The organism is Micromonospora sp. HM5-17 (genome assembly GCF_003762835.1).
In the GTDB taxonomy this organism is placed as follows: domain Bacteria; phylum Actinomycetota; class Actinomycetes; order Mycobacteriales; family Micromonosporaceae; genus Plantactinospora.
The window spans coordinates 862,118-977,460 of the sequence record NZ_RJWA01000001.1 but is presented as its reverse complement, the minus strand read 5'-3'; the positions used below and the strand labels follow the sequence as shown (position 1 = coordinate 977,460).

At 72.8% G+C, this 115,343-nt stretch carries 95 protein-coding genes, 1 tRNA gene and 5 pseudogenes (1 of these 101 cut by a window edge); 40 read left to right on the top strand and 61 right to left on the bottom strand.

Features of this window, described 5'->3' with window-relative positions:
• Together EF879_RS04425 and EF879_RS04420 are read right to left on the bottom strand one after the other, a co-directional pair.
• A protein-coding gene (locus tag EF879_RS04425; RefSeq protein ID WP_123554823.1) for a hypothetical protein crosses the window boundary here: on the bottom strand, positions 1 to 616 show its 5' portion. 431 nt of this gene lie to the left of the window's left edge; the window shows 616 of its 1,047 coding nt (coding positions 1-616); the start codon lies at positions 614 to 616; the stop codon falls past the left edge of the window.
• A gap of 44 nt (positions 617 to 660) precedes the next feature.
• Complete coding sequence (locus EF879_RS04420) at positions 661 to 2,790, bottom strand: RecQ family ATP-dependent DNA helicase (protein WP_123554821.1); 2,130 nt, start codon at positions 2,788 to 2,790, stop codon at positions 661 to 663.
• Positions 2,791 to 2,863: 73 nt separating this feature from the next.
• Between EF879_RS04420 and EF879_RS04415 the strand changes: the two genes are divergently transcribed.
• From EF879_RS04415 to EF879_RS04400, 5 genes are all read left to right on the top strand, one after another.
• Positions 2,864 to 4,330, top strand: a complete 1,467-nt coding sequence (locus EF879_RS04415; protein WP_123555404.1) for an MFS transporter — start codon at positions 2,864 to 2,866, stop codon at positions 4,328 to 4,330.
• Positions 4,331 to 4,491: 161 nt separating this feature from the next.
• A complete protein-coding gene (locus EF879_RS04410) occupies positions 4,492 to 6,573 on the top strand; it encodes a hypothetical protein (protein WP_233604211.1) in 2,082 nt (693 codons plus the stop codon).
• Between the two features lie 84 nt (positions 6,574 to 6,657).
• Positions 6,658 to 7,200: a hypothetical protein gene (locus EF879_RS27935; protein WP_233604210.1), complete on the top strand. Its 543-nt coding sequence runs from the start codon at positions 6,658 to 6,660 to the stop codon at positions 7,198 to 7,200.
• A gap of 153 nt (positions 7,201 to 7,353) precedes the next feature.
• The gene (locus tag EF879_RS04405) at positions 7,354 to 8,640 is read left to right on the top strand and encodes a TrkH family potassium uptake protein (protein ID WP_233604248.1); all 1,287 of its coding nucleotides are present in this window, start codon (positions 7,354 to 7,356) and stop codon (positions 8,638 to 8,640) included.
• Positions 8,630 to 9,310, top strand: coding sequence for a TrkA family potassium uptake protein (locus EF879_RS04400; protein ID WP_233604209.1), 681 nt, complete (start codon positions 8,630 to 8,632; stop codon positions 9,308 to 9,310). Before EF879_RS04405 ends, EF879_RS04400 begins: the two co-directional genes overlap by 11 nt.
• Positions 9,311 to 9,329: 19 nt before the next feature.
• Here EF879_RS04400 and EF879_RS04395 read toward each other — a convergent pair whose 3' ends face one another.
• The 3 genes from EF879_RS04395 to EF879_RS04385 all read right to left on the bottom strand — a co-directional run bounded on the left by EF879_RS04395 (position 9,330) and on the right by EF879_RS04385 (position 13,115).
• On the bottom strand, positions 9,330 to 10,892 hold the full coding sequence (locus EF879_RS04395; RefSeq protein ID WP_199736119.1) for a fused MFS/spermidine synthase: 1,563 nt from the start codon (positions 10,890 to 10,892) through the stop codon (positions 9,330 to 9,332).
• A 36-nt stretch (positions 10,893 to 10,928) separates the two neighbouring features.
• Entirely contained in the window at positions 10,929 to 11,972 is a 1,044-nt protein-coding gene (locus tag EF879_RS04390; protein ID WP_123554815.1) for a hypothetical protein, read from the bottom strand.
• A gap of 333 nt (positions 11,973 to 12,305) precedes the next feature.
• Positions 12,306 to 13,115 carry an inositol monophosphatase family protein gene (locus EF879_RS04385; protein ID WP_123554813.1) on the bottom strand — a complete coding sequence of 270 codons (810 nt, stop codon included), beginning with the start codon at positions 13,113 to 13,115 and terminating at the stop codon, positions 12,306 to 12,308.
• Between the two features lie 626 nt (positions 13,116 to 13,741).
• Between EF879_RS04385 and EF879_RS04380 the strand changes: the two genes are divergently transcribed.
• Positions 13,742 to 14,818 (top strand): DUF6879 family protein, encoded by a 1,077-nt coding sequence (locus EF879_RS04380; RefSeq protein WP_123554811.1) that lies wholly within the window; start codon positions 13,742 to 13,744, stop codon positions 14,816 to 14,818.
• 38 nt (positions 14,819 to 14,856) lie between these two features.
• On the opposite strand, the gene EF879_RS04375 is transcribed toward EF879_RS04380, so the two are convergent.
• Complete coding sequence (locus tag EF879_RS04375) at positions 14,857 to 15,651, bottom strand: SCO2525 family SAM-dependent methyltransferase (protein ID WP_123554809.1); 795 nt, start codon at positions 15,649 to 15,651, stop codon at positions 14,857 to 14,859.
• Positions 15,652 to 15,923: 272 nt separating this feature from the next.
• Entirely contained in the window at positions 15,924 to 16,880 is a 957-nt protein-coding gene (locus EF879_RS04370; protein WP_123554807.1) for an FAD-dependent oxidoreductase, read from the bottom strand.
• Between the two features lie 490 nt (positions 16,881 to 17,370).
• Between EF879_RS04370 and EF879_RS04365 the strand changes: the two genes are divergently transcribed.
• Positions 17,371 to 17,748, top strand: a complete 378-nt coding sequence (locus EF879_RS04365; RefSeq protein WP_123554805.1) for a hypothetical protein — start codon at positions 17,371 to 17,373, stop codon at positions 17,746 to 17,748.
• Between the two features lie 225 nt (positions 17,749 to 17,973).
• Here the strand turns inward: EF879_RS04365 and EF879_RS04360 are convergent, their stop codons facing one another.
• From EF879_RS04360 to EF879_RS04350, 3 genes are all read right to left on the bottom strand, one after another.
• On the bottom strand, positions 17,974 to 18,228 hold the full coding sequence (locus EF879_RS04360; RefSeq protein ID WP_123554803.1) for a Smr/MutS family protein: 255 nt from the start codon (positions 18,226 to 18,228) through the stop codon (positions 17,974 to 17,976).
• Between the two features lie 97 nt (positions 18,229 to 18,325).
• On the bottom strand, positions 18,326 to 18,694 hold the full coding sequence (locus tag EF879_RS04355) for a M48 family metallopeptidase (RefSeq protein ID WP_123554801.1): 369 nt from the start codon (positions 18,692 to 18,694) through the stop codon (positions 18,326 to 18,328).
• Positions 18,695 to 18,814: 120 nt separating this feature from the next.
• Positions 18,815 to 19,567 (bottom strand): ROK family protein, encoded by a 753-nt coding sequence (locus EF879_RS04350; protein WP_123555400.1) that lies wholly within the window; start codon positions 19,565 to 19,567, stop codon positions 18,815 to 18,817.
• 155 nt (positions 19,568 to 19,722) lie between these two features.
• Between EF879_RS04350 and EF879_RS04345 the strand changes: the two genes are divergently transcribed.
• The gene (locus EF879_RS04345; RefSeq protein WP_123555398.1) at positions 19,723 to 20,445 is read left to right on the top strand and encodes a methyltransferase domain-containing protein; all 723 of its coding nucleotides are present in this window, start codon (positions 19,723 to 19,725) and stop codon (positions 20,443 to 20,445) included.
• Between the two features lie 90 nt (positions 20,446 to 20,535).
• On the top strand, positions 20,536 to 21,471 hold the full coding sequence (locus EF879_RS04340) for an NADP-dependent oxidoreductase (RefSeq protein ID WP_199736118.1): 936 nt from the start codon (positions 20,536 to 20,538) through the stop codon (positions 21,469 to 21,471).
• Between the two features lie 135 nt (positions 21,472 to 21,606).
• Here the strand turns inward: EF879_RS04340 and EF879_RS04335 are convergent, their stop codons facing one another.
• A complete protein-coding gene (locus EF879_RS04335; RefSeq protein ID WP_123554799.1) occupies positions 21,607 to 22,452 on the bottom strand; it encodes an alpha/beta hydrolase in 846 nt (281 codons plus the stop codon).
• 267 nt (positions 22,453 to 22,719) lie between these two features.
• On the opposite strand from EF879_RS04335, the gene EF879_RS04330 reads away from it, so the two are divergent.
• The 3 genes from EF879_RS04330 (at position 22,720) to EF879_RS04320 (ending at position 26,564) form a co-directional block, all read left to right on the top strand.
• On the top strand, positions 22,720 to 23,634 hold the full coding sequence (locus EF879_RS04330; RefSeq protein ID WP_370375440.1) for a TetR/AcrR family transcriptional regulator: 915 nt from the start codon (positions 22,720 to 22,722) through the stop codon (positions 23,632 to 23,634).
• A 106-nt stretch (positions 23,635 to 23,740) separates the two neighbouring features.
• The gene (locus EF879_RS04325) at positions 23,741 to 24,241 is read left to right on the top strand and encodes an Hsp20/alpha crystallin family protein (protein WP_123554795.1); all 501 of its coding nucleotides are present in this window, start codon (positions 23,741 to 23,743) and stop codon (positions 24,239 to 24,241) included.
• A gap of 280 nt (positions 24,242 to 24,521) precedes the next feature.
• On the top strand, positions 24,522 to 26,564 hold the full coding sequence (locus EF879_RS04320; RefSeq protein WP_123554793.1) for an Hsp70 family protein: 2,043 nt from the start codon (positions 24,522 to 24,524) through the stop codon (positions 26,562 to 26,564).
• Here EF879_RS04320 and EF879_RS04315 read toward each other — a convergent pair.
• A complete protein-coding gene (locus EF879_RS04315; protein ID WP_123554791.1) occupies positions 26,539 to 27,219 on the bottom strand; it encodes a flavin reductase family protein in 681 nt (226 codons plus the stop codon). The two genes, EF879_RS04320 and EF879_RS04315, sit on opposite strands and share 26 nt — an antisense overlap.
• 194 nt (positions 27,220 to 27,413) lie before the next feature.
• Between EF879_RS04315 and EF879_RS04310 the strand changes: the two are divergent.
• Positions 27,414 to 28,106 (top strand): annotated as a pseudogene (locus EF879_RS04310) (ArsR/SmtB family transcription factor).
• Between the two features lie 104 nt (positions 28,107 to 28,210).
• On the opposite strand, the gene EF879_RS04305 reads toward EF879_RS04310, so the two are convergent.
• Positions 28,211 to 29,194, bottom strand: a complete 984-nt coding sequence (locus tag EF879_RS04305; RefSeq protein WP_158624109.1) for an ADP-ribosylglycohydrolase family protein — start codon at positions 29,192 to 29,194, stop codon at positions 28,211 to 28,213.
• Between the two features lie 371 nt (positions 29,195 to 29,565).
• Here EF879_RS04305 and EF879_RS04300 point away from each other — a divergent pair.
• Positions 29,566 to 29,638, top strand: a tRNA-Arg gene (locus tag EF879_RS04300).
• 225 nt (positions 29,639 to 29,863) lie between these two features.
• On the opposite strand, the pseudogene EF879_RS04295 reads toward EF879_RS04300, so the two are convergent.
• Positions 29,864 to 30,073 (bottom strand): annotated as a pseudogene (locus tag EF879_RS04295) (site-specific integrase); the annotation flags it as partial.
• A 200-nt stretch (positions 30,074 to 30,273) separates the two neighbouring features.
• Complete coding sequence (locus tag EF879_RS04290) at positions 30,274 to 30,756, bottom strand: hypothetical protein (protein ID WP_148086352.1); 483 nt, start codon at positions 30,754 to 30,756, stop codon at positions 30,274 to 30,276.
• Positions 30,757 to 31,420: 664 nt separating this feature from the next.
• On the opposite strand from EF879_RS04290, the gene EF879_RS04285 reads away from it, so the two are divergent.
• A complete protein-coding gene (locus EF879_RS04285) occupies positions 31,421 to 32,104 on the top strand; it encodes a YdcF family protein (RefSeq protein ID WP_123554786.1) in 684 nt (227 codons plus the stop codon).
• A 221-nt stretch (positions 32,105 to 32,325) separates the two neighbouring features.
• Here the strand turns inward: EF879_RS04285 and EF879_RS04280 are convergent, their stop codons facing one another.
• The 6 genes from EF879_RS04280 to EF879_RS04255 all read right to left on the bottom strand — a co-directional run bounded on the left by EF879_RS04280 (position 32,326) and on the right by EF879_RS04255 (position 38,493).
• Positions 32,326 to 32,847: a hypothetical protein gene (locus EF879_RS04280; protein WP_148086351.1), complete on the bottom strand. Its 522-nt coding sequence runs from the start codon at positions 32,845 to 32,847 to the stop codon at positions 32,326 to 32,328.
• A 200-nt stretch (positions 32,848 to 33,047) separates the two neighbouring features.
• A complete protein-coding gene (locus EF879_RS04275) occupies positions 33,048 to 34,616 on the bottom strand; it encodes a hypothetical protein (RefSeq protein ID WP_123554782.1) in 1,569 nt (522 codons plus the stop codon).
• A complete protein-coding gene (locus EF879_RS04270) occupies positions 34,613 to 35,509 on the bottom strand; it encodes an ABC transporter ATP-binding protein (RefSeq protein ID WP_123554780.1) in 897 nt (298 codons plus the stop codon). Before EF879_RS04270 ends, EF879_RS04275 begins: the two co-directional genes overlap by 4 nt.
• Positions 35,509 to 36,234 carry a hypothetical protein gene (locus tag EF879_RS04265; protein ID WP_123554777.1) on the bottom strand — a complete coding sequence of 242 codons (726 nt, stop codon included), beginning with the start codon at positions 36,232 to 36,234 and terminating at the stop codon, positions 35,509 to 35,511. The genes EF879_RS04270 and EF879_RS04265 overlap by 1 nt, the downstream gene beginning before the upstream one ends.
• Positions 36,235 to 36,430: 196 nt before the next feature.
• Positions 36,431 to 37,126, bottom strand: a complete 696-nt coding sequence (locus EF879_RS04260) for a response regulator transcription factor (RefSeq protein WP_199736150.1) — start codon at positions 37,124 to 37,126, stop codon at positions 36,431 to 36,433.
• Entirely contained in the window at positions 37,114 to 38,493 is a 1,380-nt protein-coding gene (locus tag EF879_RS04255) for a sensor histidine kinase (RefSeq protein WP_233604207.1), read from the bottom strand. Before EF879_RS04255 ends, EF879_RS04260 begins: the two co-directional genes overlap by 13 nt.
• A gap of 335 nt (positions 38,494 to 38,828) precedes the next feature.
• Here EF879_RS04255 and EF879_RS04250 point away from each other — a divergent pair, with 335 nt between their 5' ends.
• Together EF879_RS04250 and EF879_RS04245 are read left to right on the top strand one after the other, a co-directional pair.
• Complete coding sequence (locus EF879_RS04250; protein ID WP_199736116.1) at positions 38,829 to 39,734, top strand: CPBP family intramembrane glutamic endopeptidase; 906 nt, start codon at positions 38,829 to 38,831, stop codon at positions 39,732 to 39,734.
• Between the two features lies 1 nt (position 39,735).
• On the top strand, positions 39,736 to 40,206 hold the full coding sequence (locus EF879_RS04245; RefSeq protein WP_148086350.1) for a hypothetical protein: 471 nt from the start codon (positions 39,736 to 39,738) through the stop codon (positions 40,204 to 40,206).
• 112 nt (positions 40,207 to 40,318) lie between these two features.
• On the opposite strand, the gene EF879_RS27930 is transcribed toward EF879_RS04245, so the two are convergent.
• The gene (locus EF879_RS27930; protein WP_233604206.1) at positions 40,319 to 43,042 is read right to left on the bottom strand and encodes an Hsp70 family protein; all 2,724 of its coding nucleotides are present in this window, start codon (positions 43,040 to 43,042) and stop codon (positions 40,319 to 40,321) included.
• A 563-nt stretch (positions 43,043 to 43,605) separates the two neighbouring features.
• Here EF879_RS27930 and EF879_RS04235 point away from each other — a divergent pair.
• Positions 43,606 to 45,015 carry an endo-1,4-beta-xylanase gene (locus EF879_RS04235; RefSeq protein WP_123554769.1) on the top strand — a complete coding sequence of 470 codons (1,410 nt, stop codon included), beginning with the start codon at positions 43,606 to 43,608 and terminating at the stop codon, positions 45,013 to 45,015.
• A 130-nt stretch (positions 45,016 to 45,145) separates the two neighbouring features.
• Here EF879_RS04235 and EF879_RS04230 read toward each other — a convergent pair whose 3' ends face one another.
• Both EF879_RS04230 and EF879_RS04225 read right to left on the bottom strand, forming a co-directional pair.
• Complete coding sequence (locus EF879_RS04230) at positions 45,146 to 45,499, bottom strand: hypothetical protein (RefSeq protein WP_123554767.1); 354 nt, start codon at positions 45,497 to 45,499, stop codon at positions 45,146 to 45,148.
• 249 nt (positions 45,500 to 45,748) lie between these two features.
• Positions 45,749 to 46,255: a cytidine/deoxycytidylate deaminase family protein gene (locus EF879_RS04225; protein WP_123554765.1), complete on the bottom strand. Its 507-nt coding sequence runs from the start codon at positions 46,253 to 46,255 to the stop codon at positions 45,749 to 45,751.
• Between the two features lie 247 nt (positions 46,256 to 46,502).
• Here EF879_RS04225 and EF879_RS04220 point away from each other — a divergent pair, with 247 nt between their 5' ends.
• A complete protein-coding gene (locus EF879_RS04220; RefSeq protein WP_123554764.1) occupies positions 46,503 to 46,730 on the top strand; it encodes a hypothetical protein in 228 nt (75 codons plus the stop codon).
• A gap of 29 nt (positions 46,731 to 46,759) precedes the next feature.
• Here the strand turns inward: EF879_RS04220 and EF879_RS04215 are convergent, their stop codons facing one another.
• Together EF879_RS04215 and EF879_RS04210 are read right to left on the bottom strand one after the other, a co-directional pair.
• The gene (locus EF879_RS04215; RefSeq protein ID WP_123554762.1) at positions 46,760 to 47,371 is read right to left on the bottom strand and encodes a DedA family protein; all 612 of its coding nucleotides are present in this window, start codon (positions 47,369 to 47,371) and stop codon (positions 46,760 to 46,762) included.
• Between the two features lie 198 nt (positions 47,372 to 47,569).
• Complete coding sequence (locus EF879_RS04210; RefSeq protein ID WP_199736115.1) at positions 47,570 to 48,973, bottom strand: MFS transporter; 1,404 nt, start codon at positions 48,971 to 48,973, stop codon at positions 47,570 to 47,572.
• Between the two features lie 91 nt (positions 48,974 to 49,064).
• Between EF879_RS04210 and EF879_RS04205 the strand changes: the two genes are divergently transcribed.
• The 3 genes from EF879_RS04205 to EF879_RS04195 all read left to right on the top strand — a co-directional run bounded on the left by EF879_RS04205 (position 49,065) and on the right by EF879_RS04195 (position 51,947).
• Complete coding sequence (locus tag EF879_RS04205) at positions 49,065 to 49,604, top strand: helix-turn-helix domain-containing protein (RefSeq protein ID WP_123554760.1); 540 nt, start codon at positions 49,065 to 49,067, stop codon at positions 49,602 to 49,604.
• A gap of 60 nt (positions 49,605 to 49,664) precedes the next feature.
• Positions 49,665 to 50,711, top strand: a complete 1,047-nt coding sequence (locus EF879_RS04200; protein ID WP_123554758.1) for an L-dopachrome tautomerase-related protein — start codon at positions 49,665 to 49,667, stop codon at positions 50,709 to 50,711.
• Positions 50,712 to 50,858: 147 nt separating this feature from the next.
• A complete protein-coding gene (locus EF879_RS04195; RefSeq protein ID WP_123554756.1) occupies positions 50,859 to 51,947 on the top strand; it encodes an AI-2E family transporter in 1,089 nt (362 codons plus the stop codon).
• Between the two features lie 159 nt (positions 51,948 to 52,106).
• On the opposite strand, the gene EF879_RS04190 is transcribed toward EF879_RS04195, so the two are convergent.
• Positions 52,107 to 52,709, bottom strand: a complete 603-nt coding sequence (locus EF879_RS04190; RefSeq protein WP_123554754.1) for a helix-turn-helix domain-containing protein — start codon at positions 52,707 to 52,709, stop codon at positions 52,107 to 52,109.
• A 73-nt stretch (positions 52,710 to 52,782) separates the two neighbouring features.
• Between EF879_RS04190 and EF879_RS04185 the strand changes: the two genes are divergently transcribed.
• The gene (locus EF879_RS04185) at positions 52,783 to 54,366 is read left to right on the top strand and encodes an FAD-dependent oxidoreductase (RefSeq protein ID WP_123554752.1); all 1,584 of its coding nucleotides are present in this window, start codon (positions 52,783 to 52,785) and stop codon (positions 54,364 to 54,366) included.
• Between the two features lie 225 nt (positions 54,367 to 54,591).
• Here the strand turns inward: EF879_RS04185 and EF879_RS04180 are convergent, their stop codons facing one another.
• The 3 genes from EF879_RS04180 to EF879_RS04170 all read right to left on the bottom strand — a co-directional run bounded on the left by EF879_RS04180 (position 54,592) and on the right by EF879_RS04170 (position 58,373).
• Positions 54,592 to 55,044, bottom strand: a complete 453-nt coding sequence (locus EF879_RS04180; RefSeq protein ID WP_158624108.1) for an ester cyclase — start codon at positions 55,042 to 55,044, stop codon at positions 54,592 to 54,594.
• Positions 55,045 to 55,191: 147 nt separating this feature from the next.
• On the bottom strand, positions 55,192 to 55,914 hold the full coding sequence (locus EF879_RS04175; protein ID WP_123554748.1) for a YafY family protein: 723 nt from the start codon (positions 55,912 to 55,914) through the stop codon (positions 55,192 to 55,194).
• Positions 55,915 to 56,033: 119 nt separating this feature from the next.
• Positions 56,034 to 58,373, bottom strand: a complete 2,340-nt coding sequence (locus tag EF879_RS04170; protein ID WP_233604205.1) for a tetratricopeptide repeat protein — start codon at positions 58,371 to 58,373, stop codon at positions 56,034 to 56,036.
• 318 nt (positions 58,374 to 58,691) lie between these two features.
• On the opposite strand from EF879_RS04170, the gene EF879_RS04165 reads away from it, so the two are divergent.
• On the top strand, positions 58,692 to 60,296 hold the full coding sequence (locus EF879_RS04165) for a discoidin domain-containing protein (RefSeq protein ID WP_123554744.1): 1,605 nt from the start codon (positions 58,692 to 58,694) through the stop codon (positions 60,294 to 60,296).
• A 611-nt stretch (positions 60,297 to 60,907) separates the two neighbouring features.
• Here EF879_RS04165 and EF879_RS04160 read toward each other — a convergent pair.
• Positions 60,908 to 63,460 carry a BTAD domain-containing putative transcriptional regulator gene (locus EF879_RS04160; RefSeq protein ID WP_158624106.1) on the bottom strand — a complete coding sequence of 851 codons (2,553 nt, stop codon included), beginning with the start codon at positions 63,458 to 63,460 and terminating at the stop codon, positions 60,908 to 60,910.
• Positions 63,461 to 63,838: 378 nt separating this feature from the next.
• On the opposite strand from EF879_RS04160, the gene EF879_RS04155 reads away from it, so the two are divergent.
• The 3 genes from EF879_RS04155 to EF879_RS04145 are packed head-to-tail and all read left to right on the top strand — an operon-like array spanning position 63,839 to position 66,902.
• Positions 63,839 to 65,485 carry a ferric reductase-like transmembrane domain-containing protein gene (locus tag EF879_RS04155; RefSeq protein WP_233604204.1) on the top strand — a complete coding sequence of 549 codons (1,647 nt, stop codon included), beginning with the start codon at positions 63,839 to 63,841 and terminating at the stop codon, positions 65,483 to 65,485.
• Between the two features lie 33 nt (positions 65,486 to 65,518).
• The gene (locus EF879_RS04150) at positions 65,519 to 66,055 is read left to right on the top strand and encodes an FMN-binding protein (protein ID WP_123554741.1); all 537 of its coding nucleotides are present in this window, start codon (positions 65,519 to 65,521) and stop codon (positions 66,053 to 66,055) included.
• 40 nt (positions 66,056 to 66,095) lie between these two features.
• Positions 66,096 to 66,902, top strand: coding sequence for an FAD:protein FMN transferase (locus EF879_RS04145; RefSeq protein ID WP_123555387.1), 807 nt, complete (start codon positions 66,096 to 66,098; stop codon positions 66,900 to 66,902).
• An 18-nt stretch (positions 66,903 to 66,920) separates the two neighbouring features.
• Here the strand turns inward: EF879_RS04145 and EF879_RS04140 are convergent, their stop codons facing one another.
• A complete protein-coding gene (locus EF879_RS04140) occupies positions 66,921 to 67,598 on the bottom strand; it encodes a TIGR04222 domain-containing membrane protein (RefSeq protein WP_123554739.1) in 678 nt (225 codons plus the stop codon).
• Between the two features lie 112 nt (positions 67,599 to 67,710).
• On the bottom strand, positions 67,711 to 68,370 hold the full coding sequence (locus tag EF879_RS04135) for a dienelactone hydrolase family protein (protein WP_123554737.1): 660 nt from the start codon (positions 68,368 to 68,370) through the stop codon (positions 67,711 to 67,713).
• 293 nt (positions 68,371 to 68,663) lie between these two features.
• On the opposite strand from EF879_RS04135, the gene EF879_RS04130 reads away from it, so the two are divergent.
• Positions 68,664 to 68,858 carry a hypothetical protein gene (locus EF879_RS04130; RefSeq protein WP_148086348.1) on the top strand — a complete coding sequence of 65 codons (195 nt, stop codon included), beginning with the start codon at positions 68,664 to 68,666 and terminating at the stop codon, positions 68,856 to 68,858.
• Positions 68,859 to 69,107: 249 nt separating this feature from the next.
• Positions 69,108 to 70,145, top strand: a complete 1,038-nt coding sequence (locus EF879_RS04125) for a hypothetical protein (RefSeq protein ID WP_123554733.1) — start codon at positions 69,108 to 69,110, stop codon at positions 70,143 to 70,145.
• Between the two features lie 100 nt (positions 70,146 to 70,245).
• Here EF879_RS04125 and EF879_RS04120 read toward each other — a convergent pair whose 3' ends face one another.
• The 3 genes from EF879_RS04120 to EF879_RS04110 form a co-directional block, all read right to left on the bottom strand.
• Complete coding sequence (locus EF879_RS04120) at positions 70,246 to 72,621, bottom strand: glycoside hydrolase family 65 protein (protein WP_123554731.1); 2,376 nt, start codon at positions 72,619 to 72,621, stop codon at positions 70,246 to 70,248.
• Positions 72,622 to 72,730: 109 nt separating this feature from the next.
• Positions 72,731 to 73,525: a beta-phosphoglucomutase family hydrolase gene (locus tag EF879_RS04115; protein WP_123554729.1), complete on the bottom strand. Its 795-nt coding sequence runs from the start codon at positions 73,523 to 73,525 to the stop codon at positions 72,731 to 72,733.
• Positions 73,526 to 73,535: 10 nt separating this feature from the next.
• Positions 73,536 to 74,513, bottom strand: coding sequence for a LysR family transcriptional regulator (locus EF879_RS04110; RefSeq protein ID WP_123554728.1), 978 nt, complete (start codon positions 74,511 to 74,513; stop codon positions 73,536 to 73,538).
• A 123-nt stretch (positions 74,514 to 74,636) separates the two neighbouring features.
• Here EF879_RS04110 and EF879_RS04105 point away from each other — a divergent pair, with 123 nt between their 5' ends.
• Positions 74,637 to 74,972, top strand: coding sequence for a nuclear transport factor 2 family protein (locus EF879_RS04105; RefSeq protein ID WP_123555385.1), 336 nt, complete (start codon positions 74,637 to 74,639; stop codon positions 74,970 to 74,972).
• A 53-nt stretch (positions 74,973 to 75,025) separates the two neighbouring features.
• Here the strand turns inward: EF879_RS04105 and EF879_RS04100 are convergent, their stop codons facing one another.
• From EF879_RS04100 to EF879_RS04080, 5 genes are all read right to left on the bottom strand, one after another.
• Positions 75,026 to 76,525, bottom strand: a complete 1,500-nt coding sequence (locus tag EF879_RS04100) for a multicopper oxidase family protein (RefSeq protein ID WP_233604203.1) — start codon at positions 76,523 to 76,525, stop codon at positions 75,026 to 75,028.
• Between the two features lie 442 nt (positions 76,526 to 76,967).
• The gene (locus EF879_RS04095) at positions 76,968 to 77,441 is read right to left on the bottom strand and encodes a DUF4442 domain-containing protein (RefSeq protein ID WP_123554724.1); all 474 of its coding nucleotides are present in this window, start codon (positions 77,439 to 77,441) and stop codon (positions 76,968 to 76,970) included.
• A gap of 182 nt (positions 77,442 to 77,623) precedes the next feature.
• Positions 77,624 to 78,940 carry an ABC transporter ATP-binding protein gene (locus EF879_RS04090; protein WP_123555383.1) on the bottom strand — a complete coding sequence of 439 codons (1,317 nt, stop codon included), beginning with the start codon at positions 78,938 to 78,940 and terminating at the stop codon, positions 77,624 to 77,626.
• 137 nt (positions 78,941 to 79,077) lie between these two features.
• Positions 79,078 to 80,691: a hypothetical protein gene (locus tag EF879_RS04085; RefSeq protein ID WP_123554722.1), complete on the bottom strand. Its 1,614-nt coding sequence runs from the start codon at positions 80,689 to 80,691 to the stop codon at positions 79,078 to 79,080.
• Positions 80,657 to 82,822 (bottom strand): glycosyltransferase, encoded by a 2,166-nt coding sequence (locus tag EF879_RS04080; protein ID WP_123554720.1) that lies wholly within the window; start codon positions 82,820 to 82,822, stop codon positions 80,657 to 80,659. Before EF879_RS04080 ends, EF879_RS04085 begins: the two co-directional genes overlap by 35 nt.
• Positions 82,823 to 82,977: 155 nt before the next feature.
• Here EF879_RS04080 and EF879_RS04075 point away from each other — a divergent pair, with 155 nt between their 5' ends.
• Complete coding sequence (locus EF879_RS04075) at positions 82,978 to 84,636, top strand: glycosyltransferase family 2 protein (protein ID WP_123554719.1); 1,659 nt, start codon at positions 82,978 to 82,980, stop codon at positions 84,634 to 84,636.
• A 58-nt stretch (positions 84,637 to 84,694) separates the two neighbouring features.
• On the opposite strand, the gene EF879_RS04070 is transcribed toward EF879_RS04075, so the two are convergent.
• Positions 84,695 to 85,816 (bottom strand): FAD-dependent oxidoreductase, encoded by a 1,122-nt coding sequence (locus EF879_RS04070; RefSeq protein WP_123554717.1) that lies wholly within the window; start codon positions 85,814 to 85,816, stop codon positions 84,695 to 84,697.
• 90 nt (positions 85,817 to 85,906) lie between these two features.
• Between EF879_RS04070 and EF879_RS04065 the strand changes: the two genes are divergently transcribed.
• A complete protein-coding gene (locus tag EF879_RS04065) occupies positions 85,907 to 86,248 on the top strand; it encodes a helix-turn-helix domain-containing protein (RefSeq protein ID WP_123554715.1) in 342 nt (113 codons plus the stop codon).
• 186 nt (positions 86,249 to 86,434) lie between these two features.
• On the opposite strand, the pseudogene EF879_RS28725 reads toward EF879_RS04065, so the two are convergent.
• From EF879_RS28725 to EF879_RS04040, 6 genes and pseudogenes are all read right to left on the bottom strand, one after another.
• A pseudogene (locus EF879_RS28725) lies at positions 86,435 to 87,652 on the bottom strand (CDP-glycerol glycerophosphotransferase family protein); the annotation flags it as partial.
• 174 nt (positions 87,653 to 87,826) lie between these two features.
• Positions 87,827 to 88,882 (bottom strand): annotated as a pseudogene (locus EF879_RS28720) (glycosyltransferase family 2 protein); the annotation flags it as partial.
• 86 nt (positions 88,883 to 88,968) lie between these two features.
• A complete protein-coding gene (locus tag EF879_RS04055; RefSeq protein ID WP_123554713.1) occupies positions 88,969 to 91,095 on the bottom strand; it encodes a DUF5941 domain-containing protein in 2,127 nt (708 codons plus the stop codon).
• On the bottom strand, positions 91,095 to 91,841 hold the full coding sequence (locus EF879_RS04050) for an ABC transporter ATP-binding protein (RefSeq protein ID WP_123554711.1): 747 nt from the start codon (positions 91,839 to 91,841) through the stop codon (positions 91,095 to 91,097). The genes EF879_RS04055 and EF879_RS04050 overlap by 1 nt, the downstream gene beginning before the upstream one ends.
• Complete coding sequence (locus EF879_RS04045) at positions 91,841 to 92,668, bottom strand: ABC transporter permease (protein WP_123555378.1); 828 nt, start codon at positions 92,666 to 92,668, stop codon at positions 91,841 to 91,843. The genes EF879_RS04050 and EF879_RS04045 overlap by 1 nt, the downstream gene beginning before the upstream one ends.
• A gap of 250 nt (positions 92,669 to 92,918) precedes the next feature.
• On the bottom strand, positions 92,919 to 94,289 hold the full coding sequence (locus EF879_RS04040) for an L-serine ammonia-lyase (RefSeq protein ID WP_123554709.1): 1,371 nt from the start codon (positions 94,287 to 94,289) through the stop codon (positions 92,919 to 92,921).
• Between the two features lie 279 nt (positions 94,290 to 94,568).
• On the opposite strand from EF879_RS04040, the gene EF879_RS04035 reads away from it, so the two are divergent.
• The gene (locus tag EF879_RS04035) at positions 94,569 to 94,775 is read left to right on the top strand and encodes a PspC domain-containing protein (RefSeq protein WP_123554706.1); all 207 of its coding nucleotides are present in this window, start codon (positions 94,569 to 94,571) and stop codon (positions 94,773 to 94,775) included.
• 54 nt (positions 94,776 to 94,829) lie between these two features.
• Here EF879_RS04035 and EF879_RS04030 read toward each other — a convergent pair whose 3' ends face one another.
• From EF879_RS04030 to EF879_RS04000, 7 genes are all read right to left on the bottom strand, one after another.
• Complete coding sequence (locus EF879_RS04030; RefSeq protein WP_123554704.1) at positions 94,830 to 96,338, bottom strand: hypothetical protein; 1,509 nt, start codon at positions 96,336 to 96,338, stop codon at positions 94,830 to 94,832.
• Positions 96,335 to 97,387: a twin-arginine translocation signal domain-containing protein gene (locus EF879_RS04025; protein ID WP_123554702.1), complete on the bottom strand. Its 1,053-nt coding sequence runs from the start codon at positions 97,385 to 97,387 to the stop codon at positions 96,335 to 96,337. Before EF879_RS04025 ends, EF879_RS04030 begins: the two co-directional genes overlap by 4 nt.
• A 314-nt stretch (positions 97,388 to 97,701) precedes the next feature.
• Positions 97,702 to 98,874, bottom strand: a complete 1,173-nt coding sequence (locus EF879_RS04020) for a hypothetical protein (RefSeq protein ID WP_123554700.1) — start codon at positions 98,872 to 98,874, stop codon at positions 97,702 to 97,704.
• On the bottom strand, positions 98,871 to 99,392 hold the full coding sequence (locus EF879_RS04015) for a SigE family RNA polymerase sigma factor (RefSeq protein ID WP_123554698.1): 522 nt from the start codon (positions 99,390 to 99,392) through the stop codon (positions 98,871 to 98,873). Before EF879_RS04015 ends, EF879_RS04020 begins: the two co-directional genes overlap by 4 nt.
• Positions 99,393 to 99,529: 137 nt before the next feature.
• The gene (locus EF879_RS04010) at positions 99,530 to 100,354 is read right to left on the bottom strand and encodes a DUF4230 domain-containing protein (RefSeq protein ID WP_123554696.1); all 825 of its coding nucleotides are present in this window, start codon (positions 100,352 to 100,354) and stop codon (positions 99,530 to 99,532) included.
• A 132-nt stretch (positions 100,355 to 100,486) separates the two neighbouring features.
• Positions 100,487 to 100,684 (bottom strand): DUF397 domain-containing protein, encoded by a 198-nt coding sequence (locus tag EF879_RS04005; RefSeq protein ID WP_123554694.1) that lies wholly within the window; start codon positions 100,682 to 100,684, stop codon positions 100,487 to 100,489.
• Positions 100,681 to 101,475 (bottom strand): helix-turn-helix transcriptional regulator, encoded by a 795-nt coding sequence (locus EF879_RS04000; protein ID WP_233604202.1) that lies wholly within the window; start codon positions 101,473 to 101,475, stop codon positions 100,681 to 100,683. The genes EF879_RS04005 and EF879_RS04000 overlap by 4 nt, the downstream gene beginning before the upstream one ends.
• 352 nt (positions 101,476 to 101,827) lie before the next feature.
• Between EF879_RS04000 and EF879_RS03995 the strand changes: the two genes are divergently transcribed.
• The 5 genes from EF879_RS03995 (at position 101,828) to EF879_RS03975 (ending at position 106,967) form a co-directional block, all read left to right on the top strand.
• Positions 101,828 to 102,133 (top strand): hypothetical protein, encoded by a 306-nt coding sequence (locus tag EF879_RS03995; protein WP_123554692.1) that lies wholly within the window; start codon positions 101,828 to 101,830, stop codon positions 102,131 to 102,133.
• A gap of 91 nt (positions 102,134 to 102,224) precedes the next feature.
• Positions 102,225 to 102,728, top strand: coding sequence for an RNA polymerase sigma factor (locus EF879_RS03990; RefSeq protein ID WP_123554690.1), 504 nt, complete (start codon positions 102,225 to 102,227; stop codon positions 102,726 to 102,728).
• Positions 102,721 to 104,184 (top strand): ABC transporter substrate-binding protein, encoded by a 1,464-nt coding sequence (locus tag EF879_RS03985; protein WP_158624105.1) that lies wholly within the window; start codon positions 102,721 to 102,723, stop codon positions 104,182 to 104,184. The genes EF879_RS03990 and EF879_RS03985 overlap by 8 nt, the downstream gene beginning before the upstream one ends.
• A 332-nt stretch (positions 104,185 to 104,516) precedes the next feature.
• On the top strand, positions 104,517 to 105,674 hold the full coding sequence (locus tag EF879_RS03980; protein ID WP_123554686.1) for an endo-1,4-beta-xylanase: 1,158 nt from the start codon (positions 104,517 to 104,519) through the stop codon (positions 105,672 to 105,674).
• 267 nt (positions 105,675 to 105,941) lie between these two features.
• Positions 105,942 to 106,967: an ABC transporter substrate-binding protein gene (locus tag EF879_RS03975; protein ID WP_123554684.1), complete on the top strand. Its 1,026-nt coding sequence runs from the start codon at positions 105,942 to 105,944 to the stop codon at positions 106,965 to 106,967.
• 18 nt (positions 106,968 to 106,985) lie between these two features.
• On the opposite strand, the gene EF879_RS03970 is transcribed toward EF879_RS03975, so the two are convergent.
• The 6 genes and pseudogenes from EF879_RS03970 to pdxH form a co-directional block, all read right to left on the bottom strand.
• Positions 106,986 to 108,167 (bottom strand): acyl-CoA dehydrogenase family protein, encoded by a 1,182-nt coding sequence (locus EF879_RS03970; protein ID WP_123555374.1) that lies wholly within the window; start codon positions 108,165 to 108,167, stop codon positions 106,986 to 106,988.
• A 22-nt stretch (positions 108,168 to 108,189) separates the two neighbouring features.
• Positions 108,190 to 108,489, bottom strand: a complete 300-nt coding sequence (locus EF879_RS03965) for a type II toxin-antitoxin system VapB family antitoxin (RefSeq protein WP_123554682.1) — start codon at positions 108,487 to 108,489, stop codon at positions 108,190 to 108,192.
• 156 nt (positions 108,490 to 108,645) lie between these two features.
• The gene (locus EF879_RS03960; RefSeq protein WP_123554680.1) at positions 108,646 to 109,320 is read right to left on the bottom strand and encodes a nitroreductase family protein; all 675 of its coding nucleotides are present in this window, start codon (positions 109,318 to 109,320) and stop codon (positions 108,646 to 108,648) included.
• A 40-nt stretch (positions 109,321 to 109,360) separates the two neighbouring features.
• The gene (locus tag EF879_RS03955) at positions 109,361 to 110,302 is read right to left on the bottom strand and encodes an aldose 1-epimerase family protein (RefSeq protein WP_123554678.1); all 942 of its coding nucleotides are present in this window, start codon (positions 110,300 to 110,302) and stop codon (positions 109,361 to 109,363) included.
• 348 nt (positions 110,303 to 110,650) lie between these two features.
• Positions 110,651 to 111,958 (bottom strand): annotated as a pseudogene (locus EF879_RS03950) (MFS transporter); the annotation flags it as partial.
• Positions 111,955 to 112,665, bottom strand: a complete 711-nt coding sequence (gene pdxH, locus EF879_RS03945; RefSeq protein WP_123554674.1) for a pyridoxamine 5'-phosphate oxidase — start codon at positions 112,663 to 112,665, stop codon at positions 111,955 to 111,957. The pseudogene EF879_RS03950 and the gene pdxH, both read right to left, overlap by 4 nt.
• 145 nt (positions 112,666 to 112,810) lie before the next feature.
• Between pdxH and EF879_RS03940 the strand changes: the two genes are divergently transcribed.
• Both EF879_RS03940 and serC read left to right on the top strand, forming a co-directional pair.
• Positions 112,811 to 113,917, top strand: coding sequence for a citrate synthase 2 (locus EF879_RS03940; protein ID WP_123554672.1), 1,107 nt, complete (start codon positions 112,811 to 112,813; stop codon positions 113,915 to 113,917).
• Between the two features lie 215 nt (positions 113,918 to 114,132).
• Positions 114,133 to 115,260 (top strand): phosphoserine transaminase, encoded by a 1,128-nt coding sequence (gene serC / locus EF879_RS03935; RefSeq protein ID WP_123554670.1) that lies wholly within the window; start codon positions 114,133 to 114,135, stop codon positions 115,258 to 115,260.
• Positions 115,261 to 115,343: the final 83 nt, after the last annotated feature.

Sequence of the window (115,343 nt, the reverse complement as noted above, 5' to 3'; positions counted from 1 at the left end):
ACGCCCGCCAGATCCCCGGGTCGGGCAGGGTGATCGGCACGCTCCAGGTGCCGTCCGGCGTCATCGTCGGGTGCAGGTGCTGGTAGCCGGTGAGGTCCCGACGGACGACGATCAGGTGCATCGGCTTCTCGTGCACCACCGCGAACCCGGTCACCGTCCGACGGTCCGGTCCCTGGATCCGGAAGGTGAGGTCGTCCCGGCGGCCCGCGGTGAACGACGTACCGGCCGGGACCAGGGTGTATCCGGCGGCGCTCAGCGTCAGTCCGCCCGCGTCGCCGCCGCCCGGGCCGGCGCCCGGGTGCGCGTGCGATGGCGTCCCCGCGGGGTGGGTGTGGTCGGCGGTGGCCGAGCCGGTGCCCGCGGCACCCGCGGATGCCGTGCCGGGGCCGGCGTTCGTCCGACCGAGCGCGAACCCGCCCAGCAGGGCCAGCAGCAGGCCGGCGATCGTCAGCGCCAGCCGGACCGTACCCCGGTCCGGTACGGCCGAGACTTCCGCCTCCGTCGCATCGGCTCGCTCCGACCGGTCGCCGGCAGGACGCGGGCCGGACCGCTCGGCGGTCTCCGGCCGCCCGGCGACCGGCCGCGTCCCGTCCCGGACCGACTGCTGCTGGGTCATGTCCGCAGGCTACCCGCCGGCCCGGTGCGCGCCGCCGAGAGCTGTCAGGCGGTGACGGCGAGGGCGAACGGCAGCACCGCGGGCGCGCCGGCCTGCCGCAGCAGCCGGGCGACGATGGTCATGGTCCAGCCGGTGTCCACCAGGTCGTCGACGAGCAGCACCGGCCCGGCCAGTCCGGCCAGCGCGGCCGTCACCGGTTCGGGCAGGACGAACGCGTCGTGCAGCGCGCGTACCCGTTGGGCACTGTTGCCCCGCGGGCCCGCGCCGGCCGACCCGCGGTGGGCCACCTCGCCGAGCAGCGGAAGGCGGCCCACCGCGGCGATCCGCTCGGCCAGGCCCCGGACCAGCCTCGGCCGCCGTCGGGACCCGACCGCGACCACGCCGACCGGCCGGGCCGGCCACGGGTCGTCGCCGTGTGCCCAGGCCTTCAGCACCTCGATGACCGCGTCCGCCACCTCGGGTGGCAGCTCGGCGTCGCCGGCCTCCGGGCCGACCAGGCCACGCAACCGCACGCCCCAGCCCAGGTCGGCCAGACGCCCGACCGCCCGGCCGGGCAACGCCTGCTCGGCCGGGCCGATCCGGCCCCGCAGCGGTACGCCGACCGCCTCCAGCCCGGCCGGCCAGAGCTTCTTCGGCGTGATCTCGACGCCGGGACGGCCCAGGAACGCCTGTGCCGCCGCGAGTCCCGGCGCCGACACCTCGACCGGAAACCGGGGGCCGACGCACCGGTCGCAGCGCCCGCAGGGCGCCGCCTGCGGGTCGTCCAGGCAGCGGCGCAGGAACTCCATCCGGCAGCCGTCGGTCGCGGCGTACTCCAGCATGGCCCGCTGCTCGGCGGCGCGGGCCTCGGCGACCCGGCGCAACCGGGCCGCGTCGTAGTGCCAGGGCTCACCGGTGGCGATCCAGCCGCCCCGAACCCGCCGGACCGCGCCGTCCACGTCGAGGACCTTCAGCATCAGTTCCAGCCGGGCGCGGCGCAGGTCCACGATCGGCTCCAGGGCCGGGGTGGAGAGCGGACGGTCCGGCGAGAGGGCGGCGAGCACCGCGCGGACCTGCTCCTCGGGTGGGAAGGCCAGCGAGGCGAAGTAGCGCCAGACCGCCACGTCCTCGGGGCCGGGCAGCAGCAGCACCTCGGCCTCCCCGACCGCCCGGCCGGCCCGGCCGACCTGCTGGTAGTAGGCGATCGGCGACGGCGGGGCGCCCAGGTGCACCACGAAACCCAGGTCCGGCTTGTCGAAGCCCATTCCCAGCGCCGAGGTCGCCACGAGTGCCTTGAGCTTGTTGTCCAACAGGTCCCGCTCGGCGGCGCGCCGCTGCGCGTCGTCGGACTGCCCGGTGTACGCCGCGACGGTGTACCCCCGGGTTCGCAGGAACTCGGCGGTCTCGCCGGCCGCCGCCACGGTGAGGGTGTAGATGATTCCCGAGCCGGGCAGCCGGTCCAGGTGATCGGCGAGCCAGCCGAGCCGGTGCGCCGGGCTCGGCAGGTCGAGTACGGCCAGCCGAAGCGACTCACGATCCAGCGGGCCGCGCAGCACCAGGGCGTCGCCGAGCTGCTCCGCCACGTCCTCGGTGACCCGGGCGTTGGCGGTGGCGGTGGTGGCCAGCACCGGCGTACCGGCGGGCAGCTCGGCCAGGAAGGTCCGGAGCCGGCGGTAGTCGGGGCGGAAGTCGTGCCCCCAGTCGGAGACGCAGTGCGCCTCGTCCACCACCAGCAGCCCGGTGGTGGCCGCCAGGCGGGGCAGCACGCCGTCCCGGAAGTCCGGGTTGTTCAGCCGTTCCGGGCTGATCAGCAGGACGTCGACCGTGCCGGCCGCGATCTCCGCGGTGATCTCGTCCCACTCGTCCGGGTTCGCCGAGTTGATGGTGCGGGCCTGGATCCCGGCCCGGGCCGCCGCCTCGACCTGGTTGCGCATCAACGCCAGCAGCGGCGAGACGATCACGGTCGGCCCGGCGCTCCGGCCGCCCGGACGCGCCTGGCGCAGCAGCGCGGTCGCCACGAAGTAGACCGCGGACTTGCCCCAGCCGGTGCGTTGCACGCAGAGCACCCGCCGCCGCTCGACCACCAGCGCCTCGATCGCCCGCCACTGGTCGTCCCGCAGCCGCGCCCGCTCGCCGGCAAGCCGGCGCAGCACCGCCTCGGCCCGCCCCCGCACCTCTGCCCGGTCGTCACCCATCCGGCATTTCTACCAGCGGCCGGCGCGGCCGTCTCGCCGAGCGGTGGGCGCCGCGCGGGGCGTCACCCGCCGCATGACCCCACGCACCGTCGTGTCGGCCGGCTCGCCTCCCAAGCCGGCCGCGACCGTCCGCGCCGATCCGGCCCCGCGTCCGCTGGCCGCCGTGCTCGCCGCGGTCGGCGTGCCGATGCTCATGGTCACCCTCGACAACCTCGTGGTGACCACGGCACTTCCGGTGATCAAGGCCGACCTCGGCGCGTCCCTGGCCGACCTGCAGTGGTTCGTCAACGCCTACACGCTGCCGTTCGCGGCGCTGCTGCTCACCGCCTCCGCCCTCGGCGACCGGCTCGGCCGGCGCCGGGTCTTCCTCGCCGGCATCGCGCTCTTCACCGCCGCCTCCGCCGCCTGCGCGCTCGCCACCGAGCCGTGGATGCTCACCGCCGCCCGGGCGGTGCAGGGCGTGGCCGGAGCCGCCGTACTGCCGCTGTCACTCACCCTGCTCGCCGGGGCGGTCCCCGAACGGCTCCGGGACGCCGCGATCGGCATCTGGGGCGGGATCAGCGGACTGGGCGTCGCGGTCGGCCCGGTGGTGGGCGGAGCCGTCGCCGACGGACTCGACTGGGCCTGGATCTTCTGGCTGAACGTGCCCGTCGGACTGATCGCCGTGGTGCTGGCGGCGGCCGTCCTGCGCGAGTCCCACGGCCCGGACGCCCGGCTCGATCCGGTCGGCCTGATCCTCTCCACGACCGGGCTGCTGGCGCTGATCTGGGGCATCGTCCGCGGCCAGGACCACGGCTGGACCTCGACGCCGGTGGTCGGCGCGCTGGCCGCCGGACTCTGTCTGCTGGGCGTGTTCCTCTGGTGGGAGCGGCGTGCGCCCGCCCCGATGCTGGCGCTGGGGCTGTTCCGCTCCCGCGCGTTCAGCCTGGTCAACGCGGTGGCGTTCATGTTCGCCGTCGGCGTCTTCGGCTCGGTGTTCCTGCTGGCCCAGTACTTCCAGGTGGCCCAGGGACTCAGTCCGCTCGCCGCCGGCATCCGTACGATGCCGTGGACCATGGCGCCGATGGTGGTCGCCCCGATCGCCGGGCTGCTGATGGGCCGCGTCGGAAGCCGCGTCCTGATCGCCACGGGGCAGGCGCTGCTCGCCGTCGCACTCGGCTGGATGGCGCTGGTCAGTGCCGCCGACACCGGCTACCCGACCCTGGTCGTGCCCATGGTCCTGGCCGGCGTCGGCATGGGCCTGACGTTCGCACCGGTCAGCACCGTCACCATGAGCAGCGTGCCGGTGTCGGCCCGGGGCATCGCCTCCGGCACCAACAACACGATCCGGGAACTCGGGGTGGCGGTCGGGGTGGCCGTCCTCGCCTCGGTCTTCGCCAGAAGTGGCGCGTACACCGACCCGGAGTCGTTCGTGGCCGGGCTGAGGCCGGCCGTGACCGTCGGGGCGGTGACGGTCGCCGCCGGAGCCGTCCTCGCGCTCGGACTGCCCGGCCGGAGCCAGGCCGCCAGCGCCGCCGAAACCCCGCCGCCGGCGCACTGACGGCGCCACGACGACAGCGCAGAACCGTCGACCGCGCCGTCGGCGGGCCCCGCGCCGGGCCCGCCGACGGCCGCGGCGCAGCCGGTCCGGGTGACCCTTGTCTCACGCGACCACACTGTGGTCATGTGACAGCCACCCACGGTCGTGGTCGGAGGTGCGCGATGGCGGAGCTGGCAGCCAGGAAGCAGCCGGCGACAGGCCGGGAACGTCTTCCGTCCGGTGGCTCGGAGTTCCTCGCGCTCCTGGCCGGTCTGCTCCGCCGCCCCCGGCGGGGCGAGCGACGCCTTCCGGTGATCTGGCTCGTCCGCGCCGGCGGGGCGCCCGACCTGATCGGTCTGCTCCACCGGCTCCTCGGCCGGGGACAGCGACGGCGGATCCCCCACGCCGTCCTCGACGTGTCGGCCCTCCCGGCGACGTCCGCCGCCGAGGGTGACCTCGCCGCCGTGCTGCGCGAGGTGTACCGCCACCTCTCCCTGGAGGCGTTCGGCGGAGAACGGCTCCGGTTCCGGCACTACCCGCTCGCGGACTGGCTGCTCCACCAGAGCTCGGCCGAGGAGGTGGACGCGGGCGACCGCCGCCGGACCCTGGCCCGGCGGCTCCGGGACCGGCGCGGGCGACCGGCCGTCGCCGACACCGCCGCCGGGGTGCCGAGCGGGGGCGAGGACGCCGTCACCACCGCGTACCAGTTCGCCTTCTGGCTGGTCCGGCGGGCGATCCCCAGCATCGTCTTCCGGGTCGCGGTCTCCGGGCGGGTGCCGCTGTTCGGCCGCCACTACCGGTGGTTCATGCGCCAGCAGTACCTCGCGCCCCGACAGTCGGTGACCTTCCTCGGCTTCGCCGAGCGCCTCGCCGCGGGGTGGCGCGACAACGAGCAGCCCGACCAGGTTCACAAGCTGCTCGTCCACGCCTTCCTGGAGGACCTGCGGCAGGCGTACCGGCGGCGGATCTGGCGGCCCGGGGAATGGCGACGCACGGCGTACCCGGTGCTGCTGCTCGACCGGGTCACCCCGGGCGACGCCGGACACACCCTGGCCCGGCTGATCAACGACGTCCGGAACGAGACCGGCCGCAACGACCCGCTGCTGGTCGTCGTCTCCGGCTCGGCCGCGCCACCCGAACTGCCCGACCCCCATCCCCTGGTCGACGCGGACGAGGCGTACGCCGAGTGGGCCGACGTGCTGCCGGAGACCCGGCGGCTGCGCCGGCCCGGTGCCTGGCTCCTCGTGTTGCTGGTCGGCGACCCCAGCGTCACCGGGGCCGAACCCCGGGGCGGCGCCCACGCCTTCACCCCGCCGAGCCCACCGTGGTGGTCGCGCCGGTTCCTGCCCGCCGCACTCTGCCTGCTCCTCGTCGGCTCCGGAGCGGTCTGGGCGGACCGCCGCTGGTCCCTGGACTGCCACCCGGTCGCGTCCCTGGAGGCCGCGGTGTCGGTCCGACTGATCGGCGGCGAGTGCGTCGGCTACAGCGACTCCGCCGCCCACGTCTTCAACCGGGACCCGGGGCAGGACCGGCTCCGGAGCATCCAGCGGTGGATCTTCGCCCAGAACGTCGCCGCCCGGCAGGTCTGGGAACGCAGCGACCGGCGCCGGCCGTTCCTCACCCTGGTCTACCTGGGCACACTGACCGGCAACCGCACCCGGGCCGACGAGGAGTCGTACGTCTCCGAACGCGAGGAGTTGGAGGGGATGGCGACCGCGCAGTACGCGCTGCTGCAGGAGTCGGCCGGCGCGGACGGCGCGGCGCTGCTCCGGACCGTCGTCGCCAACGGCGGGCGCCAGATGCGGCACGCCGGACCGGCGGTGGCGATGCTGGCGGAGCTGGCCCGAAAGGACCCGACCGTGCTCGGGGTGGTGGGTCTGGTCGACAGCCGCACCAGCACGGCGCTCGCGCTGCGCGAACTCAACCGGATCGGCCTGCCGGCCCTCGCGCCGACCCTCTCCGCGGACGACATGGACGCCAACTCCGACCTCTACCTCCAGATGTCCGCGCCCAACCGCGACCAGGTCGTGCTGATGGCCGAGTACGCCCGGCAGGTGCTGCGGGTCGACGAGGCGCGGGTGTACTACACCACGGGCGAGAACAGCTCGCTGACCGAGGACCTGTACGTCAGCACCCTGGTCGACGGCCTGCGACGACGCTTCGGCGACCGGCTCGACCGGGTCGACGAGTGGCGTACCGGTCAGCGGTTGACCGACGAGTGCGGCTATCCCGGGATGCTGATCTTCGCGGGACGCTGGTCCTAGTTCGACGGCTTCCTGCGGGCGCTGAAGGAGTGCGGCCCGAACCCGCCCCGGCACCTGGTCGCCGACGACTCCGTCAACCGCTACATGGCCAACCCGAGCCTACGGGTGAGCGCGCCGGGCAACCTCCCGGTGACGTACGTGTCGAAGGCCGCCCTGGCGACCTGCGCGAGGCTGCGGGCCGCCCGGGACCGTCGGGACGACGTACGAAGCAGCTTCCTGACCTGGATCCAGGCCGACGGGCTGCTCGACCAGCCCCGGTGTCGGGACGACGCCCCTGTTCAGGTCGGCGAGCGGGTCAGCCTGGCGTACGACGCGGCGACCATGATGATCCGCGCGGTGGAGGCGCTGGCGGCCCGGCTCCGGCACGCCAACCCGCGCCAGCGCTGGGACCCGCGGGCGCTCAACCCGCTCGGGGTGCACGTCGAGGTGCTGCGGCAGAACGCGGAGCAGGGCTTCCCGGGGGTGGCCGGGCCGATCCGCTTCGCACCCGACTCCGGCGAACCGGTGGCGAAACGCATCTCGCTGATGCGGGTGGTCCGGGTGCCCGACGTGGCGGCCGAGCCGGTCGAGGTCTTCCACTGCGGGGTGGCCGACGGCGAACCCGACCCGGGCTGCCGGCCCGCCTGAGCACCCACCGGTGACCGCGTACACTTTGGGATGAATCCGAATAGTTGTCCCGATGCTCGCCCCTGGCCGAATGACACTGGTCGCGTGACGGATCGGGGGATCCGGGTACGCCGCGTTCTGGGACATCCGGTCCGGAGCGTGCCCCTCGCCGCTATGGCGATCATCGCCATCGGGACCGCCGCGCTCCTGCTGCCGATCGCCAAGAGCGCTCCGGGCGCCACCCCATTCCTGGTCGCCCTCTTCACCGCGACCTCGGCGCTCTCCACCACCGGGCTCGCGCTGACCCACACGCCCGACTACTGGAGCCCGTTCGGCCACGTGGTCATCGCGCTGCTCACCCAGATCGGCGGGTTGGGGGTGATGACCGCCGCCATGCTGCTGGCACTGCTCGTGGCGAAACGACTCGGGCTGCGCAACCGCCTGCTCCTCCAGGCGGAGAGCCCTCGGGCGGACCTCGGCAACCCCCGGCGGCTGCTGCTCCAGATCGCCGGCATCGTGCTGCGCTGCGAGGCGGCGATCGCGCTGATCGTGGCCGGCCGCCTCTTCTTCGCCTACGACTACTCCGTCGGACGCGCCCTCTGGTACGGCGTCTTCCACGCGATCCAGGCCTTCAACAACTGCGGCTTCACGCTGTTCCCCGACAGCCTTCGGACATTCGTCGACGACTGGTGGATCTGCCTGCCGCTGACCATCGGAGTGATCATCGGCGCCACCGGCTTCCCGGTGCTGTCCGAACTCGCCCGCGGCTGGCGGACTCCGGACCGCTGGTCGGTGCACACCCGGATCACCGTCTTCGGCTCGCTCAGCCTGCTGGCGATCGGCTTCGTCACCGTGCTCGGCCTGGAGTGGCGCAACCCCGAGACCCTGGGACCACTCAGCCTGCCGAGCAAGGTGCTGGCGGCCTTCGTACAGGGAACGATTCCCCGGTCGGGCGGACCACAGAGCCTGGACTACGACGCGATGGCGGACGAGACGCTGGCGATCGTCATCGGCCTGATGTTCATCGGTGGCGGCAGCGCCTCCACCGCCGGCGGGATCAAGGTGACGACGTTCTTCCTGCTCGCCTTCGTCATCTGGGCACAGTTGCGGGGCGAGGCCGACGTGGTGGTCGGCCGACGTAGGATCGCCGGGAGCGCACAGCGGCAGGCGCTGACCGTCGCCCTGCTCGGGGTGGCCCTGGTCGTCGGCTCGTCCCTGGCGCTGCTCGGCTTCACCTCCGGGATACGGCAGTACAAGGTCGTGTTCGAGACGATCTCGGCGTTCTCCACCGCCGGTCTGAGCACCGGCATCACGCCCCACCTGCCGGCCGGGGCGCAGGTGGTGCTGATCCTGCTCATGTTCGTCGGCCGGGTCGGCACCCTGGTCGCGGGCTCCGCGCTCGCCCTGCACGCCCGGCACCGCCGGTACCGCTATCCCGAGGAGCGCCCCATTGTCGGTTAGGCGGAGGCGGTACGCCGCCGGCGCGGAGACGGTCCTGGTGATCGGGCTCGGCCGGTTCGGCGCCCAGGTCGCCGACTCGCTGACCCGACTCGGCCACGAGGTGCTCGCGGTCGACGACAACCCGGACACGGTCGAGCGGTGGTCGCACCGCTTCACCCACGTGGTCCAGGCCGACGCGACCGACGGCGAGGCGCTGCGCCAGCTCGGCGTGACGGACTTCCAGCGGGCCGTGGTGGCGATCGGCACCGCCGTCGAGCAGAGCGTGTTGAGCGTCCTGGCCCTCGCCGAACTCGGCCTGCCCGAGATCTGGGGCCGGGCCACCTCCGAGCAGCATGCGAAGATCCTCTCGGCGGTCGGCGCCCATCACGTGATCTTTCCCGAGGCGGCCGTCGCCGAGCGGGTGGCCAACCTCATCGTCAGCCAGCTCCTCGACTTCATCGAGATCGGCAACGACGTCGCCATCGCGAAGACCCGGGCACCGGCCTCGTTCTACGGCCGCCGGCTGGGCGAGATCGACGCGCGGGACGCGTACGGCGTGACGTTCCTCGCCGTGAGCCGCCCCGACGGTACGGTCCTGCCGATCGCGCCGGACATGGTGATCACCGAGGACTGTGCCCTCGTCCTCGAGGGATCGATCGACCAGGTCCGCCGGTTCGCCACGATGAGCTGAACCACGTGTGCCGCGCGGGCTAGGCGGTGGCCAGCAGTTGGTCGACCGGGGCGTACTCGTCGGTGAGGACCAGCGCGTCGTCGACGAAGTTGTCGAGGTCGGCACCGGACAGCAGGATGACCGGCTCCCGGGCCGTCGTGCTGAGCCGCTGGCGCAGCGGCTCCAGCGGCAGCGGCGCGGCCGAGGCGACGATGACGAAGTTCGCCCCCTGCTTCCCGGCGATGGCGGCCGGCGGCGCGATCAGCGCGACGTGCGGGAACTCGGCCGCCACCGTGGCCACCTCGGCCCGGATGAAGCGCAGCGGCGGGTGGTCGATGACGTTCTGCGCGTAGATCCCGCCCGGCCGCACCACCCGGCGGATCTCGGCGGCCATCTCCCGGGTCGCCAGATGCCACGGCACCACGAGGTGCCCGAAGGCGTCCCCGATCACCAGGTCCGCGCTCCGGTCCGGCCGTTCGCCGATCAGCATCCGCGCGTCGCCGATCCGGGCCCGCAGCTCCGGCCCGAGGCGTACGTCGAGTTCGCGGCGGCCGAGTTCGACCAGCTCACCGTCGATCTCGTACACCTCGTTGCGGGTGCCGGGACGGGTCGCGGTGAGGTAGCGCGGCATGGTGAAGCCGCCACCCCCGAGGTGGACGGCCTCCAGTGCCTGCCCGGCCGGGGCGAGCACGTCCGCCACCGCCCCGAGCCACTGGGTGTACGCGAACTCGAGGTGGGTCGGGTCGGCCAGGTCCACGTAGGAGTGCCACGCCGAGTTGAGCACCAGCAGCCGTCCGGTGGAGTTCGCCGGGTCCGGTTCCACCGAGGCGCAGTGGTACGCGGTCTCCACGTCGCACGGGGTCGGGGCGACCGCCGAGAGCGAGGCACCGGCGAGCCCCAGCACGGCCAGCGCGGCGGTGGCCCGGGACGCCCGGGGCAGCGTGGTGCGACGACGATGCAGGTAGCCGCCGACGGCCAGTCCGGTCAGCCCGAGCAGCACCGCCAGGCTGATGATGATGACGCTGCTGGGCAGGGCCGCGACCAGCACGAACCCGGTGACCAGGGTGGCGGTGATCCCGCCGAGGGTGCCGATGCTGGAGAGCCGGCCGACCACCTGGCCGGTCCGGCGCAGGTCGCCGAGCTGCAACGTGACCACCATCGGGGTGATCGCGGAGAGCAGCGCCGCCGGCAGGAAGATCGCCAGCGCGGTGAGCAGCAGGATGCCGACGGCGGCATCGCCACGCAGCACCTCCCCGGCGTACCGGACGATCGGCAGACTCAGCGCGGTGGTGATGCCGGCCAACAGCAGCGCCGGGGCGAGCAGCGTCCGCGGGTCGCGGCGGTCGGCGAGCCAACCACCGACCCAGGCACCGTACGCGATCGCGGCCAGCGCCACGCCGATCACCGAGCTGGTGACCTGGAGCGTGACCCCGACGTACGGGCCCACCAGCCGCAGCGACGCCGTCTCCAGCACGAGGACGGCGCCGCTGGAGAGGAAGACCAGCGCCGCGGCGAGTCCCGGCGGCAGGGCCCGGTCCGGGCCCTGCGCCGACTGTTTCGGCTGCGTACCCGGGTCGATCACCTCGGGCTGGGAAGCGTCCATCGCAGCGATGGTACGTAGTCGACGGCCGGATTCGGGCTACAACATCGACAGATGAACGTGGTTCGTGTGATCCGAGGCGGGATCGCCGTTCCCGTTGTACGCCCGCCACCCGGTCCCCGGCATCCAGATCTTCCGATACCAGATCACGTACATCACGCCCAGCCGGCTGGCGTTCTTGACGAAGAACGCCGCGACGGCGTCGCCGTAGCTCTTGTCGCCCCCGGTCGCGTCCCGGTTTTCGAACCCGCCGGCGGCGGCGGAGAAGTCGCAGGCCCGGCCCTTCGGGTGCTCGCCGCCACCGCCGCTGCGGTAGCAGGAGACGTGCCGGCGGTAGCCGTTCGCCTTGGCCTGGTTCAGCGCGTGCAGGGTGCGGGGCGTGATGCAGCCGGAGGTGGTCGGGTCGTCGACGCTGCACGACTCCCGCGGCCAGGAACCGTCCGAGTTGCGCGGCGCCGGCTTCGCCAGCGGGGAGTTCGCGCTGATCAGCCCACCTGCCGCTCCGCCGCCGACCGCGGCGAGGGCCCGCTCGGCGTCCCGCTTCTTCTTGGCGATGATCTCGACCTGCCGCTTCTGCTCCCGGACCTCGGCGTCGATCGCCTGCTTTGCCCGGGTGGCCCGATCGAGCGCCTCGCCGAGCAGCCGCAACTGCTTGTCGTTGCGCTGCGAGATCATCTCGAGCCGGGCGGCACGCTCCAGGAACGCCTCGGGCGAGGCGCTGTTCAGCAGCGCCGAGAAGGGGGTGAGCCGACCCCGCCGGTACGACTCGGCGGCGATCACCCCCACCTCCTCGGTGAGGGTGGCGATCTCGGCCTCGACCCGCTTCAGCTCCTCACCGAGTTGCTTCTGCCGCTTCCTGGAGTTCTCCAGCCTGTTGGTCGCCTCGACGTGCCCCTTTGTGGCCGCCTCCAGCGCGTCGCGCAGCTTCTTGGTGCCACCCTCGTCGCCGGGGCTGCTCGGCGCGGCGGCCGCGGGGCGGGCGGCCGGCGCCACCAGAAGAGTGGGTGCCACGGCGAGGAGTACGGCGGAGACCAGCCACGCCGTGACTCGGCGCGGCCCATGCAGCCGCGCGATGGCCGTCATGCGCACGAAAGCTATTCCTTCCGCGTCGGCCGCCGACCCCGCAGGATCCACAGTGACCGTTCGGCGGCGGCACCGCCCGGCGCCCAGACGGCGCCACCCGGCGGAGACCGCCGGTCAGCCTACCGGAAGTCGCGAGCGCTGTCGGCTCAGGCGACGACTGCGCCAAAACGGCCATACCGACCGGCCCGGACACGATGGAGCCGCCGGCGCGGCACCTCCGGGAGCCGCCGGTACCCCGGTTAATCCATCGATGGGTGGAGATCCAAGGCCTGTCCGCGGCTGGCTGACGGGCCCGGCTCGAACTCCACCGACCGGAATGGATCGGAGCGCGATTCAGTTTCCGAGGAGTGCGGCGTGGACGGTCCGCCAGATCTGTTCGTTGGCGGCGACCAGCAGCCCGGTTCGGCCGTCGGTCGGGTCGTACGCGCTGCCGTCGAACCGGCGCACCACGCCACCCGCCTCCCGCACGATCAGCGCCCCGGGGACGTGGTCCCAGGGCAGGGTCCGCCAGAAGAGGGCGAAGTGCTGACGCCCGGCGAGGATGTCGGCGTACTCCTGCCCCGCGCAGTGCAGCCCGGGAAGCAGCTCGCCGAGCCGGCGCCCGCCGGCGCGGATCCGCTCGCGCAGGTCGGACGGGAGGAACCGGGTCGGCACGGCACCCCGGAGCGCCTCCGGCTCGAGCACGTCCGGAGCGGTCCGGACCGCGAGCCCGTCCCGGTACGCCCCGGCGCCGGCACGGCCGACCAGCAGGGTGTCCGTGACCGGGTCGAGGATCCAGCCGATCCGGGTCACCCCGGCGCTCCGCAGCGCCACCATCACCGCGAACGGGCGCCGCCCGGCGGCGAAGTTCGCGGTCCCGTCCAGCGGATCGACCACCCACACCTCAGCGGGCCCACGAAGCCGGTCGAGCACGGCCGGGTCCGCCGCGACGCCCTCCTCGCCGACCACCAGCGAGCCGGGGCGGATCCGCCGCAGCCCGGCGTCGAGGATCTCCTCGGACCGGCGATCGGCGACCGTCACCAGCTCGCCGGGGGCCTTCTCCGTCACATCGGTGTCGCCGAGCTGACGAAACAGCGGCAGGATCGCGCGGGCGGCCGCCTCACGGAGCAGCGCCCCGACCTCGTCCACGACCGGGTCAACCACGCCGCGACAGCTTCACACGCACTCCCCGGCCGTCCCGCCGGGGCAGGTCCGGGTCGCGCAGGACCTCGATCGGGCTCCTGCCGTCCGCCGGCGCCGTCATCGGTCCCTCCTGTCGGTCCGCTCGGTCGTCACCAGTCTCCGTCATGTCGTCGGGACGCCGCGCCAACTCAGCGGAAGGGAGAGCGCGATCACCCTCCGGTCCGCTGCCGGCGGTTCGCGCCGGACCGGCGCGGCCGCCGTGGTCACCGCCGCCGGCGGGGTCGCGCGGGCGGCGGCGGAATTTCGTCACCGGCCTGTGGAATCGGTCTCGCATAATGGAACCAGATTCGTTCCCCGACCGACCGCACCGCCGACACCATTCCGTCCAGCCGACACCATTCCGTTCCGCCGGCTGCGCCGCCGGCACCGTCCCATCTCGACCCGTCGCCGTCCCATTCCTCGACCTGCGGCACCCGGCGGCGGACGGCGCCGACCTCCGGGCAGCGTGGCCCAGCCGGGAACCCTGATCACCCTGCCCTGTCCAGCGGAGGATGACGGTGCAGCCCAACCCGCGCGAAACGTCTACCCCACCCACCGGTCATCGACGGCTGATAACGAAGATTCTCATCAGTTTCGTCAGTTTCTGGGTGGCGTTCGGGATCTCCGAGCTGCTGCCCGACGACCAGCAGCCCGAAATGATCTGGAATATCGGGGCGTCGTTGTTCGTCGCGGGAGTGGTCTTCATCGCCCAGTACCTCGTCGAGGTGGAACGCAGACTCGAAGCGCTGATCCGGAGCTTCGACGACCACCAGGCCCGGATGCTCCGTCAGTTCAGCCGACACGCGACGGAGACCGAACGCCGGATGCGGGAGGGCTTTTCCAAGATCCACCTGGCCGAGGAACTGTTCGGGCTCCGCGAGGCCTCCCAACTGCAGCCCGAGGAGATCACCCAGATCGCGAAGCTGGTCCGCAACCGTACGAAGATCACTTCTGACGCCCCACGACTCATCCAGGACTTCGCGCAGGCGGAGATCACCCGGATGGCCGAGTACCTGAAGCAGATGGGCGACCGGAGCGACCTCACCTACGAGGGCGAGGATCGGGACTGGCTCCTCGGCCTGACCCGGGTCGCCCGGCACGAGATCCAGGCGACGAGCCTGAGCACGGTGGACGCCGGAGGGCGCGGCTTCATCGACGGCGGGCTCTGGTCCACGGACTTCGGCCAGCGCTACCTCGACGCCCAGCGGCACGCGATCCGGACCCGGGGCGTACGCGTGCAGCGCATCTTCATCCTCGACCGCAAGGGCCTGGACCCGCGGGAGCTGCACCACGTCCTGCGGATGCACCTCGGGATCGGGGTCGAGGTACGGATCCTCGACGCCACCATCGCCCCCGCCGCGCACGCCCGCCTGCACGACTTCGTGCTCTTCGACCGGATGCTCAGCTACCAGACGACCACCACGGCCTCCAACATGGACAGTCGGCTCAATCCGATCGTCGTCAACATCACCCTGGTCACCGATCCGGAGCGGGTGGAGCGACGGAGCAACGAGTTCGCCGACCTCTGGTCCGCGGAAGGCGTCCAGGCGGTCAGCGTGGACGAGCGGAACAACCTCGTCTTCCGGCCGGTGGCGACGGCCACCACCGCCCCGGTTCCGGACGCGCCGGACCCGAGCGCCCCGGACATGACGGACCCGACCGGCCCGGAGGCGGTGGCCGGGTGACCACCCATCGCCGCGGGGTCTGCTCCGGGACCTGCCGACTACTCCGAGCCCGACCGACCGGTCGCCACGATCATGCCGGCGTACCCGTCCCGGAGGGGGTCGCCGAGGTCGATCCGCTCGACACGTACGCCGTCCGCGACCGGCGCCAGCGCCGCGGTGACCTCGGCGTCATCGACGGCGACCGCGGGGAACCACTCCCCGCCGACGTGGTAGCCCTGGGACTCTGCCATGAAGGCGGCGGCGAAGGGCGCCCCCGGCTTGAGCGCCGTCACGAAGGCGTGCACCGCCCGCCGGAACTCGGCGAGGTCGGCCGACATCGAACAGGCGACGAAGAACATGGTGCCCAGATCCCACGTACGGGACGGAAGCGCGAAGACGCTGGCCCGGTGCACCTCGGCCCGGCTGGCGAAGATCGCCCGGGGATCGGCGACCGCCCGGTACGCCGGCTGTGCCCGGTAGACGTCCCAGAAGTCCAGCCAGTTGTCATCGAAGTGCGGGATCTGCCGACGGATCCACTCCACGTTGGCGCTGCCGAGCTCCCACAGGTCCAGATGTGCACAGAACGGCAGCATCGCCAGCGCCGGATAGAGGTTCGCCCCGGTGCCGACGTCGACCGCGCGGGACTCGGGCGCCAGGTCCTGGCCGGCGAAGAAGTCGCGCACGATGACCATGATCTGCCGGTCGTCGTCGCGGACCGCGCGGTAATTGTGCGCGACGTACGCCTCGGAGTCGAACCGGTCCCAGTTGACCTGGTTGTTGGAGGCCGACGGCTGGCGCGGGGACGCGCCCGGCTCGCCGTCGGACCGTTCCTGGCGCAGTTCCACCGCACTCATCTCGAACCGTCCCTGTTCCCCGGCGCCGACGACGGTGCCGACCTCGGAACCGGCACGCGGTGACGCGAAGCTGTCTCGACATCGTCTCGACCGGCGGTGGTGCGACCGGTCAGAGAGCGGTCACAGTATGTCAACCCAGAAGGCGGGGGGTACGCCATCCCCCCTTCGAGGGACGGCGGCCGACGATCTCCGGATGCGCGTGGGCCGGTGTGCTCAGCAGGGACAGCGCGCGGCCGTTCCGCTCGGTCCGAACGGGCACGTGGCCGGCCCGTTCACTGGAGACCGCTGAGCGACAGCACCTCGTCGGCGCAGCCCCAGGAGAGGGTCACCCCCGACCCACCGTGCCCGTAGTTGTGCAGCACCGGCACCCCGTCGACCGTGGCCCACTCCACCCGTACCCGGGACCGGGACGGACGCAGTCCGACCAGGATCCGCCGTACCCGGGCGTCTCGGAGCCGGGGCTCCACGGCGGCGCAGCGGTCCACGATGGCCCGGGCCGCGACGGGGTCCGGGTCCAGGCTCTCCGAGCCCGGTATTGCGCTGCCGCCGAGCACGACGTGGTCACCGTGCGGCAGGAAGTACGTCAGTTTCTCGTCCTCGACATGGTCCTGGAAGAAGTGGTCGATTCCGGGGTTGTCGACGACCACGAGCTGCCCCCGGGTCGGGTAGACCTGGTCGTCGGGGACGAGACTCCGGGCGCCCAGTCCGGTGCAGTTCACCAGCAGCCGGGCCAGGCCGCTCACCTCGCGGAAGGACGAGATCGGCGCTATCTCGATCGACACATTGGCCGATCGCAATCTGTTCACCAGGTAGTCCAGATATCGCGGCATGCTGACCAGCGGGATCGTGTACCGCCATCCGCAGGCGTATCCGGGCGGAAGTTCGTCGGGCGGACAGCTCTCGAAGTCGCTGATCCCCCGCATCCAGGATGGCGCCTCCACCGGCCGCGGGGACGCCTCGACGCCCCGGACGAGCCGTACCCCCGTGGCCGGGTCCTCGGAGAGCTTCTCGAGCGCCAGCCGGGTCTGCTCGCTCCAGAGCAACACCCGGGCATCACTGACCATGTACGGCCCCCAGCTCGCACCGGCCGCGGCGGAGGTCGTCTCCTGCGGCGGGCGGGCGGCCCGTACCCTGACCCTGAATCCCGCTTCCGCAAGGCGGATCGCCGTGGTCAGTCCGGACACCCCGGCGCCGATGACCAGCGCGTCCCACTCCCCAGAACTTCCCATTGGGCAATATTAACGGAGATCGAACGCGATCATAGTTTACGTATAATTCGAAGTATGCCTCCATTTCCCACAAGAGCGTCGCAATCCGCCCTCAACCTGCAATGACCATCAATTTTCCCATTCCGCTACGCGATCATCGTCCCGTGGGTCGGTGACAGGCCAACAAACCACATCGGACCGGCACGGTCGCAATGATTGATCTCTATATGTTTCCGCTCCCACGCGAGCGCGTCCGGCTTCCCGGCCCGTAGACCCGGATGGTGTCGGATTTCCGACGCAACCGGCGTCGGAGCACGCCGCCGGCCGCCGGCGGCTCCCCCACCGGGTGATACGCCGGCCGAATACGGCGGTTCCGGAAAATCTAGGACTGACAGCGCGGGCCGGGCCCGGGACCATGACACTCTCCGCCCGTCTCCCGACAACCAGCCCAGGCCACCACAGCCGACGCCGACCGCGGAACCGGCGGGTCCGACCCCCGAGGAGACAACACATGATCCGCAAGTACGGCAAGGCCCTCGCCGCCGTCGTCGGGGCGGCGCTCACCGTCGCGTACGGCGCCCTCTCCGGCGACCAGCACATCGCCCCGGAAGAGGGCGTCCAGATCGCCATCGCCACGGCCACGGCCGTCGGGGTCTACCTCGTGCCGCTCACGCCGCAGTACCGCTGGGCCAAGACCGCGGTCGCGGTGATCCTCAGCGTCCTCCAGGTCCTCGCCACGGTGATCCTCGGCGGCCTGGACGCGCACGAATGGATCGCGCTGCTCCTGGCCGGGTTGACCGTCGCGGGCGTCGGTGCCGCCCCGGCCGTCTCCAACAACGGGACCAGCAACCAGGCGCCCCGGTCAGCCCCCACCAGCCAGCCGGCCTGACCTTCTCCGGCGGCCGGCGCGACGGCGGATGACGAACGAGCCGGGGCAGCGGTCGGACCACCCGCCGATGTCGTTCTGACGAGCGCCCCCGCAGCAGGCCATCCTGGCATGGCTGGCCCACGATGGCCTACCGTCGACGCGCGTCGCAGGGCCTGGCACCGGGATGGTGCCGATCGAGCGGCCGTCCCCCGGATTGTCCGACGCAGGTCCGAGGACCTGTCGTCGCTACTTCCATCTGAAGTGGACGAACAACCGACCGAAGTTCTTGGAGTCCTTTTCGACGCGGTGGTAGAGCTGCCTGATCTCCTTCTGGTCGAGGAATCGCAGCACTCGTTTCTTGAGCTGGCCGGAGCCCTTGCCGGGAATGATCTCGACCAGGGTCGCCTTCTTCGCCACCGCCTCGTCCAGGATTCCGCGCAACGCCCGGTCGATGTCGTGCCCGCGGTTGAAGATGTCGTGCAGGTCGAGCTTGAGTTTCATCGCGCGCCCGCCGGCGCAGCAGGGTCCATGGTGAGCCATGGTAGGCCGGAGAGGGCCGCCACCGTCCCCACCGCCGCCACCGCACCCGTTCGGGGGCTCATCGCCGGCCGCTGATCCGGGTCTGCACCCGTTCGACGGCGGTCCGGTAGTCGTCGTTCTCCGCGTACATCGCGGCGGCGATCCGCAGGTGTCGCAGCGCCTCCACCGGCCGGCCGACCCGCTCCAGGGTCCGGCCCAGTACGTGGTGCGCGTAGTGGTCGCTCGGGTCGCGGTTCACCAGGGTCCGGAGCTGCTCCTCGGCACGGCCGAGCTGGGCCGTCTGGAAGTAGGCCCGGGCCAGCAGCTGTCGTACGGCGGTGTTCTCGGGTGCCGCCTCGACGATCGGTTCCAGTATCCGGACCGCCGCGGAGGGGTCTCCGGACTCGAAGTACATGGTCGCCCGCCGGTACTCGGCCAGAAGATCCATTCGCCTCACCTCCACCTGTCGCCACCCCTGCCCTGACGCTGGCACAACACCGCCAGCCGCGCGACTGTTCCCGATGCGGCGCCTACACGGCGGAACGGTGGCACATCACCGGCGACCGGGTCAGCTCCGGCGAATCGTCCAGGCGCGTACGCCGCCGACGATTCCGGCGCTGTTCGGTACGACCACCACGTCGTCGCCCATCCGGGCCAACTGCTCCGGGCGGATCAGCCGGGCGTTTCCGCCGCCGAGGTAGAGCCGGTCCCAGCGGAAGACCGGGCGCAGCCCCTCGACGACGGCTCGGACGCGACGCGACCAGAAGGTGTCACCGAGCCGGCGCCGTTCCGGCTCCCCGACATACGTGTCGTAGCTCATCCCCCACCGGACCGGGGCCTGGGAGAGCTCCAGGTGCGGGGCGAGCATCCCGCCGTCGAAGAGCGCGCAGCCCAGGCCGGTGCCGAGGGTCAGCACCAGCTCCAGCCCGGTCCCGGCAACCACCCCGGCTCCGTGTACCTCGGCGTCGTTCAGCACCAGCGTGGGCAGGCCGAACGCCTCGGCGAGCGCGCGCTGCGCGTCGAACCCGGACCACTCCGCGACCAGGGTGGGGTCCGGCTTGGTACGGGGACCGCCGCGGGTGACGTAGTGCGGGGTCGCCACCACCACGCCGTGTCGGATCATCCCCGGCATCCCCACGGTGACCCGGTCGGCGGCCGGGAGCTGCGCCGCAAGGTCGAGGAGCGTCTTGACGAAGAGGCTGGTCGGCAGGGGGTACGGCGTCGGCACCCGGAGCGGCCGGGCCCGCATGGTGCCGGCCTCGTCGAGAACCGACGCCTTGATCCCTCCGCCGCCGCAGTCGATTGCCAGCGTCGTCATCACCGCCACAGTCTGCGCGCTGACGGGCGGAACCGCCCAACCGGACACCGGGACTCCGGCGAGCCGACGGCACGGCGCGGGGACCCGCGGTTGCCGAACGGGCCCCGCACCCAGGCATGGGACGGATGATTTCGGGTAGCCCGGGCGCGGAGGTGGGCATGGTCGCGCAACTGCACAGGGCGCCCTCCGGAGACCGGTTGCGGGCGATCGACGAGTTCCTCGGTCGGGCGTACGCCGACCTGGTCAAGCACGACGACCGGCTGCGCGGGACCGCGGTGGAGGCCCGGTTCGACCGGGGGGTGGCGCACCTGACCGGCGAGGTCGCGGACGCCGACGAACTGCGGACGGTACGGACGCTCGTCGGCCGGCTCGACGGGGTCCTGGCGGTCTGGTCCCGGGTCCGGGTCGCCGGGCGGGACCCGGTCGTCGTCGACCTGGGCTGCGGCGCCGCCAAGCAGTACCCCGGGAACCTCGGTCTGGACCTGCGGATCGTGCCGGGGGTCGACGCCCAGGCCGACCTCTCCGCGTCCCTGCCGCTGGCCGACGACTCGGTCGACGTGATCTTCACGGTGCACATCCTGGAACACCTGATCGACTTCCTGACCCTGATCGACGAGTGTCACCGGGTGCTCCGGCCGGGTGGCGTCCTGCACGTGATGAGCCCCTGGTGGGGGCATGTGAACGCGGTCGCCGACCCGACCCACGTCCGGCTGCTGGACGTCCAGACGATCAAGCACATCTGCCAGCGCCACCCCGGCGCCCCGCGCTGGTACCCGCTGCACGCCGGCTGCGACGGCGCCTCGATCTTCGCCGACCTGACGCCACTCGGCCCGGACGATCCCGGCCCGGACCCGTCCCACCTCGCCCGCTTCTTCGACTGACCCGCCCCGCCACACCCGTGGTACGCATGCCGACAGGACCGGCGGGAACCCAGCGGGGTCGGATCGGACGAGACGCTGGGGAGGCGGGTCATGCGCGCGGTGATCGCGGAGTCGTACGGGGCGATGCCGGAGGTCCGGGATGTGCCGGAACCGTCGCCGGTCGGCGGGGACGTGAAGATCGAGGTGCAGGCGTCCTCCCTGAACGCGTACGACGCGAAGCTCGTCGGCGGCTTCCTCGACGGGGAGATCGAACACCAGTTCCCGGTGGTGCTCGGCCGGGACTTCGCCGGGATCATCACCGAGGTCGGTCCGGGAGTGTCGGGCTTCATGCCCGGGGAGAAGGTCTTCGGCGTCGTCGCCAAGCCCCGGCTCGGCGACGGGTCGTTCAGCGAGTACGTGGTCGTACCGGAGGAGATCGGTCTGGCCCCGCTGCCGGCCGGGATCGACTACCGGGCCGCCGGGGTGCTCGGCCTGGCCGGGGTCGCCGCCTTGGCCTGCGTGGACGCGGTGGCTCCCGGACACGGTGAACTGGTGCTGATCTCCGGCGCGACCGGCGGTGTCGGCCACTACGCCGTGCAGCTCGCCGCCGCCCGGGGCGCCTCGGTGATCGCCACCGCCCAACCGGGTCCGCAGTCGGACCTGATGTACGAGTTGGGGGCCGCGCACACCGTGGACCGCGGGGGCGACCTGGCGGCCCAGGTACGGCGGCTGGCGCCGGCCGGAGTCGACGCCGTCGTGCACCTGGCCGGCGACCCGGTGCAGCTCGCCGACCTGGTGGTGCCGGGGGGCCGGTTCGCCTCCAGCCTCGGCGTCGGTCCGGAGCAGCTCGGCGGCCGGGACCTGAGCGTCACCGCGATCGACGCGGTCCCGGACCGGATCGTCCTGGACCACCTGGCCACCGAGGTCGCCGCCGGCCGGTTGCGGCCGTCGATCGCCCGGACCTACCTGCTCGACGAGGTGCCGCAGGCGTTCGCGGACTTCAGCAACAGCGGAACGGTTGGCAAGATCGCCGTGGCGGTCGACTGAGGCCCGGTCTCGCGATCCGGCACCAGCGTCAGCCGCCCGCCGGTGGACTGCTCGCCCGCCGGCCACTGACCGGCGTCAGGGGCTGCTCGCCCGACCGCTGACGGGGGTCGGGGACCGCCCGGCCACTGGCGGGCGTCAGGGGTTGCTCGGCAGTGGTCGGCGGGACTTCGCGGCCTGGCATGCCCAGGTGAGCGCGTAGTCGGCCACCTCTTCCCAGCCGGCCTGCCCCAGGGTGTAGTGCGGCCGGCCGGGGAACTCCTTGTAGCCGGTGATCGCGGTCGACTTCCGGTACCGGCCGGCGGTCGCCTTGCTGATCGCCGGTGGCGCGACCCGGTCCGCGCCGTCGGCGATCAGCAGCAGCGGTGCCCGCCGATCGTTGCCGAAGTCGACCCGCAGCGCCGTACGCGGGTTGAGGTTCGCCAGCGCGGCCTCGAACAGCACGTTGCCGGCGGCCGGTACGGCGTACCGGTGGTAGATCCGCTCGGCCTCGTCCCGGGACATGGTGTTGGTGAACCGGTGGTGGAACTGGTCGAACGGCAGCGGCACGGCCCGGTGCCGGTTGATCGGGTTGCGGAGTACCGGGAGGCTCGCCTTCACCGTCGACATCGGCAACGGCAGCACGCCCTTGATCGGGGCGGTGTCGATGGCCACCCCCGCCGCGCCGAGCCCTCGGTCGAGCAGCAGCTGGGTGAAGGCACCCCCGAAGCAGTGGCCCATGATGATGGGTGGCTTGTCCAGGCTCCGGACGATCCCCTCGTAGTGGTCGACGATTTGGGTAATGTTCAGGTCGGCGAGCGCGGCCGGATCGCGCCGTACCTCCTCGACCTCCTCCTCCATCCCGGGCCAGGCCGGGGTGAGGACCCGGAACCCGGCATGCCGGTAACGGTCCGCCCACTGCTCCCAGCTGCGCGGCGTCAGCCACATCCCGTGGATCAGCACGATGCTGTCGGGCGGGGTGGGTTCGGCGGGGATGAGGGGCATGATGTCCTCTTCCGAGCGGTAGCGGCCGGTTGGGCCGTCGTGACGAGCCTGGACTGTCGGGCGGATACCCCGCCCCGGCGGCACCAATCCGCGCCGCCACGCTCGTGACCGGCGTGATCCGCCACTGGGACGAGCGGCGACATCTCGCCCGACGCGCGGGCACCCGGCGACGATTAACCGCGTACGATGTACAGAGTTATGTCCGCGGCGGCGCGGCCCATCGGACGGCGGACCGGCCGATTTCGGGGCGGTCGGGAGAATGACGGCGTGACGACGGAGTACAGCGGCACCGGCGACCCGAAGCGGAGCATGGAACTGCTCTGGGGCGGCCCCGAACGGCCCCGGCGCGGACCGAAGCCGAGGCTGACCGTGGCGCAGATCGCCCGGGCCGCAATCGAGATCGCCGACGCGGAGGGGCTCACCGGTCTCTCCATGCGGCGGGTCGCCGACCAGCTCGGGGTCACCGCGATGTCCCTCTACACGTACGTCCCCGGCAAGGCGGAACTGCTCGACCTCATGCTCGACACGGTGTACGGCGAGGAGCCCGAGCCGACCACGGCGGGAGCCCGAGCCACCGACCGCCGGACGACAGCCGGAGAGACGGCGGCCGAGGAGACGAGAGCCACGGAGGCGGGGGCCGGCGGGAGGGCCTCCGGCGGGAAGGTGACCGGCGCAGAGGACTGGCGGACCCGGCTCGAACGGCTGGCCCGGCAGAACTACGCCCGCTACCGACGTCACCCCTGGCTGCTCCAGGTCGCGACCAGCCGCCCGGTGCTCGGGCCCAACCTGATGGCCCGGTGGAACCAGGAACTCGCCGCGGTCGACGGGCTCGGCCTCACCGAGATCGAGATGGACCTCGTCGTCACCCTGCTCGGCGACTACGTGCACGGGGCGGCCCGCGCCGCGGTGGAGGCGGACCAGGCCGAGCAGCGTACCGGCATGACCGACGAGCAGTGGTGGTACGCGTACGCCCCCCTGCTGGAGCAGGTCTTCGACGTGGCGCGGTTCCCGGTGGCGGCCCGGGTCGGCGAGGTGGCCGGGGCCGAGTACCGGGCCGCCACCGATCCGGCCCGTTCCTTCGAGTTCGGACTTCCCCGGGTGCTGGACGGGATCGAGGCGTTCCTCCGGACCCGGCCGGCGACGGAGGAGGCGGCCCGGGACGCGGCGGAGAGCCCCTCCTAGCCACCCTGTGAACCGGACCACAGCCGGGAATTGAGTCGGGTCGGCTCAAGTTGTCATGGATGCCGGTCGAGACAACCGGTCAGATGGCAACTGAGGGAGATGCACCATGAGCACTCTGTCGCTGTGGACCCGGCGCGACCCGTTCGCGGAGTTCGACGCGCTGATCCGCGAGGCCTTCGGCACCGTCACGACCTGGCCGACCACCCGGCCGACCGGCTTCACTCCGGCCGCCGAGATCGTCCGGGATGGCGACGACGCGGTGGTCCGGCTCGAGCTTCCCGGCCTGGACGTGGAGAAGGACGTGACGGTCGAGGTCGACCGTGACCAGCTGGTTGTCCGCGGTGAGCGCCGCGACGAGCGGGCCGAGGATCGGGACGGTCGCAGCCTGCGCGAGGTCCGGTACGGCTCGTTCCACCGGTCGTTCCGGCTGCCGTCGCACGTCACGGCGGACGCGGTCAGCGCCTCGTACGACGCGGGCGTGCTGCAGGTCCGGGTGGCCGGCGCGTACGCGGGCACCGGAGCCCGGCGGATCGCCATCACCTCCGGCACGACGACCGCCCCGACGCTGGAGTCGGGTGACGGTACGGCCGAGGCGAAGGCCGCCTGAGCCACCGCGCACGAACGACAGATTCATCACCGAACACCGTTGAGCCCGCGGGCCCAGCCGCTTCCCCCCTCGGCCGGGCCCGCGCCGTCTTCCCGACCCGGGGACCGGCCGCCGCACGCCCACGCGGCGTCCCGGCACGTCGGCGACGAGCAGGTCCGGGCCGTCGCCAGAGCCGTCGCCGCGACACACCAGGCATTTCCATGCGTGGATCACCTCACCGTGGACGCTCCGCCCGTACGCGGTACGGCCCGGACGGGCGGGCCTCCCGTACCGTGATGGCGTGGGCGGCGCAGGCGCGAGACTCGGCATCGACCTCGGCACGTACCACACCGTGGCCGTGCTGGCTCTTCCCGGCCGGGAGCCCCGTCCGGTGTTGTTCGACGGATCCCCGCTGCTGCGCTCCGCGGTCTGCGCGGAGACCGGGAACCGACTCCTCGTCGGCCAGGACGCCCTGCACACCGGGCTGTCCTTTCCGGAGTCCCTCGAGCCGTACCCGAAACGGTGTGTGGACGACGGCACGGTGTTGCTCGGCGGCCGCGAGATCAGCGTGAGCGAGCTCTTCGGGGCGCCGCTCGGCCGGGTCGTCGCCGAGGTCCGGTTGATCACCGACCAACCGGTCACCGAGGCGGTGCTGACCTGCCCGGCCGCCTGGGGCGCGCGACGTCGCGCGACGCTGCTGGCCGCCGCCCGACGGGTGCTGCCGAGCGTACGCCTCGTACCCGAACCGGTCGCCGCCACGCACTACTTCGTCGAGGTAGCCGGGCGACGACTGCCGGTCGGCGGGTCCGCCCTCGTCTACGACCTCGGCGCCGGCGCCTTCGACGTGACCGTGGTACGCCGCACCGAGGCCGGGTTCGAGGTGTTGGCGACCGAGGGACTGGCCGACCATGGCGGGCTCGACATCGACGCGGCCGTCGTCAGCCGGCTCGGCGAGAGTGTCGGAGTCCGCGACGCCGCGCTCTGGCAGCGACTCACCGCTCCGGCCACCCCGGGCGACCGGCGGGCGAACCAGCAACTGTGGACGAACGTACGGGCCGGCAAGGAGATGCTGAGCCGGGCCAGCCGGACGATGGTCCACGTACCGCTGTTCGACCTTGACGTGCCGCTGGGACGAGAGGAGTTGGAGCAGGTCGCCGCGCCGGTGCTGGACCGGACCGTGCGGGTGGCCCGCGGGGTGCTGGATCGGGCCGGCACCCCGGACTCGCTCGCCGCCATCCTCCTCGTCGGCGGCGCCAGCCGGATGCCGGCGGTCGCCACCGCGCTGCACCGCGAGTTCGGGCTCGCCCCGAGCGTCGTCGACCAGCCGGAGCTGGTGGTGGCCGAGGGCAGCCTCCGGGTGCCGGAGACCGGCGTCGCACCGGTACCGGTGCCGGTGACGTCGACGACGCCGGCGGAGGCGACGACGCCGGGCTCGGCCGCGGCGACCGCCACGACCGTCGAACGGCCGACCACGGCGGTCGCCCCCGCGACGGCCCGGGCCCTGGCCGGGGCGCCGACGGCGCCCGGGGTGTCGGGACCGACGGGAGCCGCCGGGGCCGGTGTGGGACCCACCGACGGCGCCGGGACCGCCGGCGTCCCGAACGGCATGGGGACCGCGGGCGGGACCGTGGACGGCACGGAGCCTGCGGGCGGGGTCGCGACCGACGCGGCGGGCGGCCGGCCGGCCGCGGCCGGAAGCCGCTCAGCGGCCCGCCTCGCCGCCTGGTGGTCCCGATGGAGCCGGATGGCGAGTGTGGCCGGGGCGGCGATCGGGGTACTCGGCCTGATCGTCGCGACGGCCGTGGTTGTCAGCGCCCAGGGCGGCGACCGTGGAAACCTGGCGGGGTCGCCGGGCGAGGGACCGAGCGGGGCGACGCTCGGCAACGTCAGCCCGTCACCGACCCCGACCCCCACCCCGACGAGTGTCAACGGCGTCGACAGCTGCATGATCGGCACCTGGCGGTCGGTCGCGCAGCAGTCCTTCAACTACATCGACGGCCGCAAGGTGCAGTTCACCGGCAGGAAAGGGGTCGTCCAGACCTACACCCCGGACGGCAAGGTCAAACTCGACTTCGACAAGAGCACGGACTCGTATTCCACGGTAGGCGGCGTACGGTGGCGCTCCCGGATCCGGGGCACCGCCACGGCGAACGTCTACCACCGCGACGGATTCGAGTACATCAGCGGCGTCCGGGCCAAGGGGACGATGGACCTCTACCGCGGCAGCAGCCGCAACAACCGGGAACCGCTGCAACTGCTGCTGGAACCGATCGAGTACATCTGCGACGGCGACACGATGCGGATCTTCGGCAACGGCGTCACCGAGTACGAGCGGGTCCGCTGAGCACCTCGGTCGACCGTGGCGTCTCGGTGCGGAAGCTCTGCCCGAGTTCCGGACCGAGGCCGAAGTAGTGCCGGAAGTTGTAGATCAGCGGGTTCCAGGCCGCCGGGTCGATGTGCTGCGTACCGGGAACCACGATCCGCGGATCGGCGTGGACCCGCCGTACCTCTGCCTCGACGATGACGAACCCGCCGGCAGCGGCCGGCCGGACCGCCACCGCGTGACACTCCAGCTGGATCGGGCACTCGGCGACCCGGGGCGGCCTGACCAGCTCGGACGGCTCGGGGTGGAGCCCGGCGGCGGCGAACTTGGCCGGCTCGTACCGGAAGACGGCCCGCTTGTGCTCCGGCACCGGATACCGCCCGGTCAGCGGAGCCAGGCGCTCCACCGCCCGCCACTGTCGCGACGCGGGCAGGTTGATCACCAGCTCGGGTCGCGCGCACAGGTTCCACGCCGTCTGACCCTCCGACCCGAGCCCGAGTACGACGGTCTGCCCGAGCGCCCAGGTCGAGGAGATCGGGGCGAGGTTGGCGCTTCCGTCGTCGTTCTCGGTGCTGACCAACACCACCGGAGTGCCGAAGTACAGGATCCGGGGCCGGATGGTCAGGTGGCGGGCGGCGGCCGCCGAGGACGGATTGTCGCTGCTCACGGTGCTCATGCGGTGACGGTAGCCACCCGACGGTTCGTTGCCGGCCGAAGTTTCCGCCGGGCACCATTGCCACGATGACAGGCAGCACTGCGACGACGACCGGCAGCGTCGCCATGCCGAGCAGCCGGATCCCCGCCGGACCCGCCGCGTACGCCGGCCACGGTCGGCGCGCCGGCCGCCCGGCGCCGGAGTACGCCGCCGGGCTGGCCGCGCTCGCCGGCCTGCTCGCCGACCGCACCCGGGCGGCGTTCTGCCTGGCGCTGCTCGACGGCCGTGCCTGGACGGCGGTCGAACTGGCCCAACACGCCGGAGTGGCGCCGTCGACCGCGACCGCCCACCTGCACCGGTTGGTCGACGGCGGGCTGCTGGTCGAGGAACGCCAGGGCCGGCATCGTTACCTGCGGTTGGCCGGCCCCGAGATCGCCGAGCTGATCGAGACGCTGACCGCCGCCGTACCCGCCGAGACCATGCCGGTCCGGTCGCTGTCGACCGCCAACCGGCGCCGGGCGCTGGCCCGGGCCCGGACCTGCTACGACCACCTGGCCGGGGTGCTCGGGGTGGCGATCACCGACGCGATGACCGCGCAGGGGTTCCTCACCTGGGCCCACGGGTTGAGCCTGACCGACCGGGGCGTGGCGTGGCTGGCCCGCCTCGGCGTCGCCACGGAGCCACCCCCGGCCTCGCGGCGACCGCCGGTCCGCTCGTGCCTGGACTGGACCGAGCGCCGGCCGCATCTCGGCGGCACGGTCGGCGCCGGATTATGCCGGCACGCCTTCGAGGCGGGCTGAATCGTCCGGATCGGCACCGGACGGGCGGTCACGGTCACCGACGCGGGCCGGCGGGCACTCCGGGACGAGCTGCATCTGCCGGATCAGGTGCTCGACCCCGGCCGCTGACCGCCGCAGCTGCGACCGCCCGCACCCGGCGCCGCGGCGCCGGGTGCTCCCGGAGCGGGCGCGTGCCGTACCCGGGGCCGGAGGCCGGGACGGCAGCGGGAGGATCACCCGGCGAGCACGTCTGCCGCGGCAAGGAACTCGTCGGTGAACTGGAGCGCAGCGCGCCAGCGCTCCGGTATGGCGGCGAGCCCGTCCCGGATGCCGAGCAGCCCGCCCGCGATGGCGGCGTTGGTGTCGGTGTCGCCGCCGAGCCGGGCGACGTCGATCACCACCTCGGGCAGGGGCCGCGGGTCGAGCAGCGCCGCCACGCCGAGGCTGAGTGAATCGAGTACGAAACCCCGGCCGCCGTGTGGGAGCAGGCTCCGGCCGGTCGTCGCGGCCTCGGCGACGTCCAGCCGCCGGCCGTACGCGATCGAGTCCGCGACGTCGGCGCCGCCGAGCCGGAGGGCGACCTGGTGGCCCACCCCCACCGCCTCCTCCGGGGCCGCTCCCGCCAACAGCGCGGCGGCGATCTCGTTGTAGGCGGCGCAGGAGACGGTGCACCGCGGATCGTCATGGGTGATCGCCGAAATCTCCATCGACTCCCGGATCCGGCGTTCCGGGTCGGCGACGGCCAGCGCGGTCGGCAGGCAGCGCATCAGCGAACCGTTGCCGGCCTGGCCCTCCCCCGCCCCGGCACGGCGCGGATCCTCGGTCTGCTGGTACCGCCGCAGCCCGGTGATGGTCGCCCCGCCGGCGTCGCGGGGTCGGCTCCCCGGCTCCCGGCCCGGCCAGTCGCCGTGCCACCACCGCACCATGTTGTCGGCCGCGGCTCGGACCACGTCGCCGCCGGGCGAGAGGTACGCCAACAGTACGGCACGGGTCAGGTCCGTGTCGTCGGTGGCGTGCCCGGCCGGCCACCCGAGCTTGCCGCCGCCGATGATCTCCCTGACCCCCTGCGGGTAGATCGCGTGGATCTCGGCCCAGGACATGAACTCGGCGGTCGCGCCGAGCGAGTCGCCCGCGTGCACGCCGAGCAGCCCGCCGGCGATCCGGTCTCGCCGCCCTCGCTGGCCCAGGCCCGTGGTTGCCGTCGAGTGCTCACCCATCCTGTTGCTCACCTGTCCCGTACTCACCCATCCGGTCATCATGCCGAACCGCCGCCGGACTCCACCGTCCCAGGGCGAGCACGCCGGCCCGGCCGGCCCCCGAGGAGCAGGGGTGTCATCCGGACAGGGCGTCGCGGGTCCGCCGCGACCACGCCGCCACCGGCACCGCACGATGGTTGTCGCGCGTACGCGCTGTGCGCTGCGGCTGGTGACACGCGTCACCGACCCGGGTGATCGCCGATGCCGGTCGTCCCCGATACCGGACTCGGAGCAGTCGAGGTGCGAACCGCCGAGGGTGCCGCCGGCACTAAGCGCCCCCGCGGCTCCCTGCGGTACGCTGACAGCCGCCGCCACGTGGTGGTGATCGCCGCGCCCTCGTAGCTCAGGGGATAGAGCAACGGTTTCCTAAACCGTGTGTCGCAGGTTCGAATCCTGCCGGGGGCACCCCGAAGATCAGCGAAAACCCCGCCCGACCAGCGGAAACGCTCACCGGTCGAGGTGATCTCGTAGGCAGCCGATCGCCATCCGAAGCCGCCGTCTGCCGCCGTCCGTGCAAAATACGTGCAATGATCTTGAACCCTTTCCCGGGCGCGTTCGCGCAGGTCAGCGGCCACAAAAGCGGAGAGGCCGCAGCACCGGCCACGGCCCCTCGCACCCTACCCGTGATCATCACGCCGACAGCGCCGCCTCGATACGTTCGTTCATCCGACCCCGGTCACCGTCGATGCACTTCGCGTACACCCTGAGCAGCACGTCGACGGAGTGACCGGCCCGCTGCGCAACCTCCGGAGCCGGCAGGCCCGCGTTCAACCACAGCGACACCCCAGCATGCCGCAGGTCGTACGGCCGCCCCGCTGGCGGCGACGCCACCCGGTTCGGGGCGACGATCAACACGTCTTCTAAACAGGCGGTTTGTTCCACCCAGGCCACACATATGTACGCCATCTTGGTTGGATCAAGGCGCCGCGCAAGCACGGTGCAGGCCCGTCCGCGCTCGGCCTGCTGGCGGTCTCCGGCCGGCATCGGCTGGCGCGGCGGGCCGAGCGACCCCGGTCCCACACTCGAACGAACCAGAAACGCTACAGGGTGGACTGGTTCGTTTCCTCTGGCTTACCGACGAGGCGACGTAGGGTGGCGGCTGACGGGGAAAGCTGCATTCGGGCAGCGTTGACAAACGCAAGGCGCCGCTTTTCGACCTCATCGCGGAGCTGGCGCCAGCCGACCTCGTCGACGTTCTCTCGGATGCCAGCGCTGAAGCGCCAAAAGGCCGAGTCGAGCCCAAGGGCCGCTTCCACGATGCTCGGGGACCCCACCAACTGCACCCGGGCGAGAGCGGCGTTCCATCCCGCCCAGTCGACGCGCTCAAGCTCTTTGGACCGCCACCGCACGAGTGCCATGTAGGTCGTGGCCTGCTCCTGTAACAGAGCCGCGCACGCGTCGGCCAGCACCGAGCGTGACCATGCTCGACTCTGGCCACGATTGCTGATCCAGCCACCCACCGCGACGCCCAAGAGTGTTGCGAGAACACCAGCGGCGGTGGATATGACTGTCTCCCAACCCATCGAGCCTCCGTCCCACGCAGTGGCCATGGTCGATGGTGCCAGTCACGTACAAGGAGGCTTGGCGCCGCCCAGGCCGTGACGATCGCGCGGGTGGTCGGCCTCGGTCGACGACGGGGGCGATCGACGCCGCGCCGCTTCGCAACTTGCCGCCGGAGTACGCGACCCAGGCACGCGCTGCACCGGTGCCACGGCAACCGCCCCGGCCCGAAGGCTGGGGCGGAACGCCGTACGACGCCGGACGGCCGTACGCCGAGGCCGAGCGTGTGCCAGCCACGTGCCAGAAGCTGATGCCGTAGACGGTCACCAGTGGCAAGATCGGTTTCCGCCCACTGCTGACCGGACACCGGAGCGGGGCAATCACGACGATCTTCTAATCTGGCGGTTTGACGTTGCTATGGTGCGATCGTGCCGAAACACGTGACCGTTACCGCTCTGCCGCTTCCGCTGCTGGGCGGTTTCGACTCTCGGCGGAATCCTGCTGCGCTTCGAGCAGAGCGAACTGCTCGTCGCGGCCCTGGCCGACGAGTGGGTCTGCCAACCGGGCCCGATACCGGACGCGCTTCGCCGCCATGTGTCATTCCTAGGTTGGCTGAGCGCCCACGACCCGAGGCCAAAGGGGAGTGACGTCGGAGCCAAGGGCCTGCCGAAACAACAGGCATGCAGAATGACTGAAGGCGAGCACGTGACCACGACCCCACCAGCCATCCCCGCAGCCCACCGGGCCGACGTCGAATGCCTGTGGGCGTACCACCACATGAACCACGAGATCCGACCATGCGACGTGGGGATCGGACTCGGAAGCCATGACCTGGGCGTCGCGAAGATCGCCACCGACCTCTTCCACCGCAGGATGTACCCGCGCCTCGTCTTCACCGGAGCAAACGCGCCCACCACCATCGAGCGGGTTCCCCGAGGCGAGGCAGTCCACTACCGCGAGTACGCCATCGACCACGGCGTCCCGGCCGAGGCGATCCTTATCGAGACACAGGCCAGGAACACCGGCCAGAACATCGAATTCACCCGACGCCTACTCACCGAGCACCAGATCAGACCGCGTTCGGTCCTTCTGATGTCGCGGCCCTACCAACAGCGCCGCGCGTACGCCACCTGCAAAAAGCTGTGGCCGGAGGTTGACGTGGTCTGCGCGTCCCACCCTCTCTCGCTGGACGACTACGTGACCAGCATCGGTGACGTCGACAAAGTCATCAACATGCTCGTCGGCGACACCCAACGCATCGACACGTACGCCGAACTCGGCTTCGCCATCCCCCAGGACGTACCCACCGAGGTCCGACACGCCTACGACCGCCTCGTCGCCGCCGGCTACACCAGCAGACTCGTGCAGTAGAGCCAGTCGCCGAGCGCATAGCCTCGCCAGAGCGGCCAAGGACGGCGAGGTCACCCCGTCATCTGCTGGCTTGACCAGCTCACCACAGCGGGGAGACATGTCCTCGACTCCCTGCCGACTATTCAGCATTACCGGCCCGGATGCGAGGAAACCTCGGCAGACAGAGACGACCTTCCAAGCTGATGATCCGGGTCCGAGGGCCCCGCTGCCCGCCCGATTGTCTAGGACGGGCGTACCGCACCATCTCGCAACGCCGGCGGAAGCTCATCGCCGAGCAGCATGTACAGCAGCGACGCATGGTCAGACAACACGGCGCGGCACTGTTCCCGCTCTGGATGATCGTTGTCAGCGCCAAACAGCAGCACGGCACGCTCGTCCTCTGGGTCAACTGGCTGGGATAGCTCAGCGACGACGAGCAACAGATCGAGCAACCGGGACCGTGCCGGAATGTCCGGCTCGGCCGCGAGGCGAAGCAGAAACCGTAGCGCTACGGGCATCGCTGCGCTCAGATGGAAGGGGCTCGACATCAGCGTGTTGCTGAGCACCCGCGCAGCTTCAGGAGCCGCAGCCGGGTCGAGCAATCCGCGAAACAGGGCCGGAATCCCGGCGGGACACCCTGGGATCTCGGACCAAGGGATGTCGCTACATCCCTGCAGCGCGGGGTGCTCGTCGCCGGCCTGGTCCGTCTGGGGGTATCGCTGCAGAAACCTACTGACCTCGGCCTTCTTGGTCGCAGCGTCCAAGACGCACATCCGTCCACACCCCTTGAGTGTTGCGGCGCTGATCCGCAGAGCGTCCCAGCGTAACGACTGACTCACACAACGCCCTGCATGCAAGCGCATAAGGCTGAACCGGTGTCGCAGGTCGCCGCGACGGCTGGATCCGAAGCAGGCCGGCGCCGGTCCGCGTTCTCCGCCGACCGGCGCCGGCCGCGCCGGTCCGCTCATCGTCGGGCGTGTCGGGCCTCGGTCACCGCGAGGGCCGCCGCGAGCAGCGTTACCCCGGCACCGGCGACGAGCCCGGGCGCCGGGCCGCCCGGCACGGCACCGAGGTAGTCCAGGGCCGCCACGTCGTTCACGACCACGTACCACAGCGGCACGTAGACGGCCTGGAACAACCGCTGGGTACGGCTCACCACGCCGAGCGCGAGCGCCAACGAGGGCACGAACAGAGCGCCGGCGGCCCAGGCGGCCAGACCGGCGCCGTCGCCGGTCACCAGCATCCGGACGGCCAGGCCCGACCCGACCAGTACGGTGACGGCCAGTCCCGCCGCCCACTCGGCCAGCAGCCGGCGGCGCGCCGCCGGGTACGCGCCGAGCAGCGTCACCACGTCGTGCTCCACCGGCTGCGTGCCCAACCGGGACCAGATCAGGACCGGCCAGATCCCGGCCGCCAGGAGCGCCGCGGGAGGCGGCACCACGAGGCCCACGACCACGATGGCCGCCGCACCGAGCCACCACCAGGGGCTGACCGCCCGCACGAGGATGCGCAGTTCCCCGACGAACAGCCGCGGCGCAGGGTTGCCCCGCCGGACCGCTGTCTTCGGCAGGCCGACGTGACCCGCAGGCTGCGCGGGCAGCGACGCCGGGGCCGCCGCGCCGATGCCGTGGACGGAGTTGATCACCGCACCGACCCCCCGGCCGGAGTCGATCGCCGCTCCCGCGCGCCGGGCGGGGTCGAACCGGTGGAACCACAACGCCGGCAGTGCCGCCATGGCGATCGCGACGAGCACCAGGCAGGTCCGTTGGACGACCAGACCGGCGTCGACGTCCAGACCCGACCAGTCGAACGTCCGAAGTGGCTGGTCGACGTACATGAGGCCGAGGCCGAGTTCGGCATCCTTCAGCGGTAGGCCCTGGGCCGCCAGGTCGGCGCGGACCGAGTCGGCGAGGTATCCCACGCCGATGCCGCCCAGCAGCGCGGTCGAGCTCTGACTGGCGACGGCCAGCACCAGCCACCCGAAGAACCAGACGATGTTGCCGATCCCGCCACTGAGCAGGCGTACGCTGTCGAACAGCACCGCGACCGCCGCGGTGACCGCCAGCACCGGCAACGTGAGGAGCACGAACGGCTCCAGCACGGCGACCGGGTCCACGGCGCGGGACTCGCCGCGGGCCAGCTGCATCACCAGCGCGGTGCCGGCGAGTGCCCCGGCCATCGAGGCGAGCACCAGCAGGTTGCTGGCGAACTTCCCCAGCAGGTACGCGACACGGCTGATCGGGGCGGCGGCCAACAGCTGGCCGACGCCGGTACGCTCGTCCCGCCGGATCGCGTCCCGGACCGCGTAGAAGCCGCCGAGCATGAGCCACAGCGCGCCCGCGAGCGCGATCACGGCGGCGGTGTAGGCGCTGTCGTAGACGCCTCGGTAGCCGCCCAGGTTCAGGATCACCCAGCGCCCGTCGGCGCCGGGCGCCGCCAGGTAGCCCAGGCCGACGGCCCCGAGCACGATCGCCGCGTACGCCGGCCGGCGTACCCGGTCCCGGAAGTCCGCGAGCGCGAGCCCGGCGATCACCGCAGCCCGCCCGCGACTCGCTCGGGGTGCCCGGCCGCCCGGACGACGGCGAGGTACGCGTCCTCGAGGTCCGGGGGCACGCGCCGCGCGTCCGGTGCGGGTGGCGCCGCCGCCAGCAGCCGCACGCGTACGCCGGCCGCGGTGCGCACGATCCGGGTGACCGGGTACCGCTCCTGGATCCGGCTCGTCTCCGCCGGCTCGACGGTCACCTCCCACACCTGGCCGTCGACGTCCCGCAGCAGCGCGTCGGGGGTACCCCGGCGCAGCAGGCGGCCGTGCGCGACGATCGCGATGTCGTTCGCCACCGACTCCACGTCGGAGACGATGTGCGTGGAGAGCAGCACGATCCGGTCCGCCGACAGGTCGCTGAGCAGGTTGCGAAACCGTACCCGTTCCTCCGGGTCCAGGCCGGCGGTCGGCTCGTCGACGATCACCACCTCCGGGTCGCCGAGCAGTGCCTGCGCGATCCCGACCCGGCGGAGCATGCCGCCCGAGTACCTGCCGAGCGGGCGGTTGCCCGCCGCGCTGAGGTTGACCAGCTCCAGCAGCTCGCCGATGCGGGCCCGGGCGGAGCGGGCGGAGAGTCCCTTGGCGGCGGCCAGGTACGACAGGAACTCCCGCGCGGTCAGGTTGGGGTAGACCCCGAAGTCCTGGGGCAGGTAGCCGAGGACCCGGCGGAGTGCGTTGGGTTTGGCGACCACGTCGGTGCCCGCGTACCGGACGTGCCCCCGGGTGGGCCGGGTGACGGTCGCGGCGATCCGCATCAGCGACGACTTTCCGGCGCCGTTCGGGCCGAGCAGTCCCACGAGGCCGGTGCCGAGCCGGATGGTCAGCCCGTCCACGGCCACCTTCCCGCCCCGGTACACCTTCTGGATGTCGAGCAGTTCCAGCATCACTCCCCCTTCCGGACCCGGGCGGTGCCGTGGTCCGCGATCGCGGTGACCGTCCGGTCGCTGTTGGGATCGCTCCGCAGACCGCTGCCCCGGACCCGGTAGGTCTCCAACCCGGCGGGCAGCCGTACCTCGGCGTCGCCCGTCCGGGCGCGGGCCTCGACCCGTTTCGGTGGCGTGGCGAAGGTCAGCGTGACGTCCCGGTCCTCCGAGGTCGCGGTCACGTCCGTCGAGCGCGCCCCGGTCACCTCGACGGTCAACTCCGCGGTCAGCCGAAGCGTGCCGACGGGGTCCTCCACCCGCAGCCAGCCGTCCTCGACCGAGATGGTCAGGTCGCCGGGATGACCGGCGGACCGAACGGAGCCGCTGTGGCTGGTCAGCTGGACCGCCACCTCGGCGGGTACGGCGACGACGTGCGTACCTCCGCAGTCCGGGACGAAGCCGCTGCAGGTGACCCGGAGGTTCAGCGTGTCGCCGGTCAGCGACCACGAGGCGCCGCCGTCCGTCGTGGCCTTGCCGGTGAGGTGCCGGTCGACGGTCACGACACCACGGGCGCCGGGGATGAGGCGGACGTCGGTGCCGTCGCTCTGCACGGTCAACCGGTCGCCGGAGAACGGGAACTCCCGTCGGTCGTCCCGCTCGGAGTTGATCGCTCGCAGGTCCGCGCAGCCGGCGACACCGACCACCAGACCCGCCAGCACGGTCAGCAGGATGCGTGTCGAGTTCACCGTCGCAGCACATCACCAACGCCGCGGGCCGGCACTACGCCTGGACGCCGAAGTGGTGGTATGGCCAGGCATACCCCCTACCGGCGCCGGTCACCGAGCGCACATCCGCCACGTACACATCGTGGTCTCGTCCGGTGCGCGCTCGTCGGGTCCGCCGCCCTCGGACGTCACGGTGCGTCCGGCCCGATGGCGCCGGTCACGGGCGGGTGCCGTCCAGGCCGACGCCGGCCGGGCCGGCGCCCTGGTCGTCGCTGCGCAGGTACGCCAGGACCGCGAGAACACGGCGGTTGGTGTCCTCGGTCTGGGGAAGGTGGAGCTTGGTGAGGATGTTGCCGACGTGTTTCCCGACGGCGGCTTCGGATACGACCAGCTGCCGGGCGATGGCGGCGTTGGAGTGGCCCTCGGCCATGAGGGCGAGGACCTCCCGCTCGCGCGGGGACAGGGCGGACAGCGGGTCGCGGCGGCGGCGCAGCAGTCGGCTGATGACGTGGGGGTCCACGGCGGTCCCGCCGGCGACCACCCGGCGCAGGGCGGCGACGAAGTCCTCGACGTCGACCACCCGGTCCTTCAGCAGGTAGCCGACGCCCCGGCCGTCGCCGGAGTCGAGCAGGTCCGCCGCGTAGCGGTGTTGGACGTACTGGCTGAGCGCGATGACCGCCAGCCCGGGGTGAGCGCGTCGCAGCTCCACGGCGGCGCGCAGCCCCTCGTCGGTGTAGCTGGGTGGCATCCGGATGTCGGTGATGACCAGGTCGGGGGCGTGGGTGGCGACGGCGTTCCGGAGGGCCTCGGCGTCGCCCACGCTGGCCACGGTCTGGAAGCCGAACCGCTCGAGCAGGCCGGCGAGTCCCTCCCGGAGCAGGACCCCGTCTTCGGCGATGACTACTCGGATGATGGCTGGTTGCGATGGCACGGTAGCTCCACGCGCAGGACTGTCGGGCCGCCGTCCGGGCTGGACAGCAGCAGTCGGCCGCCGGCCACGGCCACCCGGTCGGCCAGACCGGTCAGGCCGCTGCCCCGGCTCGGGTCGGCGCCGCCGCGGCCGTTGTCGGCGATCTCGAGGGAGAGCACGGTACCGCGTTGCCGTACCGTCACCGTCGCGCTGGTGGCGCCGCTGTGTTTGGCGACGTTGGTCAGCGCCTCGGCGGCCACGAAGTACGCGGTGTGTTCCAGCTGGCTGGGCAGTCGGCCGGACAGGTCGGCGTCGACGGTCACCGGGACCGGGGACTGGTCGGCGAGTTCACCGAGCGCGGCGGGCAGGCCGAGGTCGGTCAGGATCTGCGGCCGGATGCCGTGAATGAGCTGGCGCAGCTCATTCATGAGCTGCTTGGCCTGCTCGTGGGCGGTGGCGACGCTCACCGCGGCGGGCGAGTCGGGTGGCAGGTCGAGGCGTGCGAGCCCCAGGTGCAGGGTGAGGCTGACCAGCTTCTGCTGGGCACCGTCGTGCAGGTCGCGCTCGATCCGGCGCCGCTCGGCCTCGAAGGCGTCCGCCAGCCGTAGGCGGGACTGTGCCACCTCGACCAGCTCGGCGCGTAACCGCTCGGTCTGGTCACCGGAGAGCAGGGCCCGCGCCACCGCCGCGTGCCCGCCGGCCGCCAGCGTCAGCAGGTAGGGGATCAGCGGGAGCGCCAGGATGCCGGCGATCGCGTACGGCACGGCCTCCGCCACGGTCTCCGCGCTGCCGAAGCCCAGCGCGACCGGCGCACCGCCCGGCGGCTGCGCCAGGATGAGGAACGGGCTGGCGAGGAAGGTGGCGAGCATGAGTACGACGAGCAGCACGGCCAGCGTCAGGGCGGGTGCCACGGTGCCCAGCAGCCAGGCGTAGGCGACCTCGCGCCAGGTGGCCGGACTCGTGTAGCGGACCCGCAGCCGGGACAGCGGCCGGTTGGGCTCGGATCCGGGCCGGGGAAACCCGACGCCCGGCCAGGTCGGGTCCTGATCATCGGTACCGGTCGGGCGGGTGTCGACCAGGCGCAGGCGGAGCCGCTCCAGCCGGGCCAGCGGCGGCGCCACCAACGGCCCGAACGCCGCGGTCATCGCGACTCCGAGCAGGACCAGCACCACGATGCCGCCGGGCTGGTAGTTGCCGGCCGCCAGCCGGGCCAGCAGCACCAGCCAGGGGATCGCGAGCACCACGAACGGGGGCACCGCCATCGGCAGGGTGGTGAGCAGGTATCCGGCCGACCGCCACGGCCAGCCGGAGACCGGCAGCCAGCGCAGGGAAAGCGCCTCCAGCGCCGTCCGTGGCCTGCCCCTACGCACCCTGGCCACGATAGCCGCCCGGCTGGGCCCGTCCGATAGGGCTGACGATAACCAGCGGGTATGCCTGGCCATACCCCCGGTCCGCTACCTGGTCGTAGTGACGGCCGCCCATCGGAGGTGGTTGCCTCACCGGGGGCGGCGCCCACCGTCGAGACACGGCAACCAACCGCACCCACCGCTACCCACCGCCCCGCGGCCGACCGCGCCCGCGGGGCTGCCGAATTCCCCGGAGTTCGGGCCCGTTGCCCGTACTCGGAGCAGGCACTGTGACCACGTGGATCGGGCCGTTCCGGGCCGGGGAATCGGCGGCTACCCAGTCAGGAGAAGACCCGATCATGAAACCAGCCGCCAGAGGCGTACTCGCGTTCCTGCTCATCTCCTTCGGTCTGGCCTGGGGAACCATTGCCGTCGCGCGAATCGTGCCCGGTATGTCGCTGGTCAACCCGCTGGTGCAGGTCCCGATAGCGTTCTCGCCGGCCATCGCGGCGCTGGTGGTACGGCGGTGGGTCACCCGGGAGGGCTTCGGCGACTCCGGCATCCGGCCGCGACTGCGCGCGGCGGCCCGCCACTACCTGCTGGCCTGGGCCGGTCCGGTGCTGGTACTCGCCGCGACCGTCGGCCTGGCCGCCGGGTTCGGGCTGTACCACCTCGACCTCACGCGGCTGCGCCAGGCTCTCCCGGGCACGGGACCGGCCGAGCCCGCCGCGCTGCTGCTGGCGCTCGCGGCGCCCCTGCTGCTGGCGCCCGTGTTCTGGGGCGAGGAGTTCGGCTGGCGGGCCTATCTGCAACGACGGGTGGGCGGCGGCCCGCTCCGCGCCGCGCTGGTCACCGGAGTCATCTGGTCCGTCTGGCACTACCCGCTCGTCCTGACCGACTACTCGAGCTACGGCAACCCGCTGGCCGGGATCGGCACCTGGACGCTGCTGATGGTGGCGCAGTCGGTCATCCTGGCCTGGTTGTTCCTGCGGTCCGGGAGTATCTGGGTGCCCTGCGTCGCCCACGCCGGCAACAACATGATCATCAGCGGGCTCTCCGCTCCGCTGCTGGTGGAGGGGGCCGGTCTGGATCCGTCGGTCGTCGATCTGGTGGCGTTGATCCCGCTCGGCGCGATCTGCGCCTGGATCCTGCTCAGCGGCCGTCTCCGGTCGGTCCCGGACGCCGGCCCGGCCGGGCCGGGAGCGGACAAACCGGCGGCGGACGGGCCGAAGCGAATCGTTTCACCATCACCGATGGTGGACTAATGTGGCAGACATGCTGCCCGCCGCGCGCCCGCTGACGGCAGGTCTGGTCGTGCTCGTCGCGCTCCTCGCCGGCTGCGGTGCCGATGACTCTCCTCCCGGAGCCGACCCGTCGGCCGCCGTACCGCCGGCGAGCGCGACCGCCACCGCCAGCGCGGCCGTGGACGCGACCTCGACGGAGGCCGCCCGGCAGCCGCACATCCTCGTGCTGACGGCGACCGGGAAGGCCACGATCGACAAGTTCACGTACGTGTTGGACGGTCGGGCCACCGAGGGCGGGCCGGTACGCCTGCCGTGGCGCCAGTCGGTGGACGTACCGGCCGACGGCCGGACCCACGAGTGGAGCCTGACAATCGAGTACCGCCGGGGCAACGTGGAACTCGTGGGCATGTTCAACGGCCAGGTGCTGACCAGGACCAACGGACGCAGCACGGGGACCGGCACCGTCAGCATCAGCGGTTCGGTTCTGGGCTGATCCCCGGGGCCGCCTCGGTGGCGCCCCGCCCGCCGCCGCCCCACCACGACGGCGCCACCCGGTCCAGGTTGGCTAACCGGCCAGCCCGCGTCACCCCGACGTACGGTCCGGGTCAGACGGGTCCGGCGTCGTGCCGCCACCAGTCGATCATCGCGGCCGGATCGCCGCCCTGGAAGGCGAACGCCCGGATGGCCACCTGGTCGGTGGTCCACTCCAGCCACCGGTTACCGGCGTCGTCCGTCCCGCAGCGCAGCCAGCCCGACATCCGGCCACGCCGGTACGGGGCTTCGCCGCGGAACGGCCGGGGCAGCGCCGTGCACTTCTTGTCGCTCGCCGGGTGGGTGCCGTAGCTGCGCCGCATCGCCGCGGCATCCGGGAACTGGTAGTAGAAGACGACCCGGGCGCCGCTGGTGGGACCGCATCCGACGGCGACCACCGGCTCCGAGCCGACGTTCCGCCACACCTGCTCGGCGGACGGGCGGAGACAGTTCACCCGGGACCGCTGCGGGATGTGCTCGAGGAGCGCGGCCTCCTCGGCGGTCGGGAACGGCGGTGTGGATCCCGCGTTGATCGCCCTGACGGTCTGCGCGATCGGCGGGCCGGAGTAGACACGCCACCAGGCGGACAGCCCGGCGGCGTCGGTGCCGACGGCCCGACCGGCCACCAACAGGGCTTCGGCACTCCACTCCATCACCAGGGTGCTCTGCTCGCCGGGACGGCACAGCACCACGCCCACCTCGACGCTGCGCAGGTCGTAGCGGCGGGAGCCGAGGAATCCGGGCGTGTCGTCGTCGCAGACGACGCCGGTGGGCGCCTCGGCCGCCGCGGCGTGGGCGTCCATCGCCGCCTGAAGGTCGGCCAGGGCCCCGAACCGGTAGTACGACACCGTCCGGGCCCCGACGCCCTGCGGCTTGCAGGACACCCCGGCGACCGCACCGGGAAAGTCGTCCAGCTCGGCGATTCCCACCCGCCGACAGTCGGTGGCGCCCAGCAGGTCGACCAACGACCGCTCCTCGGCGGTGGGGAACGCCGGCGCGGCGGTCCAGGCGAACCACGACTCGCGCAGCGCCCGCCCGGCGTCGGGGCCGGACGCCTCGATGCGGGTCAGGGTGTGGGTCCGGTCGTCGGTCCAGACGAGGCGGGTCGTCCCGGTTCCGTCGGTGACGCAGAGGACCCGACCAGCGGCCGGGCCCGTCGCCGGGTACCGGTGCTCCCCGACCGGGTCCGTGGCGCAGTCGCCCTCTCCGCGGGTGACCCCGGCCTCGCGGACCGCCTGCTCGTACGCGGACTCGACGGCGGCACGGTCGGCGAAGAGTCCGACCGACGCCGGCCGTCCCCGCGCGTCGCGGCACCGCAGCGTCCGGGTGGCGCCCCGCATGGCCGACTCGTCGTCGCGGCAGTCGGCACGCAGCGGCTCGGGTACGGCCGGAAACGCGTCCGGGGTGGCCGAACGTACCAGCTGATCGCCGCCGACCGCCGCCAACGCCCCGAGCACCACCGCCGTCACCAGTGCGACGCTGGTCAGCCGGCGAGACCCCGGTCGGGTGGTGAGGTCAGCCGCGATCGGGCTCGGCGGGTCGTCGGCCCGGATGCCGGACCGCGCCGACCCGGCGGTGGTGGCGACGGCGGGGCCCGGCGCACCGCCGACCGGCCCGGCGACCGCGGGACGCGGCGAACCGCCGGCTGGCGGTGCCGCGTCGGTGCGCCGCGCGCCCTCGGCGTCCGCGTCGGCACGCCGCGTGCCCTCGCCGCCCTCGCGGTGAAGCGCGGTCTCGGCGTACAGCGCGCCTTCGGCGACGACCAGCTCCGGCTGCTCGACCACGGTCGGCGCGACCCGGAGCCGCTGGTGTAGCAGGGCCGCGGCGAGCGGCATCCGGCTCGCTCCTCCAACCAGGAACAGTCCGGCAAGCTCCTTGGCCTCGACGCCCGCGTCGGCGAGCACCTGCCGGCTCGCCGCCACCGTGCGGTCCAGGATCGGTCGCGCCAGCCGCTCCAGGTGTTCGCGCCCCAACGGCGCCTCGTCGTCGAAGAGTGGCACGTGGACGGTGGTGTGGGCAGCCCGGGAGAGCAGCTCCTTGCCGGCGCGGACGTCGTCCCACAACGCCCGGGATGCCCGCCGGTCGGCCCGGTCCTGCGGCTCGACGAGACGCGTCCAGCGGGCCTCGTCCCGGGCACGGTAGGTGGCGCCGAGCGCGTCGACGATCGCCGCGTCGACGTCGAGGCCCCCGACGTCGCGCAGGCCGCGGACGGCGAGGATCTCGAATCCGCGTGCCGTACGGCGTACCACGGAGGCGTCGAACGTCCCGGCGCCCAGGTCGTACACCATCAGGCAGGACCCGGACCGCACCCGGCGGCCGGCGACGGCGACGAAGTAGGTCGCGGCGGCCACCGGCTCGGTCACCAGCACCACGTCGGCGAAGACGGCCCGGGCGGCGGCCTCCAGGACCCGTCGCCGTCGTGGCCCCCAGCCGGCCGGGCAGGTCAGCACCGCCTTCGGCAGCGGACCGCCGGTCACCCGCGACGCCTCCGCCGAGACCCGTCGGAGCACCGCCGCGACCAGGTCCGTCACCGGCACCTGGACCTGACCCAGCAGCACCGTGCCGTCGTCGACGCAGCGCTTCGGATGTGGCTCGAAACAGTCCGGCCGTGTCCGGGCGGCGTGGGTGGCGTCCCGACCGGTCAGCAGCCCGGCGGTCGGGTCGGCGTGTACCGCCGACGGCAGCAGCGGGGACCCGTCGAACAGCAGCGGCCGGACCCGCCCGTCAGGGAAGGCGAGCATGGCGACGGTGTTCGAGGTGCCGAAGTCGATCCCGAGCCGGAATCCCTCGCCCGCCACGGACGCCACCCTACGTCATTCTTGCCACGTACCGGGTCAACCCGGGCCCGACCGGACCCGGCAGCCATGGATCGACGCCGGGCACGGGACCGGGACGGCGACCGCGGCACGGCGGTTTCGGGGCGGCGGATGGGTCGGTCCGCACTCGGCGCGCGCCTCGAGACATCACGTGACCGATAGTTCCGGAAACTTTCGCCGGTCAGACCCATCGGCGAGCCGTGATGAATCCGGCCGACCTTATCCGAGCCGACCAGCCAGTTACGCGGAAGCGGCGAGCCACGGAAGCGCCGATCCAGCCCGGATGCCGTCTACATCGGACCCCGGCTGGTCGGGATCGGCGCCGTTGAGGTTTCGGAATTCTTTCGTTAGCATCCCGAAATCGAGTCGTGTCGATGAGGTCCGCGCGACGACGACCGGCAGCCGGGCACCGGCGCACGCGCGGTGGGGCTACCTCACGCCACCGTATTCGGACGCGGCCGCCCCGCCGCGCCCGTGTGCCGGCGTACGCCGCCTCGACCGACCCGCACCGCGCCATACCCCATCACCTCCGAGAGGCAAGAACCATGAGTGACGACATCACGCCGGCGGGCAGACGTCCGGAGACACGGCACGGCACCCGCGCGCTGCTGATCTCGGCCGCGGCCGCGCTGCTCGCCGCCGGCGCGGCGCTGACGTTTGCCGGCTCCGCGAACGCCGCGAGCACGCTGGGCGCCTCGGCGGCGGAGCGAGGCCGCTACTTCGGCACCGCCGTGGCCGCGAACAAGCTCAGCGACGGCGCCTACACCACGATCCTGAATCGTGAGTTCAACCAGGTCACGCCCGAGAACGAAATGAAGATCGACGCGACCGAGCCGCAGCAGAACCAGTTCACCTTCGCCAACGCGGACCGGATCGTGAACTACGCGCAGCAGCGCGGCATGAAGATCAAGGGCCACACCCTGGCCTGGCACTCGCAGCAACCGGGCTGGATGCAGCGGATGGAGGGCACCACGCTGCGCCAGGCGATGCTCAACCACGTCACCCAGGTCGTCACGTACTACCGGGGCAAGCTGGACTCCTGGGACGTGGTGAACGAGGCGTTTGCGGACGGCAACAGCGGCGCCCGACGCGACTCGAACCTCCAGCGCACCGGTAACGACTGGATCGAGGCGGCGTTCCGGGCCGCCCGGGCCGCCGATCCCAACGTCAAGCTCTGCTACAACGACTACAACATCGACAACTGGACCGCGGCGAAGACCCAGGCCGTCTACCGGATGGTGCAGGACTTCAAGCAGCGCGGCGTGCCGATCGACTGCGTCGGTCTCCAGTCGCACTTCACCGGCGGCTCCAGCTACCCGAGCAACTACCGCACCACGCTCTCCAGCTTCGCCGCCCTCGGCGTCGACGTGCAGATCACCGAGCTGGACATCACCAACGCCGACCCGAACCAGTACCGCAACGCCGTCGCCGACTGCATGGCCGTGCCACGCTGCACCGGTATCACGGTGTGGGGCATCCGCGACTCGGACTCGTGGCGTTCCGGCGAGCGGCCGCTGCTGTTCGACGGCAACGGCAACAAGAAGCAGGCGTACGACGCCGTCCTTCAGGCACTGAACGACGGCGTGACGCCGACCACCCCGCCGACAACGCCGCCGACCGGCGGCCCGACCACCCCGCCGACGACCCCGCCGACCCAGGGCCCGGGCGGCTGCTCCGCCACCGTCTCGGTGCAGTCCTGGACCGGTGGATTCGTGGCGACGGTACGGGTGACCGCCGGCTCCTCGGGCACGAACGGCTGGCGCGTCACCATGACCCTGCCATCCGGAGCCACCATCGTGAACACCTGGAACGCCCAGCCCAGCGGTACCAGCGGCACGGTCACGTTCTCCAACATGAGCTACAACGGCCGGCTCGGCGCCGGGCAGTCGACCGAGTTCGGCTTCCAGGGCAACGGCGTCGGCACGGGCATGACCCCGAGCTGCTCCGCCACCTGACCCGACCCACACCGGGAGCCGGTGCGGGGGACGGATCCCTCGCACCGGCTCCCGTCGTCGGGTCCGGTTTCGACCTCGGACTCTCGTCGGGACCCGGTCCCGTCAGCTCTCGTCGGGACCGGTTTCGACCTCAGGCTCGGCTGAGCCGCCCGGTCTCGGGTACGTCGAGGACGAAGCGGGCGCCGATGTCGCCCTCGTAGCCGAAGTCGGCGTTCTGCACCACCAACCGGGTCGGACTCGCCTCGACGATCCGGACCGCGATCGGGTCGGCGCGGTCGGGCAGCCGCAGGAGCCAGCGGTCGGCGAGGTAGCTCAGGCCGACCGAGTCCAGCACCTGCTCCGCGTCCTGCCGCGATGTCGGCGGGCCCAGCAGGTAGCCGAAGACGGTCGCCGGCCGGACCAGGCCGTCCGTCTCGGGTACCAGGTAGCCGACGAGCTCGCCATCCTCCTCGCGGTGGTACGGGATCCAGTCCTCGGGAATCACCGGCTCACCGTCCCGTGGCCGTTCGGGTCCGGCTGATGCCGATCCGTCGTGGCGAGAACCTGTCCACGCGCCCCCGTCCCGGCGGGCGGCGACACCGCGGCGACGGACCCGGGCGCGTACGGCGGTGTGATGTGCATCCGCGGAGTCTAGATGACGGATGTCGGGCTGATCCGGCCTCGGTCGGTCCCGGGCACGGGTGGTGGCGGTCGGCGCCGGGACCCCGCAGCGGGCCGGGCCCGGGAGGTACGGTCAGCCCTCCGCCCCGTTCGGGGTGACGAGCTGGCCGGCGTACTGGACCGGGCTCGTGTCGAGCACCTCCAACGCGACATTGGCCGCGGCCAGGATGAGCCGGCTCTCCTCGGCGGCGTGGTACGCCGCCCGCGCCACGACCCGGCTCGCACCGACGCTGACGATCAGCATGGCGCAGGTCCGGCACGGCTCCATGGAGCAGTAGAAGGTGCTGCCGACGAGCGAGATGCCGTGGCGCGCCGCCTGCGCGATCGCGTTCTGCTCCGCGTGGATCGTGCGTACGCAGTGCTGCCGGGTGATCCCGTCGGCGCCGGTGACATTCTTCAACAGGTGCCCGACATCGTCGCAGTGGTCGAGGCCGGGGGGCGACCCGACGTAGCCGGTGCAGAGGATCTGCTTGTCCCGCACGACGACACAGCCGGACCGGCCGCGGTCGCAGGTCGCGCGCCGGGCGACCTGGACGACCAGGTCCGTGAAGTATTCGTCCCAGCTTGGTCGCTTCTGCATGACTCTCACCTTCGCCGGCCGGCCCCGGCCAGCGTACACCGGGTCAGACGTCGTCCCCGGTCAGCGCCGATAGCCGAGGCGCGTTGATCTTTGGCCGGTATCGACCGTTTTGGCGCACCCCGACCGAAGGACGGCGGTGCGAGCCGCCGCCTCGGGCGCCGGGGCGGGGCGAGGTTCGAGCGCTCCGGAAAGGGGAAGGCGGCGGTGGGAGCCACGGGAGGAGCGAGAACCAAGGGAGGAGACCGCGATGAGCAAGAAGCACGGCCACGCCGACAACATCGTCTACGACCTGGTGTCGATCCAGTACCACGCTCTGAAGGGCGGCCAGGTCTACGAGCAGTACAAGAACGACGCCGAGGGGCACGACGACATCCGGCAGTTCATCGAACAGATCCAGCGCGAGGACATCGACCGGGCCCAGCGGGCGCAGGAGCTGCTGGCGAGCATCAGCAACGTCCCGGTCGGCGCCCGCTGACGCACCAACCGGTCGCGCCGAACCGGCGGTCAGCGACGCCGACGCCGGCGGCGGCGCACCACCCACCGGAGCAGCAGGACGGCGACCACCAGGGCGGCGAGGCCGGCGCCGGCCTCGCCGACGTGGGCCTGCACCCGTCGCCAGGAGGCGCCGGCCAGGTAGCCGAGCAGCACGACGGTGGCCGCCCAGGCGGCGCCGCCGAGGGCGTTGAAGAGCAGGAACCGCCGGTACGGCATCCGGTTCATCCCGGCCAGGGTCGGCACCAGGGTACGGAGTACCCCAACCCACCGGCCCAGCATCACCGCGAGCGGCCCGTGCCGGGCGACGAACCGCTCGGCACGGTTCCAGCGCTCCTCGCCCACCCACCGCCCGGCCCGGCTGCGGCGCAGCGGCGGACCACTCCACCGGCCGATCTCGTAGCCGACACTGTCCCCGGCGATGGCGCCGACCGTCGAGACGACCACCATCGCCGGCAGGCTGACCCTGCCGGTCGCCGCGAGCGCGCCGCCGAGCAGCAACGCGGTCTCGCCAGGCAGGAAGAGCCCGACGAACGCGGCCGACTCCCCAAAGGCGAGCCCACCGACCACCACGAGTGCGGGCCACCCGGAGAGCGCGGTGAGGGCCTCGACGACGCCATCCACGGGCGATGCCGATCACGTACGGCCGCCGCCACCAGGACCGACCCGGCGCTCGACTGCCGATCGGTCCCCACCCGCCGCGACAACCTCCACCCGCCCATCGTGCCCGAGAGGCTGGTCCGGAATGCCGCGAACGCGAATACCAATCGGCCCGGCCGGCGCCCGGCCGACGGCCGTCCGCCCTCCTGGCGACGGTCCGGGTCATCCGGCGGGCACGGTGGCGGGCCGTCGCCGCTGGGTGATGGCCAGGACCGCGCCGGCCAGGGCGAGGAGTGCGGCCACGCCGGCTGTCAGGTCGGCGGGTTCGCCGAGCCGGACTCCGTTGGAGGCGATCGTGCCGATCAGGGCCAGTCCCAGCGCGGAACCGACGTACCGGGCGGTGTTGCTGGCACCGGAGCCCATGGCGACGTCGTCGGGCGGCACGCTCTCCACGGCCAGCCGGGCCAGCGTCGCGTTGAGGATCCCGTAGCCGATCCCGCTCACCGCCAGCCCGGGGAGCGCCCGCAGCCACACCCCGGAGTCGACCAGGCCGAGCAGCGCCGCGTCGCCGACGGCGGTGAGCAGCAGTCCCACCCCGAGGAGCCCCGCCGAGGAGCGGCCGGCGGCGAACCGGCGCATCTGCAGTGCGGCCACGAACGCCATCCCGGACCAGACGGCGAAGATCACGGCCGTGAGCAGCGGTCCCAGCCCCATGGGGCGCTGGATCTGGGTCGGTAGGAAGCTCATCGGACCGAGCACGGCGAGCCCGGTGATGAGCCCGCCGAAGGCGGAGAGCCGGAAGAGCGGGACGCGGAACAGGGCGAGATCCACCATCGGCCACCGGCTGCGCCGCTCGACGACGACGAACGCCCCGAGCAGCAGGACACCCACCAGCAGCGGCAGCAGGACCGGCGTGCGGAGCCAGCCGTCGCGCGCGTCGGTCACCGCCACGAGCAGCAGGGCGAGTCCGGCCGCCAGGGTCGCGGTCCCGGCCCAGTCGACGGGCCGGGGGCGGGTCGAGCGGGACTCGCCGAGCAGCCGCGCGCCGACCGGGATGAGGACGGTGGTGACGACCGCCGCGGCCAGGTGGTAGGTCCGCCAGTCGGCGAGTTCGGCCAGCGCTCCGGCGACCAGCGGCCCGAGCGCGATACCGGCGCCGAGCGTGGCCCCCCACCGGGCGGTGGCTCCCGCCCGGTCCGGTCCGCTCGGGAAGGCGTGGCCGAGCAGGCCCAGGCCGGCCGAGATCACCGCCGCGCTCGCCACGCCCTGGAGCACCCGGCCGGCGATGAAGAGCAGCGGCTCCCCGGCGAGGCCGCAGCCCAGCGCGCCGACGCCGAGCAGGGCGGTGCCGACCAGGAAGACCCGGCGGCGGCCGACGGCGTCGGCGACGCTGCCGGAGACCAGCACGGTTGCCGCCAGGCCGAGCGTGATCCCGTTGATCATCCAGACCTGGGCGACCGGCCCGGCGTCGAGACCGGCCGCGGTCTGCGCCAGCACGGTGATCGGCGCGGTGTAGTCCATCAGGGCCAGCAGGGTGGCCAGGCAGACCACGGCCAGGGTCGGGCCCCCGCGACGGTCTCCGGGCCGGGTCGCGGCCCCGGGTGCGTCGAGTCGGCGCACCACCATCCTCACCTCCCGTACGCATGGTTCAGTGAATGAACCAGAAGGTTAGCAGGTGAGTTCATTGGGCGAACTGATGGGCGAGTATGCTGGTCGCGTGGCTCTGGGCAGGTACTACGAGGGGCAGGACTGCTCCCTCGCCCGGGCGTTGGAGCTGCTGGGCGAGCGGTGGACGATGCTGCTGGTCCGGGACGCCTTCTACGGCGTACGCCGCTACGCCGACTTCCTTGCCCACCTGGACATTCCCCGGGCGGTCCTCGCCGACCGGCTGCGAACCCTGACCGAGGCCGGGGTGCTGGCCCGGCGCCGCTACTCCGACTCCCCGCCCCGGGACGAGTACGTGTTGACCGACCGGGGGCGCGAGCTGTGGGCCCCCTTCTACCTGCTCAGCCAGTGGGGCGAACGCCACCTCTCGGCCGCCGGGCCCCGGCGGCTCTTCGCCCACGCCGACTGCGGCACGCTTCTCGACCCGACCGGCGCCTGCCCCCGCTGCGGGCGGCTCGCCCCACCGGAGGAGATCGAGATGCGCCCCGGCCCCGGCCAGCAGGACGATCACCGTACCGACCCGGTCAGCCAGGCGCTGCGGCGGCCGCGCCGGCTGCTCCAGCCGCTCCTACCCCACCACGAGCCCGGGTGAAAGACCCGGAAACGTCTCGAATCCGCTGATTACGCCCGCACGCGGCGATAGGCTCGCGGCGTGCGCGCGAGCCCCCGAGAGGATCCCCGGCTGCGCCCGGTGGCCAGCGCGAACCGGGTCTGGACGGGCGTCACCACCACGGGCGACGGCCGGGTCTTCGTCAGCTTCCCCTCCGCGGACGGCCCCGGCGTCCAGGTCGGCGAAATCGTCTCCGACGGCCGGGTCGTGCCGTACCCGAGCGAGCTCTGGAACGAGGTCCGGGACCGTCCGGACCCGCAGGGCGCGTTCGTGCACGTGAACGGGCTGCGGATCGGCCCGGACGGCAACCTGTGGATCGTCGACTCCGGCACCCCCGGGTTCGGGCTGCCGGTGGTCCCCGGGGGGCCGCGGCTGATCGTCGTCGACACCCGCGCCGCGGCCGTGGTCCGGGAGTACGACCTCGGCCCGGCGCTGTACGAGCGCAGCTACGTCGACGACGTCCGGTTCAACGGTCGGATGGCGTACCTGACCGACGCCGGCGCGCCGGGCCTGATCGTGCTCGACCTGACGACCGGGGAGACCCGCCGGGTCCTCGACGGCCACCCCAGCACCGTCGCCCGCCGCCCGATGCGGGCCGACGGGGAGATCCTGCGCGACCCGGACGGCAACGAACTGCGGATCCACGCCGACCAGCTCGAGGTCTCGCCGGACGGGGAGTACCTCTACTTCCAGCCGGCCTCGGGCCCGCTGTACCGGATCGAGACGCGCTGCCTCGACGACCCGGACGTCCCGCCGGAGGTGGTGGCCGACCACGTCGAGCCCTGGGTGGACACCCCGACCACCGGCGGCACCGCGATCGACGCCGCCGGCGTGATCTACCTGAGCGACGTGGACAACCGGCGAATCCTGACCGTCGGCCTCGACCGCCGGGTCGAGACGCTGCTCAGCGACCCACGCCTGGCCTGGGCCGACGCGATGTGGCTCGACGGTACGGGTCAGCTCTGGATCCCCGCGGCCCAGCTCAACCGGACCCCGGGCCTGGCCGGCGGACGCTCCGCGGTCGACTACCCGGTCTGGATCTACCGCCTGCCGGTCAACGCCGCGCCCCCCGCCAACGATCACGCCTGACCGGTACCCCGACGTCTCCTGGACCCGACCGCCCGCCGGCCAGGGCCGTCGCCAACGGTCCCGCCACCGACCCCGGTCGCCGGTGGGTCAGGTGTCGGCGGCCCCTCCACCGGGTAACCGGGACACCCGGGTCGACAGGAGGCGGAGATGGACAGGGCGGCCGATCGGTCGGACGGGCCTCCCGCGCGTCCCGGTCAGCCGCTCGACCGCCTTCCCTGGCTGCTCCGCTGGGCCGTGGTGGCCAGCCTCTGCCTCCTCGTCCTCACCGCCGGGGCGTACGTCCTCGCGTGGATCGCCGTCAAGCTCGCCCCGCTGACCATCGCACTCGCGGCCACCCTCTTCCTCGCCGGGCTGCTGGACCCGGTGGCCAGCCGACTGCGGCGACGCCGCTTCCCGCCCGCACTCGCCGCGCTCACCACCGTCCTGCTCCTGCTCGGGGTGCTGGTCGGCGCCCTCGTACTGGTATGGCGGCTCTCCGCCACCCAGTTCTCCGACCTGGCGCGGCAACTCGACCAGGGTCTGAACCGGACCCGGGACTTCCTGGTCTCCGCCCTGCCGGTCACCCCGGATCAGTTGGACGAGTGGACCCGGCGGCTGATCGCCGGGATACGGCGTTCCGCACCGGACCCGGTTACCGGGGCCGCCACGGTCGCGGAGGCCGCCGCGGCGGTCCTCCTCGTCCTGGTGCTGCTGTTTTTCCTGCTCAAGGACGGCCGCCCGATGTGGCGGTGGATCCTGAACCGGGTCCCGGAACGGGCACGGTCGATCGCCGCCGACGCGGGGCGGGCCGGCTGGCGGACGCTGGGGGCGTACACCCGGGGCACGATGATGATCGCCGCGATCGACGCGGTCGGTATCGGACTCGCCCTGGTCCTGCTCCGGGTGCCGCTCGCGTTGCCGCTCGCTGTGATCACGTTCCTCGGCGGCTTCGTGCCGATCATCGGGGCCACCGTGGCCGGGAGTATCGCGGTCCTGGTCGCGCTGGCCGCCAAGGGTCCCGTGACGGCGCTGCTGGTGCTGGCCGCGGTGATCGCCGTGCAGCAGACGGAGGGAAACCTCCTGGAGCCGCTGATCATGCGGCGCCAGGTGTGCCTGCACCCCGTGGTGGTGCTGCTCACGGTCACCGCCGGCACCCTGCTCGGCGGCATCGTGGGCGCGTTCGTCGCGGTGCCGATCGCCTCGGTCGTCTACAACGTGGTCAACACCGTCGCCATGCATCGCCGGAGCCGCCGGTGATCCGGCAGGTCACCGGGGACCGGGCCGGCGCAGGAGCGGTGGAGGCGCCCCGGCGATCCCGACGGTCGACTGCCGGGTCGGGCTGGTGGCGTTGCGGTCGGCGTGCCGGTGGCGTTGCCCTCCTCAGCGCTTCATGGCCCCCAGCGCTTCGTGGCCTGCTCAGCGCTTCGTGGGCCGGGCCCGGACGTGCAGCCGTTCGCCCTGCGGCCCGAAGAGGATGAGGAGCTCGGCGGTGTCCGGCCCAGGATTGGCCACGCAGTGCGGGACGCGGGTGTCGAACTCGGCGGCCTCGCCCGGGGTCAGCACGAGGTCGTGCTCGCCGAGCCACAGACGCAGGCGGCCGGAGAGGACGTACAGCCACTCGTAGCCCTCGTGGGTCTTCTGCCGCAGCTCGCCGGTGGGGGTGTTCGGCGGGAGGATCTGCTTGAACGCCTGGAGACCGACGGGATGGCGGGTCAGCGGAACGAACGTGGTCCCGCGCCGGACGATCGGGCGGGCGTGCACCCGGGGATCCCCGGTGACGGGCGCGCCCACCAGCTCGTCGAGCGCCACCCGGTACGCCCGGGCCAGCGGCAGCAACAGTTCGAGGGTCGGCTTGCGCCCGCCCGACTCGAGACGGGACAGGGTACTGACCGAGATGCCGGTGACCTCGGCGAGCTGCGCCAGCGTCATACCCCGCTGTGTGCGCAGCGCCCGCAGACGCGGGCCCACCGCGGCCAACACCCCGGAGAAGTCGACGCCCGCCAGCTCGTCTTTTGCCATAACGGCAACGTTACTTGTCGGAGCGGCAGACGTCGCCGCACCTTGGGCGCAGCGTCGAGCGAGAGAGGTACGGATGAACGAGACGTACGACGCGGTCGTGGTCGGCGGCGGAGCCGCCGGACTCGCCGGAGCACTCACGCTGGCCCGGGCCCGCCGATCGGTGCTGGTGGTCGACGCCGGCGAGCCCCGCAACGCCCGCGCCGGGCACGTACACAACTTCCTGACCCGGGAATGCACGTCCCCGACCGAGCTGCTGGAGATCGGGCGTGCGGAGGTGTCCCGGTACGGCGGTGAGTTCGTCACCGCCCGGGTCGAGGGCGCGACCCGCGAGGACGACGGCTTCGTGGTCGTCCTGGATGACCGGCGGCGCGTCCGGGCCCGCCGGCTGCTGGTGGCCACCGGACTCGTCGACGAGCTGCCCGACCTGCCGGGGTTGGCCGAGTGGTGGGGGCGCGGCGTGCTGCACTGCCCGTACTGCCACGGATGGGAGGTCCGGGACCGGCGAGTCGGGGTCCTGGCCACCAGCCCGTTCGCCCTGCAACAGGCGGAACTGTGGCGGCAGTGGAGCCCCAACGTCCTGCTCCTGCTGCACGGCGTACCGCGCCCGACGGACGAGGAGGCGGAACGGCTCGCCGCCCGCGGCATCGCCGTCGTGCCCGGACCGGCCGCCGCCGTCGAGGTCGCCAACGACACCCTGACCGGGGTCCGGCTCGCCTCGGGCGAGGTCGTCCCGCTCGACGTGATCGTCGTCGTGTCGCGGCTCACCGCCCGCTCGACGCTGCTGAAGCAGCTCGGGCTGAAGCCGGTCGACGTCGAGGTCGGTGGCCACGTCATCGGCAGCCAGGTGCCCGCCGACCCGAACGGGGCGACCGCGGTACCCGGGGTCTGGGTGGCCGGCAACGTGGCGGACGTCCGCGCCCAGGTGCTCACCGCCGCGGCGTCCGGGCTGACCGCCGCCGCGGCGATCAACGCGGACCTGGTCGCCGCCGACACCCGGGACGCCGTCGTGGAGCACCGCCGCCAGATGCAGACCCTGCTCGACGAGGCCGCCTGGGAGGAACGCTACCGGTCCCAGCCCGCGGTCTGGAGCGGGAATCCGAATCCCCAACTGGTGGCCGAGGCGGCCGGGCTGACCCCCGGCCGGGCACTCGACGTCGGCAGCGGCGAGGGCGCCGACGCGATCTGGCTCGCCGAGCGGGGCTGGCGGGTGACCGCCGTCGACGTCTCCGCGACCGCGCTGGCCCGGGGCGCGGCCCACGCCGAGGAGGTCGGGGCGGAGGTCGCGAGCCGGATCGAGTGGCTCCGGGCCGACCTCCGGGAGCATCCGCTCGCCGAGGAGGCGTACGACCTGGTGTCGTCGCAGTACCTGCACCTGCCCGGGGATGCGCGGCGGGCGTTGTTCGCCCGGCTGGCCGCCGCGGTGGCGCCGGGCGGCACGCTGCTGGTCGTCGGCCACGACCCCTCCGACCTGTGGATGACGTCGCACCGGATGCACTTCCCGGAGCTGATGTTCACCGCCGAGGAGGTGGCCGCCTGCCTCGACCCGGCGCGGTGGCGGGTGCTCGTCGCCGAGACCCGGCCCCGGGCGAAGGTCGATTCGGAGGGCCGGGACAGCACCTACCGCGACGCCGTCCTGGTCGCCCGGCGCACCGGCTGAGGCCACGGTCGCCGTCCCTGACGGTGACCGTGGCGCTGGACGACCCGCTGCCGATCGTCACCCATCCGGATCCGGGGCTCCCGAGCCGCCGGTACGCCGCGATCGTCGGGGCCGGCACACCACCCCGGCGACCGGAACAGACCGACGGGCCGCCAGTCGCCGCCCGGTCCCGCTCCGGGCGGCGACTGGCTTCCGGCCGGGCTGGCAGCCGGCCCGGCCGGACGGCTACGCGGCGGCGCACGCCACCGGACGGTCGAGCCCGGCGCGGGCGTCGTCGTGGCTCCAGCACTCGACGATCCGCTCTCCGTCGATCCGGATGATGTCGACGCCGGCGACGGCGTCGACCGGACCCGGCCCGTACCCGCCGGGGCGGAGGAACCCGACGCAGGTCCAGCGGCCGGCGATCAGGTCCGGCCCGATGATCGGGCCGACCTCGACGGTGAACCGCAGACCCGGGTGGGCGGCGTGCAGCGCCGAGACCCACGAGGCGAACTCCGCCCGTCCCCGCAGCCGGACCGGATTGCCGTCGGCCAGTGGGAGGTGGACGGCCAGGTCCGGCGCGACGACCTCCTCGACGAGCGACAGGTCGCCGTTGCGCAGGGCCATCCAGTTCGCCCAGAGCCTCGGCCGGGGGTCGACGGCGACCAGGACCGGGCTGTGGTTGGTATTGATGGTCATGGCGAGACTTCCTCCCCGTGGCGAGTGGCCGGCAGGGTCACCGGGTCGTTCGCGCTGGTCGCGCCGAACGCCGTCGGGAACCATTCTCGACCGGGACCGCGGCACCGCCCTGTCCGCTTTTCCGCACGACGTTGGCTGACCAGCGCGCTACGACCCGGCCATCCCGGGCAGGCTCAGCGGCACGGTCGGCTGGTCGAACCGGCTCCGCCAGGCGGCGCCGACCGACCGGGGCGGGGCGACCTCGTCGGTCGGGGCCGCCCGCCGCATCCGGTCGAGCCGAAAGCCGCGTACCTCCTGCCGGAGCCGACACCAGCCGACGAGGTACCACTGCTGGCCGGCGCCGAGCAGTTCCACCGGCTCGATGTGCCGGCGCGACGTCCGGCCGTGGCGGTCGACGTACTCGATCGCCAGGACGGTCCGGCGCACCACCGCGTCGCCCGCGGTCCGCAGGACCTGCCGGGCCGGCAGCGACGACCGGGGCGGGGCCGCCAGGTGGATCCGGTCCGCCACCTGCCGGGCAGCCTCCACGTCGGACGGTGACATGACGGCAAGGATCTTGCAGAGCGCGGACCGGGCGTCGTCGAGGAACGGGGTGTCGGCCATCGTCTCCAGGGCGACCGCGGCGGCGATGGCCTCGCGGGGCGTGATGTTGACCGGTGGCAGGGTGTAGGCGCGGTCGAGCACGTAGCCACCGCGCCGGCCCCGCTCCGCGTAGATCGGGACACCGGACTCCTGGAGGGCGCCGATGTCCCGGCGGATGGTGCGCGCGTCGACCTCGAACCGCTCGGCGAGCCAGCGCGCGCTGCGCGGTCGCGGCGCGACCGCGCGCAACTCCTCCACCAGGGCGTAGAGCCGGTCGGTACGGTTCACCCGCCGACCCTAGCGGCCTGGTACGACGCTTCCGCCCGGCTCCGGGACGCGGTTCGGTCCGCCACGACCCGGCCTCGGAGCGCGGCTCGGTTCGTCACGCCCGGCCGCTGGGTCGCGGCTCAGTCCCGGACGGCCTGGCCCGCCGCCTCGGCCCGCCGCCGCAGCCCGTCGGCGGCGGGATGCCGCAGCTCGGCGAGGATCTCGATGGCCCGACGCCAGGCGTCGGAGGCTGGCCCCCGCTCGCCCAGCGCCTGGTGGGCCTCGCCGAGGTGGACGAGGGTGTCCGCCTCGTGGTACCGGTCACCGGTCTCCCGGTACAGCGCCACGGCCTGCCGGTACGAGGCCACGGCCTCGCGGTGCCGGCCGAGCTTGTCCTGGGCGTAGCCCAGCGTGTCCATCGTGGACGCCAGGTCGTTCCGGCTGCCGATTCGGGTCTGTAACGCGAGCGCCCGGCGACAACAGGCCAGGGCCTGCGCGTGGTCGCCCAGCAGACAGTGGTACCAGCCCACCGCGTTGAGTGACCTCGCCTGCCCGGCCAGGTGCGCCGCGGCTCGGAACAGCCCGTACGCCCGCTGCGAGTGGCGCAGCGCCTCGTCGAGCCGGCCCTGGTGCTCCAGCAACAGGGAGAGGTTGAGGTGGCTGGCCGCCTCGGTGGCGTTGTCACCGACCAGCCGGGACAGCTCGATCGCCCGGTCCAGGTGGGTGCGGGCCGGTCTCAGCCGGCCGAGCCGGATGTAGGCCCGGGCGAGCCCTCGGCGGATGTGGGCCTGCCCGGTCGGGTCGGACAGTCGGCTCGCCGCCCGGAGCGCGATCCGGTGCACCGCGAGCAGATCGTGCCACTGGCCCCGCCAGTCGAGAAAGTCACCGAGCGCCCAGGTCAGTTGCCAGCTGTGCTCGGCAAATCCGGTGTCGGCGGCCTGCCGGACCGCCGCCAGCAGAACCACCTGCTCCGCCTCGAACCAGGCGCGGGCCCGGCCGCGGTCGGCCAACCGCTCCGGGGTGACCCCGGGGCTCGCCGGGACCAGGGTGATCGGGTCCCGGTACGGATACAGCAGCATCGCCGCGGCGTACGCGGTGTGCAGGTAGTGGTCCAGGCACCGGCGGGCCGCGGCTCGCCGGTCGTCCGCCGGGTCCATGCGGTACGCCTGCTCGGCGGCGAAGGCCCGGAGCAGGTCGTGGCTGGCGAAGCGGCCCGGGGCGGGTTCATCGAGCAGGTGTGCCCGGGTCAGTTCGGCCAGCGCCGGACGGACCTCGGCGGGGGCCACCCCGACCAGGCTGGCCGCCGCCGGGGCCGTCAGCTCCGGCCCGGGGTGGGCGCCGAGGCGCCGGAACAGGGTGGCGGCGGCCGGGCTGAGCCAGCGGTACGAGCAGGAGAAGGCGACCCGGGCGTCGGCCGTGCCGTCCCCGGCGGCGAACGGATCGAGGCTGTCCCGGGCCTGCCGCAGCTCGCCGGCGAGGGTGGCGAGCGGAAACCTGGGACGGGCGCTCGCGCGCGCGGCCACGATGGCCAGCGCCAGGGGCAGCCCGGCACAGCGACGGACGACCTCGGCCACGGTCTCCGGTTCGGCCGCGACCCGGCCCGCCCCGAGCCGCCGGACCAACAAATGGCGGGCCTCCTCGGCCGGTAGGAGGTCGAGGGCCAGCCGGTGTGCCCCCTCGACGACCAGACTGGACAGTTCGTCACGGCTGGTGACCACGGTCAGGCAGGTCGGCGATCCGGGTAGCAGCGGACGGACCTGCTCCGCGTCGCGGGCGTTGTCGAGCACGACCAGAACCCGCCGCCCGGCCAGCAGGCTGCGGTAGAGACCGACCTGTGCCGGTACGCCGACCGGAACCCGCTCGGCCGCCACGCCGAACGCGTCGAGGAACCCGCGGACCACCCGGGCCGGATCCAGCGGCGCACCGTCCGGGGCGTACCCCTGGAGGTTGACGTGCAACTGGCCGTCCGGAAAGTGCGCGGCGACCCGGTGCGCCCAGTGCACCGCCAGCGCCGTCTTGCCGATCCCGGCGGTGCCGGAGAGGACGACCACCACGCCGCCCGGGGCGGCTCCGTCGGATCGCAGCAGCGCGTCCAGCTCGGCGACCTGGGCGCTTCGCCCGACGAAGCGGACGCTGTCGGCCGGGAGCTGCCGGGGCACCGGCCAGTCGGGGACGCCGGAGGGCGGTGCGACCTCCAGCCGGCGCCGGTTCTCCTGCACCCGGTCGCGGGCGGTGGCCAGGGCCCCGCGCTCGGCGGGGGTCGCGTCGAGGAGCGCGACCAGCACGTCGAACCGGTCGGTCGGCGGCAGCGTCCGGCCCCCGAAGTAGCCGGCGATGATGCCGATCGACCAGCCGGTCCGGGCGGCGATCTCCCGGTAGGTGAGTTCGGCCCGGCCCCGCTGCCGCGCCTGGCGGCGCCGCAGGTGGCGCAGCAACTGGGCCAGCTCGTCGAGCTCGGTGACGTCGGACGCGCGGTCCACGACGGAAACCGACATCGACGGACTTGTCATACCGGCTCCCGCGGCATTTCAGGAACGAACCGTCGGCGACAGTTCGGCGATCCATTACCGAGCATCGTGGCGGATCGAGGTTACATTGCCGTTCATCGCTGTTCAACCATGTTCAGGATATGCCGCAACGAAGCACGGTCCGGGCAATCATGACAAACGCGAGGACCGGCGCCGGGTCGGCAACAATTTTTGACCAATATTTGTCACCCGTCGTTGATCCGGGTCAGCCGGGCTCGCCCGATTCCCAGCAGACGCGTCGTCCCCGTCCCAGAGGAGGAACCCGTGTCCATGCCATCCCGGCGGAACCCCGTACGGCGGGCCAGCCGGCTCCGACTCCCGATCGCAGCGCTGGTCAGCGCCGCTCTCCTGGTCACCGGCACGGCGCAGCCGGCGTACGCCGAGCCGGCCGACGCCGCGCCGGCGGCGGCGATCCCCAACGACGACGTCGTGATCGAGAGCCGGCTGCGGAACCTGCTGCACCCCATGCTGACCGTCGCCCAGGACACCCAGGTCCGGGCACTGGTCCGCAACGCGGTCAGCCGACAGTTCGACGGCGACACCAACGCCCTGCTCTCCACTGTGGTCAGCGAGGCGGAGGAATCGTTCATCGTCGACCCGAACGCCCCGGAATGGGTCGCCCTGAAGAACGGCATAGCGCAATTCCAAAACATCAACGGATATGCTTACGAGCCACAGATTTACATCCCAAACCAGGACGAGGGTGTCATCCCCCAGGACAACGTGGTGATGGCGGTCGCCCCGGCGGATGAGCAGGCGATCTCGACCACCGGATACACCCTGGACCCCAACGGGCAGATACGGGAGCTCGACACCCCGGTCACGGAGGCGTACGCCGAGACGTACGAACTGTGGGTGCTCTCGGTCAACGAGCAGATCGACACCGGCGGCGACACGGTGGTCACCACCACCCAGGTCGCCGACGCGGAGCAGGCCGCGGGGTCGGACGACGCCCGGAAGGAGGGCGGCGACGCCGGGGTGATGGCGGTGTGCAACCCGACCGGGCTGCGCAACAACCGGGGGCACGAGTACCTCCGGCAGTTCCGGGTCCCCGACCCCGGATCGTTCGGCGGGCTCTTCGAGGGCAAGCTGGAGATGAAGGTGATCGTCATCGGCAGCGGCGGCGCCATCATCCGGAGCGCGTACTTCGGCAAGATCAAGAAGAAGCACCTCCGCAACTGGCAGTACCCCGACCTGTTCCTGACCAGCTGGGACCGGGCGCAGCTCGGTGACGTCTGGGGCTACCTGTGGTACGAGGCCGACGGCGGCTCGACCATCAGCGTCACGCTGAACATCAAGGTCATCGGTTCGGTGACGGTGAGCTGGCAGAAGCGGGACGACTCGGCGGGCGACGCGCCGGTCTGGTTCACCGAGTCGACCTACCAGCAGTACGACACCGGCTCCGTCGAGTTCACCGTCTGCAGCACCGGCGGCGACGGCGGCACCGGCTACGACAACTTCGCCCGGACGGGCATCGCGTCCGCGTCGAGCACCTACCCGGGCTACTCCCCGGCCCGGGTCAACGACGGCTCGACCAACACCGGCCTGGGCGGCGAGCACAGTTGGGCGAACGACTGGGGCACCTACCCGCCGAACAACCCGGAGTGGGTCCAGGTGGACTTCGGCGTGGACAAGACGTTCCGCCGGGTCGTGGTCTACACCAGCCAGGGCTACCCGATCCGGGACTTCGACGTCCAGGTGTGGAACGGCGTCACCTTCGTGACCGTCGCCTCGGTCACGAACAACACGTCGCTCAGCGTGACCCTGACGTTCAGCGCCCGAACCGCCCGGCTGGTCCGGATCCTCGGCCGGAGCGGCCCGACGCACCAACCCGGGTACGTCCGGGTGAACGAGCTGGAGGTGTACGCGGTCTAGCCGCGACCCGGCCGGAGTGTGGCGTGCCGTCCGGCGACGGCACGCCACCACCGGGCCGGGACCGACGGGCTATCCGGCGCCGGTCAGCAGGCCGGGCGCGTCGGCGAGCCGCAGCACGATGGTGGCCAGCGCCGGGGTCCGGGTGTCCCGCGGATCGGCCAGCATCTCCGCCCAGAACCGGGCGTCGCGGGCGGCGTCGGGCCTTCCGAGCGCGTCGTACGCCCGGGCGAGCATGCTGAGCGTCGCCGCCTGCGCGGACGGCATCGCCATCTCCTCGAAGGTACGGGCGCACTCCCGCAGCACCTCGACCGCCGCCGCGGGCCGCCCGTCGCCGATCCAGCTCACCGCCAGGTCGCGGGCCAGTCCGGTCGCCCACGGCCGGTCCCCGAGCCGTACCGCCAGGTCGTGGCTCTGCTGGAGCCGGTGTACCGCCTCGGCCCGCCGGCCGAGGCAGAGCGCGGCCGAGGCGAGGTGCCGCAGCGAGGCCAGCAGGACGTACCGGTCACCGACGGCCCGCAGCAGTTCCACCGCCCGCTCCGCCGCCTCGTACGCCAGCGACGGCTCGTCGCGCAGCAGCTGGGTCACCGCCAGCGCGTTGAGGCAGCGCGCCATCACGATCTCCGGTGCTCCCAGCTCGCTGGCCTCGGCCACCGCCGCCTGGTCCACCGCCAACGCCGCGTCGAGCTGGCCCAGGCCCCGGTACGCCGCGGAGAGGACCGGGGCGGCCAGCACCGCACCGAGCGCGCGTCCCCCTCTTCCCGGAACAGTGTGATGGCCCGGGCCGCCGTACGGGCGGCGTCCTCGGCGCGGTTCTGGTAGTCGTACAGCACCGCGAGGTCGCTGAGCAGGCAGGCGAGGCCGTGCCGGTCGCCGAGCCGCGTGAACCGGGCCCTCCCCCGGCCGAGCCGTTCCGCGGCTCCGGCCAGGTCGCCCCGGGCCAGCCGCAGCACGCCACCGAGGAACTCGGTCCGCGCCAGCGCCCGCTCGTCGCCGATCCGCTCGGCCGCCCGACCGGCCAGCCGCTGCCCCCGCTCCAGTTCGGTCCAGTGGCCCTGCACCCACGAGAACGGCGCCAGCCGTTCGGCGAGCGCGATCGCCGCCCGCTCGGCACCGCAGCCCTCGGCCCGGCCGATCAGGCTCACCAGGAAGTCGAGTTCCGTACCGAGCCAGCCGAGCGGGTCGGCGTCGAGGGAGGCCGTCCCGGTCCGGGACCGCCAGGGCCCGACCGGCTCGTCCGGGCGGGCCCAGGTCAGGGTGCGCGGCAGTCGCCGGGCGGCGGTCCCGACCAGCGCCGCCGCGGCGGTGACCAGCCGGCGCAGCGCCGCCCGACGGTCCACCGTGGTCGGCCCCGGCGACCGTTCCGCGCGTCCCGGCGTCCGATCCGTCTCCTCCGGTCCGGCGCCGTCCCCGGCGACCGCGAGTTCCTCGGCGTAGACCCGGAGCAGGTCGTGCAGCCGGTACCGCGGCTCGGCGCCGCCGGCCGGGCAGGCCACCTCCAGCAGATTCGCCTCGACCAGCTCGTCCAGTACCCGCTCCGGGTCCGGCCGGTCCAGCAGCTCGGCGACCGCCCAACCGGCGAAGCTGACCGGCCCGAGCGAGCCGAGCAACGCGAACGCCTCCCGGGCCGCCGGGGAGAGCGCCCGGACGCTGAGGGCGAGGCTCGCCCGCACCTGCTGGTCACCGGCGGCCAGCTCGTCGAGGCGGCGGCGCTCGTCGTCGAGCCGGTCGGCGAGGACGGCCAGCGGCAGCGCCCGGGTCGCCAGCCGCGTCCCGGCGATCCGGACCGCGAGCGGCAGGTTGCCGCAGGCGACGCCGATCCGGGCGGCCGGCCCGGGCTCGCCGGCGACCCGCTCGGCGCCGACGACGTGGGCCAGCAGCTCCCGGGTCTCGTCGTCGGCCAGCGGCTCGACCGGGACGTGCCGGGCATCGATCAGGTCACTGAGCCGGCGCCGGCTGGTGGCCAGCACGGCGCTGCCGGGGGTTCCCGGCAACAGCGGCCGGACCTGGGCAGCGGTCGCCGCGTCGTCGAGAACGACCAGAACCCGGCGGTCCGCGAGCCGGGCCCGGTACGCGGCGGCCAGCGCGGTGAGGTTCCGCGGCACCGCGCCACCGGGCACGCCGAGGCCCCGGAGCAGGTCGGCCAGGACGGCGCCCGGGTCGCGGGGCGCGGCCGAGGCGCCGGCGAGGTGGACGAAGAGCTGCCCGTCCGGAAACCGGTCACGGAGCCGGTGCGCCACCGTCACCACCAGGGCGGTCTTCCCGACCCCGGGCTGCCCGGAGACCGCGACCACGGGCACCGTCCCGTCGCCGGCCTCCACCAGCCTCTCGATCTGGGCGATGCTGTCGGCCCGGCCGACGAATCCGGGCACCGCCGGCGGAAGCTGACACACCGGGAACGGCGCCCCGGCCGGGACCGGCCCCGGCCGCGGCAGCTCCTCCCCACGCAGGATCGCCTCGTGCAGCCGACGCAGCTCCGGGCCCGGCTCGATGCCGAGCTCGGTGACCAGAAGGTTGCGGGCCTGCCGGTAGACGGCGAGGGCGTCGGCCCGCCGGCCGGCCCGGCACAGCGCCACCATCATCTGGGCGTACGGCCGTTCCCGCAGCGGATGCTCGGCCACCACCCGGTGCAGGTCGGCGAGAACGGTGGTGAGGTCGGTACCGGCGGCCAGGTCGGCGTCGGCGCACTCCTCCTGCACGCCGACCCGTTCCAGTTCCCAGCGGGCGAGTTCCGGTTCCAGGATCGGCACCGACAGGTCGGCGAGCGGCCGGCCCCGCCACTGCTGCAACCCGCGGCGGAACCGACCCGCCGCGGTGGCCGGGTCGCCGGCCGCCATCGCGGCCCGGGCCAGCGCGACCTCGCGGCGGAACACCAGCACGTCCACGTCGGCCGGGTCGACCCGGAGCAGGTAGCCGTCACCGCTGTGCTCGATCGTCGCTCCGGGCAGCCGCTCGCGCAGCCGGGAGACGTACGTCTGGAGGTTGGAGGCGTACGACGCGGGTGGACGCTCGCCCCAGAGCGCCTCGACCAGCCGGTCGACCGTCACCACCTGGCCGGCCCCGACCAGCAGCGCGGCGAGCACCGTCCGCTGGTGCCGGCTGCGCAGCACCACCTCGGCGCCGCTCTCCCGGCAGACCCGCAGCGGCCCGAGGACCCCGAACTTCATTGGTCGTCTCCCAGAACCCGCCATCGGCCAGACCCGCCGACGACCGTACTACGGGCTGATCCGGGCCCCGGCCAGCGTCCGGCCGCCGGGTGGACACCCTGCTCGGTGCCCCCGGACGGGTCCGGCGGTGACCAGGCCCGGGGCGCGGATGTGTGGCGACTGTGTGGCCGGGCCGGCCAGGCTACTGGAGGCCCGTCGGGGGCGGGCCGGCCAACGGGGGCGGGCGGCCCGTTGGGGGGGCGGGCCGCCGGCGGCGGCCGGGCACGGAACGGGCCGCCCGGCCGCCTGTCCGGGTGCTTCCTTAGCCATCCACGAAGCGATTCTTAAGACTGGACTAAGCGGACCGTCCCGGCCGGCGCGAGCCGGTACATCTAGGTCGTGACACGTCGTCGGAACGTCGATACGGCCGAGCCGTTGACCGAGTGGGTGACCGGTTTGATGCCCCGGGTGTCGGACGACGACCTGTTCGATCCGCCGCCCCGCGCGTGGGACCGCAGAGACCCCGACCCGTACCCCGGCTACGAGCCGTATCCGACCCGGAGCGTCGGACCCCGACCGCGACGGGGGCGGCGCGGCGGCGCGGAGTGGCCGGACCCGGTCCGCGACCGCGAACCGAGGTCGTACGCCGAGACCGCGCCGGCCTGGCGCCCGGGGCCGACCGGCGGTCCGGAGGCCGCCCGGCACCGGGAGACCGCCGAGGTCGAGCCGTACGACCGCGGGGGCCGGCTCTTCTTCCACATCGTCTTCTGGGCGGCGCTGGCCACCACCGTCGAGCTGTGGTGGCTGAACACCCCGAAGGGGTCGATCACCACCACCGCCGACATCCTGATCGCCGCGGGCCGGCTCACCGGTCTGGTCGGCGGTTACCTGCTCCTCGCCCAGGTGCTGCTGATGAGCCGGGTCCGCTGGCTGGAGCGGTGGATCGGGGCGCACTCGCTGCTGATCTGGCACCGGGAGCTCGGCGCCTTCCTGCTGCTGGCGATCCTGGCCCACGCCGCGCTGATCGCGGTCGGGTACGCCGAACTGACCAATGCTCCCCTGGTCGACGGCACCTGGACCCTGGTGCGCACGTACGAGGACATGCTCAGCGCGGTCGGGGCGACCGCCATCCTCGTCGGGATCGCCCTGCTGGCGATCCGGGGTATCCGGCGGCGGATGAACTACGAACTCTGGTACTACCTGCACCTGAGCACGTACCTGGTGCTGCTGTTCAGCTACGGCCACCAGTTCGCCACCGGGCAGGAGTTCGTCAGGCCGGGCTTCGGCCGGTACTTCTGGGCCGGCCTCTACGTCTTCGTCATCTGGTCCGTCCTGTGGGGACGGATCATCACTCCGCTCCGGTTCAACCTCCGGCACCGGCTCCGGGTCGAGGACGTGGTCCCGGAGGGCGCCGACATGGTCTCGATCTACATCTCGGGCGAGCGGCTCGACGAACTGGACGCCCGGGCCGGGCAGTACTTCCGGTGGCGCTTCCTGACCCGGGGCTGCTGGTGGCAGGCGCACCCGTTCTCGCTCTCCGCCGCGCCGAACTCCCAGTGGCTGCGGCTCACCATCAAGATCGTCGGCGACCACACCGAGTCGCTCCAGTACCTCGAACCGGGGACCCGGATCTTCGCGGAGGGGCCCTCGGGGGTCTTCACCGCCGACCGGGCGATCCGGCCCCGGGCGCTGCTCATCGCGGGCGGGAGCGGCATCGCGCCGATCCGGGCGCTGCTGGAGGACCTGCCCGAGCACACCGTGGTGATCTACCGCTCCCGGACCGAGGAGGAGCTGCTCTTCCGCGACGAGCTGGACTGGCTCGCCCGCGCCCGCGAGGCGCAGGTCTGGTACGTCATCGGCTCCCGCGACGACCCAGCGCCCCGGCACCTCTTCACCGCCAAGGGGATGCGGGAACTCGTCCCGGACATCCGCCGGCGGGACATCTACCTCTGTGGGCCGCCCGGCCTGGTCGAGGTCTCGCTGCGTACCCTGCGCAAGCTCCGGGTTCCCCGGCGCCAGATCCACCTCGACCCGTTCGAGTTCTGACCCGTCCCGTACCGCTGTGGAGGAGAAAGACCCGTGCGTCGCGCCGCCTTCGCCGTCCTCGGCACCGCCATCGGCACCGCCCTGCTGATCGGCGCCAAACTCGGTACCCCGACTTCGGGCCCCGGCACCCAGGTAGCGCTCGACACCAGCGACGACGGCGCCGCGGCCGGTGAGGCTGGCGGCGCGGCCAGGGGCGAGCCGGGCCGGGAGGGCGCCACGGCAAGCCCGAAGCCCGCGCCGAGCAGCGCGCCCGCGACGAAGGCGTCGGCGAAGCCGCCGGCGTCGGGTGGACTCCGGGACGGTACCTTCGCCGGGGCGACCGCGAACTACGCGTACGGCGGGATCAAGGTCACCATCACCGTCTCCGGCGGCAAGATTTCCGACGTCTCCGCGACCTACCCGACGGACAACCCGACCAGCGCGAGCGTGAACGAGCGGGCGATCCCCAAGCTGCGGCAGGAGACCCTCACCGCGCAGAGCGCGAAGATCTCCACGGTCTCCGGAGCGAGCCTGACCAGCGAGGCGTACCAGACGTCGTTGCAGTCCGCGCTCGACAAGGCGAAGGCCTGAGCCGATGGGCACCACCGGGCTGCGCCGGGTCGAGCAGATCATGGGTACGCCGGTCAGCGTCCAGCTCGCCGACCCGCTGCCGCCCCGCCGGTTGGCGGCGCTGGCCGAGGAGGTCTTCAGCTGGCTGCGCGACGTCGACCGGCGGTTCAGCACGTACCGGCCCGACAGCGAGGTCAACCGCTTCGACCGGGGCGAACTGTCCATCGAGGACTGTTCGGCCGACCTCCGGTACGTGATCGAGGCCTGCGCCGACCTGTGGCGGGAGACCAACGGCTACTTCGACGCGTACGCGACCGGCCGGTTCGACCCGTCCGGATTCGTGAAGGGCTGGTCGGTGCAGGTCGCCTCGGACCGGCTGCTCGCCGCCGGCTGCGGCGCACACTGGATCAACGCCGGCGGCGACATCCGGGCCCGGGGCGGCCCCCGGCCCGGCGAGCCGTGGCGGATCGGGGTACGCCACCCGTGGCAGCCGGACAAGGTCTGCTGGGTCGTGGGCGGGACGGACCTTGCGATCGCCACCTCGGGGACGTACGAGCGGGGGTTCCACGTGATCGACCCTTACCGGGGCGAACCCGCCACCGCGCTCGCCTCGGTCACCGTGATCGGCCGGGACCTGGGCCGGGCCGACGCGTACGCCACCGCGGGGGTGGCGATGGGCACGGCCGGACTGCGCTGGCTCGCCGACCTCGACGACCACGAGGTCGGGATCATCACCGAGGACGAGCTCTGCTACCGATCGGAGGGCTTCCCCGTGCTGCCGGCCGAACCGGCGGCACCGGCGCCCCGGTCGGTACGCGCCGAACTCGCCGGCTGGCCGGCCTGGGCCGACCGGCCGGGGCCGGGCTGACCTCCGGCGGGTCGACGGTCAGACGGCACCCGCGGGCAACGAGGGCGCACCCGGCCGGAAGGCGGCGAGCAACCGCGCCCAGCGGCCGGGGCCGAGCAGTCCGCTGTCCTGGGCGAACCGGGGCATCAGGATCCGCAACGCGGGCGCGCCGTAGAGCGCGACCGCCATCCCGGGCTCGGCCTCCGGTCCGGTCGGGAACGGATACCGGCGTCGGGCGTCGCGGAGCAGGCGGGCACCGGCCGCGGTCTGCCGGGGCAGGAACAGGTTGGCGACGGCGGCGAAGGCGAGGACGACCAGGACGGCCGTGCCCCGGCTGAGCTGGTCGTCCGTGACGAGGCGGGCGACCAGCAACGGCGGCGCGACCACCAGCGTGGCCGGGAGCGCGAGCCGACGCCAGGCGGGTCGGAGCAGCCCCAGCCCGATCAGCTCCTCCCGTTGCCCGGCCAGGGCGCGCCGCACCTGGCGCTGGTTGGCCACCTCCCGGGGCGCCATCGTGCGGTCGAGCGCCCCGAATATCGCGCGCTCCAGTGGCTCCACACCGGCCGGCAACGCCCCGATCCGACGGAGGCCGCCGGGTCGCTCGGCCACCACCAGGCCCCGGGCGTGCAGCATCGCGAGACCGGTCCGCACCGCGGCGCGGGCGCCACCGATCAGGTAACCGAGGTCGGTGGCGGTGGCGGGCGGCGCGTACGTCATGTGCCCAGTATGAGCCGTCGACACACATCGGCGCTCGTCATGACGTACGGAGAGTGGTGGCGGTTACCGGCCACGCGGTCTCACCGCCGCCGCCCTGCCCGGCGGGCGGCGGCTACCGTCCGGCCGGCAGTCTGCCGCCGAACCACTCGGCCGCCTCCCGGGCCACCTGCTCCAGGGCTCCCGGCTCCTCGAACAGGTGGGTGGCGCCCGGGACGACCCGCAGGTCGGTCTCGGCCGCCAGTTCGGCCCGGGCCTGCTCGTTGAGCCGGAGCACCTCGGTGTCGAGCCCGCCGACCAGCAGCAGCGTGCTGGCCCGTACCCGGCGCAGGTCGGCACCGGCCAGGTCGGGACGGCCACCTCGAGAGACCACCGCGTACACCTGGTCGGGCCGGGCCGCGGCGGCGGCCAGCGCGGCGGCGGCACCGGTGCTGGCGCCGAAGAGCCCGATCGGCAGCGAACCCGCCGGCTCGCCGGTGTCCAGCCAGTCGACGATGCCGACCAGGCGTTCGGTGAGGAGCCCGATGTCGAACCGGAGCGCGCCGGTCCGGTCGTCGACCGGCTCCTCCTCGGGGGTCAGCAGGTCGACCAGGAGGGTGGCCAGGGCGTGCCGGTTGAGCACGTCGGCGACCAGCCGGTTGCGCGGGCTGTGCCGGGAACTGCCGCTGCCGTGGGCGAACAGGACGATCCCGCGCGCTCCGGCGGGAACGACCAGGTCGCCGGTCAGCTCGACCCCGGCGGTGGGAACCCTGGTCTCGGTCGTCCGGGCGTCCATCCGCTGCCTCCATGATCGCCGTCAGTCCTGCCCCAACCCGCCGGCTTTACCCGGCCGGACCGCCACCCAACCGCCCGCCCCCGGCCCCGCCGACCGGCCGGCGGGCGGAGGCTGGGCTGGGTCGCGCCGCCGCTCGGGACCGGCCGGGCCGAGCCGCAACCGAGGCCGCCCGGGTCGCGTCGCCGACCGAGGCCGGCCGGGTCACACCGCCACCGGGGCTGGCCGTTTGGGTGGCACGCAGTCGGGGAAGGCCGAGGCTGGCGCCGGTAGGCGCTGACGCGTACCCGACGATCGTGAGGAACGTCATGGCCCGCCAGAAGTCCGGCAAGTCCAAGTCCACCGCTCCGACCGGTGAGAAGGCCACCGAGGAGCGCCGCCCGGACCCGCGTACCTGGGCCGACGAGGCGGCGAAGGCGCGCAGTCTGGACGACCCGCGCCGGATGCCGCCCCGCGACGCGGCCGGGCTCCCCTCCAGCGGCGAGCGGTAGCGCACCGAGCCACCCGTTCGGTGGAAGTTTCCGGTCAACCCGTCGGTACGGCATGTCTGGCCGGCTGATCCGCTAAGCTGGCCCCGGTCTCGCCCGGTGGCGCACCCCTCCGCGCCGGCGTGACCACGCCGACTCGCCCGGTTGGAGGCGAGCCGGGCCCAGGTGAGGGGAGTCCGCGGTTGCGGCGGGAGCGTCCCGCTGTCCCGCACCCGTCAGCTGGCCCGGGCGGCGGCTGACGGAGGGGCTTGCATGACAGGATCCAGACGTCCGCGATTACCGCTCGCCGTGGCGTTGCTCGTCGCCGTCGGCGCGCTGGCCACGACGGCGGTCCGGCCCGGTGCGGCCTCGGCCGCGCTCGACCCGACCACCGCCCCGGCGGGAGACGAGGGCGGCACCCCGCTGCTCCGCGACGTGTTGGAGGCGACCGGTCGGAGCTACGTGCAGGCCCGCACCGCGCTGGTTAACGCACGGGCCCGGCAGGCGAGACTCGCGGACGAGATGCGCCGGATCGAGGCGCGGATCGCGGAGCTGGCTCCCGAGGTCGAGGAGGTCGCCCGGAACGCGTACCGTACCGGCCGGATCGGCCCGGTACTGGTGCTGCTGGGCAGCACGTCGGCCGAGGATTTCCTGGAGCGCGCCCGGGGCCTGGAGACCATGGCGCTGCGGGACAACGACCGGCTCCGCCGGCTCAACGAGGCCAGGCAGCGGGTCGCCCGGGCGAAGCGGGCCCTCGACGCCGAGGTTGCCGAGGAACGGCGACAGCTCGCGGTGATGCTACGGCAGAAGCAGGCGGCCGAGCGGGCGCTGGCGCTGGTCGGCGGTGTCTCGACCAAGGGATTCGTCGCCGCCAGCTCTCCGGTCGCCCGGCCGGCGCCGCGCAACGCCGATGGCTCGTGGCCGCGGCAGACGTGCAGCCGGCCCGACCCGACGACCAGCGGATGCGTCACCCCGCGCACCCTGCACGCGTACACCGAGGCCCGCCGGGCCGGCTTCACCCGCTTCACCTCGTGCTACCGACCGGGCGGCCCGTACGAGCACCCCAAGGGGCGGGCCTGCGACTTCTCGGCGCAGCGGCACGGCTTCGGCGGGGACGCCAGCGGCTCCGACCGGCTGTACGGCAACAACCTCGCCGCCTTCTTCGTCCGCAACGCCGACCGGCTGGGTGTGCTCTACGTGATCTGGTACCGGCAGATCTGGTTTCCGGCCACCGGGTGGCGGTCGTACGGCGACGCGCACGGCGACCCGTCCAGCGACCACACCAACCACGTCCACCTGTCGCTGCTGTAGACCGGCCACGGACACCCACCCGACGACACGGACCCACCCGGCGGCAGCGACCCACCCCCGGGCGGCACGGGCCGCCCCGCGACGACGGCCCGCCGCGCGACTACGGCTCGCGCTCGGTGGGGGTCCGGCGAATCGGGGCGCGCCCGGCGGGCTGCTCCGGCCGCGGCCCGGGCGGCTTCGGCGTCGGGATCGGCAGGGTCACCGGGTTCTCACCGGTCACCCGGACCAACTCGCCGTGGTGGGTCAGCTCCATCGCGGCGCCGGGGTGACCGCCCCGCAGCGCGTACGTCGCCTCGCGCTGCCGCACGTCCACCCGCAGGTACACGTCACGCCAGCGCAGCGAGAACTCCAGCCGGTTGATCCGGCTCGGCAGCCGGGGCTTGAAGCAGAGGACCTCGGTGTGGTCGCGCAGCCCGCCGAAGCCGGCGACCAGGGCGATCCAGGCCCCGGCCAGCGACGCCACGTGCACGCCGTCCCGGGTGTTCTGGTTGAGGTCGTGCAGGTCCATCAGGGCCGCCTCGCCCAGGTAGTCGTAGGCCAGCTCGAGGTGGCCGACCTCGGCCGCCAGTACCGCCTGGGTGCAGGCCGACAGCGACGAGTCCCGGACGCTACGCCGCTCGTAGTAGGCGAAGTTGTTCGCCTTCTGCTCGTCGGTGAACGCATCGCCCCGCCAGTGCATCGCCAGCACCAGGTCGGCCTGCTTCACCACCTGCTTCCGGTACAGGTCGAAGTACGGATAGTTGAGCAGCAGCGGATACTGCTCCGGCGGGGTGCCGACGAAGTCCCACTCCTGGAACCGGGTGAAGCCCTCCACCTGCGGGTGGACCTTCAGCTCGTCGTCCCACGGGATGTACATGTCCCGGGCGGCGTCCCGCCAGGCCGCGGTCTCCTCGTCGTCGACGCCGAGTCGCCAGGCCTCCTCGCCGTGGCGGCGGGCGGCGTCGGCGGCGACCAGCAGGTTCCGCTGCGCCATCAGGTTGGTGTAGACGTTGTCGTTCTTCACCGCCGTGTACTCGTCGGGGCCGGTGACCCCGTCGATGTGGAACCTGCCGTGCCGGTCGTGGTGCCCCAGCGACCGCCACAGCCGAGCGGTCTCCACCAGCAGTTCCAGCCCCACCTCACGCTCGAACTGCTCGTCGCCGGTGGCGAGGACGTACCGACGGACCGCGTCGGCGATGTCGGCGGCGATGTGGAACCCGGCGGTGCCGGCCGGCCAGTACGCGGAGGTCTCCTGCCCCCGGATGGTCCGCCACGGGAAGGCGGCGCCGCGCAGCCCGAGCGTTCTGGCCCGCTCCTGCGCGAGGTGCAGTGTGGAGTGTCGCCAGCGCAGCGCGGACGCGACCGCCGACGGCAGGGTGTACGTCAGCACCGGCAGCACGAAGGTCTCGGTGTCCCAGAAGGCGTGACCGTCGTACCCCGGTCCGGTCAGGCCCTTCGCCGCGATCGGCCGTAGCTCGGCCCGGGCACCCGCCTGGAGCACGTGGAAGAGGCCGAACCGGACCGCCTGCTGGACCTCCGGGTCCCCCTCCACCCGCACGTCCGAGTCGGCCCAGAAGGTGTCGAGGTAGTCGCGCTGTTCGGCGCAGAGCCCTTCCCACCCGGAGAAGCGGGCCCCGGCGATCGCCGCACCGACCTGGTCACGCAGGGCCGGCCGGGAGCGGCGGCTGGACCAGCCGTAGGCGATGTACTTGACGATCCGGAGCCGCTCGCCCGGGCGAAGCACGCAGGTGATGGTGGTGCGGGCCCAGTCCTCGAACGCCTCGGTGCCGACCAGCTTCCGCTCCGGCCCGTACACCTCGTGGCTCATCTGGGCGGCGAGCCGCAACCCGCTCGCCTTGGTGCGGTGGATCAGCAGGGCGCCGTCGCCGTGCACGAGCCGCTCCTCGGCCTGCAACGGCGACTCCAGCACCGCCGCCACCCGGGGGTCCCGGCTCTGTGCCGGCAGTTGCTCGTTGGCGACCAGCTCGGACTGCACGATCAGCCGCATCGGCCCGTCGACCGGCTCGACCCGGTACTCGATGGCGGCGACCGAGCGCTGGGTGAACGACACCAGCCGCGTGCTACAGATCCGGACGGTACGGCCGGCCGGGGACCGCCACTCGACGGAGCGTCGGAGGGTACCGGCCCGCAGGTCGAGGACGCGCTCGTGGTCGATCAGTTCGCCGTAGCGGACGTCGAACGGCTCGTCGTCGACGAGCAGCCGGATCGGCTTGCCGTTGGTGACGTTGACGATGGTCTGGCCGGACTCGGGGAAGCCGTACCCCGCTTCGGCGTACGGCAGCGGGCGCAGCTCGTAGAAGGAGTTGAGGTACGTCCCGGGCAGCCCGTGCGGCTCGCCCTCGTCGAGGTTGCCGCGCAGACCGATGTGGCCGTTGGAGAGGGCGAAGACCGACTCCGACTGGGCGAGGATGTCGAGGTCGAGCCGGATCTCCCGGATGTGCCACGGCTCGACGGGGTAGGCGCGCTCCCGGATCACCGACCCACCCCCGCGTGCACCGGTCCGCGCCGGCCGCCGGGCCCCAGGCCGACCCCGTCTCCGTGGGCCGCACGCCGGCGACCGCCCGTCACACCGATCCCGTGCGCGCTCACCGGGCCGCTCCGGTCACACCGTTGGTGGTGGCGTCGGGGGCACCCGGCGCGGGCTGGTCGAGCAGTTCGGTCAGGTCCCGGACGACGGTGTCGGCGCCGTGCCGGCGCAGCTCGTCGGCCTGGCCGACCCGGTCCACCCCGACCACGAAGCCGAAGCCGCCGGCCCGGCCCGCCGCCACCCCGGCCTGGGCGTCCTCGAAGACCGCGGCCTGCTCCGGCGCGACCCCGAGCAGCTCGGCGCCGGCGAGGAAGGTGTCCGGGTGCGGCTTGCCGCGCAGCCCCCGCTCGCGGGCGAGCACCCCGTCCACCCGCGCCTCGATCAGCGGCGCCAGCCCGGCCGCCACGACCACGTCGCCGGCGTTCGCGCTGGCCGAGACGACCCCCCGCCGCAACCCGGCGGCCCGCGCCGCCTCCAGGTAGGCGACCGATCCCTGGTACGCCTGCACGCCGTCCTCGTGGATCCGGCGGAGCAGGATGGCGTTCTTGCGGTTGCCGATGCCGTGGACCGTCTCGGCGGTCGGCGGGTCGTCCGGCTCGCCCTCGGGGAGCGTGATGTGCCGGGAGGCGAGGAAGGTCCGCACCCCGTCGGCCCGGGGACGGCCGTCGACGTACCGGTTGTAGTCCTCGCCCGGGTCGTACGGCCGGAATGGCTCGCCGGTGGCCTCCGCCCGCGCCCGCAGGTAGGCGTTGAACGTCTCCGCCCAGGCGGCGTTGTGCACCCGGGCGGTCTGGGTCAGTACGCCGTCCAGGTCGAAGAGGCAGGCGGTCACGTGAACGGGTAGGCCCAGCACGTCTTCCAACCTAATCCGGGTGCCCGCGGTCGGCACGACTTCCGACCGCGCGGTGCGGAAGGCCCCGGTCTCGGCGCGTCCGGGCCGGACGTGCCCGTTCCTCCTTCTGCGGTAGGCCGAAGGCCGATCGCGCGTATTCGACCAGCTTCACCAGCGCCGGTCCCGGGTTGGTGCCCCAGACCAGGGCCAGCAGCGCCGGGTCCTCGACGTCGTCGATCCGCAGGCTCCGCAGCCGCTCACCGTGGCCCCGCGCCATGGACTCGCTGAGGATCCCCACTCCGAGGCCCCGGGCGGCGAGGTCGGCCACCGCCTCCCCCGCACTGGCCTGGAGCGCGATCGACGGCGCGAGTCGGGCGGCGGCGCAGGCGCGGTCGAGCACGGTCCGGATGCCGGTGCCCGGCGGCAGACAGACCAGCGGGTACGCGGCGAGGTCGGCCAGGGTGACGCTCGGCAGCGCGCCGAGCGGATGGTCCGGCGGGACGAGGGCGACGAGCCGCTCGCTGACGATGGTCAGCGCCTCGAGCCCGGCGGGGGTGGCGTCGGCGGTGCCGACCAGGGCGAGGTCGAGTGCGCCGGAGCGGACCCCGGCGATGAGCCGGTCGGAGTTCTCCTCCTGCAGGGTCAGCTCGACGCCGGGATGCGCGCGGTGAAAGTCGGCGAGGGCCGCGAAGAACGGGGCGACGGTGCAGCCGATGACCATGCCGACGGTCAGCTCTCCCCGGAGGACGCCGGCCACCTCGCCGACGGCCTGCCGGACGGCCGCGACCCCGGCGAGGACGGCCCGGGCGGGTTCCAGCGCGGCCCGACCCGCGGCGGTGAGGGTGGCGGTCCGGGTGGAGCGGTCGATCAGGGTGGCGCCGAGTTCGCGTTCGAGCTGCCGGATCTGGGCACTGACCCCGGACTGGCTGATCCGGACCCGCTCGGCGGCCCGGGTGAAGTTGGCCTCCTCCGCGACCGCGACGAAGTACTCGAGCTGGCGCAGTTCCATAAGCATGGATTCTAGATCTCATCTGAACTAGCTGTTGGACTTCTGCTCATCGCTGCCGGACGCTGGAGGTGACCGGAGACGGCAACTCATGAGGAGGAAACGATGCCCGCGCGCGCCGCGGCGATGCAGCCCGAGGAGATGACCCGACTCTTCGTCGAACGTTCCAACGCCGGTGACGCCGAGGGGGTCGCCGCGCTCTACGAGGAGAACGCGGTGCTGGCGTACCCGCCGGGGAGCGTGACCGTCGGGCGGGCGGCGATCCAGGCGCTCTGGGAGCGGGTGCTGGCGAACCGTCCGCACTTCGAGCCGGAGGAGCCGCTTCCCACCCTGGTCAGCGGCGACCTCGCCCTCACCTCGACCATCCGGCGAGACGGTGCGGGCATCCGGACCCAGGTACTCCGTCGCCAGCCAGACGGCTCCTGGCTACGCGTCCTCGACCGGCCGGAATTCAACATGTAAGGAAGGGCCCCCTCCTATACCAAAAGCGATAAGAGGGGGCCCTTCCTTACATGTCAGCCGTGGGTGTGGCCCGTCGGGGGCCCGCCCGGCCGCTGGCCCGGCTCCACCACCACGAACTGGCCCATCATCCCCTGGTCCTCGTGGTAGAGCAGATGGCAGTGGTACATGTACGGCATGTTCGGGTCGGCGTAGTCGGCGAACCGGGCGATGATCCGGATCTCCTGCTTCGCCTCCAGGAGGATGGTGTCCTTCCAGCCGCGCAACTCCGGCGGTGGTTCTCGCCCGGCGATCGACAGGATCTGGAACTGCGCATCGTGGACGTGGAAGCTGTGCGGCGTACCGTCCTCCTTGGTGATCTCCCAGATCTCGGTGGTGTCCCGGGTGACCGCGAAGTCGAGCTGCCCGGGGTCCATCCGCCTGCCGTTGATGTGGTGCCCGGCGAGGTGGAACGTCCGGGCCTGGGCGGCCGACGCCGGGTCGAGCCGCTCCACCGGGACGAGGCGGGCGGGCACCTCGGGTGCCGGCTGGAGGGTTTCGGCGGCCCGGAGTTCGAGGACGTCGAACGCGTCGTCGCCGCCCGTGATCCGCCGGCTGACGAAGTCCATGTCCCGGCCGGGCGGATAGCTGCGCAGCACCGTTCGCTCACCGGGGCGCACCGTCACCACGATCTCGGCGCGCTCGCCCGGGGAGAGCTGGATCCGGGGGGTCTGGTACGGCACCTCCAGCAGCCCACCGTCGGTGCCGATCAGGGCGAAGTCCCGGTTGTCGGCGAATCCGAAGTCGTACGTCCGGGCGGTGGAGCCGTTGAGCAGCCGCAGCCGGACCCGTTCCGTGCGGACGTCGAGGTACGGCCCGACGGTACCGTTGACCAGCAGGGTGTCGCCGAGGATGCCGATCCCGCCGAGGAGCCCGCGTCCGTGGTCGAACTGCCCGTCGGAGTCGAAGTTCCGGTCCTGCACGATCAGCGGAATGTCGTCCACCCCGTACCGCCGGGGCAGTGCGAGCCCGGCCGAGGCGTCGTCGTCCAGGATGAACATCCCGGCCAGTCCCCGGTAGACGTGCTGCTCGGTCTGCCCGTGCAGGTGGGGGTGGTACCAGAGGGTGGCCGCCGGCTGGTCGACCCGCCAGTGCGGTGACCAGGTGGCGCCGGGACGGATCATCTGGTGCGGCCCACCGTCCATCGCGGCCGGGAGATGCATGCCGTGCCAGTGCACGGTGGTCGGCTCTCCGACGCCGTTGACGACGTTGACCACGACCTCCTCGCCGCGCTTCGCCCGCAGTGTCGGCCCCAGGTAGTCGCCGTTGTAGCCCCAGGTGAGGGTCGACCCACCCTGGCCGAAGTCGCGGTGGCCGGACTGGGCGCGCAGGTCGAAGACCCGGCGGCCGCGCGCGTCGATCCGGGACTCGGCCAGCGGCGGGATGGCGAGCCGGTTGACGAAGCTGACCTCGCCGGTCGTGTCGACGACGTACCTGGTCCAGGTCCAGGTGGCGAGCCCGGTGCCGACACCGCAGAGCAGCAGGACTCCCGAGAGCACTCCGACCAGCGCTGTCACCCATCGCCGTGCACCCGTGCCGGCCATTCACACCCTCCCATAGCAGTGATCGCTACATGTAGGGTGTCTTCCTATCTGGGCGGGTGTCGAGGTGCGCAAGGCAAGATCAGGGTCGGTTCAGGGAACCCCGTACGCCGCTGGGGTCCGTCCCGGACCACCCCGGGGGAGCGGGGAACGCCGAGGCCGACACGCCGGTGGCCGGGCTCGTCGCCGAGCCCGAGGCGCGCCGGGAGGACGGGGCTCGCCAGCAGTCCGGAACAGGACCCGGCAGCCCGAAGCGGACTTCAGCAGCCCGAAGCAGGCCCCGACGGCCCGAAGCGAACCCCGGCAGCCTGGAGTGGGGCTCACCGGCGGCCCGGAGGCGCCGAGCGGCGGACCAGGCGGCGCCGAGCGGCGGATCAGGCGGTGGCAAGCGGCGGACCAGGCGGCGCCGAGCAGCGGATCAGGCGGTGGCAAGCGGCTTCAGCGTCCAGAGCACGGTCATCTCGGTGGTCACGGCTCCGTCCTCGGTGCCGATCTCGACTCGTACCGGGAACTCCGGCCGGGTGCCGGCGTCGAGCTCGGCCACCACCGACTCGGCCGGCCGGTCGAGTCGGGCCGTCGCCCGCACCGTCCCCAGCGCCAGCCGGCGATAGTCGATCTCGGCGCGTACGGCGAGCGGCACGGCACGCGCGAAGAGCTGACCGAACGCGGCCAGGACCACCGCCCCGGAGGCGGTCTCGCCGAGGGTGAACAGGGCACCGGCGTGCGGACCACCGACGTGGTTACGGGTCGCCGCCGAGTCCGGCAGCCGGACGACGACCCGGGGGCCGCCCGCCTCGTCCACGGTCACCTCGACGAACTCGATACCGAGGGTCTGGGCGAAGGGCACCGAGCCGAGCATCTCGGCCGCGAGCCGTCGTACGTCGCGGGACATGGCCGCACCTTACCCGTGGGTAACTTGCCGGCGCCAGTCTCTGCGCGGCGCCGCCCGTACCCGCCGTGTCATCGCGCCCGGCGGTCACCCGCGTCGTCCGTGTCGCGCCGCCCGCCGCGCCGAGTCCGCCCTGCTCGGGCCCGGCCGGTTCGGGCATCGCGCGACGTCGCCGTCGGCCGGTGTCACCGCCAGCCGACGTCGATCCGGTCGCCGCGCTCGTCGAAGAAGTGCACGGCATCCATCCGTACCGAGACCGCCATCGAGTGACCGGGCGAGACCGCCGGGTACGGCGCCAGCCGCACCGCCAGCTCGGCGGGACGGCGGTGGTGCCGGCCCGGGTCGTTCAGTACGCTCTCCCGCGCCCCCTGCGCACCAGGTGTCACCGGCGCGGGCACCGCGGCGCTCGCCCGGCCGGTCAGCCGCTGTATCACCCGGCTGAGCCGGCGGATCCCTCGCCCCGTGCCGACGGGCCGCTCGCCGGGCATCGGCCCGCCGAGATCGTCGACGACGATCGCGGTCGCGCCGATGTCGAGAAACGCCAGCGACTCGTGTCCGTGGTGTTCCAGGTAGCGGATCCGCCCCTGTAACACGGCCCCCGGAGTGTCGGGCGCCACCGGGGTCAGCGCCTCGGCCCGCATCCCGACCACGATCCGCTCGCCGTGGTAGTGGGCCACCGCCCGGGCCCGGAGGTCGTCCCAGGGCAGGTGGAGCGCCTGCTCGCCGAGATTGAGCGTGACGTACCGGTCGAGGTGGACGTAAACCGTCGCCTCCAGCAGGTTCATCCGCGGACTGCCGAGAAACGCGGCGACGTAGAGGGTCGCCGGCCGACCGTACACCTGGGTCGGCGTGCCGACGTCCTGGAGTACGCCCTTGCGCATGATCGCCACCCGATCGGCCATGGTCAGCGCCTCGGCCTGGTCGTGGGTGACGTAGATGGTGCTCACCCCCAGCTCCCGGACCAGCCCGGAGATCTCCGCCCGCAACTCGGCCCGCAGTCCGCTGTCGAGATTGGACAGCGGTTCGTCCATCAGGAAGAGGCCGGGACGGCGAACGATGGCGCGGCCCATCGCGACTCGCTGGCGCTGGCCGCCGGAGAGTTGACTCGGCTTGCGTCCGAGCACGTCGCCGATGCCGAGCGCGTTCGCCACGTCCGCCACCCGCTCGTTGCGCGCCCGCTCCTCCACTCCGGAGAGCCGGAGTGGAAAGGCGATGTTGTTCCCGACGGACATGTGTGGATAGAGCGCGAAGTCCTGGAAAACCATGGCGACGCCGCGATCCCGGGGCGGCAGGTCGTTGGCGAGTTCCCCGTTCAGCAACACCGCCCCGCTGGTCGGGTCCTCCAGACCGGCGACCATCCGCAGCACAGTGGACTTTCCGCATCCGGAGGGGCCGAGCAACACCATGAACTCGCCGTCGTTGACGTCGAGACTGACGTTGTCCACCGCCACTGTCCCATCCGGGAAAACCTTCGTGACGTCCTTGAGCGCGACGGCTGTCACCGTCACCTCCCCGCAGCGTGATGGCCGACCCCGGAATGACTGTGACGAGGATCATGGCACAAGCCCATCGGGTAAACGTGCCATGTTCACGTTGTGACGTTGTGATTACCGAAATGGTCGTGGAAGTTTCATTCGGGTCAACGCCCCCCATCGGCGGTGGAAAGGCGGACCAGCCGCACTCCGCCCGGTCCGGTCACGACCCGGGTCGCATATCCGTCGAGCCACGGATAGCCGGTGACCGGTTCCAGTACCCAGTCCACCCCGTAACGCACGAACAGTTCCATGCGGCGGGCGGATTCGGTTCCGGGATCGAGCAGGGCGGCCTCGTCGGCCCGACGCCGCGCCTCGTCGGGCAGCATCGGACCGGGCCACGGCGGAGCGACCGCGCGGATCTCGTACGTCAGCAGGTCGCGGCCCACCGCCGGGTCGGCGGCCAGCAGCACCGCGCCGGGAGGGACGTGCCGGGCCACCCAGGCGTGGTCGGGCAGGCTGCTGGTCCCGAAAGTCGCCCGGCGTTCCGAGGTGAGATGGTCCCGGGGCAGCACCAGCAGCAGGTTGCCGGACTGGAGGACGAACCCGACCAGCACCGCGGCGGCGGCTCCGGCCGCCCAGACCCCGGTCACCGCGGTCCGGACCGCCCGGGCCCCGCCGCTGCGCCCGGCCCGCACCGCCCGGACAAGCTCGACCGCCGCCGCCACCTGGAGGCCCAGCAGCACCACCGGCCAGAGCCGGCCCAGGCCGTATGCCCCGGTCAGCCCACCGGCCAGCACCGGTGCCCCGGCCAGGCCGACGAGCAGCGCCAGCGGGTCGAGGCGGTCCCGCCACAGACGTACGGCCAGCGCCGGCAGCCCCACCACGAACGCGAAGCCGTACCGGGCCAGCGGGTCGAGGTAGAGCGGACGGTGGATGGCGTCGTAGTCCCGAGCCGCGCCGATCAGGTCGGTGACCCGGAAGTACGGCCAGGTCAGCACGACGGCCAGCGCCACGCCCACGCCGAGCGCGGCGCCCCGCGGGTCGGCCCGGGTCGGCCGACGGATCCGGGGCACGGCCAGCGCGAGCGCACCGAGCGCGGCGCCGAGCGCGGTGAACGGGTGGACCAGAACGAGCACCCCGCCGAGGAGACCGACCAGCGTCCAGCGCCGGGGCGTGGGGGCCGCCAGCGCCCGGGCCAGAGCCGCCCAGCCGATCAGCAGCAGCGCCAGCCCGAGGGTGCCCGGGTACGGCAGGATCAGCACCAGTCCGCGCAGGGTCGGAAAGCCGCTCCAGCGCAGGGCGTCGGTCCCCCAGAGCAGCGGCACGAAGACCAGGGACAGCACCGGAGCCCACCGGTCGGCACTGAACAGCGCCACGAAGCGGCGCAGTCCGTAGAGCAGCAGCGCCAGGTTGACCGGGGCGGCGGCGCTGAGCACGATCGCGGCCGGGACGCCGGTCAGCCGCACCACCAGCGCGAGCAGCACCGTGTACGGGGTGCTGTACGGCCCGCCCACGGTCGACTCGACCATCGGGTTCGCCGGATCGAGCAGGTTGTCGCGGAGCCGTCCGACCGCGGCGACGTGCAGCCCGAAGTCGGCACCCCACGGCCGGCGGAGGCTCAGCGCGACCGCCCCGAGCACCGCCAGCGCGGCGAACCCCAGGTACGGCGACGGCCGCCAGCCGGTCCCGGGCCGGCCGGCGGCGCTCCGGTCCGCCCGGCCGGCGAGGACCGGTGCCGGACGGTCAGCTCCGGTGGTGTTCGGCGACCCGGTCGCCATCCGATCCCCTCCGGGCTTCCTCCGTCACCGCGCCGGGTCCGGTGCCGACCTCGCCCATGCCGCCGGGTCCGGTGCCGACCTCGAACACGGCGCCGGGAGCAACGCCGGCCTGGTCCGCGCCGGTGAGCGCGGCGCCGATGCGGTCCGCACGGTGGGGCGCGGCGCCGGCCTGGTCTCCACCGTCGGGGGCGGTGCCGAACTCGGGGTGCCGGGGCAGGCCGGACCACTGCGTGCCGCCGCCTCGGAGGAAGTACTCCAGCCCCGGATCCCAGGTGTGTCCGGCGTGCCGCCGGTGATAGACGTACCCGAGGGGATGGGTACGGTAGACGAGCCCACCGGCCCGACGGACCCGGTCGATCAGGCCGCGGTCGACCGAGCGGGGTACCGGGCGCCAGCCACCCAGCTCTTCCAGGTCACCCCGGCTGATCAGCATGGTGCCGCCGGCAACGGCGGTGGTGTAGCTCTCCGGGGCGCCGGCGTCCCGCCGTACGGTGGTGTTCAGGGCCGCCAGGTGCACGAACTCGGCCGCCTTGCCGACCAGCGTCGCGCCGGAGTGGTACCGGGCGAGGACGAGGTCCCAGACGTGCTCCGGGCCATACGTGTCGTCATCGTCCACCTTGGTGACCAGGCTTCCCCGGGCCCGGGCGGTCGCCGTGCCCAGCGCGGCGCCGAAGCTCTGCGCGGCCGGCACCTCGTGGATCTGCACCGGGCGGGTGCAGCCGGCCAGCCGGGACCGCAACTCGGGGGTCGACGCCACCCCGTGCAGGCAGAGGACGATCTCCAGGGTCGGGTAGCTCTGCGCCTCGATGGCGGCGACCGCCGCGACGACGTGCGACAGCCGCCGGGTGACCAGGAGCACGGAGACCGACGGCAGCGTGGGTACCCCGGGAAAGGCCGGCGCGGCCAGCGCGGCCAGCCGAAACGCCCGGCCGTGTCCGCGGAGCACGGCCCGGCGCTGGCGTACCGCGCGGACCTCCCGGTCCAGCGGTGTGGCGTACCGGCCGGGCGGCTCGCTGGTGACCAGCGCGACGACCTCGTCGACCAGGTACGCCCGACAGGCCGGCGGCAGCTCCGGCGCGTACACCGGGAGGCCGGCCGCGATCAGGTGCAGCAGCAGCGTCACCTCCCGCGCCGGCTGCCGTCCGGGCACCAGCCGGCACTCGACCGAGCCGATCCCGGCCAGCGCCGCCTGCTCCTCCTCGGTCAGCCAGGGCCGCTCCAGCGTCCCGGTACGGTCCACCCCGCCGGGGCCGAGGATCCGCCAGTCCGGCTCCCCCGGCCCGGTGGCGAAGCGCAGCTCTGCCCGGGGCGTGTCCGGGCCGAACGGCCCGTACCGGCCGGCCGGCACGGCGTGCTCGACGTCGATCAACACCGGTGTGGTACGAGGCAGGGCCCGGGCCACCGCCACGGCGCCGGCCCGGTCGACGGCGAGGAGCGCCCGGTACGGCTCCTCGCCCGGAGCGGCCGGAGCCGCTGGTACCGGGTCGGTCGCGAGTGGCGACGGGTCGGCCGCGAACACCGGCTCGGCCCCGTCCGGGCGGAGCACCACGTCGTGGGGGCGGATGTCGGCGTCGCCGGGCAGCTCGCCGGCGACGGCGGCCTGGTTCGGCCCCGCGCCCAGCCAGTCGGGGAGGACGTCCTGGGCGGTCACGTCCGGGCTGGCCGGGGCGGGAAGCGGCCGTACCGGGGTGAGCAGTGGCAGCACGGCGGCGAGGACCGAACGGAGCGGGACCGACCACCGCAGGTCCAGGCCGATCCGGACCTGACCCTGGTCTCGCCGTGGCAGCCGGATCCGGTGCGCCAGCAGGTGTGGCACCGGTCCCAGCCGCCCGGACCAGCCACGCTGCGGGATCCGCCACTCGTCGACGACGATGTCGATCCGGCGTACCCGGGCCAGGGTGACCGGGTGGTCGAGCAGGTGTCGCAGCCAGCGCACCGACTCGGCGGCCACGACCATCCGACCGACGAAGACCCGATGCCACGGCCCGGCCGGACCGCGCCCCCCACCGGGCACCTCGGTCAGCCCGGAGCCCAGCGTGCCGACCGGCCACCGTCGCCGCCGTCGCCGGGCCGGGTCGCCGGCCACCACCCGCCAGCGGAGGTACTTCTCCGGGTTGTCCCTGGTCGGCAAGCCGACTCCCTCATCGACCGGTAACAGAGGCTCAACCTACGTGTAGCTATCGTGAGGCAACTTGTCGTGGTCGACACGCTGACCACGCTCGACAATGTCCGGCACGCGGCGGCGAATTATCAGCTCTCAGCAATCAGACAACTACACTGTGGCGCGTGCTCTCCCCCCGTCGGGCCGCTGCCCCGACCCGCGCCCCGGTCCGGGTCTTCCGCAACGACTGGAGCGCGCTCGACCCCCCGCCACTGGCGAACTGGCGGCCGAGCCGGTCGGTCTCGCTGGTCATCCCGGCCCACAACTGCCAACCGACCCTCGACCTGGTCCTGGCCGCCCTGCGCCACCAGACGTACCCGTCGGAGCTGTTCGAGGTGCTGGTGGTCGACGACGGCAGTGACCCACCGATCCGGCTGCCCGAGCTGCGGCCCACCCACTGCCGTCTCGTCCGGGTGGCCGACCACGCCGCCGGCTGGGGTCGCGCCACCGCGCTCCACGTGGGCGCCACCGTCAGCGACGGCGAGATCCTGCACTGGCTCGACGCGGACATGGTCGTCTTCCCGGAGCACGTCGCGGCCCAGGTCCGCTGGCACCATGTCAGCGACGAGGTGGTGACCCTCGGCTACAAGCGCTTCGTCGACCACGGCTGGACCATCACCCCGGAGGAGGTCGCGGAGCGCTGCGCCGCCGGAACGCTCGACCGGCTGTTCCCGCTCGCCGAGACCGCGCCGCACGAGTACGTCGAACGCCTGATCAACGACACCGACCACCTGCGCGGCGGCGACCACCTGAACTTCCGGGCCCACGTCGGCGCCACCGCGGCCCTCGCCCGCGCCCTGTACGAGGAGGCCGGCGGCCTCAACCCCGAGCTACGGCTCGGCGAGGACACCGAGTTCGGGTACCGGCTGGCCCAGGTCGGCGCGGTCTTCGTGCCCGAGCCGCGGGCGCGGAGCTGGCACCTCGGCCCCTCACACATGATGACCCGGGGTGACGCGCTACGCCGGTACAACCGCCCCTTCCTGGCCGACCTGATGCCCCAGCCCCGCTACCTGCGGCCGGCCGCAAACCGGATCTTCGCGGTGCCGCTGGTCGTGGCGGTGGTCCACGCGGACGGCCCCTACGAGCTGGTCCGTACCTGCGTGGACCGGCTGCTCGCCAGCGACCTGACCGACCTGCGGGTGGTCCTGGTCGCGAACTGGGCCGAACTCTCCGACGACCGGCGGTCGATCCTCGCCGATCCCCTGCTGGAGCGGCGCCTGCTCGCGGCGGCGTACCGGTCGGACCCCCGGGTGGCGCTGGCACCGTCCGCGCCGGACACCGCCTTTCCCGCCCCGTACCTGCTGGAACTCGCCCCGCACCACGGGGTCGACGCCGACACCGTACGGCGGCTGGTGGCGATCGCCGACGAGTGGCAGGCCGGGCTGGTCCGGGTCCTGCCGGCCGGGGCCACCACGCCGGAGGACGCGGTCTCGCTCTGGCGCACCGCCGCGCTGAGCCGGGCCCGCCGGGTACGCCGGCCGGACGAGCCGCTTGACCAGGTGGTCGCCGAGGTCGCCGGCCGGCGCTGGGTCAGCGGCGACGACCTCGGGGTGCTCGATCTGCGCACGCTTCCGGCGGAGCAGTGGACCTCGCCGCGCCCTCGGCTGGTGGTCCGGGCGGACCGGCGCGCCCGTCGGGACGCGCTGGCCGGGGTCGAGACGATCCCGGTGGGCGGGATCCGCTCCCTGGCCCACGCCACCCGGTTCGTCGCCCACCGGTACGCCGGGCTCGCCGCCGACCGGCTCCGGCAGCGCGTCCGGCCGCGGCGTCGGTCGACGGGCTGACGTCGTACACACGTTCCATCCACAGGCTGTGGATAGAACGTGTGTACGAATGCCCGAGTCATCGGCGCCGCGCCGCCGGTTCCGCGTCGAACATCTCCAGGTACCTGTCGACCAGCATGGTGCGGCCCTTGATCTCGGCGGCCACCTCCGGGCCCGCGACGCCCTCCGCCATCCCGGGCAGGAGTCCGGCACCCCCCTCGGGTCCGAGCGGCACGATGATGACCGGCGGCATCGGCTGGTACGCGGAGACGTCCCCCGCACCGGTGATCAGGCAGCGGAGGTTTGCCGCGACCAGCTCCGCCTGCGCGCCCGCCCGGGCGGCCATGTTGAGGTCCGCGGTCGAGAGGTCGCCGACGGCGAAGACCCGGTCCTGGCCGTCAACCCGCAGGTACTCGTCGACCCGCAGGTAGCCCCGCTCGTCGCGCGCCTGCGCGAGCGCGCCGACCACGTAGTCGGTGACCGGGGCGACCCCGAAGCAGCGGTACCAGATGTCGGCGGTCAGTTCCTCGCCGTCCTCGGTGGTCACCGCGACCGCGCCCCGGACGGCCGGTTCGGTGGTGGGCAGCCCGCGCAGCCGGGTGTCGAGCCGGAGGTCGACGCCGAGCTTGTCGAGCTGGCGGCGCAGTTCCTCGCGAAGTTCCTGGTCGTACGGGCCGGGCAGGATGTCCGGTCCGGCGTCGACGACGGTGACGTGCTTCTCCGGGAAGAACGTCTTGATCTCTCCGGCCAGCTCCAGCCCGGCCGCCCCCGCGCCGAGCAGCAGGACCCGGTCGGCCGCGAGCAGGTCGGCGTGCGCCCGCCGCAGTCGGGCCTGGGCGGTCGCCAGGTCGGGCTCGTCGATCTTGGCCGGGAACGGGTACGTCGAGCCGGTGGCCAGGACCAGGTAGTCCGGCTCCAGCCGCTCGCCGGAGGCGAGCGTGACCTGCCGACCGTCGACGGCCACCGCCCGGTCCCGAACGAACCGACCGTGCCGCAGCAGCCGGTCGTACGGGTGGAACATCCGCTCCACCCACTCGGGCGCGACCAGCGTCCGCCAGGCCGCCACGTTGTGGGTGAACGCCTCGGTCGGATCGACCAGGGTCACCGCGGCGACGTCGTCGAGCTTCTTCGCGACCGTGATCCCGGCGTACCCGCCGCCCACCACGACGACACTGGCGCGGTCCCGCCTCTGCTCGGTCATGCCTGTCCTCCCAGTCCGTTTTCGAAGTTGCAACGCTTATGATAGGGGCTTCGAAAATAAGAGTCCCAGTGACAAAGCTAGCATTGAGGTGTGCGAGCCGAGAGCCACGTCCCGGAGCCCTGCGTCCGCGCCGACGCGGCGTTGACCCGGGCCTTCACCCTGCTCGGCAAGCGCTGGACCGCGCTCGTGCTGGGCAGTCTCAGCGCCGGTCCGGCGGGTTTCCGCGAACTCTCCCGCGCCATCGAGGGCGTCAGCGACTCGATGCTCTCCGACCGGTTGTCCGAACTGACCGCGTACGGGCTCGTCGAGCGGATGGTCGATCCCGGCCCTCCGGTCGCGGTCACCTACGCGCTGACTCCCCGCGGGCAGGCCCTGATCCCCGCGCTGGAGCAGGTCTCCGCCTGGGCCCGGGAGCACCTGCCCGACTCGTGACCACTGGCCGGCCGCGCCGGTCCCCGTTCACCGGATCGGCCCGTCCGGCGACGCCGCCGGCTCCTGCGCCGGGGCCGGCGCGGCACCGGGTCCGGTCGGCACGACACCCGACCCGGGTGACCCCGCACCGGGTCCGGCCGACATGGCGCCAGGGCCGGTCGGCGCACCGACGGGCTCGTCGAGGAGGACGTGCCGGACGACCCGCTCGGCCGCCCGGCCGTCGTCGAGCGCGCAGTACCGGCGCCGGAACACCGTCCGGGCCCGCCGCGCCGCCGCGTCGTCCACGGCACCGGTCCGGAACAGGGCGAGCAGTTCCGGGAAGCTCGTCGCGGCCGCCCCCGGCGCCTCGGCCAGCACGTCCAGGTAGACGCCGCGTTCCCGGCGGTAGTCGGCCCAGTCCGGGGCGTAGATCACGATGGGCCGGTCCAGACATCCGTAGTCGAACATCGCCGAGGAGTAGTCGGTGATCAGAACGTCCGCCGCCAGGTAGAGATCCTCCACCACCGGATGGTCGGTCACGTCTCGGACCCGGGCCGCCCCGTCGGCCCAACCCGCCCCGTCAGCCTGGGCCACCCCGTCGACCTGGGCCGCTCCGTCGACCCGGGCCGGCGCCGTCCCGAGGGGTCGGACCGCTCCGTCGACCCCCACCGCTCCCGGCGCCCTGGCGACCCCGACCGCGGCGCCGGGGTCCAGGTAGTGGCCCCGGATCAGCAGCAGCCCGGACGCGCCGAGGACGTCGAGCAGGGCCGACGGGTCGAACGGCGGCCAGTAGCCGGGGCGGTGCTCGCGGTGGGTCGGGGCGTACAGGACCACCCGACTCCCGGGCGGGAGGCCAAGCCGCTCCCGTACCGCCGCGACCTCCTCCGGCGTGGCGTTCACCAGGCGGTCGTTGCGGGGATAGCCGGTCTCCAGGGTGACGTACTCCGCCGGGTAGGCCCGCTCCCACATCTGGGTCGAGAACCTGTTCGAGGTGATGCTGTAGTCCCAGCGGTCGATCCGGCGCAGCAGGCGCGAGAAGTCCAGCCCGACCGCACCGGCCGGATATCGCTGCTGGTCCAGGCCCATCACCTTCACCGGGGTGCCGTGGTGGGTCTGCACGTGGACCGCGCCGCGCCGCTTCACCACGTAGTCCGGGAAGTTGACGTTGTTGATCAGCCACCGCGCCCGGGCCAGGGCCCGAAAGTACGCCCGGGTCCCGGCCACGACGTACGGCACGCCGGGCGGCAGGCTTCCGACCCGGTCCCGACGGACCACCCAGACCCCCCGGATGTGCGGGGCGACCTCCCGGGCCTTGGCGTAGATGGCGGCCGGGTTGCAGGCGTACCCGCGGTACCAGTAGGCCGCGTAGAGGGCCAGCGTCGGGTCGAGCGGCCGGCGTAACTGGGCCTGGTAGTACGCGCGGAGCAGCCCGGCCCGGCCGAGCCACAGCACCGCCCGGCCGAGCCGGGCCAACCGGGCCGCCCCGGCCGATCCACCCGGCCCCGTCGCCCCCGACCATCCACCGGGCGCCCCCGACGGCTCGGGCGCCGCGGGTCCGGATGGTTCGCCCGCCGCCGGCGCCGACCATCCGGGCGCCGCGCCGACCAGCGCCACGAGGCGCTGTCCCGCCGACGGCCGGGGGACCGCCCGGCGGGCGCGCCGGGCGAGCGCGACCCGCGACCGGTGCAGCGCCCGCAGCAGCCGGTACGTCCACCAGTGGTCGCCGGCGACCAGCCGGTGCTTCACCCCCGCCATCCCGCCCGGCCGGGGATAGCCGCCGTCCGGGCACCACCGCCGGTAGTCGGCGACCACCCGCCGGAAGAAGTCTCGGCGCAGCTTCGGGGAGAGCCGGCGACCGTTGCCGAGCACGATCAGGTAGTGCCAGACCATCCGCTCGAAGATCAACGGACGGAGGTCGTCGTACGCCGGCCCCCAGCGCTCGAGCAGCGCGAAGACCCGCCCCCAGTGGGCGAAGACGTCGAAGTGCCGGTCGTCGCGGGTCTGGGTGATGGCGCCGGAGCGGCGCTGTCGGTAGTTGACGCAGATCCGGTCGAGGACGCTGATCCGCTTCGCGGCGAGCAGCACCGGGTAGCTGAACGACACGTCCTCGTACCAGCCGGGGCCGAACCGGAGCCCCAGATCGGTGAGAAAGCGGCGCCGGACCACCTTGTTCCAGGCGGTGTGCAGCAGCCCCAGCACCTCCGGCCGGTCTCGGACCGTGAAGACCCGGTCCCCGGAGTCCGGCACCGTCCGGGCCAGGTCACTGCCGGCCGCGCGGTTGTCCCAGTACGCCCGTACGTGGTCGACGATCAGCACCTCCGGCCGGACCCGGCGCAGTCGTTCCGTCACCGCCGGCAGGCAGCCGTCAACGAGCCAGTCGTCGCTGTCGAGGAACCAGACGTACTCGCCGGTGGCCCGGTCCAGCCCGACGTTGCGGGCCTCGCCGAGCCCGACGTTCCGGGCGAGGCTGACCAGCCGGACCCGGGGGTCCCGGGCGGCGTACTCCGCGATGATCTCGCGGCAGCCGTCCGGCGAGCAGTCGTCGACGGCGACGACCTCCAGGTCCGACACCGGCTGGCGGAGGATCGAGTCGAGGCAGTCCCGCAGGTAGCCCTGGACGCGGTAGGCCGGCACGACGAAGCTGAGCAACGTCATGGCCGGCGGGGCCGTTCGGCTGGCGGCGTCATCCGTCCCCTTCTCCGCCGCCAGCCGACCCGGCGCTGCTCAGCCGACCGGCGGCGTCACCCGTCCCGTTCCCGCTCGCCCACGCCGGCCCCGGCGATCGGATCCACCCCGGCGGGCGGGGTGGTCCCGGCCGGTGCCGCGGATCCGGACTGGACCGGCCGCCGGGGGGCGGGAATGCCACGCGGCGCCCAGCCCCGTACGGCGTTCACCGCGAAGATCACCGCGACGTAGCCGGCGAGCAGCAGCATCACCACCCGCGCCGCGGCCGGGCCCAGCAGCGCGGCTGCGGCGAGGACGACGATCCGGCCGTCCCAGCCGAGTCCGAGGGAGCGGAGCAGGGGCGCGCGCTCCCGCTTCTCCAGCCGGGCGGTGAGGTCGTAGTGACGCAGCGCCAATACGAACAGTAACGTGAACGTCACCGCTCCGAGGGCGTCGACCAGGACTCCGACCGCGATCACCAGGAGATACTCGACGGCCCGCAGTGCGGCGGGAACCAGCCAGTCCAGCGCGCCCCCGTGCGGCACCGCCGCCGGAACCCCGGCGACCAGCGCCACCAGCACCGCGGCCGGCACCGCCCAGCGGGCGGTCTCCGCACCGGCCCCGGCCAGCCCGACCCCGAGCAGCCCCAGGCCGGCCACCACCCCGAGCACGGCGAACGGCAGCGGCCCGGGCAACCCGGCACCCCGGTCCGGCCCGGCCAGCCACCGCGCCACCGGCCCGTCGTCGCGGTGCAGCATGGTGTCGACCCCGGTCAGCACGGCGACCCGCATCGACCGGGCTCGCAGGGTACGCAGCGCCAGCGTGTACGCCGCCGCGAGCCCGCCCCAGACCAGGACGGCGATCAGGCTGACCAGCGGGTCGAACAGCGCCACGGTCAGCGCGATCAGCGCCCAGCGCTCCCCGATCGGAAAGACCACGATCCGCTTCAGCCAGTACGACACCGAGCCGGTGTCCGCCTGCACCCGGTTGGAGGCGGCGCTGAGCCGGGCGCCGATGCCGCCGGACGCCTCGGCCGGGCGGGGGCGTTTCGCCGCCTCGTCGTGCAGCGCGCCGTACCAGGTGTCGGTCATGTGCCGAACGGTCTGGAGGGTGATCGCCGCGATGCCGAGCGCCCAGCCGTTGCCGAGCCCGGCCCGTTCCACCCCGACCGCGAGCCCGGCATAGACCAGGTACTCCTTGGCCCGGTCGGCGATGGTGTCCAGCCACCCGCCCCAGGGACTGAAGTTCCGGGTGTAGCGGGCGAGCTGCCCGTCCACGCAGTCGAGGACGAAGCCGAGGTAGAGCAGGATCGCGCCGGCGACCAGGGCGGGCCGGCCGCCGAACGCGAAGAGCAGCGCCGCGACGACGGCGAAGAGAACCGAGAACGCGGTCACCCCGGTCGGGGTGAGCCGCAGCCGGGCGCAGAGCTTCGTCACCCAGGGGGACCAGGTGCTGACGAAGAAGGTGGTGAAGAAGTCGTCCTTCTCCTTGACCGAGAGCCGCAGCTCCGCCCGGTCGGAGTCGACCGCCGCCACCGCCGCCTCGGCGGCGGCGACCTCGGCCGAGGTGTCGACCCGACGGGCGACGAGCAGGCGTACCCGGTGCGCGAAGATCGTCAGGCCGGGGACGGTCTCGGCGCCGCTCCGGGCCAGTTCGGCGAGGATCCGGTCCACCGCGGGCGCCCCCTCGTCGACCGCGGCGGCCGCCCGGGTGGCGGCGGCCAGCGCCGGCAGGTCGGCGACGGCGACCCGGACGGCGCCACCGAAGGCACCGGTCGGCGCGGATGCCCGGACCGCGACCGAGCCGGGGTCGGCGACACCGGGGCCGGTCACCCCCGGCCCGGCGGAACCCGCGTCGCCGGGGGCACCCGGCGGTACGGCGGCGACGACCTGGTTGCGCTCCTCCACCACGCCGAGCGGCCCGGCCGCCGGCTCCGGCAGTACCAGCGCCACGGTGCCGGGCAGCGGGCTGGTCGCGAGGTGCCGGAGTACGGCGGGGTGCGCGACCAGGTCGCCGGAACAGAGCAGGACGGGCTCCCGGGCGGTGTCGGCCAGCACCGCCACCTGGGCCAGGTCGTCGGTGAGGACGACGTCCCGGGCGCCCGCCGCCCGCAACTGATCGCGGAGCGTGGCGGCGAGCGGCGTGCCGTCGGTACGGGTCAGCGGCGGTCCGGGCCGGGTGGGGGTGAGCAGGATCGCCAGCATCAGGGCCTGACCACGTTGTGGTATGCGTCGAGCGCCTCGCGTATGGTGCCGTCCACCCGCAATCGTCCTCCGTCGAAGTAGAGTCCCCGGCTACAGAACCGGGTGAGGTCGTTTTCGTTGTGCGAGACCAGCATCACGGTCCGGCCCTCCGCGATCAGCCGGTCGATGGTGTCGTAGCACTTCTTCCGGAAGTCGGCGTCGCCGACCGCGGTCACCTCGTCCATCAGCAGGATCGGGTGCGGTAGCTGGGCGATCACCGAGAAGCCCAGCCGTACCTTCATCCCGGACGAGTAGTGCCGGACCGGGGTGTCGATGGCGTTGGCGATCTGCTCCCCCGCGAACGCGACGATCTCGTCGAAGTGCCGGCGCAGGAAGCTCGGGCTGAGCCCGTGCAGCGAACCGACCAGGTGAACGTTCTCCCGGCCGGTCAGGTCGTTGGAGAACCCGGCGGAGAGTTCCAGCAGCGGTGCCACCGCGCCGCGGACCCGGATCCGCCCCTCGTCGGGGATGAGCACCCCGGCGATCAGCCGGAGCAGGGTGCTCTTGCCGGTGCCGTTGCGGCCGATGATCCCCACCGTGTCGCCGGCCGCCACGGTGAAGGAGACGTTGCGTAGCGGCCAGAACATTCCGGCGGCGGGCTGCCGCCCGCCTCGATGGATGATCATCTCCCGGAGCCGGAGGTTGCGCCGTCGGTTGCGGACGAACTGGATGCCCAGGTTCTCCGCCTCGATCATCGGCTCGCCCACTAGAGCTCCTTGAGGACGGCGGGTTCGAGCCGGCGGAAGACGGCGGCGCCGACGAACAGGGTGAGGAGGCTGCCGCCGACCGAGAGGGCGAGCAGCCGGGCGTCGGGGAACTCGTCGGCGTACCAGATCGAGTGGTGCAGTTGGAAGATCCCGACCAGCGGGTTCACCTCGTACGCGATCTTCACCCACCCCGGCAGCCCGGAGTCCCGGACCAGGGCCAGGGGGTAGATGATCGGGGTCGCGTAGAAGAGCACCCGGGTGACCAGCCGCATCAGCCGCTCGATGTCGCGCATCAGGACGTTGAGCGAGGAGAGTAGCAGCGCGATGCCGATCAGCAGGATCGCCTGGAGCAGCACCGCGAGGGGCAGCGCCAGCAGCGAGACCCCGAGGTCGATCTTGCCGAGCGTGGCGTAGACCACCGCGATGGCGGCCAGGATCGGCAGGCCGGCGACGTACTCCGCGAACCGGCCGGCGACCCGACCGATCGGGAAGACCTCGCGCGGCAGGTTCATCGTGGTGATCAGCCGGGCCTGGCCGGTGAGGGCGTTGGTCGCCTCGCTGATCGCCGAGCTGGTCCACATCCAGGCGAAGATGCCGGTGATCAGGAAGAGCGGGTACGAGTCGGCCGCGTCCCCGAGGTGCCGGTGGGTCGCCGAGCGGTAGAGCAGGCCGAAGACGAAGAAGTAGATCGCGCCCATGCCGAGCGGCTCGATCAGCGACCAGAGGTAGCCGAGCACCGACTGCTGGTACTTCACCGCCAGGTCCCGACGGACGAGCAGCCGCAGCGTGGTGCGGTGCGACCACACCGCCACGACGCCAGACGTCACCGCCGCCTCCCGCTCGCCCGGCAGCACACGCAGCCGCGATGGGACTTAGGTTACCAGTCGGAGAAAAGACCCAAATGCGACTAACCCGGGCATACCCCGCCCCGGGACGACGCCACGGGTCCCCGACGACGTGCCAACGTTACCGGACCGATCCCCAACCGCCACCGCCGGAACGCGTCTGCGGGCAACCGTCGTCGACGCCCGGCCGGAGCCCGAACCCCGGCCGGAACCCGAACGCCGGCCCGGCCGGTCAGCACTCGATGACGTTGACCGCCAGCCCGCCCCGCGCGGTCTCCTTGTACGTGACCTTCATGTCCGCACCGGTCTCCCGCATCGTCTTGATGACCTTGTCCAGCGAGACCGTGTGCCGGCCGTCGCCGCGCAGCGCCAGCCGGGCCGCGGTGATCGCCTTGACGCTGGCCACCGCGTTCCGCTCGATGCACGGAATCTGCACCAGGCCGCCGACCGGATCGCAGGTCAGCCCGAGGTTGTGCTCCATGCCGATCTCGGCGGCGTTCTCCACCTGGGCGGGGGTGCCGCCGAGCACCTCGGCCAGCCCGGCCGCCGCCATCGAGCAGGCCGAGCCGACCTCGCCCTGGCAGCCCACCTCGGCCCCGGAGATCGATGCGTTCTCCTTGACCACCACCCCGATCGCCGCGGCCGCCAGCAGGAACCGGATCACGCCCTCCTCGGAGGCGCCCGGTACGAACCGGGTGTAGTAGTGGAGAACGGCCGGGATGATCCCGGCGGCGCCGTTGGTCGGCGCGGTGACGACCCGGCCGCCGGCGGCGTTCTCCTCGTTCACCGCGAGCGCGAAGAGCGTCACCCAGTCCATCACCCGCAGCGGGTCGGTCGCCCCCGGGTCCGCCTCCAGCGAGCGCCGCAGCTCCGCCGCCCGGCGGCGTACCCGCAGACCACCGGGGAGCACCCCGTCACGGGTGCTGCCCCGCTCCACGCACTCCCGCATCACCCGCCAGATCTCCAGCAGGCCGGCACGAATCTCCGCCTCGCTCCGCCAGGACCGCTCGTTGGCCAGCATGATCCCGCTGATCGGTAGGCCCGTCTCGGCGGTCCACGCCAGCAGCTCCGCGCCGGTCGCGAACGGGTACCGCACCTTCGTGGTGTCCGGCTTGATCCGGTCCGCGCCGGTCGCGGTCTCGTCCACCACGAACCCACCGCCGACGGAGTAGTAGGTCCGGGTCCGCAGTGGTTCGCCCACCGCGTCGTACGCGGTGAAGATCATGCCGTTCGGGTGGAACGGCAACGACCGGCGCCGGTGCAGCACCAGATCCCGGTCGACGTCGAAGTCGACCACGTGCGCCCCGAGTACGGCCAGCCGGCCGCTGGCCCGGACCTCCGCCACGGTGGCGGCGACGCCGTCGGGGTCGACGGTCTCCGGCGCCTCGCCCAGAAGCCCGAGCAGCACGGCCCGGTCGCTGCCGTGGCCGTGCCCGGTCGCGCCGAGCGAACCGAAGAGTTCGGCCTGCACCCGCGTGGTGACGGCGAGTAGGCCATCCGCCTTGAGCCCGGCGGCGAACGTCCGCGCGGCCCGCATCGGGCCGACGGTGTGCGAGCTGGACGGCCCGATCCCGACCGAGAACAGGTCGAACGCGCTGATCATCAGAACTCCTCCCGGGCCGGCCCCGTTGCCGACCCCAGGCCGGGAGCCGCTGCCTACGCCTCCAGCATGCCCCTGACCTGCCGGTCCGCGAGCCTACCCGGACCGGCCCCGACGACGGGCGGCGGCGTCGCACCGGCGGGACGGGTGCGTCCGGGGTTCCCCGGGTACGTCCCTAGGGGTCCGCGTCGCGCGGATCCGTCTGTGGACCGAGGGCGACACAGACGTCGCCGCCTACCGTGGAATCAGCCGCCCGTACCGCCGTCACCCAGGGAGACGACCATGAGTCGCACACTTTCCCGTCCCCGGGACAACCGCATGATCGCCGGCGTCTGCGCCGGGTTGGCCCGCCGCTTCGGCATGTCCGCCGGGATCATGCGGCTCCTCTTCGTCCTCTCCGTGCTGCTTCCCGGGCCACAGGTGGTCATCTACCTGGCGCTCTGGCTCATCATGCCGAACGAGGAGCGGAGCTACCGCGCCGCCCACTGACCGGTTGGCCGGGCGGGCGTGGCCCGGCCCGCCCAACCGGCCGACGGGATCGGCTCAGACGACCTTGATGCTGGCCTGCGCATCCAGCGGGCAGGGCAGGTTGGGGTCGAAGGTGAGCTGGACGGCACTGGCCACGAAGAACCCGCCGATGGTCTGGGCGGCGATCTCCGGCGGGATGCCCGGGGCGACCCGGTTCACGTCCTGGGCGAAGACGTAGACCTTCCACGTGCCGTACGGCTCCTGGCCGGCCTTCTTCAGCTCCGGCAACACGTCCTGGAGGTAGAGGCCGGCGGTGTAGGTGCCGTCGGCGGCGTGGTCGTCGAAGCCGGTGCCGTCGTCGGTCAACGGCACCACGAAGTAGAGCCCCTGCGGCGCCCGGAACAGCGCGAAGGCGTACAGGTCGGGCCCGCGGAACAGGGTCGAGTCGGGCCGTTTGAAGGTCGCCCGCGCCCAGAGCCGGTCCGAGAGGCCGACGGCGTCCGGGGTGACGACAGTGACCTCCTCGGTGACGTGAATGTTGGTCTGCTCCTCCTCCACCTCGTGGCGGTAGGTGTCGCCGGTGGTGATCCGCTCGTACGCCCATCGGACGTTTACCCGGTACGGCTTCCCGGCGTACGGCTCCTCGAGGAGCTTCCAGCGCGCCTCGACCCGCTCGGCGGTGGTCAGCTCGCCGGGGCGGGGCGGCGTCGCCGCCTGGCCGCGCCAGTGCGGGTCGGCGCTGTCGTCGAGCGCCACCACCAGGGCGACCGAGGCGACCACCCCGGCGACCCCGGCGATCGTGGTGCCACCCGTGACCGGGTCGCCCGGGGCCGGGGTACAGCACTCGGTGATCACCCCGGGATCGGTCTCGTCGAACATGCCCCTGATGCCGGGATGGAAGGTACCGCCACCGACCGCCGCCGCGATGATCCCGACCAGTGCGGCGATGACGAGGACGACCACCGCCAGCACCTTCCACCACGGATCCTGGAACGGCAGCTCGCCGTGGGTGCCGGCGTACGCGGGATTCGGCACCCAGACCATGGTCAGCCCGGTGGGGACGTACGGTCCGGGCCAGGGCTTCCGCTTGTCGTTGTCCGGCTTGTCCCCGGCCCACCAGCCGCCCTTGGCCGGCGGGATGACCGTGACCTTCGAGATGTCGAGCCGCCCCTCCGGGATCTGGATCGAGTAGGTGTCGGTGGTGGCGTCGTACCGGGTCTGCGAGACGAAGATCTGCCGGATCGAGCGGGCGGGGGTGTACCCGTCCGCTCGGGCGACGAAGCTGACCAGCGGCTTGCCCGGCGAGGCGTGCCGGAAGTCGGCGGCCCAGGAGACCAGCACCGAGGCGCCGGCCGGGATCGTCGCGAACGTGTACGTCTGACCGGTGACCACGATGCCCGGGTCGCCGACGCTCTCCAGGTAGATGGTCACGTTGGTCAGGTCGGTGGTCGAGGTGTTGGTGAAGTGGCAGGCGATCCGGAGCTTGTAGAGCGCGTTGTCGAAGATGCCGTCGGGGAGCATCACGTTCGTCAGCGGTTCCACGGCGAACGGCCGGGTCTGCACCGCCATCGGCGTACTGGTCACCTGCGTCCCTCCCCGACCACGGCGAACGAGATGCCGCCCAGCGTCTGCTTGTCCTGCGTCTCCAACACCTCGACGAGCTGGTACTGCCCGGCGCCCAGGTCGGCACCGCCGCGGATCGTCAGATAGACCGGGACGCTGCGCCCGGCCGGAACCTCCAGCTCCAGCTCCGGTACGCCGATGCCCTCCTTCGGATCGGTGATCGGCTTCTCCGCGAAGCCGACCTCGACCACAGGCTTCTCCACCGGCTTACTGTCGGTCAGGTCGAGCGTCTTCAGCGTCTCCCTGGGCAGTTCGCCGCCGATCTGGGCGCCGATCCGGACCCACTTCGACTCCCGGCGCGGCGCGGTGACGGTCAGGGTCAGCTTGAAGTCCTGTTTGCCGGCGCTGGCGAGGGTGAGGTTGCGCTGCGCCACGTTGGGGTAGCCCACCGGGTCGACGGCGTCCGGCAGCGGCGGGTCGCCCGGCGCGCTGGCGACGACCACCAGGCACTCGTGTCCGTTGTTGACGGTCACCACGTGCCACGGCACCAGGCAGAGAACATCCTGGGTGTCCCCGGCCGGGATGTCGGCGTAGGCGGTGCCGATCAGGTTGAGCGTGCTGTAGAACATCTGCACCGAGGGGTTGCCCCAGTAGAACCTCAGCTCGACGCCGAAGGCGTCCTGCCGGCCGGTGTTCTGCACCCGGGCCCAGACGTACGCGGTGTCGCCGGCCGCCGGGGTGCCGGGCGTACCGTTCGGGTCGGTGCCGGGCACCACCCAGATGTCCGGGCTGAGCCACCAGTGCGGCGACCCGTCCCGGATCAGCAGGTCGGCGCCGCCGGAGCGGAGCCGGGTACGGGCGCCCGGGCTCAGGGCCGCCGAACCGACCCCGTCGGCGACCGCGGGCTCCCCGCTGCCCGCCGCGCCACCGCCGCCCGCCGCGCCGCCGGTGCCGGCGCTGGCGCCCGCCGGTGTGGCGAGCGCGCCGAGCCCGACCGCGGCGGCCGTTCCGCCGGAGATCCGGATGATGTCGCGCCGGGACACCGGCACGTTCCTGAGTTGATCCGTCATTGTGTCCATCCCCTCGGAATCCGACGATATGTTGACGGATATCAATGGAGTTGGTCGTGCCGGTTCCCGGGATATCCACGAAATGTGGAAACGCAGCGACCAACGCCGCCGCTCTCGGTGGTATTTCCACCGTGAGCGGCGGCGTCAGTCTGGCACGCGGCGCACCGGGTCGATCCCAAACTGTCGGCGGTCGGACTCGTCGCGTGACGACACGACGACCCAACACCGCCGCCGACGCCGAATCGGGATGGCCGTCGGGCCGCGCGTCGAAGGGATCCGGGGGAGTTTCCCGGGCCGGACGGCGGATCAGGTGATCAGAAGATCAGGTCCTTGGCGCTGGCGGGCAGGCCCTCGGCGGAACCGATGGAGACCTGCTGCGACCACACGGCCGCCCTGACCGTGTGCACGACCCGCCCGGCCAGGTCGACCACCACGAGATGGTCCGGGTCGTCCGAGCCGGTCCGCTCGGCGTCGTCCACGTAACGCCGCATCAGCAGGTGACCGTCGTCGACCCAGCCGATCAGGCGTGAGCTGCCCAGGGTGAAGGTCGCGCGCCGGGCTCCGGTGTCGGCGTCGACGATGGTCACCGGTGAGTCGACGATCTCCGGGTGCGTGAGGGCCAGCATGCTCCCGTCCGGCGACACCCCGCCGGGGCTCAGCTCCGCGCCGGCCGGGATCGTCCGGACCAGCCGTCCGGTGAGATCGTAGAAGCGGATCTCGGTCACCACCGCCGGTGCGGTGTCGCCCTCGCGGTGGCTGGCGGTCATCGCGAGAAGGTCACCGTCCGGCATCCAGACCAGACCGCTACCTATCACATTGTCAGCGAGAAGATTCGGCACCCGCACAAACCGCGTCTGGAACGTCTCGGGATCCATCAACGTAAATCCATCGTTGTCGTGGTCATCCGGTACGCGCTTTGATGGTCCGCGCTGAAAGAGAATCTGCCGTCCGTCGGGCGACCATTCCCCCATACCGGGACCAATAGTGAGGCCCTCGTCGTCCGGCTCGCCGGGGAACCACCGCACCTCACCGCTCGTCGGGTCCAGGATCCCGGACCGCCTCGGATATGCCGGACTGTTGTCGCCCTCGCCGACCAGCACCCGGCTTCCGTCCGGTGACGGCAGCGCGACGTTGTACGGGATCCGGTCGTAGCGGCCCGTCTTCCGGTTCAACAGCAGGGAGTAGTCGAGCGCCGGGCCCACCACCCTGTCGTCATCGATACCGCTGTACGCGGTGACCACGGACCGGCGTACGTAGCCCGGGGCGGCCACCTGGTCCGCCCCGCCGCTCGGCGGGACGACGGCGCCGACCAGCCCGACCAGCGCGGCGCAGGCGGCGGCCGCCAGTCCACCGCCGACGGTCCGCCGGACGATCCGCTGCCGCCGGGCCCGCGCGAGCGTGATCCCGGCCAGGTTGGACGGCGGCGGGGCGGAGTCGGCGAGGTCCTCGAAGGCGTCTCGGAGGACGCCGGTGACATGTGGATTCATCGGCCCGCGGTCTCCTTCAGATGAACGATGTCGAGCTTGGAGCAGAGGTCGCGCAGCCGGGCCAGGGCCCGGGCGGCCTGGCTGCGTACGGTGGATTCGGCACAGCCGAGGACTTCGGCGATCTCGCTGTCCGGCCGGTCCTCGAAGTAGCGCAGGACGAGCACCGCGCGGTGTTTCGGGGCGAGCCGCGCCAGCGCCGCACGCAGCGCGAGTCGGAGGTCGACCGCGGTCGTGCCATCCGCGGTGGCGACCTCCGGCACCTGCTCGGCGCTCACCTCCCGGGCCCGGCGCAGCCGTCGCCACCAGCTCGTGTACTCGCGGTACAACGCCGTGCGCAGGTACGCCTCCGGTGCGGTGGCGCGGATTCGTGCCCAGTGCCGGACGCCCCGGGTCAGCACCGTCTGCAACAGGTCCTCGGCCTGTTGGCGATGGCCGGTCAGGGCCAGTGCGGTACGGAACAGCGCGTGCGACCGGGCCTCGACGAACTCGCTGTACTCGCGTTCGAGGTCAGCGTTCATGCCGGTACCTGTCAGTCATACCGGTGACAACGCGGGCTCGGTGCCATCCGCTGCCTGGCACACGAAGAAACGCCGGGAGCGGTACGGCTTCCCTGCGTACCGCTCCCGGCGTCGACCGCTCGGCCGGCCGGGCGGGCCTACGGCTGGACGTACGTGATGGTGACCTGCTCGTAGCCGAGCGAGCGGAGCATCTGGTCCAGCATCTTGCGGGTGTTCTCCTGGGCCCGCTCGCCGAGCCCGCTGCTGCGCGCCGACTCGGCGATCTTCTGCTCGGCCTTGAGGTAGACCTCGCGCTGCCGGTTCGGGTCGCCGCCGAAGACCTCCCCGAGCCGGTTGAGCACTCCCCGCTTCTCCGCGAAGACGTACGACCGCTCCAGGTTGAGGTTGACCTGCCCGAGTTGCGGTGCCGGCAGCTTCACCTCGACCGACGTCCGGTCCGGGGAGACGATGACGGCGTCCTCGCCCAACTGCCCGAAGTCGACGTACGCCTCGACGGTGCCGGCGCCGACGAAGAGGGTGCGCTCACCGAGCAGGAAGTCGGGGACGTACCGCCGGTTCTGCTCCAGGTCGACGACGACCTCGAAGTTGCCCTCGGCCGCGACGTAGCGGCTGAGATCCTGGATCGACTTCAGCAGCGGCGGCTGGCTGCGGTCGGTCTCCTCCCTGGTGAACGGGTTGCGCCAGTCGGGCAGGATCCCGCTGGCCTGCACGCCGAACACCAGGGCCACCGCCAGGCCGACGATCCCGGCCAGGATGAGGAGACCGCGCCCCCGGCCCCGCCCGCCGGTCGGCGGCGGCGAGTCGGAAGCGTCGGGGTGAGGGCGCTCGGCGGCGTCGAAGGGCTCGGTGCGCTCGGTGTCGGCCGCGCCCGCCCAGGGATCGGCCGGGGCGGGGGTCGCCTGCCCCTTCGCGTACTCGGGGAACTCGCGCGTGGGCTGGTGGACATCGCCAGGTCGGGACATCGCGCCCTCACCGTCCTCATCAGAGAAGTGTCTGACTACGACGGTACGGCCCCGGTACGACACCCGCGAATCGAGCCGTTCCGGCCTCCGGCCGACCCGCGTCTGCCCAGCTCAGGCGGGTTTACCGCGGGTTCACCGCCGACCGGCGAGGCCGGCGACGAAGGCCCGCCAGGCGTCCGGGGTGAAGGTCAACACCGGACCCTGCCGGTCCGTGCTGTCCCGGACCAGCACCCGGTCGGGCAGGTTGTCGGCGACCTCGACGCAGGTGTCACCGCCGTTGCCGGACCGGGTCGAGACCCGCCAGCGGGGTGCGGAAGGGGTGTTGTTCACAGTTCGCTCACCAGCTTCTCGATCAGCTCCACGGACGCCCGCTCGGACAACGCCTCGCCGAGCAGGATGTCCCACATACGTTTCACGATATCCACGGCGTCCGGCCGGTCCACCACGTGACCGAAGACCCCGTCGACGTGCACCGCCTCGTCGCCGTCCGGCAGGGTGGCGCGGACGAACCCGCCGGCCATCCCGGCGTGCGGCCCGGCGTCGGCCGGGATGACGTGCAGCCGGACGTGCGGCAGCCGGCTCAGCTCGACCAGGTGGGTGAGCTGGTCGCGCTGGACCTCCCGGCCGCCGACCACCCGGCGCAGCGCCACCTCGTCGACGATCGCGGTGAAGAGCTTCGGCCGCTCGCCCTTGATCAGCTCCTGCCGGGCCAGCCGACCGGCGAGCAGGTGCTCGACCTCCTCGGGCGTGTGCAGCCCGCTCCCGGTCAGCACCGCCCGGGCGTACGCCTCGGTCTGCACCAGGCCCGGCACCAGCATCGGTTGGAACGTGCGGAGCTGGACCGCCTGCTCCTCGACGGTGCGCCACGGGGCGAACCAGCTCGGCGACTCCTTGCGGTTCATCATGTCGAGCAGTTCGGCCAGCAGCCCGCCGGTGTCGAGCGCCGTGTCGCAGGCCGTCGCGAACTGCATCGTCGGCCGACGGCGACCGGTCTCGATCTGCGCGATCAGCGAGGTGCTGTAGTTGATCATTTCCGACAGCCGCTCCTGCGAGACGCCGGCACTGGCCCGGGCGGCCTTCAGCGCGCGGATCCACATCTGCATGTCCATGCTTTCACCCACCTTGTAAGTGTCTGGATGCGCTGAGTAGTGACTGCCGGCATTCTTTCGTGTTCCTGGCTTCTGGTCCAGATTGGATTCAGCGGGACCGCTCGGCACCATCACGACATAGCGGACGGGCGGAACCGCGCGGGGGCCGCCGGAGATCACTCCCTTCCCGAGGCGGCCCCCGCATCCAACTCCGGACCCGTGCGAGGGGGCCCATGAACCCGAACCAGCCTCGGCGGGACCGACCGGTGCACCGGCCGGTCCGGCGCCCGCGGTGGCGCCACCACCGCTGCGGACAGCCGGGGCACTGCCCGGCCCCGGTCAGCCCGCCGGCTCAGCCCGCGGCAGCGGGGTCGGTGCCCGACCGATGAGCGACACTCGGCGTACCGCCACGCCGCACCTGCCCCGGCGTCCGATCTGGCTCTGCCGGGCCTGCGTCCAGGAGTGGCCCTGCCCCACCGCCCGCACCGACCTCGTCACCGAGTACGTCGACGACACGGTCGCGCTCTACGTCTACCTCGCCGGCATGCTCTTCGACGCCATCACCGACCTGCACCGGCTCAACCCCGAGCCCGGTCCCAATCCGACCCGGATGTACGACCGCTTCCTCGGCTGGCCGGCGTCCCACCTCGCAATCGTCCGCCACACCAGGCGGGCGGAGAACGACCGGTAGCCGCACGCCCGTATGACGTGTTAGGAAGGGCCCCTTCATATACCAAATCCGATAACAGGGGGCCCTTCCTTACATCCGGTAGGTTGCGGCCATGGCCCGAGGTGGCTTCAGCGACGCCGAGGACTTCGCCCGGGCTCGTCTGGACGCCCTGCGACGGTTCGCGTACCTGATCAGCGGCAGTGCGGCCGAGGCCGACGACCTGGCCCAGATCGCGGTGGTCGAGGTCTGGCAGCGGTGGCGCAAGGCCCGGGACAATCCCGAGGCGTACGCCCGGCAGGTCATCGTGACCCGCAACGTGAGCCGCTGGCGCCGGTGGCGTCGCGAGGTCCTGAGCGACGAGGTGGAGCGCCGCCTCGACGATCCCGCCGGGACGGCGGTGAGCAACGGCGCGCTGTGGCAGGCCCTCCAGGAGCTCGGCAAGGCCGAACGTACCGTCGTGGTGCTGCACGTGCTGTACCGCTACACCTTCACCGAGATCGCCGGCATCTGCGGCGAGCCGCCGGGCACCGTCTCCAGCCGGTACGCGCGTGCCAAGCGCGCGCTGCGGGCGTACCTGGGGACCGCTCGGCCGACGATTCGGAGCGCACGTGGTTGACAAGGTTGGTCCCGAGGACGAGCGGCGGCTCGCCGAGGCACTCGCCGCCACCCTGGCGGAGGCGCAGGAGGCGCTGCCGGCGGCCGGTCCCGAGGCCGTCGCGGCGATCCGGCGACGCTACCGGCGTCGACGGCGGCGCCGGACCGGGCTGGCCAGTCTGGCGGCGGCGGTCCTGGTCCTCGTCGTGACGCTGGCCGGCGCCGGGCTGATTCCGGGCGGGGGCCGGTTCGCCACGCCGCCACCGGCGGGCGACGCGGCCACGCTGATCCGGGTCTGGGCGATCACGCCGCCGAGCCAGGACTCCGCGCTCCGGCGCCTGGTGCAGCGGTACAACAGCGGAACCTCCGGGATCCGGGTCGACCTCACCACCTTCGGCAACGAGGAGTACAAGGAGCGGCTGCGGTCCATCGGCGACGATCCGAACGCCCCCGATGTCTTCGTGAGCTGGGGCGGGGCGAGCCTGACCCGGCTCGCCCGAGCCGGCCGGCTGCTCGACCTGACCGAACCGCTGCGACAGTCGCCCGGGGTCGTGGAACGCTTCCTACCCACCGCGCTGGCCGGCGGCGCGGTCGACGGCCGCCAGTACGGGCTGCCGATGCGGGGTACGCACCCGGTGGTGCTCTTCTACCACCGGGGCGTCTTCGACCGGGCCGGGCTGCGCCCGCCGCGCAGCTACGCCGACCTGATCAGTCTGGTGGACCGGTTCTCCGCCGAGGGAATCGTGCCGATCGCCCTCGGTGGCGCGCAGGGCTGGACCGAGCTGATGTACGTGATGTACCTGGCCGAGCGGATCGGCGGACCCGGGGTGACGGCGGACATCGTCGCGGGCCGACCGGACGCCTGGACGAAACCGGCGGTCCTGGAGGCGTTGCGGCGGGCTCGGCAGCTCGCCGAGCGGGGCGCGTTCGGGGACGACTTCGCCTCGATCGGCTACGACGACGGCGGCGCGGGTCGGCTGCTGGCCACCGGCCGGGCGGCGATGCACCTGATGGGGACCTGGGAGTACCCGACCCAGCTCGCCCGGAACCCCGACCTCGTCCTCGACGGCGACCTCGGCTGGGTCCCGTTCCCGGTGGTCGAGGGAGGCGCCGGGAACCCGGCGGACCTGGTCGGCGTACCGACCCAGTACTTCTCGATCACCGCCGGCACCCGCCATCCGGAGGCGGCGATCGAGTTCGTCCTCGCGGTGGCCGGTGACGCGTACCTGGACGACCTGGTGGCCGAGGGAGAGGTGCCGCCGGTCACGGACGCGGCGCGGCGGCTGCGCGGCACCGCGCACGCGGAGTTCGCCACCTCGATCTCCGAACTGGTCGCCCGGGCGCCCTCCTACAGTCTGGCCTGGGACCAGGCACTGGATCCGGAGACCGCGACCGTCCTGAACGCCAACCTACGCCGGCTGTTCCGGTCGGAACTCACCGCCGAGCAGTTCGCCGCCGCGATGACACACCCCGACTGAGTCGGGCTGCCCGAGACGCGGGCGGTGAAGCCGGTGCGGCCGGGCACGACGTGCGCGGCCCAGGCGCCGCGCGGCATCGGGTCGCGCGGCCCCAGGCCGTGCGCCACCAGGCCGCGTCTCGGCCGCTCCACCGGCAGCTATTTACCATAGCCGATGAATTTGGACCAGATAGTGGCTGTCATCGATTTATGTCGGATCTCTGACAGCGCGCGGTGCAGCAAAAGCATCCCCGGGACGCGTTCGAGGGGAGATCGCGCACCCGTCCCGGTACGCGTGACGCGGGCCGGCCGCCCGGCGGTCGGCGCCAACACCATCCCTGGAGGTCCCCTCACATGAAGAAGCTCCGGATCATCATGGTCGGCGCGCTCGCCGCCGGCGCGCTCTACGTGGTCGGACCGTCGACCGCCACCGCCGCCCCGGCACCGCGGGCGCTCCCCGCCGCGCAGCCGAAGACCGGACCCGGCTGGCACTCGCCCACCCCCACCACCGATCTGCCGCTGCGGGTCCTAGCCCGCCGGCACGGCCTCGGCGTCGGTACGGCGATCAACGTGACCGCCCTGGCGAACGACACCGCCTACCGCGAACGCGCGGCCCGGGAGTTCTCCGCGGTCACCGCCGAGAACGTGATGAAGTGGGAGAGCCTGGAGCCCACGCGCGGCCAGTACAACTGGGGTCCCGCCGACGAGCTGGTCGCGTTCGCCCAGCGCAACGGCCAGAAGATCCACGGCCACACCCTGCTCTGGCACAACCAGCTCCCGGCCTGGCTGACGGAGGGGGTTGCCGACGGCTCGATCGACTCGGCGGAGCTGCGCAGGATCGTCAAGAACCACATCACCACCGTGGTGAAGCGGTACCGGGGCAAGGTCCGGTCCTGGGACGTGGTCAACGAGGCCTTCACCGACGACGCGAACCCGGTGCTGCGCGACACGATCTTCCGCCAGCACCTCGGCCCCGACTACATCGCCGACGCGCTGCGCTGGGCGCACGCCGCCGACCCGACGGCGAAGCTCTTCCTCAACGACTACGCGATCGACGGCATCAACCCGAAGAGCACCGCCTACTACGAGCTGGCCAAGGAGCTGCGCAAGCGGCGGGTGCCGCTGCACGGCATAGGCTTCCAGGGCCACCTCGACCTCCAGTACCCGCTGCCGATCGACGCCCCGCAGAACCTGGCCCGGTTCGACCGGCTCGGGCTGGAGACCGCGTTCACCGAGGTCGACGTCCGGTACTTCCTGCCGACCGACACCTACAAGGAGGCCGGCCAGGTCGGCAGCTTCAACACCCTGCTGTCGGCCTGCCTGCTCACCCCGAAGTGCGTGATGTTCACCGTCTGGGGCTTCACCGACAAGTACTCCTGGGTTCCCGAGTGGTTCGAGGGCCAGGGGGCGGCCACCCCGTTCGACGAGAACCTCCAGCCCAAGCCGGCGTACCGCGGCCTCCAGCAGGTCCTCGCCGTCGCCTCGGACCCGAACCGCAGGCGCGGCTTCTGACGGGTCGGCCGGAGCCGGGCGACGACCGGGGTCCGTTCCCGCCGCCCGGCCCGGCCACCCGGCCTGACCACCCGGCCCGACCGTCCAGCCCGACCGTCCGGGTCGGCGGACGGCTCCCGAAATCGCTGCGTACGGCGGTGGCGTCGGTCTCCCAGGCTTGACAGCAGCAATTTAGGGCAGGCTAACCTAAGGCCCGCGCCGGCCGCGTGCCACCGTGCCGCACGCCGGCCCCACCGCCCGACCCCGCGTTCGAGGGAGCCGTACGCCATGACCCGCAGTCCCCAGCTCACCCGCCGAAACGTCCTCCGGGCGGCCGGCGCGCTCGGCCTCGGCGCCCTGCTCAGCGCCTGCGGCGCGGACGAGGGCGGATCGGGCGGCGCGAAGGCGGCCGGCGACGGCGCCTGGAGCTTCACCGACGACCGGGGTCAGACGGTCACGACCCCCGGCCGGCCGCAGCGGGTCGTCGCGTTCGTCGGCACCGCCGCGGCGCTCTACGACTTCGGCGTGACCGACCAGATCGTCGGGGTCTTCGGCCCGACCACCCGACCCGACGGCAGCCCGGACGTGCAGGCCGGCAACCTGGACGTCAGCAAGGTCACCATCGTCGGTAACACCTGGGGCGAGTTCAACCTCGAGAAGTACGCGTCGCTGCGGCCCGACCTCCTGGTCACCCACCAGTACGAGGAGGGCTCGCTCTGGTACGTGCCGGACGAGAGCAAGGACAAGATCGCTCCGCTGGCGCCGAGCCTCGCCCTCGCCGCCTCCCGCGCCCCGCTGGACAAGGTGATCGCCCGACACGCCGACCTAGCCGCCGCGCTCGGCGCCGACCTGACCGCACCCCGGGTCGTCGAGGCCAAGGCGCGGTTCGAGGCCGCCGCCGAGAGCATCCGGCAGGCCGTGGCCGCCAACCCGGGGCTGAGGGTCCTCGCCTGCTCGGCCGCCGCCGACCTCTTCTACGCCTCCAACCCGCGCGTCAACTCCGACATCCTCTACTACACGTCCCTCGGGGTGGACGTCATCGTCCCCGACAAGCTCGACAACCTCGGCTACTTCGAGAGCCTGAGCTGGGAGAACGCCGACAAGTACCCGGCCGACATCCTGCTGCTCGACAACCGCAGCTCGACGCTGCAACCGAAGGACCTGACCAACAAGCCGACCTGGAACCAGCTCCCGGCGGTCCGGGCGAACCAGGTCGTCGGCTGGAACAGCGAGCCCCTGTTCTCGTACGCCAGCAGCGCCGCCGCCCTGGAGACCCTGGCCACCGCCATCCGCAACGCCAAGAAGGTGATCTGATCGGCGCGGTGCAGGCGGTCAGCCGGCGAAGGCGGAGTGGCCGGTGAGGCGCTGCCCGATCACCAGTTGGTGGATCTCCGAGGTCCCCTCGTAGGTCAGCACGCTCTCCAGGTTGTTGGCGTGCCGGAGCACCGGGTACTCCCCACTGATGCCGTTCGCGCCGAGAATCGTCCGGCACTGCCGGGCGATGGCGAGTGCCTCCCGGACGTTGTTGAGCTTGCCGACGCTGACCTGCTCCGGCCGGAGCCGGCCGGCGTCGGCGAGCCGCCCCAGGTGCAGCGCCAGCAGGTAGCCCTTCTGCAGCTCGACCGCCATGTCGGCCAGCTTGGCCTGGGTGAGCTGGAAGGCGGCGATCGGCCGGCCGAACTGCTCCCGGGTGGCGGCGTAGTCCAGCGCGGTGTGCAGGCAGTCCCGGGCCGCGCCGAGGGCGCCCCAGACGATGCCGTACCGGGCCTCGGTCAGGCAACTCAGCGGCGCCTTCAGCCCGACCGCCTCCGGCAGTCGCGCCTCGGCCGGTAGCCGGACCTCGTCCAGCGTGATCTCGCCGGTCGCGGAGGCGCGCAGCGACATCTTGTGCCGGATCTCCCGCACCGTCACCCCGGGCGTCGACATCGGTACGACGAAGCCGCGGATCCCGGCGTCGGTGCGGGCCCAGATCACCGCGACGTCCGCGACCGGGGCGTTCGTGATCCACATCTTGCCGCCGGTCAGCACCCAGTCGGTGCCGTCCTGGCGGGCTCGGGTCGTCATCGACGCCGGGTCGGAGCCGTGGTCCGGCTCGGTCAGCCCGAAGCAGCCGATCGTCTCGCCGGCCGCCATCGGCGGCAGCCACCGCTGTTTCTGCTCCTCGGAGCCGTATCGCCAGATGGCGTACATGGCCAGCGAGCCCTGCACCGAGACCAGCGACCGCACCCCCGAGTCGCCGGCCTCCAGCTCCAGGCAGGCCAGCCCGTACGCGACCGCGGAGGCGCCGGCGCAGCCGTACCCGGTCAGGTGCATGCCGAGCAGGCCCACCGCGCCGAACTCGACGGCCAGCTCCCGCACCGGTGCCCGGCCCTGCTCGTACCAGTCGGCGACGTGTGGGCGTACCCGGGTGGCGACCAGCTCGCGCACGACGTCGCGGATCCCGCGCTCCTCCTCGGTCAGCGCGCCGTCCAGGTCGAGCAGGTCCAGCGGGTACGTCCGGCCCCGCCCCCTCACGGCGTCTCCCCGTTCCACCCGGTCATGACGACGGCAGCACCAGGACCCGGGCGTGGATCTGGTTGCGCTGCTGGAGGGCGGCCCGGAGTGCCCGGTGCAGCCCGTCCTCCAGGTAGAGGCTGCCGCCCCACTCGACGACGTGCGGAAAGAGGTCGCCGTAGAACGTGGAGTCCTCGGCGAGAAGCTTGTCGAGCGCGAGTTCCCGCTTGGTCGTGATGAGCTGGTCGAGGCGCAGTGGGCGCGGTGGAATCTCCGCCCACTGCTTCAGCGTGAGCCCGTGGTCCGGGTACGGACGCCCCTCCCGGACCGCCTTGAAGATCACGACGGCACGCTCCTCCCCATGGCCGTGCTGGCCCGACCCCTTGCGCTCCCACTCGGCGGCCCGCCCTCACGTGCAAGCCGCGAATTGCAAATGACGTTCGCCAGCCTAGCGACCCGGCGCGACCTGGCGGTTTGTTCCCAGATGTCAGTTTCGTTACTACCGTTGGTGATCCTGCGGACCACTGCCGGACCCATCGCTCCGCCCCCACCGACCGTGGTGCACCACCTCCGACATCGGCCGCCGTCCGCGGCGCAGCGACGGCGAGCGGTGATCCGGCGCCGGGTACCCCACGGTGATCGCCCCGATCGGGGTGAACTCCTCCGGCACGCCGAACGCCTCCCGGTACGCCGACGTGCGCTCTGGCGGGATTCCGAAGAAGCAGGCGCCGAGCCCCTCGTCGACCGCGGTCAGCAGCATCAGCAGCGCGGCGAACCCGGTGTCGATGTACCAGTACGGCACCGGCCAGCGCGCCTCGTCCCGGTCGGTCCAGCCCTTGTCCGGCTCGGCGTACCGGTCGAGGTAGACGGCGCGGTTCGCGTGCGGCACGACGATCAGCGGCGCCCGGCGCATCCCGGTCAGCCATCGGCTGGCGCGGCCACCCGGATCGGCCGGGCGTCCCCGGCCGCCGCCGCCCGGACTGGTCACCGCCCAGAACCGCTCCCGGTCCGCCGGCTCCGTCAGAACCAGGAAGGACCAACCCTGGGAGAACCCGGCCGACGGCGCCCGGACGGCGTGGTCGAGCAGCCGTGTCACCACCTCGGGCGGGACGGGCCGGTCCGGATCGTAGTTGCGGACCATCCGACGGCGCCGCACGACCGTCGCGAACTCCACCCCGCGCCTCCCTCGTGCCGCCGCCCGCCCGACCCCGGGTTCAGGCCCCGGGGCGAATACCCCAGACCGCCCGCCAGGTCTGGCCCGGCTCCAGAACGATCACGTCCTTGCCGGAGCGGAACGCGTCCGGCGGACAGGTCATCGGCTCCACCGCCACCGACCGGCGGTGCCGCTCACCACTCAGCGTGTCACCCGTGAAGACCTGCCACCAACCGAACGAGGGGTCGGCCCAGATGCTCACCGACGCCGACGAGTCCGGGCTAACGAGCGTGACGCTGGAGCCGTTCTCGTCCACCTGGTCCGGGTCCAGGTCCCCGAAGGCGACGTCGAGTACGGCCGGGCCGATTCGGCGGGGGGTGGTGAAGTCGTACTCCCCGCCGGCGACCTTCACGGCGCCGATCGGCAGCAGCCGGCCGTCCAGCAGCAGCCGACTGCGGCCCGGTACCCGCAGCAACAGGTCGTCCACGGCCACCCCGGGAAGTTGCAGGTACGGGTGTACGGAAAACCCGAACGGACAGGGTTCCCGCCCCACGTTGGTCACCTGGTGCTCGGCCCGCAGCCCGTCCGCGCCGACCCGCCACTCGGCCTGGAACTCCAGCGGCCACGGGTAGCCAAGCTGCGCCGGCATCTCGCACCGGATCACCAGACTGTCCGAGCGCTGCGACACCAGCCGCCACGGCAGCCAGTTCACCAGCCCGTGGAGGGCGGTGTGCCGCTCCGGTTCGGTCAACGGCAGTTGCAGTGACCGGCCCCCGAAGGTGTACCGACCGTCCCGGATCCGGTTCGGCCAGGGCGCCAGGATCTGGCCCGCCGCTCCGGCCGGCAGCTCGTCCTCGCCGTACGCGTCGACGTAGTCGACCCCCTTCGCCCGGTACGCCCGCAGGCCGCCGCCGACCTCGACCACCACCGCCTCGTGGCCGTCGGCCGAAATCGTCCACTGTGCACCGGACAGCGGTCGCACCGCCGTTGTGACGTTCTCCATGCGCTGCTCCTCGCTCGGCCACGGTCGGCGACGGCCGCCGCGGCTCGGTCGCTGACCGGACGATAACCGTTACCCCGGGAAGCTGCCCGGCTGCCCGGGCGGCGTGCCCGACCGACCGGACGCCCTACCGGCCGTCACCGTCCCCGCCTCCGGCCGACCGGTCGCGGCCGCCGACCCCGTACCTGGTTCCGCGGCCGGCGCCGGATCTGGCTCCACCGCCGACCCCGCGCTGGTCTCCGCAGCCGGCGCCGGATCGGGCTCCGCGGCCGGTGCCGGATCGGGCTCCGCCGCCAGCCCCGCGCCGGTCTTCGCCGCCGGCCCGTCCGCCGAGCCGGTCGTGCCGGCCCCGTCCAGTTGCTCCTCGGTCGGGGCCCGGTAGCGCAGCAGCGCCGGGAAGAGGAGCCCGACCAGCACGGCGAGGATCGCCGCCAGCACCGAGCCGCCGACCCACGAGATCCCGGCGCCCCAGAACGAGGCCATCATGCCGGCCCGCAGGTCACCCAGTCGGGGTCCACCGGCCACCACGGCGATGTTCACGCCCTGGAGACGACCCCGCATCCGGTCCGGGGCGTACACCTGGAGCATCGACTGCCGGAGCACCGCGCTGACCAGGTCGGCGGAGCCGGCCAGGGCGAGCAGCCCGACCATCAGCCAGAGCTGCCTCGCCAGCCCGGCGGCGGCGATCGCCAGGCTCCACCCGACGACCGCGATCAGCAGCCCGAGGCCCTGGCGCCGGACCCGGCCGATCCAGCCGGAGGTGAGCCCACCGAGCATCGAGCCGATCCCGATCGCGCTGTACAGCCAGCCGATCGCCGCCCCGCCGCCGAAGCGTTCGGTCGCCACCTCGGGGAAGAGCGCCCGGGGCATCGCGAAGAGCATCGCGATGACGTCGACGGCGAAGGAGAGCAGCAGTACCGGCGCGGCGGCGAGGTAGCGGAACCCGTCCGCCACGCTGGCCAGCCCGAGTCGCCGGGGCTCCCGGGTGCCCTCGTCGAGGAGTGGGGGCATCGGGGGCAGCCGCCAGGTCGCCCAGAGCGAGACGGTGAACAGCAGTGCGTCGACGCCGTACGCCACCGGCAGGGCTCCCTCGACCGGCAGCGCCGAGAAGACCAGTCCGCTGGCGAGCGGTCCCAGGACCCCGCCGGCCGTCGAGGTGGTGAAGCCGAGGGTGTTCGCCGCCGGCAGCAACGGCGCGGGGACCAGCCGGGCGATGATCGCCACCCGGGTCGGGGAGCTGACCGCGAACGCGATCGTCTGGACGGCGACCAGTGCCAGGAGCAGAACCGGGCTGCCGACCCGGAGCAGCGCCTGGGCCAGGAGCCCCAGGGTGGACAGCCACATCAGCAGGGAGCTGGCGAGGAGCAGTCGACGTCGGTCCACGGCGTCCGCGACCGCACCGCCCCAGAGCCCGAAGATCAGCAACGGGACGAACCCGGCGACCCCGAGCAGCCCGACCCAGAGCGACTCGTCGGTCAGGGTGTACATCTCCACCGGTACGGCGACCGCGGTGAGCTGGAAGCCGAACATCGACACGCCGGTGCCGAGCCAGAGCCGCCGGTACGCCGGGACCTGCAGCGGTCGTACGTCGATCGCCAACCGGGTGAACCAGCCGCGCGTTCGACGACTTTCGGTCGTATTCCCGCCACTTTCAGTCACGGCGCCAGTCGTTCAATGATCCAATCCTGCGCACCGGTCCGACGGTAGCGCAGTCGATCGTGCAACCGGCTGGCCCGCCCCTGCCAGAACTCCACCGTCTCCGGTACGACCCGCAGGCCGCCCCAGTGCGGCGGCGGAGGCACCGGCGTCCCCTCCGGAAACCGCTCGGCGGCGGCCCGGAACCCCGCCTCCAGGGTGGCCCGGTCCGGCAGGACCCGGGACTGCGGACTGGCCCAGGCCCCGAGCTGGGACCCGCGGGGCCGGGTGGCGAAGTACGCCTCCGTCTCCGCCCGATCCACCGGGACCACCGTGCCGCAGATCACCACCTGCCGCTGCATCGGAAACCACGGCAGCAGCAGGCTCGCGTACGGGTTCGCCCGTATCTCGGTTCCCTTGCGCGACTCGTAGTTGGTGTAGAAGACCAGCCCGCGTTCGTCGTACCCCTTCAGCAGGACCGTCCGGGAGCTGGGCCGCCCCTGCGCGTCGGCGGTCGACACCACCATCGCGTTCGGCTCCGGCAGCCCGGCCGCGACCGCGTCGGCGAACCAGCGGTCGAACTGAACCCACCACTCGGCGGCCAGATCGGCGCGGGACAGCCCCTCGGTCGACGTGTACTCCCGGCGCAGCGCGGCCGGCGGCACGGTGTTCCCCGCCACGTCTCTCTCCTCGTCCTCGGCGTCCGTCACCCTGACGGCGGGCGACCGCATTGTCGCGTACGGCACAATCTCGCCCGCTCGCAAGTTAGTTGCGTAGCAGGCAAGATGGCACGAATACATCCCTGCGTTCGCCGGAGGCTCCTCCGGGCACACCGGAACGAGCCCCGAGGGCACGGACAACGATCCAGGAGCGCACATGTCCGACTTCAAACCGGGGCTGGAAGGTGTGATCGCCTTCGAGACCGAAATCGCCGAGCCCGACAAGGAAGGGGGGTCGCTGCGCTATCGGGGGGTCGACATCGAGGACCTGATCGGGCAGGTCTCCTTCGCCAACGTCTGGGCGCTGCTCGTCGACGGCCGGTTCGGTCCCGGTCTGCCGCCGGCCGAGCCGTTTCCGGTGCCGGTGCACTCGGGCGACATCCGGGTCGACGTGCAGTCCGCGGTCGCGATGCTCGCCCCGTACTGGGGGCTGAACCCGCTCCTCGACATCTCCGACGAGCAGGCCCGGGAGGATCTCGCCCGGGTCTCGGTCACCGCGCTCTCCTTCGTCGCCCAGTCGGCCCGGGGCCTCGGCCTGCCGGCGGTGCCGCAGAAGGAGATCGACAAGGCGGAGACCATCGTCGAACGCTTCATGAAGCGCTGGCGCGGCGATCCCGACCCTCGGCACGTCAAGGCCGTGGACGCGTACTTCATCGCCGCCGCCGAACACGGGCTGAACGCCTCCACCTTCACGGCCCGGATCGTCGCCTCGACCGGCGCGGACGCCGCGGCGTGCATCTCCTCTGGCATCGGCGCGCTCTCCGGCCCGTTGCACGGCGGCGCCCCGTCCCGGGTGCTGGAAATGATCGAGGCCGTCGAGCGCAGCGGCGACGCCGAGGGGTACGTCAAGAGCCTCCTCGACCGGGGTGACCGGCTGATGGGCTTCGGCCACCGGGTCTACCGGGCCGAGGACCCGCGCGCCCGGGTGCTCCGCCGGACCGCCAAGGAGCTCGGCGCCCCCCGGCTGGAGGTCGCCGAGGCGCTGGAGAAGGCCGCCCTGGCCGAACTCCAGGAGCGCAAGCCCGACCGGGTGCTCGCCACCAACGTCGAGTTCTGGTCGGCCGTGGTGCTCGACTTCGCCGAGGTGCCGGCGCACATGTTCACCTCGATGTTCACCTGCGCCCGGGTGGCCGGCTGGTCGGCGCACATCCTGGAGCAGAAGAGGTTCGGCCGGCTCATCCGTCCGTCGGCCCGGTACGTCGGCCACGGCCCCCGCAAGCCGCACGAGGTCGAGGGCTGGGACGCCATCCCGCACAATGCCTGAGATGTGTTAGGAAGGGCCCCTTCTTAGCGCTTTTGGTAGAGGAAGGGGCCCTTCCTTGCACCTGGGCTGCAATGTGGGGCACGCCTCAGTGAGCGGGGTGGGATAGCGGAACAGCCCGACCGAGGAGGGTGCGAGGATGGGTTGGCGGCAGCGTCGCCGGAATAACCGCTCTCGGCACCCGGGCTGGACAGCCCACCGGAAGGATCTTCGCAACCGTGGCTGACGTATCAACCATTCGGATTCCAGACGAGATCAAACCCGCCGACGGCCGATTCGGCTCCGGCCCGTCCAAGGTACGTCCGGCCGCGGTCTCCGCGCTGGCCGACGTCGCCACGACGTACCTCGGCACCTCGCACCGGCAGAAGACCGTACGCGACCAGGTCGCCCGGCTCCGCCGCGGCATCGCCGAGTTCTTCTCCCTGCCGGAGGGGTACGAGGTCGTTCTCGGCAACGGCGGCACCACCGCCTTCTGGGAGGTCGCCACCTTCGGGTTGATCCGCGACCGGGCCCAGTTCGCCAGCTTCGGCGAGTTCGGCGCCAAGTTCGCCAAGGCGGTCTCCGACGCTCCGTTCCTCGGCGATCCGACGATCCGCAAGGCCGACCCGGGCAGCGCCCCGGCCCTGGTCGCCGAGGCCGGCGTCGACGTCTACGCCACCCCGCACAACGAGACCTCGACCGGCGTCGCGGTGCCGGTCCGCCGGGTCGACGGCGCGGACGACGGCGCGCTGCTGCTGGTCGACGCGACCTCCGGCGCGGGCGGGTTGGAGGTCGACGTCCGGGAGTGCGACGTCTACTACTTCGCCCCGCAGAAGTGCTTCGGCTCCGACGGCGGGATCTGGCTGGCCCTGATGTCCCCGGCCGCGCTGGAGCGGGCCGCCGAGATCAAGGCGTCGGGTCGTTACATCCCGGCCTTCCTCGACCTGGTCACCGCGATCGACAACTCGCGGCTGGAGCAGACGTACAACACGCCGGCGCTGGCCACGATCTTCCTGGCCGCGGAGCAGACCGACTGGATGAACGCGCAGGGCGGGCTGGCCTGGGCGGCCAAGCGCACCGCCGAGAGCGCCGCCATCGTGTACGGCTGGGCCGAGCGTTCTTCGGTGGCGACCCCGTTCGTCACCGACCCGGCGCTGCGCTCCAACGTGGTGGCCACGATCGACTTCGCGGACGGGATCGACGCGACCGCGATCGCCAAGGCGCTGCGGGCGAACGGGATCGTCGACACCGAGCCGTACCGGAAGCTGGGCCGCAACCAGCTCCGGATCGCGCTCTTCCCGGCGATCGAGCCGGCCGACGTCGAGGCGCTGACCGCCTGCGTCGACTACGTGGTCGAACGGCTCTGACCGATCGGGTACCGGGTCGGGCCGGTCCGGCGGACGGCCCGACCCGTGCGGTTGGCGGCGCCCGACCCGAGTGATCAATCAGT

Excerpts from the sequence above, each read along its gene's own strand:
- EF879_RS04140 (WP_123554739.1), bottom strand. The coding sequence starts at position 67,598 with ATGACGTACGCGCCGCCCGCCACCGCCACCGACCTCGGTTACCTGATC.
- EF879_RS04145 (WP_123555387.1), top strand. The coding sequence starts at position 66,096 with ATGGGTACGCCGGTCAGCGTCCAGCTCGCCGACCCGCTGCCGCCCCGC.
- EF879_RS04020 (WP_123554700.1), bottom strand. The coding sequence starts at position 98,874 with ATGAATCCACATGTCACCGGCGTCCTCCGAGACGCCTTCGAGGACCTC.
- EF879_RS04085 (WP_123554722.1), bottom strand. The coding sequence starts at position 80,691 with ATGGCGACCGGGTCGCCGAACACCACCGGAGCTGACCGTCCGGCACCG.
- EF879_RS03975 (WP_123554684.1), top strand. The coding sequence starts at position 105,942 with ATGACCCGCAGTCCCCAGCTCACCCGCCGAAACGTCCTCCGGGCGGCC.
- EF879_RS04365 (WP_123554805.1), top strand. The coding sequence starts at position 17,371 with ATGATCCGCAAGTACGGCAAGGCCCTCGCCGCCGTCGTCGGGGCGGCG.
- EF879_RS04125 (WP_123554733.1), top strand. The coding sequence starts at position 69,108 with ATGACAGGATCCAGACGTCCGCGATTACCGCTCGCCGTGGCGTTGCTC.
- EF879_RS04285 (WP_123554786.1), top strand. The coding sequence starts at position 31,421 with ATGACTGAAGGCGAGCACGTGACCACGACCCCACCAGCCATCCCCGCA.
- EF879_RS03940 (WP_123554672.1), top strand. The coding sequence starts at position 112,811 with ATGTCCGACTTCAAACCGGGGCTGGAAGGTGTGATCGCCTTCGAGACC.
- EF879_RS04015 (WP_123554698.1), bottom strand. The coding sequence starts at position 99,392 with ATGAACGCTGACCTCGAACGCGAGTACAGCGAGTTCGTCGAGGCCCGG.
- EF879_RS04055 (WP_123554713.1), bottom strand. The coding sequence starts at position 91,095 with ATGCTGGCGATCCTGCTCACCCCCACCCGGCCCGGACCGCCGCTGACC.
- EF879_RS03995 (WP_123554692.1), top strand. The coding sequence starts at position 101,828 with ATGAGCGACACTCGGCGTACCGCCACGCCGCACCTGCCCCGGCGTCCG.
- EF879_RS04360 (WP_123554803.1), bottom strand. The coding sequence starts at position 18,228 with ATGAAACTCAAGCTCGACCTGCACGACATCTTCAACCGCGGGCACGAC.
- EF879_RS03990 (WP_123554690.1), top strand. The coding sequence starts at position 102,225 with ATGGCCCGAGGTGGCTTCAGCGACGCCGAGGACTTCGCCCGGGCTCGT.
- EF879_RS04190 (WP_123554754.1), bottom strand. The coding sequence starts at position 52,709 with ATGGCAAAAGACGAGCTGGCGGGCGTCGACTTCTCCGGGGTGTTGGCC.
- EF879_RS04105 (WP_123555385.1), top strand. The coding sequence starts at position 74,637 with ATGCAGCCCGAGGAGATGACCCGACTCTTCGTCGAACGTTCCAACGCC.
- EF879_RS04345 (WP_123555398.1), top strand. The coding sequence starts at position 19,723 with ATGGTCGCGCAACTGCACAGGGCGCCCTCCGGAGACCGGTTGCGGGCG.
- EF879_RS04355 (WP_123554801.1), bottom strand. The coding sequence starts at position 18,694 with ATGGATCTTCTGGCCGAGTACCGGCGGGCGACCATGTACTTCGAGTCC.
- EF879_RS04165 (WP_123554744.1), top strand. The coding sequence starts at position 58,692 with ATGCCATCCCGGCGGAACCCCGTACGGCGGGCCAGCCGGCTCCGACTC.
- EF879_RS04395 (WP_199736119.1), bottom strand. The coding sequence starts at position 10,892 with ATGGACGCTTCCCAGCCCGAGGTGATCGACCCGGGTACGCAGCCGAAA.
- EF879_RS04160 (WP_158624106.1), bottom strand. The coding sequence starts at position 63,460 with ATGAAGTTCGGGGTCCTCGGGCCGCTGCGGGTCTGCCGGGAGAGCGGC.
- EF879_RS04420 (WP_123554821.1), bottom strand. The coding sequence starts at position 2,790 with ATGGGTGACGACCGGGCAGAGGTGCGGGGGCGGGCCGAGGCGGTGCTG.
- EF879_RS04305 (WP_158624109.1), bottom strand. The coding sequence starts at position 29,194 with ATGGGTGAGCACTCGACGGCAACCACGGGCCTGGGCCAGCGAGGGCGG.
- EF879_RS04370 (WP_123554807.1), bottom strand. The coding sequence starts at position 16,880 with ATGGGAAGTTCTGGGGAGTGGGACGCGCTGGTCATCGGCGCCGGGGTG.
- EF879_RS04340 (WP_199736118.1), top strand. The coding sequence starts at position 20,536 with ATGCGCGCGGTGATCGCGGAGTCGTACGGGGCGATGCCGGAGGTCCGG.
- EF879_RS04195 (WP_123554756.1), top strand. The coding sequence starts at position 50,859 with ATGGACAGGGCGGCCGATCGGTCGGACGGGCCTCCCGCGCGTCCCGGT.
- EF879_RS04405 (WP_233604248.1), top strand. The coding sequence starts at position 7,354 with ATGGCGATCATCGCCATCGGGACCGCCGCGCTCCTGCTGCCGATCGCC.
- EF879_RS04035 (WP_123554706.1), top strand. The coding sequence starts at position 94,569 with ATGAGTCGCACACTTTCCCGTCCCCGGGACAACCGCATGATCGCCGGC.
- EF879_RS04250 (WP_199736116.1), top strand. The coding sequence starts at position 38,829 with ATGAAACCAGCCGCCAGAGGCGTACTCGCGTTCCTGCTCATCTCCTTC.
- EF879_RS04225 (WP_123554765.1), bottom strand. The coding sequence starts at position 46,255 with ATGCAGAAGCGACCAAGCTGGGACGAATACTTCACGGACCTGGTCGTC.
- EF879_RS04180 (WP_158624108.1), bottom strand. The coding sequence starts at position 55,044 with ATGACCATCAATACCAACCACAGCCCGGTCCTGGTCGCCGTCGACCCC.
- EF879_RS04410 (WP_233604211.1), top strand. The coding sequence starts at position 4,492 with ATGGCGGAGCTGGCAGCCAGGAAGCAGCCGGCGACAGGCCGGGAACGT.
- EF879_RS04040 (WP_123554709.1), bottom strand. The coding sequence starts at position 94,289 with ATGATCAGCGCGTTCGACCTGTTCTCGGTCGGGATCGGGCCGTCCAGC.
- EF879_RS04135 (WP_123554737.1), bottom strand. The coding sequence starts at position 68,370 with ATGGACGCCCGGACGACCGAGACCAGGGTTCCCACCGCCGGGGTCGAG.
- EF879_RS04235 (WP_123554769.1), top strand. The coding sequence starts at position 43,606 with ATGAGTGACGACATCACGCCGGCGGGCAGACGTCCGGAGACACGGCAC.
- EF879_RS04335 (WP_123554799.1), bottom strand. The coding sequence starts at position 22,452 with ATGCCCCTCATCCCCGCCGAACCCACCCCGCCCGACAGCATCGTGCTG.
- EF879_RS04290 (WP_148086352.1), bottom strand. The coding sequence starts at position 30,756 with ATGGGTTGGGAGACAGTCATATCCACCGCCGCTGGTGTTCTCGCAACA.
- EF879_RS04315 (WP_123554791.1), bottom strand. The coding sequence starts at position 27,219 with ATGAGCACCGTGAGCAGCGACAATCCGTCCTCGGCGGCCGCCGCCCGC.
- EF879_RS03980 (WP_123554686.1), top strand. The coding sequence starts at position 104,517 with ATGAAGAAGCTCCGGATCATCATGGTCGGCGCGCTCGCCGCCGGCGCG.
- EF879_RS04390 (WP_123554815.1), bottom strand. The coding sequence starts at position 11,972 with ATGACGGCCATCGCGCGGCTGCATGGGCCGCGCCGAGTCACGGCGTGG.
- EF879_RS04210 (WP_199736115.1), bottom strand. The coding sequence starts at position 48,973 with ATGGTGGTGCGCCGACTCGACGCACCCGGGGCCGCGACCCGGCCCGGA.
- EF879_RS04095 (WP_123554724.1), bottom strand. The coding sequence starts at position 77,441 with ATGTCCCGCGACGTACGACGGCTCGCGGCCGAGATGCTCGGCTCGGTG.
- EF879_RS03955 (WP_123554678.1), bottom strand. The coding sequence starts at position 110,302 with ATGGAGAACGTCACAACGGCGGTGCGACCGCTGTCCGGTGCACAGTGG.
- EF879_RS04025 (WP_123554702.1), bottom strand. The coding sequence starts at position 97,387 with ATGACGGATCAACTCAGGAACGTGCCGGTGTCCCGGCGCGACATCATC.
- EF879_RS04110 (WP_123554728.1), bottom strand. The coding sequence starts at position 74,513 with ATGGAACTGCGCCAGCTCGAGTACTTCGTCGCGGTCGCGGAGGAGGCC.
- EF879_RS04070 (WP_123554717.1), bottom strand. The coding sequence starts at position 85,816 with ATGACCGAGCAGAGGCGGGACCGCGCCAGTGTCGTCGTGGTGGGCGGC.
- EF879_RS04220 (WP_123554764.1), top strand. The coding sequence starts at position 46,503 with ATGAGCAAGAAGCACGGCCACGCCGACAACATCGTCTACGACCTGGTG.
- EF879_RS27935 (WP_233604210.1), top strand. The coding sequence starts at position 6,658 with ATGGCCAACCCGAGCCTACGGGTGAGCGCGCCGGGCAACCTCCCGGTG.
- EF879_RS04010 (WP_123554696.1), bottom strand. The coding sequence starts at position 100,354 with ATGTCCCGACCTGGCGATGTCCACCAGCCCACGCGCGAGTTCCCCGAG.
- pdxH (WP_123554674.1), bottom strand. The coding sequence starts at position 112,665 with ATGCGGTCGCCCGCCGTCAGGGTGACGGACGCCGAGGACGAGGAGAGA.
- EF879_RS04325 (WP_123554795.1), top strand. The coding sequence starts at position 23,741 with ATGAGCACTCTGTCGCTGTGGACCCGGCGCGACCCGTTCGCGGAGTTC.
- EF879_RS04415 (WP_123555404.1), top strand. The coding sequence starts at position 2,864 with ATGACCCCACGCACCGTCGTGTCGGCCGGCTCGCCTCCCAAGCCGGCC.
- EF879_RS04270 (WP_123554780.1), bottom strand. The coding sequence starts at position 35,509 with ATGCTGGAACTGCTCGACATCCAGAAGGTGTACCGGGGCGGGAAGGTG.
- EF879_RS04375 (WP_123554809.1), bottom strand. The coding sequence starts at position 15,651 with ATGAGTGCGGTGGAACTGCGCCAGGAACGGTCCGACGGCGAGCCGGGC.
- EF879_RS04185 (WP_123554752.1), top strand. The coding sequence starts at position 52,783 with ATGAACGAGACGTACGACGCGGTCGTGGTCGGCGGCGGAGCCGCCGGA.